Source organism: Streptomyces sp. YKOK-I1 (assembly GCF_054660435.1).
Map to the genome: position 1 here is coordinate 7512524 of NZ_BAAGDR010000001.1, position 113140 is coordinate 7625663.

At 71.1% G+C, this 113140-nt stretch carries 100 protein-coding genes, 5 pseudogenes and 2 riboswitches (2 of these 107 cut by a window edge); of the genes and pseudogenes, 60 read left to right on the forward strand and 45 right to left on the reverse strand.

Annotation, left to right across the window (positions count from 1 at the left end; genetic code table 11):
• Both ACYQ8Q_RS33500 and ACYQ8Q_RS33505 read left to right on the forward strand, forming a co-directional pair.
• On the forward strand, nt 1-346 hold the 3' end of the coding sequence (locus ACYQ8Q_RS33500; RefSeq protein ID WP_460070339.1) for an alkaline phosphatase family protein. It extends 845 nt beyond the left edge of the window; 346 of the gene's 1191 nt are visible here — the last part of the coding sequence; its start codon lies off the left edge, out of view; its stop codon occupies nt 344-346.
• A gap of 44 nt (nt 347-390) precedes the next feature.
• Complete coding sequence (locus ACYQ8Q_RS33505) at nt 391-1038, forward strand: thymidine kinase (protein WP_460070341.1); 648 nt, start codon at nt 391-393, stop codon at nt 1036-1038.
• Between the two features lie 31 nt (nt 1039-1069).
• Here ACYQ8Q_RS33505 and ACYQ8Q_RS33510 read toward each other — a convergent pair whose 3' ends face one another.
• The 3 genes from ACYQ8Q_RS33510 to ACYQ8Q_RS33520 all read right to left on the reverse strand — a co-directional run bounded on the left by ACYQ8Q_RS33510 (nt 1070) and on the right by ACYQ8Q_RS33520 (nt 2948).
• The gene (locus ACYQ8Q_RS33510) at nt 1070-1342 is read right to left on the reverse strand and encodes a hypothetical protein (protein WP_460070342.1); all 273 of its coding nucleotides are present in this window, start codon (nt 1340-1342) and stop codon (nt 1070-1072) included.
• A 28-nt stretch (nt 1343-1370) separates the two neighbouring features.
• Nucleotides 1371-1793: a hypothetical protein gene (locus ACYQ8Q_RS33515; protein ID WP_460070344.1), complete on the reverse strand. Its 423-nt coding sequence runs from the start codon at nt 1791-1793 to the stop codon at nt 1371-1373.
• 351 nt (nt 1794-2144) lie between these two features.
• Nucleotides 2145-2948: a VOC family protein gene (locus tag ACYQ8Q_RS33520; RefSeq protein WP_460070346.1), complete on the reverse strand. Its 804-nt coding sequence runs from the start codon at nt 2946-2948 to the stop codon at nt 2145-2147.
• A 221-nt stretch (nt 2949-3169) separates the two neighbouring features.
• Here ACYQ8Q_RS33520 and ACYQ8Q_RS33525 point away from each other — a divergent pair, with 221 nt between their 5' ends.
• The gene (locus ACYQ8Q_RS33525; RefSeq protein WP_460070347.1) at nt 3170-4021 is read left to right on the forward strand and encodes a sulfurtransferase; all 852 of its coding nucleotides are present in this window, start codon (nt 3170-3172) and stop codon (nt 4019-4021) included.
• 159 nt (nt 4022-4180) lie between these two features.
• On the opposite strand, the gene sepH is transcribed toward ACYQ8Q_RS33525, so the two are convergent.
• The 3 genes from sepH to ACYQ8Q_RS33540 all read right to left on the reverse strand — a co-directional run bounded on the left by sepH (nt 4181) and on the right by ACYQ8Q_RS33540 (nt 8177).
• Nucleotides 4181-5218 carry a septation protein SepH gene (gene sepH, locus ACYQ8Q_RS33530; protein ID WP_460070349.1) on the reverse strand — a complete coding sequence of 346 codons (1038 nt, stop codon included), beginning with the start codon at nt 5216-5218 and terminating at the stop codon, nt 4181-4183.
• A gap of 441 nt (nt 5219-5659) precedes the next feature.
• Complete coding sequence (locus ACYQ8Q_RS33535) at nt 5660-6979, reverse strand: D-arabinono-1,4-lactone oxidase (RefSeq protein ID WP_460070351.1); 1320 nt, start codon at nt 6977-6979, stop codon at nt 5660-5662.
• Nucleotides 6939-8177 carry an MFS transporter gene (locus ACYQ8Q_RS33540; protein ID WP_460070353.1) on the reverse strand — a complete coding sequence of 413 codons (1239 nt, stop codon included), beginning with the start codon at nt 8175-8177 and terminating at the stop codon, nt 6939-6941. The genes ACYQ8Q_RS33535 and ACYQ8Q_RS33540 overlap by 41 nt, the downstream gene beginning before the upstream one ends.
• A gap of 250 nt (nt 8178-8427) precedes the next feature.
• Here ACYQ8Q_RS33540 and ACYQ8Q_RS33545 point away from each other — a divergent pair, with 250 nt between their 5' ends.
• Both ACYQ8Q_RS33545 and ACYQ8Q_RS33550 read left to right on the forward strand, forming a co-directional pair.
• Complete coding sequence (locus ACYQ8Q_RS33545; protein WP_460070355.1) at nt 8428-9555, forward strand: ferrochelatase; 1128 nt, start codon at nt 8428-8430, stop codon at nt 9553-9555.
• Between the two features lie 8 nt (nt 9556-9563).
• Entirely contained in the window at nt 9564-10379 is an 816-nt protein-coding gene (locus ACYQ8Q_RS33550) for an inositol monophosphatase family protein (RefSeq protein ID WP_460070357.1), read from the forward strand.
• Nucleotides 10380-10509: 130 nt separating this feature from the next.
• Here ACYQ8Q_RS33550 and ACYQ8Q_RS33555 read toward each other — a convergent pair whose 3' ends face one another.
• Nucleotides 10510-10683, reverse strand: a complete 174-nt coding sequence (locus ACYQ8Q_RS33555) for a hypothetical protein (RefSeq protein ID WP_166663599.1) — start codon at nt 10681-10683, stop codon at nt 10510-10512.
• 413 nt (nt 10684-11096) lie between these two features.
• Between ACYQ8Q_RS33555 and ACYQ8Q_RS33560 the strand changes: the two genes are divergently transcribed.
• The 4 genes from ACYQ8Q_RS33560 to ACYQ8Q_RS33575 all read left to right on the forward strand — a co-directional run bounded on the left by ACYQ8Q_RS33560 (nt 11097) and on the right by ACYQ8Q_RS33575 (nt 14663).
• The gene (locus tag ACYQ8Q_RS33560) at nt 11097-11750 is read left to right on the forward strand and encodes a response regulator transcription factor (RefSeq protein WP_003993508.1); all 654 of its coding nucleotides are present in this window, start codon (nt 11097-11099) and stop codon (nt 11748-11750) included.
• Nucleotides 11751-11755: 5 nt separating this feature from the next.
• A complete protein-coding gene (locus ACYQ8Q_RS33565; protein WP_460070360.1) occupies nt 11756-13009 on the forward strand; it encodes a sensor histidine kinase in 1254 nt (417 codons plus the stop codon).
• 396 nt (nt 13010-13405) lie between these two features.
• Nucleotides 13406-13702, forward strand: a complete 297-nt coding sequence (locus ACYQ8Q_RS33570; protein WP_003993510.1) for a DUF4193 domain-containing protein — start codon at nt 13406-13408, stop codon at nt 13700-13702.
• Nucleotides 13703-13715: 13 nt separating this feature from the next.
• Complete coding sequence (locus ACYQ8Q_RS33575; protein WP_460070363.1) at nt 13716-14663, forward strand: hypothetical protein; 948 nt, start codon at nt 13716-13718, stop codon at nt 14661-14663.
• 17 nt (nt 14664-14680) lie between these two features.
• On the opposite strand, the gene ACYQ8Q_RS33580 is transcribed toward ACYQ8Q_RS33575, so the two are convergent.
• Nucleotides 14681-15145, reverse strand: coding sequence for a DUF3093 domain-containing protein (locus ACYQ8Q_RS33580; protein ID WP_460070365.1), 465 nt, complete (start codon nt 15143-15145; stop codon nt 14681-14683).
• Between the two features lie 58 nt (nt 15146-15203).
• Here ACYQ8Q_RS33580 and ACYQ8Q_RS33585 point away from each other — a divergent pair, with 58 nt between their 5' ends.
• The 7 genes from ACYQ8Q_RS33585 (at nt 15204) to ACYQ8Q_RS33615 (ending at nt 21869) form a co-directional block, all read left to right on the forward strand.
• Nucleotides 15204-15788 (forward strand): PaaI family thioesterase, encoded by a 585-nt coding sequence (locus tag ACYQ8Q_RS33585; RefSeq protein WP_460070367.1) that lies wholly within the window; start codon nt 15204-15206, stop codon nt 15786-15788.
• Complete coding sequence (dut, locus tag ACYQ8Q_RS33590) at nt 15785-16327, forward strand: dUTP diphosphatase (protein ID WP_055633559.1); 543 nt, start codon at nt 15785-15787, stop codon at nt 16325-16327. Before ACYQ8Q_RS33585 ends, dut begins: the two co-directional genes overlap by 4 nt.
• Nucleotide 16328: 1 nt before the next feature.
• Nucleotides 16329-17096, forward strand: coding sequence for a DUF3710 domain-containing protein (locus tag ACYQ8Q_RS33595; RefSeq protein ID WP_460070369.1), 768 nt, complete (start codon nt 16329-16331; stop codon nt 17094-17096).
• 241 nt (nt 17097-17337) lie between these two features.
• Complete coding sequence (locus tag ACYQ8Q_RS33600) at nt 17338-19923, forward strand: ATP-binding protein (protein ID WP_460070371.1); 2586 nt, start codon at nt 17338-17340, stop codon at nt 19921-19923.
• Nucleotides 19917-20633 (forward strand): response regulator, encoded by a 717-nt coding sequence (locus ACYQ8Q_RS33605; RefSeq protein ID WP_460070373.1) that lies wholly within the window; start codon nt 19917-19919, stop codon nt 20631-20633. The genes ACYQ8Q_RS33600 and ACYQ8Q_RS33605 overlap by 7 nt, the downstream gene beginning before the upstream one ends.
• Nucleotides 20634-20696: 63 nt before the next feature.
• Nucleotides 20697-21095, forward strand: coding sequence for an OB-fold nucleic acid binding domain-containing protein (locus ACYQ8Q_RS33610; RefSeq protein ID WP_055633564.1), 399 nt, complete (start codon nt 20697-20699; stop codon nt 21093-21095).
• 3 nt (nt 21096-21098) lie between these two features.
• Nucleotides 21099-21869 (forward strand): DUF3159 domain-containing protein, encoded by a 771-nt coding sequence (locus ACYQ8Q_RS33615; RefSeq protein ID WP_460070375.1) that lies wholly within the window; start codon nt 21099-21101, stop codon nt 21867-21869.
• Nucleotides 21870-21927: 58 nt separating this feature from the next.
• On the opposite strand, the gene ACYQ8Q_RS33620 is transcribed toward ACYQ8Q_RS33615, so the two are convergent.
• Both ACYQ8Q_RS33620 and ACYQ8Q_RS33625 read right to left on the reverse strand, forming a co-directional pair.
• Nucleotides 21928-22596 carry a potassium channel family protein gene (locus ACYQ8Q_RS33620; RefSeq protein ID WP_055633566.1) on the reverse strand — a complete coding sequence of 223 codons (669 nt, stop codon included), beginning with the start codon at nt 22594-22596 and terminating at the stop codon, nt 21928-21930.
• Nucleotides 22596-23264 (reverse strand): potassium channel family protein, encoded by a 669-nt coding sequence (locus tag ACYQ8Q_RS33625; protein WP_358989664.1) that lies wholly within the window; start codon nt 23262-23264, stop codon nt 22596-22598. The genes ACYQ8Q_RS33620 and ACYQ8Q_RS33625 overlap by 1 nt, the downstream gene beginning before the upstream one ends.
• A gap of 387 nt (nt 23265-23651) precedes the next feature.
• On the opposite strand from ACYQ8Q_RS33625, the gene ACYQ8Q_RS33630 reads away from it, so the two are divergent.
• From ACYQ8Q_RS33630 to ACYQ8Q_RS33640, 3 genes are all read left to right on the forward strand, one after another.
• On the forward strand, nt 23652-24737 hold the full coding sequence (locus tag ACYQ8Q_RS33630) for a branched-chain amino acid aminotransferase (protein ID WP_460070378.1): 1086 nt from the start codon (nt 23652-23654) through the stop codon (nt 24735-24737).
• Nucleotides 24738-25027: 290 nt separating this feature from the next.
• A complete protein-coding gene (locus ACYQ8Q_RS33635; protein WP_460070380.1) occupies nt 25028-27109 on the forward strand; it encodes an APC family permease in 2082 nt (693 codons plus the stop codon).
• A gap of 103 nt (nt 27110-27212) precedes the next feature.
• A complete protein-coding gene (locus ACYQ8Q_RS33640) occupies nt 27213-28541 on the forward strand; it encodes a class I SAM-dependent RNA methyltransferase (protein ID WP_460070381.1) in 1329 nt (442 codons plus the stop codon).
• A gap of 636 nt (nt 28542-29177) precedes the next feature.
• Here the strand turns inward: ACYQ8Q_RS33640 and ACYQ8Q_RS33645 are convergent.
• Entirely contained in the window at nt 29178-31277 is a 2100-nt protein-coding gene (locus ACYQ8Q_RS33645) for an ATP-binding SpoIIE family protein phosphatase (RefSeq protein ID WP_460070382.1), read from the reverse strand.
• Between the two features lie 398 nt (nt 31278-31675).
• Here ACYQ8Q_RS33645 and ACYQ8Q_RS33650 point away from each other — a divergent pair, with 398 nt between their 5' ends.
• The 7 genes from ACYQ8Q_RS33650 to ACYQ8Q_RS33680 all read left to right on the forward strand — a co-directional run bounded on the left by ACYQ8Q_RS33650 (nt 31676) and on the right by ACYQ8Q_RS33680 (nt 37679).
• The gene (locus tag ACYQ8Q_RS33650) at nt 31676-32110 is read left to right on the forward strand and encodes a PhlB family protein (protein ID WP_460070383.1); all 435 of its coding nucleotides are present in this window, start codon (nt 31676-31678) and stop codon (nt 32108-32110) included.
• A gap of 60 nt (nt 32111-32170) precedes the next feature.
• The gene (locus ACYQ8Q_RS33655) at nt 32171-33400 is read left to right on the forward strand and encodes a CaiB/BaiF CoA transferase family protein (RefSeq protein ID WP_460073603.1); all 1230 of its coding nucleotides are present in this window, start codon (nt 32171-32173) and stop codon (nt 33398-33400) included.
• A gap of 90 nt (nt 33401-33490) precedes the next feature.
• Complete coding sequence (locus ACYQ8Q_RS33660) at nt 33491-34666, forward strand: acyl-CoA dehydrogenase family protein (RefSeq protein WP_460070384.1); 1176 nt, start codon at nt 33491-33493, stop codon at nt 34664-34666.
• 26 nt (nt 34667-34692) lie between these two features.
• Complete coding sequence (locus ACYQ8Q_RS33665; RefSeq protein ID WP_460070385.1) at nt 34693-35475, forward strand: electron transfer flavoprotein subunit beta/FixA family protein; 783 nt, start codon at nt 34693-34695, stop codon at nt 35473-35475.
• 28 nt (nt 35476-35503) lie between these two features.
• Nucleotides 35504-36469, forward strand: a complete 966-nt coding sequence (locus ACYQ8Q_RS33670) for an electron transfer flavoprotein subunit alpha/FixB family protein (RefSeq protein WP_460070386.1) — start codon at nt 35504-35506, stop codon at nt 36467-36469.
• A 121-nt stretch (nt 36470-36590) separates the two neighbouring features.
• Nucleotides 36591-36911: a hypothetical protein gene (locus ACYQ8Q_RS33675; RefSeq protein WP_460070387.1), complete on the forward strand. Its 321-nt coding sequence runs from the start codon at nt 36591-36593 to the stop codon at nt 36909-36911.
• 156 nt (nt 36912-37067) lie between these two features.
• Nucleotides 37068-37679, forward strand: a complete 612-nt coding sequence (locus ACYQ8Q_RS33680; RefSeq protein ID WP_460070388.1) for a hypothetical protein — start codon at nt 37068-37070, stop codon at nt 37677-37679.
• A 153-nt stretch (nt 37680-37832) separates the two neighbouring features.
• Here the strand turns inward: ACYQ8Q_RS33680 and ACYQ8Q_RS33685 are convergent, their stop codons facing one another.
• On the reverse strand, nt 37833-38330 hold the full coding sequence (locus ACYQ8Q_RS33685) for a flavin reductase family protein (RefSeq protein WP_460070389.1): 498 nt from the start codon (nt 38328-38330) through the stop codon (nt 37833-37835).
• A complete protein-coding gene (locus ACYQ8Q_RS33690; RefSeq protein ID WP_460070391.1) occupies nt 38327-39508 on the reverse strand; it encodes an acyl-CoA dehydrogenase family protein in 1182 nt (393 codons plus the stop codon). The genes ACYQ8Q_RS33685 and ACYQ8Q_RS33690 overlap by 4 nt, the downstream gene beginning before the upstream one ends.
• 316 nt (nt 39509-39824) lie before the next feature.
• Between ACYQ8Q_RS33690 and ACYQ8Q_RS33695 the strand changes: the two genes are divergently transcribed.
• Nucleotides 39825-40775, forward strand: a complete 951-nt coding sequence (locus tag ACYQ8Q_RS33695; protein WP_460070393.1) for an AraC-like ligand-binding domain-containing protein — start codon at nt 39825-39827, stop codon at nt 40773-40775.
• 55 nt (nt 40776-40830) lie between these two features.
• On the opposite strand, the gene ACYQ8Q_RS33700 is transcribed toward ACYQ8Q_RS33695, so the two are convergent.
• From ACYQ8Q_RS33700 to eno, 6 genes are all read right to left on the reverse strand, one after another.
• Nucleotides 40831-41697 (reverse strand): 3-hydroxybutyryl-CoA dehydrogenase, encoded by an 867-nt coding sequence (locus ACYQ8Q_RS33700; RefSeq protein WP_460070395.1) that lies wholly within the window; start codon nt 41695-41697, stop codon nt 40831-40833.
• A gap of 232 nt (nt 41698-41929) precedes the next feature.
• Complete coding sequence (locus ACYQ8Q_RS33705; RefSeq protein WP_460070396.1) at nt 41930-42841, reverse strand: LysR substrate-binding domain-containing protein; 912 nt, start codon at nt 42839-42841, stop codon at nt 41930-41932.
• A gap of 78 nt (nt 42842-42919) precedes the next feature.
• A complete protein-coding gene (locus tag ACYQ8Q_RS33710) occupies nt 42920-44029 on the reverse strand; it encodes an alcohol dehydrogenase catalytic domain-containing protein (protein ID WP_460070397.1) in 1110 nt (369 codons plus the stop codon).
• Between the two features lie 131 nt (nt 44030-44160).
• A complete protein-coding gene (locus ACYQ8Q_RS33715) occupies nt 44161-44712 on the reverse strand; it encodes a carboxymuconolactone decarboxylase family protein (protein WP_460070398.1) in 552 nt (183 codons plus the stop codon).
• Nucleotides 44713-44745: 33 nt separating this feature from the next.
• Nucleotides 44746-45750 (reverse strand): VOC family protein, encoded by a 1005-nt coding sequence (locus ACYQ8Q_RS33720; RefSeq protein ID WP_460070399.1) that lies wholly within the window; start codon nt 45748-45750, stop codon nt 44746-44748.
• Between the two features lie 60 nt (nt 45751-45810).
• Complete coding sequence (eno, locus tag ACYQ8Q_RS33725) at nt 45811-47121, reverse strand: phosphopyruvate hydratase (RefSeq protein ID WP_460070400.1); 1311 nt, start codon at nt 47119-47121, stop codon at nt 45811-45813.
• Between the two features lie 405 nt (nt 47122-47526).
• Between eno and ACYQ8Q_RS33730 the strand changes: the two genes are divergently transcribed.
• On the forward strand, nt 47527-48102 hold the full coding sequence (locus ACYQ8Q_RS33730) for an NADPH-dependent FMN reductase (protein WP_460070401.1): 576 nt from the start codon (nt 47527-47529) through the stop codon (nt 48100-48102).
• Between the two features lie 66 nt (nt 48103-48168).
• On the opposite strand, the gene ACYQ8Q_RS33735 is transcribed toward ACYQ8Q_RS33730, so the two are convergent.
• Nucleotides 48169-49218 (reverse strand): LacI family DNA-binding transcriptional regulator, encoded by a 1050-nt coding sequence (locus ACYQ8Q_RS33735; RefSeq protein ID WP_460070402.1) that lies wholly within the window; start codon nt 49216-49218, stop codon nt 48169-48171.
• A 140-nt stretch (nt 49219-49358) separates the two neighbouring features.
• Between ACYQ8Q_RS33735 and ACYQ8Q_RS33740 the strand changes: the two genes are divergently transcribed.
• Complete coding sequence (locus ACYQ8Q_RS33740; RefSeq protein ID WP_460070403.1) at nt 49359-50183, forward strand: fumarylacetoacetate hydrolase family protein; 825 nt, start codon at nt 49359-49361, stop codon at nt 50181-50183.
• 92 nt (nt 50184-50275) lie between these two features.
• Here the strand turns inward: ACYQ8Q_RS33740 and ACYQ8Q_RS33745 are convergent, their stop codons facing one another.
• Nucleotides 50276-51544, reverse strand: coding sequence for an MFS transporter (locus tag ACYQ8Q_RS33745; RefSeq protein ID WP_460070404.1), 1269 nt, complete (start codon nt 51542-51544; stop codon nt 50276-50278).
• 742 nt (nt 51545-52286) lie between these two features.
• On the opposite strand from ACYQ8Q_RS33745, the gene ACYQ8Q_RS33750 reads away from it, so the two are divergent.
• Genes ACYQ8Q_RS33750 through ACYQ8Q_RS33760 form a run of 3 tightly spaced genes read left to right on the forward strand, consistent with a single transcriptional unit; the run spans nt 52287 to nt 54916 of the window.
• Nucleotides 52287-53288, forward strand: a complete 1002-nt coding sequence (locus ACYQ8Q_RS33750) for a C-terminal binding protein (RefSeq protein WP_460070405.1) — start codon at nt 52287-52289, stop codon at nt 53286-53288.
• A complete protein-coding gene (locus tag ACYQ8Q_RS33755) occupies nt 53288-54340 on the forward strand; it encodes a phosphotransferase family protein (protein WP_460070406.1) in 1053 nt (350 codons plus the stop codon). The genes ACYQ8Q_RS33750 and ACYQ8Q_RS33755 overlap by 1 nt, the downstream gene beginning before the upstream one ends.
• Before the next feature lie 45 nt (nt 54341-54385).
• Nucleotides 54386-54916 (forward strand): cupin domain-containing protein, encoded by a 531-nt coding sequence (locus tag ACYQ8Q_RS33760; protein WP_460070407.1) that lies wholly within the window; start codon nt 54386-54388, stop codon nt 54914-54916.
• A gap of 829 nt (nt 54917-55745) precedes the next feature.
• On the opposite strand, the pseudogene ACYQ8Q_RS33765 reads toward ACYQ8Q_RS33760, so the two are convergent.
• Both ACYQ8Q_RS33765 and ACYQ8Q_RS33770 read right to left on the reverse strand, forming a co-directional pair.
• A pseudogene (locus ACYQ8Q_RS33765) lies at nt 55746-55895 on the reverse strand (ABC transporter ATP-binding protein); the annotation flags it as partial.
• Between the two features lie 240 nt (nt 55896-56135).
• Nucleotides 56136-57272: a cobalt-precorrin-5B (C(1))-methyltransferase gene (locus ACYQ8Q_RS33770; protein ID WP_460070408.1), complete on the reverse strand. Its 1137-nt coding sequence runs from the start codon at nt 57270-57272 to the stop codon at nt 56136-56138.
• An 18-nt stretch (nt 57273-57290) separates the two neighbouring features.
• On the opposite strand from ACYQ8Q_RS33770, the gene ACYQ8Q_RS33775 reads away from it, so the two are divergent.
• Together ACYQ8Q_RS33775 and nicT are read left to right on the forward strand one after the other, a co-directional pair.
• The gene (locus ACYQ8Q_RS33775) at nt 57291-58061 is read left to right on the forward strand and encodes a cobalt-precorrin-6A reductase (protein ID WP_460070409.1); all 771 of its coding nucleotides are present in this window, start codon (nt 57291-57293) and stop codon (nt 58059-58061) included.
• 35 nt (nt 58062-58096) lie between these two features.
• A complete protein-coding gene (gene nicT, locus ACYQ8Q_RS33780) occupies nt 58097-59260 on the forward strand; it encodes a Nickel transporter NicT (protein WP_460073605.1) in 1164 nt (387 codons plus the stop codon).
• A gap of 11 nt (nt 59261-59271) precedes the next feature.
• Here nicT and cobJ read toward each other — a convergent pair.
• Nucleotides 59272-60386: pseudogene (gene cobJ / locus ACYQ8Q_RS33785) on the reverse strand (precorrin-3B C(17)-methyltransferase); the annotation flags it as partial.
• Between cobJ and ACYQ8Q_RS33790 the strand changes: the two are divergent.
• Nucleotides 60383-60821, forward strand: a pseudogene (locus tag ACYQ8Q_RS33790) (cobaltochelatase subunit CobN); the annotation flags it as partial. The pseudogenes cobJ and ACYQ8Q_RS33790 sit on opposite strands and share 4 nt — an antisense overlap.
• Nucleotides 60822-61050: 229 nt before the next feature.
• Nucleotides 61051-62169, forward strand: a complete 1119-nt coding sequence (locus ACYQ8Q_RS33795; RefSeq protein WP_460070410.1) for a substrate-binding domain-containing protein — start codon at nt 61051-61053, stop codon at nt 62167-62169.
• Here the strand turns inward: ACYQ8Q_RS33795 and ACYQ8Q_RS33800 are convergent.
• Nucleotides 62126-62608 (reverse strand): MarR family winged helix-turn-helix transcriptional regulator, encoded by a 483-nt coding sequence (locus ACYQ8Q_RS33800; protein WP_460070411.1) that lies wholly within the window; start codon nt 62606-62608, stop codon nt 62126-62128. The genes ACYQ8Q_RS33795 and ACYQ8Q_RS33800 overlap by 44 nt on opposite strands.
• 397 nt (nt 62609-63005) lie before the next feature.
• Here ACYQ8Q_RS33800 and urtA point away from each other — a divergent pair, with 397 nt between their 5' ends.
• The 6 genes from urtA (at nt 63006) to ACYQ8Q_RS33830 (ending at nt 68982) form a co-directional block, all read left to right on the forward strand.
• Nucleotides 63006-64259 (forward strand): urea ABC transporter substrate-binding protein, encoded by a 1254-nt coding sequence (urtA, locus tag ACYQ8Q_RS33805; protein WP_460070412.1) that lies wholly within the window; start codon nt 63006-63008, stop codon nt 64257-64259.
• An 87-nt stretch (nt 64260-64346) separates the two neighbouring features.
• Entirely contained in the window at nt 64347-65234 is an 888-nt protein-coding gene (urtB, locus tag ACYQ8Q_RS33810) for an urea ABC transporter permease subunit UrtB (RefSeq protein ID WP_460070413.1), read from the forward strand.
• On the forward strand, nt 65231-66355 hold the full coding sequence (gene urtC / locus ACYQ8Q_RS33815) for an urea ABC transporter permease subunit UrtC (RefSeq protein WP_460070414.1): 1125 nt from the start codon (nt 65231-65233) through the stop codon (nt 66353-66355). Before urtB ends, urtC begins: the two co-directional genes overlap by 4 nt.
• Nucleotides 66352-67134 carry an urea ABC transporter ATP-binding protein UrtD gene (gene urtD / locus ACYQ8Q_RS33820; protein WP_460070415.1) on the forward strand — a complete coding sequence of 261 codons (783 nt, stop codon included), beginning with the start codon at nt 66352-66354 and terminating at the stop codon, nt 67132-67134. The genes urtC and urtD overlap by 4 nt, the downstream gene beginning before the upstream one ends.
• 8 nt (nt 67135-67142) lie before the next feature.
• Entirely contained in the window at nt 67143-67835 is a 693-nt protein-coding gene (urtE, locus tag ACYQ8Q_RS33825) for an urea ABC transporter ATP-binding subunit UrtE (protein WP_460073606.1), read from the forward strand.
• 505 nt (nt 67836-68340) lie between these two features.
• The gene (locus tag ACYQ8Q_RS33830; protein WP_460070416.1) at nt 68341-68982 is read left to right on the forward strand and encodes a superoxide dismutase; all 642 of its coding nucleotides are present in this window, start codon (nt 68341-68343) and stop codon (nt 68980-68982) included.
• A 177-nt stretch (nt 68983-69159) separates the two neighbouring features.
• Here the strand turns inward: ACYQ8Q_RS33830 and ACYQ8Q_RS33835 are convergent, their stop codons facing one another.
• The 4 genes from ACYQ8Q_RS33835 to ACYQ8Q_RS33850 form a co-directional block, all read right to left on the reverse strand.
• The gene (locus tag ACYQ8Q_RS33835) at nt 69160-70236 is read right to left on the reverse strand and encodes an AraC family transcriptional regulator (RefSeq protein WP_460070417.1); all 1077 of its coding nucleotides are present in this window, start codon (nt 70234-70236) and stop codon (nt 69160-69162) included.
• A 61-nt stretch (nt 70237-70297) separates the two neighbouring features.
• Nucleotides 70298-71719, reverse strand: a complete 1422-nt coding sequence (locus ACYQ8Q_RS33840) for an aldehyde dehydrogenase family protein (RefSeq protein ID WP_460070418.1) — start codon at nt 71717-71719, stop codon at nt 70298-70300.
• On the reverse strand, nt 71716-72600 hold the full coding sequence (locus ACYQ8Q_RS33845) for an SDR family NAD(P)-dependent oxidoreductase (protein ID WP_460070419.1): 885 nt from the start codon (nt 72598-72600) through the stop codon (nt 71716-71718). Before ACYQ8Q_RS33845 ends, ACYQ8Q_RS33840 begins: the two co-directional genes overlap by 4 nt.
• Nucleotides 72597-73949, reverse strand: a complete 1353-nt coding sequence (locus ACYQ8Q_RS33850) for a flavin-containing monooxygenase (protein WP_460070420.1) — start codon at nt 73947-73949, stop codon at nt 72597-72599. Before ACYQ8Q_RS33850 ends, ACYQ8Q_RS33845 begins: the two co-directional genes overlap by 4 nt.
• A gap of 261 nt (nt 73950-74210) precedes the next feature.
• On the opposite strand from ACYQ8Q_RS33850, the gene ACYQ8Q_RS33855 reads away from it, so the two are divergent.
• Entirely contained in the window at nt 74211-74903 is a 693-nt protein-coding gene (locus ACYQ8Q_RS33855) for a hypothetical protein (protein ID WP_460070421.1), read from the forward strand.
• A 108-nt stretch (nt 74904-75011) separates the two neighbouring features.
• Nucleotides 75012-75902, forward strand: a complete 891-nt coding sequence (locus ACYQ8Q_RS33860; protein WP_460070422.1) for a PhzF family phenazine biosynthesis protein — start codon at nt 75012-75014, stop codon at nt 75900-75902.
• Between the two features lie 221 nt (nt 75903-76123).
• On the opposite strand, the gene ACYQ8Q_RS33865 is transcribed toward ACYQ8Q_RS33860, so the two are convergent.
• From ACYQ8Q_RS33865 to ACYQ8Q_RS33875, 3 genes are read right to left on the reverse strand one after another with little or no spacing between them, the layout of a single operon-like run.
• Nucleotides 76124-76915: a thioesterase family protein gene (locus ACYQ8Q_RS33865; protein WP_460070423.1), complete on the reverse strand. Its 792-nt coding sequence runs from the start codon at nt 76913-76915 to the stop codon at nt 76124-76126.
• 28 nt (nt 76916-76943) lie between these two features.
• Nucleotides 76944-77270 (reverse strand): branched-chain amino acid transporter permease, encoded by a 327-nt coding sequence (locus ACYQ8Q_RS33870; protein ID WP_460070424.1) that lies wholly within the window; start codon nt 77268-77270, stop codon nt 76944-76946.
• Complete coding sequence (locus tag ACYQ8Q_RS33875; protein WP_460070425.1) at nt 77263-77994, reverse strand: AzlC family ABC transporter permease; 732 nt, start codon at nt 77992-77994, stop codon at nt 77263-77265. The genes ACYQ8Q_RS33870 and ACYQ8Q_RS33875 overlap by 8 nt, the downstream gene beginning before the upstream one ends.
• A gap of 80 nt (nt 77995-78074) precedes the next feature.
• Between ACYQ8Q_RS33875 and ACYQ8Q_RS33880 the strand changes: the two genes are divergently transcribed.
• On the forward strand, nt 78075-78554 hold the full coding sequence (locus tag ACYQ8Q_RS33880) for an Lrp/AsnC family transcriptional regulator (protein ID WP_460070426.1): 480 nt from the start codon (nt 78075-78077) through the stop codon (nt 78552-78554).
• A gap of 6 nt (nt 78555-78560) precedes the next feature.
• Here ACYQ8Q_RS33880 and ACYQ8Q_RS33885 read toward each other — a convergent pair whose 3' ends face one another.
• The 3 genes from ACYQ8Q_RS33885 to ACYQ8Q_RS33895 form a co-directional block, all read right to left on the reverse strand.
• Nucleotides 78561-79217: a response regulator gene (locus ACYQ8Q_RS33885; RefSeq protein WP_460070427.1), complete on the reverse strand. Its 657-nt coding sequence runs from the start codon at nt 79215-79217 to the stop codon at nt 78561-78563.
• Nucleotides 79214-80491, reverse strand: a complete 1278-nt coding sequence (locus ACYQ8Q_RS33890; protein ID WP_460070428.1) for a sensor histidine kinase — start codon at nt 80489-80491, stop codon at nt 79214-79216. The genes ACYQ8Q_RS33885 and ACYQ8Q_RS33890 overlap by 4 nt, the downstream gene beginning before the upstream one ends.
• Nucleotides 80492-81138: 647 nt before the next feature.
• Nucleotides 81139-83361: an MMPL family transporter gene (locus ACYQ8Q_RS33895; RefSeq protein ID WP_460070429.1), complete on the reverse strand. Its 2223-nt coding sequence runs from the start codon at nt 83359-83361 to the stop codon at nt 81139-81141.
• Between the two features lie 274 nt (nt 83362-83635).
• Here ACYQ8Q_RS33895 and ACYQ8Q_RS33900 point away from each other — a divergent pair, with 274 nt between their 5' ends.
• A complete protein-coding gene (locus ACYQ8Q_RS33900) occupies nt 83636-85840 on the forward strand; it encodes an RICIN domain-containing protein (RefSeq protein WP_460070430.1) in 2205 nt (734 codons plus the stop codon).
• Nucleotides 85837-86868: a LacI family DNA-binding transcriptional regulator gene (locus tag ACYQ8Q_RS33905; RefSeq protein WP_460070431.1), complete on the forward strand. Its 1032-nt coding sequence runs from the start codon at nt 85837-85839 to the stop codon at nt 86866-86868. The genes ACYQ8Q_RS33900 and ACYQ8Q_RS33905 overlap by 4 nt, the downstream gene beginning before the upstream one ends.
• A 6-nt stretch (nt 86869-86874) precedes the next feature.
• On the opposite strand, the gene ACYQ8Q_RS33910 is transcribed toward ACYQ8Q_RS33905, so the two are convergent.
• The 4 genes from ACYQ8Q_RS33910 to ACYQ8Q_RS33925 form a co-directional block, all read right to left on the reverse strand.
• Nucleotides 86875-89223 (reverse strand): glycoside hydrolase family 3 N-terminal domain-containing protein, encoded by a 2349-nt coding sequence (locus ACYQ8Q_RS33910; protein ID WP_460070432.1) that lies wholly within the window; start codon nt 89221-89223, stop codon nt 86875-86877.
• A gap of 88 nt (nt 89224-89311) precedes the next feature.
• Nucleotides 89312-90130 (reverse strand): carbohydrate ABC transporter permease, encoded by an 819-nt coding sequence (locus ACYQ8Q_RS33915; RefSeq protein ID WP_460070433.1) that lies wholly within the window; start codon nt 90128-90130, stop codon nt 89312-89314.
• Nucleotides 90127-90978 carry a carbohydrate ABC transporter permease gene (locus ACYQ8Q_RS33920; protein WP_460073607.1) on the reverse strand — a complete coding sequence of 284 codons (852 nt, stop codon included), beginning with the start codon at nt 90976-90978 and terminating at the stop codon, nt 90127-90129. The genes ACYQ8Q_RS33915 and ACYQ8Q_RS33920 overlap by 4 nt, the downstream gene beginning before the upstream one ends.
• A gap of 95 nt (nt 90979-91073) precedes the next feature.
• Nucleotides 91074-92354 (reverse strand): extracellular solute-binding protein, encoded by a 1281-nt coding sequence (locus tag ACYQ8Q_RS33925; protein ID WP_460070434.1) that lies wholly within the window; start codon nt 92352-92354, stop codon nt 91074-91076.
• A gap of 289 nt (nt 92355-92643) precedes the next feature.
• A riboswitch (cobalamin riboswitch) is annotated at nt 92644-92799 on the forward strand.
• 36 nt (nt 92800-92835) lie between these two features.
• On the opposite strand from ACYQ8Q_RS33925, the gene ACYQ8Q_RS33930 reads away from it, so the two are divergent.
• Nucleotides 92836-93057: a CbtB domain-containing protein gene (locus tag ACYQ8Q_RS33930; RefSeq protein ID WP_055632059.1), complete on the forward strand. Its 222-nt coding sequence runs from the start codon at nt 92836-92838 to the stop codon at nt 93055-93057.
• Nucleotides 93058-93076: 19 nt separating this feature from the next.
• Nucleotides 93077-93829 (forward strand): CbtA family protein, encoded by a 753-nt coding sequence (locus ACYQ8Q_RS33935; protein WP_460070435.1) that lies wholly within the window; start codon nt 93077-93079, stop codon nt 93827-93829.
• Between the two features lie 55 nt (nt 93830-93884).
• On the opposite strand, the gene ACYQ8Q_RS33940 is transcribed toward ACYQ8Q_RS33935, so the two are convergent.
• Together ACYQ8Q_RS33940 and ACYQ8Q_RS33945 are read right to left on the reverse strand one after the other, a co-directional pair.
• Nucleotides 93885-94481, reverse strand: a complete 597-nt coding sequence (locus ACYQ8Q_RS33940) for a histidine phosphatase family protein (protein WP_460070436.1) — start codon at nt 94479-94481, stop codon at nt 93885-93887.
• Complete coding sequence (locus ACYQ8Q_RS33945) at nt 94478-95356, reverse strand: ABC transporter ATP-binding protein (protein ID WP_460070437.1); 879 nt, start codon at nt 95354-95356, stop codon at nt 94478-94480. The genes ACYQ8Q_RS33940 and ACYQ8Q_RS33945 overlap by 4 nt, the downstream gene beginning before the upstream one ends.
• Before the next feature lie 138 nt (nt 95357-95494).
• Nucleotides 95495-95694, reverse strand: a riboswitch (cobalamin riboswitch).
• Between the two features lie 158 nt (nt 95695-95852).
• Between ACYQ8Q_RS33945 and ACYQ8Q_RS33950 the strand changes: the two genes are divergently transcribed.
• On the forward strand, nt 95853-96302 hold the full coding sequence (locus tag ACYQ8Q_RS33950; protein WP_460070438.1) for a molybdopterin-dependent oxidoreductase: 450 nt from the start codon (nt 95853-95855) through the stop codon (nt 96300-96302).
• A 60-nt stretch (nt 96303-96362) separates the two neighbouring features.
• On the opposite strand, the gene katG is transcribed toward ACYQ8Q_RS33950, so the two are convergent.
• Nucleotides 96363-98549, reverse strand: coding sequence for a catalase/peroxidase HPI (katG, locus tag ACYQ8Q_RS33955; protein WP_460070439.1), 2187 nt, complete (start codon nt 98547-98549; stop codon nt 96363-96365).
• 27 nt (nt 98550-98576) lie between these two features.
• Nucleotides 98577-99023 carry a Fur family transcriptional regulator gene (locus ACYQ8Q_RS33960; RefSeq protein WP_460070440.1) on the reverse strand — a complete coding sequence of 149 codons (447 nt, stop codon included), beginning with the start codon at nt 99021-99023 and terminating at the stop codon, nt 98577-98579.
• Nucleotides 99024-99230: 207 nt separating this feature from the next.
• On the opposite strand from ACYQ8Q_RS33960, the gene ACYQ8Q_RS33965 reads away from it, so the two are divergent.
• A complete protein-coding gene (locus ACYQ8Q_RS33965) occupies nt 99231-99881 on the forward strand; it encodes a TetR/AcrR family transcriptional regulator (protein ID WP_460070441.1) in 651 nt (216 codons plus the stop codon).
• A 162-nt stretch (nt 99882-100043) separates the two neighbouring features.
• Nucleotides 100044-101657, forward strand: a complete 1614-nt coding sequence (locus tag ACYQ8Q_RS33970) for an MFS transporter (RefSeq protein WP_460070442.1) — start codon at nt 100044-100046, stop codon at nt 101655-101657.
• Between the two features lie 1011 nt (nt 101658-102668).
• Here the strand turns inward: ACYQ8Q_RS33970 and ACYQ8Q_RS33975 are convergent.
• Nucleotides 102669-103142, reverse strand: a pseudogene (locus ACYQ8Q_RS33975) (MarR family winged helix-turn-helix transcriptional regulator); the annotation flags it as partial.
• 111 nt (nt 103143-103253) lie between these two features.
• On the opposite strand from ACYQ8Q_RS33975, the gene ACYQ8Q_RS33980 reads away from it, so the two are divergent.
• Entirely contained in the window at nt 103254-103772 is a 519-nt protein-coding gene (locus ACYQ8Q_RS33980; protein WP_460070444.1) for a YceI family protein, read from the forward strand.
• Nucleotides 103773-103784: 12 nt separating this feature from the next.
• Here ACYQ8Q_RS33980 and ACYQ8Q_RS33985 read toward each other — a convergent pair whose 3' ends face one another.
• Entirely contained in the window at nt 103785-105476 is a 1692-nt protein-coding gene (locus ACYQ8Q_RS33985; protein ID WP_460070446.1) for a hypothetical protein, read from the reverse strand.
• Nucleotides 105477-105722: 246 nt separating this feature from the next.
• Between ACYQ8Q_RS33985 and ACYQ8Q_RS33990 the strand changes: the two genes are divergently transcribed.
• From ACYQ8Q_RS33990 to ACYQ8Q_RS34020, 7 genes and pseudogenes are all read left to right on the forward strand, one after another.
• Nucleotides 105723-106103, forward strand: coding sequence for a cell division protein SepF (locus tag ACYQ8Q_RS33990; protein ID WP_358989602.1), 381 nt, complete (start codon nt 105723-105725; stop codon nt 106101-106103).
• A 467-nt stretch (nt 106104-106570) separates the two neighbouring features.
• A complete protein-coding gene (locus tag ACYQ8Q_RS33995; protein ID WP_460073609.1) occupies nt 106571-107755 on the forward strand; it encodes an ATP-binding protein in 1185 nt (394 codons plus the stop codon).
• Nucleotides 107752-108078, forward strand: a complete 327-nt coding sequence (locus ACYQ8Q_RS34000; RefSeq protein ID WP_460070447.1) for a nucleotide pyrophosphohydrolase — start codon at nt 107752-107754, stop codon at nt 108076-108078. The genes ACYQ8Q_RS33995 and ACYQ8Q_RS34000 overlap by 4 nt, the downstream gene beginning before the upstream one ends.
• Before the next feature lie 227 nt (nt 108079-108305).
• Nucleotides 108306-108806: a DUF6099 family protein gene (locus ACYQ8Q_RS34005; protein WP_460070448.1), complete on the forward strand. Its 501-nt coding sequence runs from the start codon at nt 108306-108308 to the stop codon at nt 108804-108806.
• A gap of 118 nt (nt 108807-108924) precedes the next feature.
• Nucleotides 108925-110700, forward strand: a complete 1776-nt coding sequence (locus tag ACYQ8Q_RS34010; protein WP_460070449.1) for a recombinase family protein — start codon at nt 108925-108927, stop codon at nt 110698-110700.
• Nucleotides 110701-111836: 1136 nt separating this feature from the next.
• Nucleotides 111837-112232 carry a hypothetical protein gene (locus ACYQ8Q_RS34015; RefSeq protein ID WP_460070450.1) on the forward strand — a complete coding sequence of 132 codons (396 nt, stop codon included), beginning with the start codon at nt 111837-111839 and terminating at the stop codon, nt 112230-112232.
• Between the two features lie 27 nt (nt 112233-112259).
• Nucleotides 112260-113140 (forward strand): annotated as a pseudogene (locus ACYQ8Q_RS34020) (IS256 family transposase) (its annotated part continues 273 nt past the right edge of the window); the annotation flags it as partial.

Below are 113140 nucleotides of genomic sequence, written 5' to 3' on the forward strand. Positions count from 1 at the left end.
GGACTGGGAGCTGCGCGCCGGGGTCGCCCTGCTCGGCGGCGAGGGCCGAGCCCGCCATGTCTACGCCGTCCCGGGCGCCGCCGACGACGTGCTGACCTGCTGGCGCGAGGTGCTCGGCGAACAGTTCTGGGTGGCCTCCCGGGAGGAGGCGATCGCCGCGGGCTGGTTCGGCCCGCACATCGACGAACGCGTCTACGACCGTCTCGGCGATGTGATCGCGGCCGCCCGGGACGACGTCCTGATCATCGCCTCCGAGCGGGAGCCCAAGGAGTCGGCCATGGTCGGCAACCACGGCTCGATGACCCCTGCCGAGCAGCTCGTCCCCCTGCTCGAAGTACGCTCCTGACGCCCACCCCTTCCCTCTCTCCACCGAAAGGTGCCCCACTCACCATGCCCGAGCTGGTGTTCTTCTCCGGAACCATGGACTGCGGGAAGTCGACGCTGGCTCTGCAGATAGAGCACAACCGCTCCGCGCGCGGACTGCAGGGCATGATCTTCACCCGTGACGACCGCGCGGGCCAGGGCAAACTCTCCTCCCGCCTCGGCCTCGTCACCGACGCGGTCGAGGTCGAGGACGGCCAGGACCTGTACGCGTATCTCGTCGACCACCTCTCGCAGGGCGGCCGCGCGGACTACGTGATCGCGGACGAGGCGCAGTTCCTCGCCGAGGAGCAGATCGACCAGCTCGCACGCGTGGTCGACGACCTCGGGGTGGACGTCTACGCCTTCGGCATCACCACCGACTTCCGCTCCAAGCTGTTCCCCGGCTCCCAGCGGCTCGTCGAACTCGCCGACCGCGTCGAGGTGCTCCAGGTCGAGGCGCTGTGCTGGTGCGGTGCCCGCGCCACCCACAACGCCCGTACGGTCGGCGGCGTCATGGTCGTCGAGGGCGCCCAGGTCGTCGTCGGCGACGTCAACCAGGCGGACACCGTCGGCTACGAGGTCCTGTGCCGCCGGCACCACCGCCGCCGTATGACCAGCGCATCCGCCCGCGCCGGCGCGCTCTCGCCGGACGTCCTGCCGATCGCCGCTCCCTGAGGCGGGCCCTGCGGTGTGGCACACCGCGGTGTCAGGCGCCGATCTCCGTGGGGGTGCCGGTGGGCAGCAGGCGAAAGCGGTCGCGGATCTCGGCGGGCGCCCGCGCGAGTGCGCGCTCGACGTGCAGCAGGTCCAGCCAGGCCGCGGCCCGGCACGGTTCGGCCACCCGGCCCGGCGGAGCGTCGGCGGGCCGGGCGTCGAACGCCGTGCGCAGACGGGACGCCGTGCCGTGGCCGGTGCGGGGGATGTCGCACAGGACGTCATGCAACAGGCGTACCTGGTGCCCCAGTTGATCGCCGCGCACGGCGAGGACCTGGCGCAACTCCGCCCACTCAGCAGGGTCCTGGGCGTAGGAGGGCCGCCACGATGCGGGCCAGGACGGTCCGCTCCGGGGCGGCGCCCGCGCCGGGGCCCGCGTCGAGGGTGACGGCACGGGCCAGCAGCCGGCGGGCGGCCATCAGATCACCGTCCCGCAGCAGCAGGATCCGCGCCTTGGTGGTCAGGCCGTGCCCCGAGCAGCCCTGATCGTCGAGGTGCTCGCGGGCCTCGTCGAGGAGTTTCTGGGCCAGGCCGAGGCGGCCCGCCTCGCTCGCCAGTTCGGCGGCCTGCTGCAGCCGCCGGGCCGCGTCGGGCGGGGCCGGGCCGAGGGCGGCCGCGGGCTGCCACGCGGTGACGGCCGGGCCGGTGCCGCCGCGCATGCCGACCGCTAGGGCGGCCTGCTCGATCTCGGCGGCTACCTCCTCGCTGGGCTCCACCGCAGCCGCCGCCAGATGCCAGACGCGGCGTTCGGGATCCGTCCGGTACTGCTCGGCCAGCGCGGCAAGGCGTCGGTGAAGGGCCGGTACGTCGACGTCAACCAGCCTGCGCCGGGCTGTCAGTTCAGGGCCGTGACACCCGCTGGGCCCCTCTGGGAGCTGCCTGCCAAACCGACGTCCGCCGCCGTCCGGCCGTCCGGGCGGAGCTGTGCTGCACGACCGGCACCGGCCGTCTGCGGACCGCCCGCACCCGGCTTGCCGCGATGCAACGGCGATGGCTGGACGCCCACCCGGACGTCCTCGCGGACCGTACGGTCCGCCGCGGACCGGGTGCTCGGCGCGGACCGTGCCTCAGCGCGGCCCCTCGATCAGTGCGAAGCGGGCGCCCTCGGGGTCGGTCACGGTGGCCACGCGGCCGTACGCGCTGTCCCGGGCCGGGCCGAGGACGTGTCCGCCGAGGTCGGTGACGAGCGCGAGGGACGCGTCCGCGTCGGCCACCTCGAAGTACGTCACCCAGTGCGGACCCCGGTCCCGGGGCAGGGAGCTGCCCACCCCGTGGATGCCGGCGACCGGCTGCCCGCCGATGTGCAGGGTCACGTAGTCGAAGTCGGCGGACACCTCCGCCTCCTGTGTGTAGCCGAACACCGTCTCGTAGAACTTGGCGACGCTCGCGCTCTCGAAGGTGACCAGCTCGTTCCAGGCGGGGGTGCCCGGCACCCCGGTGATGTTCGTGCCGCGATGGGCCGCCGCCTGCCAGATGCCGAAGACGGCGCCGGAGGGATCGGAGCCGATCGCGAGCCGCCCGGCCTCGGCGGCGTCCAGCGGCCCGACCCCGATGGTGCCGCCGCACAGCCGCACCGTCTCGGCGCTCGCGTCGACGTCGTCGGAGGCGAGGTACGGCGTCCAGGCGACCGGGAGATGGCGGTCCGGGGGCAGTTGGCCGATCCCGGCGACCTCACGGCCGTCGAGAAGGGCCCGCACGTAGGGGCCGAGCTGCTGCGGACCGGGCCGGAAGTCCCAGCCGAAGAGCGCGCCGTAGAACTCCTGCGTGGCCGTCAACCCATGCACCATCAGACTCACCCAACAGGGTGTACCGGGCGCGTACCGGGCCTGTGCTGCGCCGCTCGGGCCGGCCGACCCGGGTGCCTCGGTCATCGTCCCTCTCTCCCCGGCCCCTCGCGGTGACCGTGTCGCTTCCGCCCTCGGAGGATGCCTGATGGGGGGTTTCCCGGCGGTTGACGCGCGGTGGTCGCCGTATGTCGATCGCCTGTACGGCATGTGCTCGATCCCGTACACCCCGTGACCGAGCCTGTCCGGCCGAGCAGAGTAGCCGCAGCCGAGCGTGGGGGCCACCCCCGTGCGCGAGGATGGGGACCATGAACGCCATCATCACCGCAACCGAACTCGTCGGCGACCTGGCGGGGGAGAACCCGCCCGTCGTCCTCGACGTCCGCTGGCAGCTCACCGTGGCGAAGGCGGCGGGCGAGCCGCCCTTCGACGGCCGGGCCGCCTACGCGGCCGGACATGTGCCCGGCGCGGTCTACGTCGACCTCGACCGTGAGCTCGCGGGCGCGGCGGGCGCGGCCGGCCGTCATCCGCTGCCCGGCCTGGCGGAGTTCGGCGCGGCGATGCGCCGGGCGGGTGTGTCGGCCGCCCGGCCGGTCGTCGTGTACGACGGAGGCCAGGGCTGGGCCGCCGCCCGCGCCTGGTGGCTGCTGCGCTGGACGGGCCACCCGGACGTGCGGGTCCTCGACGGCGGGCTGCCGCAGTGGCGCGGCGAGCTCTCGACCGACGTCCCCGCGCGCGGGGAGGGCGACTTCGTGCCGGTGGCGGGCGCCGCGGGCCTGCTCGACGCGGACGGCGCCGCCGAACGGGCGCGCTCCGGGGTGCTGTTCGACGCGCGCGCGGGGGAGCGGTACCGGGGTGAGGTCGAGCCGATCGACCGGGTCGGCGGGCACATCCCGGGTGCGGTGTCGGCGCCCACCACCGACAACGTGGCCCCCGACGGCCGGTTCCTGCCCGCCGAGGAGCTGCACGACCGGTTCAAGGCGCTGGGCGCGTCCGACGGCACCGAGGTGGGCGTGTACTGCGGCTCGGGCGTCTCCGGAGCCCACGAGGTGCTGGCGCTGGCGGTGGCGGGCATCCCTGCGGCGCTGTACGTGGGCTCCTGGTCGGAGTGGTCCTCGGACCCGTCCCGGCCGGTCGCGGTGGGCTCCGACCCGCAGTGACACCGCAATGACACCGCAGTGACCTGCCTCGCATCCGGGCATTCGGAAGGGCCGCACCGAGCAGGTGCGGCCCTTCCGTACGTATACAGGGTCGTGCGAAGCGATTTACCTGAACCGGGCGGGGCCGGGACCGAGTTGCCGTACGGCGTCCCGGTCCCGTCACTCCTGTTTCTTGCGGCGCGTCCCGAACACGATCTCGTCCCAGCTGGGCACGGCGGCCCGGCGTCCGGGACGGACCCCGTCCGCCTCGGCCTGCCGGTCGGTGGCGCCGATCAGCCGGTCGCGGTGGCTGCCCACCGAACGCGGCATCAGGACGTCCGCGTAGGCGGAGCCGGCGGAGGCGGCGGGCGCCGGGGGCTCCTCGGCCTCCGGCTCCTGCTCCTCGGGCTCCTCCGCGGGCTCGGCGGGGCGCTCCGGGACGACCATGTCGCCACGGAAGCTCGGCACCGCCTCCAGCAGGCTGGTCAGCGAGTCCCGCTCCCGCTCGCCGATGCTCTCCTCGGCCGGTTCGGACGGCTGGGCGGGCAGGCTCGGCCGCTCCAGCGCCCGGTCCATCGACCGGTCGCGCGGCAGCCGGGCGATCCGGGGGACGAAGGGAAAGCTGGGCTCCGGGGCGGCGAGGTCGTCGGACTCGCCGATCAGCGAGCGCGCCTCGTCGTCGACGGCCTGGACCAGCCGCCGGGGCGGGTCGTAGGTCCAGCTCGCCGAGTGCGGTTCGCTCGCGACGCAGTAGACGAGCAGGACCTCCCAGGTCCCGTCGTCGCGGCGCCAGGAGTCCCACTGGACGGTGTCCTTCTCGGCGCCGCGCAGCAGCAGCCGCTCTTGGACGGCCTCGCCGAGCTGGGGCCCCGCGGCGTTCTCACCGGGCCTGCGGACGGGTGTCTTGCGGGCCCGCTCGGCCATGAAGGCGCGCTCGGCCAGCACGGGACCCTCGAAGCGGCGGACCCGGTCGACGGGGATGCCCGCCATCTGGGCGACCTCTTCCGCGGTCGCGCCGGCTCGTATACGCGCCTGGATGTCTCGGGGGCGGAGATGGCTCTCCACCTCGATCTCGATCTGGCCGAGGCGGGGACGGTCGCCGCGTACGGCGGCGCGCAGACGCTCATCGATCGGAAGCGTGTACTCCGTGCTGTCCGCAGCCTTCAGCACCAGCCGTGTGCCGTCATTCGAGACGGCCACGACACGCAGTTCGGGCATGGGGACCTCCCGGGTGGTGCCTGCCGACGTCACGTGCGTCGCTGCTTCCGCTAGTCGAGTGTGGCCTGCCCGGGTGCAGCCTGCCACAACCTTGCCGAGTTGCCCGGCGTGTCGGGCGCGGGCCCTGGATCGCCGTTATGGCACGGTTACCTATTCGCCACGCTAAGTGACCAACACCGTCACCCTGTGCAACTAGTCCCCTCCCGGCGGTCCAGCAAGGCCCAGGACACCCTGTAGGGGGCCCGGGCCCAAGGCTCGCAACAGTACTCCATTTGGGCCACGTGCGTGGATTGGCGCGCCGCTCAACTTCTGGCAAGAGGTGCGACTTGGTCGTCCGTTAAGCGGTTTCTGCGATCTTGGAAGTGGCACACTTCCGGCAATCTCCCGAATCGGAACCAGCGGGAGCGCTTCATGCGTTTCCGCCACGGCCGCGGCGTCCGGCTACGCCCCGAGAACCCTCCGCAGGTAGTCGTTCTGGAACAGACGGCCGGGGTCCAGCCGGTCGCGCAGCGCCGTGAACTCCCCGAAACGCGGATAGACCCGGGCGAAGTACTCCGCGTCGCGCGTGTGCACCTTGCCCCAGTGCGGCCGGCCCTCGTGCGCGGTGAAGATCTGCTCGGCGGCCGTGAAGTACCCCTGGTACGCCGTCCCCTTGACCATGTGGACGGCGACGTACGCGCTGTCGCGGCCGGAGGCGGTGGACAGCGCGATGTCGTCGGCCGGCGCGGTGCGGACCTCGACGGGGAAGCTGACCCTGAGGTCGGAACGCTCGACCATCGCCTTCAGCTCGCGCAGCACCTCGGTGACGGCCGCGCGCGGGACGGCGTACTCCATCTCCACGAAGCGCACCCGGCGCGGAGAGGTGAAGACCTTGTAGGGGACGTCGGTGTAGGTCCGCGCGGACAGGGCCTTGCTGGACACCTGGGCGATGGCCGGGATCGTGCCGGGCACCGCCTGGCCGACCCACTGCGCCACCTGGAACACACCGTTGGAGAGGAACTCGTCCTCGATCCAGCCCGAGACCTGGCTCACCGGCTTGCGCGGGCCGGCGCTGCGGTTGTTGCGCTTGGTGTTGGTGTTCCCGGTGTGCGGGAACCAGTAGAACTCGAAGTGCTCGTTCTCGGCCCACAGCTCGTCGAAGTCGGCGAGGACCTTGTCGAACGGCATCGGCTCCTCGCGCGCGGTGAGGAGGAAGACCGGTTCCACCGCGAAGGTGATCGCGGTGACGACGCCGAGGGCACCGAGGCCGATCCGGGCGGCCGCGAAGACCTCCGGGTTCTCCTTCTCCGAACAGCTGAGCACCGAGCCGTCCGCCGTCACCAGCTCCAGGCCCTTGATCTGCGCGGCGATCGAGCCGGAGTCACGGCCGGTGCCGTGGGTGCCGGTGCTGGTGGCCCCGGAGACCGTCTGCTCCATGATGTCGCCCATGTTGGTGAGCGAGAGGCCCTCGCGCAGGAGCGCCATGTTGAGTCTCTTGAGCGGGGTACCGGCCTCCACCGTGACCGTCATGGTGTCACGATCGATCTTGCGGATACCGGTCAACAGTTGAGGGCGGATCAATACGCCGTCCGTGGCGGCGATCGACGTGAAGGAATGGCCGGTACCGACCGCCTTCACCTTCAGGCCGTCCTCGGCCGCCCGGCGCACCGCCGCGGCCAGCTCGTCGACGGAGGCGGGCATGACCTCCCGCGCGGGACGGGCGGTCACATTGCCGCCCCAGTTACGCCACGTGCCGTTCTTCCCGCTCGTTGTGGTGCTCAAGGGTGCCTCCCCGACCCGGAGCCGGCCTGCCGAGCCGGCGGTACCCGAGGAAACCGACCGCGACCGCGACGGCCCCGGACACCGCCGGAACCCCGTACCCGGCCTGTGCCCCGGCCGCGTCGATGACCCAGCCGGCGATCGAGGAGCCGAGCGCCACCCCGACCGCGAGCCCGGTGCTGATCCAGGTCATGCCCTCGGTCAATTGTGCGCGTGGTACGTGCTCTTCGATGAGGGACATGGTGGTGATCATCGTCGGAGCGATGGCCAGTCCCGCAGCGAAGAGCGCCACGGCCAGAAACGGCAAGTTTCCGACCAGTAGGAGGGGGATCATACTCACGGCCATCATGAACACGCCCAGCAGCCAGCGCTTTTCCGGCGCCCCCTTCGGCCGCAGCAGACCGAAGACGAGCCCGGCGACACAGGAACCGGCCGCGTAGAGCGCCAGCACCACGCTCGCGGCGCCCTTGTGGCCCCGCTCGTCGGCGAAGGCGACCGTGACCACGTCGACCGCCCCGAAGATCGTTCCGGTCGCCACGAACGTCACCACCAGGACCTGGAGGCCGGGCGAGCGCAGGGCGCTGCCGCCGCCGCGCTGCTCGCGCGGGTGCGGCACGGGCTCGGTGGCCCGTTGTGCGGTCAGCCAGAAGACCCCGACCGCGAGGAAGCAGGCCGCCAGCAGCGGGCCCGCCTCCGGGAACCAGACCGTGGACAGACCGATCGAGACGATCGGCCCGAAGACGAAGCACACCTCGTCCACCACGGACTCGAAGGAGTACGCCGTGTGCAGCTGCGGCGTGCCCCGGTACAGGGCCGCCCAGCGGGCCCTCACCATCGCGCCGAGGCTCGGCACCGCGCCGATGCCCGCGGCGCACACGAACAGCACCCAGTCCGGCCACCGCAGGTGCGCGGCCAGCAGCAGCCCGGCCGCCGCGACCAGCGCGAAGAGCGTCGCCGGACGCAGCACCCGGCGCTGGCCGTACTGGTCCACCAGGCGGGATATCCGCGGGCCGGCCACGGCGGCCGCCAGCGCGATCGTCGCCGACAGCGCGCCCGCGAGGCCGTAGCGCCCGGTGAGCTGGGAGACCATCGTGACCACGCCGATGCCCATCATCGACAGCGGCATCCGGCCGAGGAACCCCGCGGCGGAGAAGCCCTTGGAGCCGGGAGCGGCGAACAGGGCGCGGTAGGGGCTGGGCACGGGTGTCTCCGGTCGGTCCGGTCACGCGCGCGTGGCGGCTCCGCGCGGCGGGACGTGAAAGCGGCTCGTCGGTGCGTGCCCGGTCACGTTCGGTAAGGTGTGAAGGCAGCCCATACAGCTTACGAGTTAGGCAACCCTAATGCACCGGCGCGCACGCCCCGCGCGGGCACCCCCGGTACCGCGCCCGGTCCGGCCCCCGGTGCGCCCCGCCGTTTCCCGGCTGTCGGAGGCGGGTGGCAGGATCGGACTCATGCCAGACGCGCTCGATGCCACCCCCTACGACGCCCTGCTCCTGCTCTCCTTCGGCGGCCCGGAAGGCCCGGACGACGTGGTCCCGTTCCTGGAGAACGTGACCCGCGGGCGCGGCATCCCGAAGGAACGCCTCAAGGAGGTCGGGCAGCACTACTTCCGGTTCGGCGGGGTCAGCCCCATCAACGACCAGAACCGCGCCCTCCTGGACGCCCTGCGCAAGGACTTCGCCGACCACGGCCTGGACCTGCCGGTCTACTGGGGCAACCGCAACTGGGCCCCCTACCTCACCGACACCCTGCGCGAGATGGTCGCCGACGGCCGCCGCCACGTCCTCGTCCTCGCCACCAGCGCCTACGCCTCCTACTCGGGCTGCCGCCAGTACCGCGAGAACCTCGCCGACTCCCTGGCCGCCCTGGAGGCGGAGGGCCTGCCCCTGCCGAAGATCGACAAGCTGCGGCACTACTTCAACCACCCGGGCTTCCTGGAGCCCATGATCGACGGCGTCCTGCGGTCGCTCGCCGACCTCCCCGAGGACCTCCGCGACGGCGCCCACATCGCCTTCTCCACCCACTCGATCCCCGACGCGTCGGCCGACACCTCCGGACCCGTGGAGGACCACGGCGACGGCGGCGCGTACGTGAAGCAGCACCTGGACGTGGCCCGTCTGATCGCCGACGCCGTCCGCGACCGCACCGGCGTCGACCACCCCTGGCAGCTCGTCTACCAGTCCCGCTCCGGCGCCCCGCACATCCCCTGGCTGGAGCCCGACATCTGCGACCACCTCGAGGAGCGCCACGCGGCCGGAGTCCCCGCGGTCGTGATGGCGCCCATCGGCTTCGTCTCCGACCACATGGAGGTCCTCTACGACCTCGACACCGAGGCCACGGCCAAGGCCGCGGAGCTGGGCCTGCCGGTGCGCCGCTCGGCCACCGTCGGCGCCGACCCGCGGTTCGCCGCCGCCGTCCGCGAACTGGTCCTGGAGCGCGCCGCCGCCGAGAGCGGCCGACCGGTCGGCCCGTGCGCCCTGGGCGCGCTCGGCGCGAGCCACGACCTGTGCCCCGTCGGGTGCTGCCCGGCCCGCGCGCCCCGGCCCGCCGCCGCCGGCGCCGACAGCCCCTACGCGTGAGGAGCCCCGTGACCGACCCCCTCCACCCGGACCTGCTCGCCCTCGCCCGGGAGGCCGCCCGGCGGGCCGGCGAGCTGCTGCGGGACGGCCGCCCGGCCGACCTCGCGGTGGCCGCCACCAAGTCGAGCCCGATCGACGTGGTGACCGAGATGGACATCGCCGCCGAGAAGCTGATCACCGGCCTGATCTCCGAGCACCGGCCCCACGACGGCTTCCTCGGCGAGGAGGGCGCCGCCAGCCCGGGCAGCACCGGCATCCGCTGGGTGATCGACCCCCTCGACGGCACGGTCAACTACCTCTACGGCCTGCCCACCTGGGCCGTCTCCATCGCCGCCGAGCAGGACGGCGAGACCGTCGTCGGGGTCGTGGAGATCCCGATGCGCGGGGAGTCGTACCACGCCGTACGCGGCGGGGGCGCCCGCGCGACCGGTGCCTGGGAGGGCGAGCGGGAGCTGTCCTGCCGTGCCCCGGCCCCGCTCGACCAGGCCCTGGTCTCCACCGGCTTCAACTACGTCACCGAGGTCCGCACCCACCAGGCCGACGTGGCGCAGCGGCTCATCCCGCTGCTGCGGGACATCCGGCGCAGCGGGTCGGCCGCCGTGGACCTGGCCGACGTGGCCGCCGGCCGGCTGGACGGCTACTACGAGCGCGGTCTGCACCCGTGGGACCTCGCGGCGGGCGACCTCATCGCCCGGGAGGCGGGCGCCCTGACCGGTGGACGCCCCGGAGAGCGCCCCTCACGCGATCTGGCGATCGCCGCCACCCCGGCCGTCTTCGAGCCCCTCCAGCGCCTCCTGGAGGACTTCGGCGCCTGGCACGACTGAGGTCCGGGGCGCGCACCCCGCACGACGGCCCGCCGACGTGCACACGACGCGCACACGAAGGGGCCCCGGCGCTGGATTCGCCGGGGCCCCTCCGTCACGCGTGCGAACGACGCGTACGCGTACCAACCGCTCAGACGCTTGTCGCGCCGACCTCCACACCATGTTCGGCGGCGAGGCGTCGCAGGTCGTCGAGCTCGGCCTGCTCCACCTCGACGAGGAAGTCGTCGCCCTCGTCGAGAGCCCTGGTCAGATCGGACTCGGTCGCCCTTATGCGCTGCAGAAGTCCTGCGGTGAATGCGTCCATGCTGCGCCCCCTCGTCCTGGGTCGTGGGTCGATGGCACGGGGGTGTGCCGGTTCGGAAGGGGCGATCACGTCTCCAGTAGGTGCCCAGCGCTGCCCTGCCGGGCGGCGACGGTGCCGGACACCCACGCCCACTCTGCGGCAAGCGGATCGCGGAGTGCCACATGGTGTTGCGGCACATGCAGAGCGTGATCGCGGGGTGTAAAGCCGTCCTCCCCCCGCTCCCTTCCACGGAAACCTCAACCCAACGAGAAAATCTCGCATTCCCGGGCTTCATACCTGTCCTTCATCGCGCCCTCACCGTCTTACCGCCGACTTATGGCCGAAAAGGGCAGGATGGAAGCACACACCCACCAGGACCCCTGCCCGCGTGCGCTCACGGAGCGCTACGGGTGGACACAGGAAGGACAAGCGACGTGCGCGTACTCGTCGTCGAGGACGAGCAGCTGCTCGCCGATGCGGTGGCCACCGGACTGCGCCGGGAGGCCATGGCCGTCGACGTCGTGTACGACGGTGCGGCCGCCCTGGAACGCATCGGCGTCAACGACTACGACGTGGTCGTCCTCGACCGCGACCTCCCCCTCGTGCACGGCGACGACGTCTGCCGCAAGATCGTCGAGCTCGGCATGCCCACGCGCGTGCTGATGCTCACGGCCTCCGGCGACGTCAGCGACCGCGTGGAGGGCCTGGAGATCGGCGCCGACGACTACCTCCCCAAGCCCTTCGCGTTCAGCGAGCTCATCGCCCGTGTGCGGGCCCTCGGCCGGCGCACCAGCGTGCCGCTGCCGCCCGTCCTGGAGCGCGCCGGCATCAAGCTCGACCCCAACCGCCGCGAGGTCTTCCGCGACGGCAAGGAGGTCCAGCTCGCGCCCAAGGAGTTCGCCGTCCTGGAGGTCCTGATGCGCAGCGAGGGCGCCGTCGTCTCCGCGGAACAGCTCCTGGAGAAGGCGTGGGACGAGAACACCGACCCGTTCACCAACGTCGTCCGCGTGACCGTCATGACGCTCCGCCGCAAGCTCGGCGAACCTCCGGTGATCGTCACCGTGCCCGGCTCCGGCTACCGGATCTGACGGCCGTGGCCGCCGCACCCGCGCCTCCCCAGGCGCCCCCGAAGCCCACCTGGGACCCCAGGAGGCCGCAGGCCCCCTTCCCCTGGCTGCGCCCCACGATCCGGATACGCCTGACCCTGCTGTACGGCGGCATGTTCCTGATCGCCGGCATCCTGCTGCTGTCGATCATCTACCTGCTGGCCGCGCAGGCCATCAGCACGGGCAACCAGCCGCCGTTCAAGATCGTGAGCGCCAGCAACGAGATCAAGGTCGCCAGCGCCGACTGCCCCGCGGTCAACAACGCCACCGGTCTGACGCTCACCCAGTTCAACTCGGCGATCAGCGACTGCATCGACCACTCCCGCCAGGCCGCCCTGGACAACCTCCTCAGCCGCTCCCTGCTGGCCCTGCTGGGCCTCGCCGTGATCGCCTTCGCCTTCGGCTACGCCATGGCCGGACGGGTGCTGTCGCCGCTCGGGCGGATCACCCGCACCGCGCGCGCCGTGGCAGGCTCGGACCTCTCCCGCCGGATCGAGCTGGACGGCCCGGACGACGAGTTCAAGGAGCTCGCGGACACCTTCGACGACATGCTGGAGCGCCTCCAGCGGGCCTTCACCGCCCAGCAGCGCTTCGTAGGCAACGCCTCGCACGAGCTGCGCACACCGCTGGCGATCAACCGCACGCTGCTCGAGGTGCACCTCTCCGACCCGAACGCGCCGGTGGAGCTGCAGCAGCTCGGCAAGACTCTGCTGGCCACCAACGAGCGCAGTGAGCAGCTCGTGGAGGGCCTGCTGCTGCTCGCCCGCAGCGACAACCAGATCGTCGAGCGCAAGCCGGTGGACCTGGCCGAGGTCGCCGAGCAGGCCGTCGACCAGGTGCACGCGGAGGCGGAGGCCAAGGGCGTGGTGATCCGCGGCGAGCAGAAGCCCGCGGTCGTCCAGGGCAACGGCGTCCTGCTGGAGCGCATCGCGTTGAACCTGGTGCAGAACGCCGTGCGCTACAACGTTCCGGAGGACGGCTGGGTCGAGGTGACCACCGAGGTCCAGCACGGGCACGCGGTCCTGGTCGTGTCCAACACCGGGCCGGTCGTGCCGGCGTACGAGATCGACAATCTCTTCGAGCCGTTCCGGCGGCTGCGCACGGAGCGTACGGGCAGCGACAAGGGGGTCGGGCTCGGGCTGTCCATCGCGCGGTCCGTGGCCCGGGCGCACGGCGGGCACATCGCGGCCCAGCCGCGGGAGGGGGGAGGGCTCGTGATGCGGGTCACCCTGCCCGTCTGAGATCATGTCGCCGACACACGCGGGGATGTTCGCTTTGCGCGGAATTCTCAGGACTCGGCCAGGGCGGCCCCGTGTGTGATCGATCACAAGGGCGAATTTCCGGCCATCTACTCTCCGTGATCATGACGCCTGCCGGAAAGCCCGGAAAATCCGGGTTTTCGGGGGTCCTGATCACGGGAAGTACACGGTGAGACGCCTTTGAAGTGCGGCATCAGGACCGTGTACGGTCCCGATCGCCATCCAAGCCGATCACTCATGAGGAGTCCGGTTGGGTGTCGATTGAGTAACAGACCTTGATGTGAGGCAAAATCTCCGCCTCGAGGCGGGCACAAGTCCGGCCTCTCACGCGTTACGTGCGCTGGAGACACCGCATTCACCCAGAGGGGGAGAGGCGAAATGGCAACCGATTACGACACCCCACGCAAGACCGACGACGATGTCGACTCCGACAGCCTTGAAGAGCTGAAGGCCCGGCGGAACGACAAGTCCGCCTCCGCCGTCGACGTCGACGAGTTCGAGGCCGCGGAAGGACTGGAGCTCCCTGGAGCGGACCTGTCCAACGAGGAACTGGCCGTCCGGGTGCTTCCCAAGCAGCAGGACGAGTTCACCTGCATGAGCTGCTTCCTGGTGCACCACCGCAGCCAGCTGGCCCGGGAGAAGAACGGTCAGCCGATCTGCCGCGACTGCGACTGAGGCGGGGTCGGCCGTGACTGGCTCGACCCCCTCTCGGAAGCGCCGCTTCCGCAAGCCGGGAGCGGACCAAGGGCCGTCCGACGGTCCTCACGGCGTGCGTGACGACGAGCGAGGCTCATCCGGTACGGGAGTGGTCCCTGCGGGATCGGCCTCGCTCGGTACGGCAGACGGCGGGGCTGACCTCCCGGTGTCTGAGCGGGGACCCGCGCCCGTCGCGAGACGGCGGGCCGCGGTGATCCGCGACAAGGCCAGGGACCTGGCCCGGGAAGGCGTCCGCAAGGGCGGGGACCGCGCCAGGGCCGGTCTGGCCTACCTCGCGGACCGGATCATCGAGATCGCCCCGAGGATCCCCGTACGGGACCTCAGGACGCTCCGCAGACAGTTCCCCGGCCTCGGGCCGGAACAGCTCGCCGACAAGCTCGTGGCGGGCGCCGCGAACGCCACGTCCACGGTCGGCGCGGGCGTCGGCGCGGCGGCCATGCTGCCGGTGCCGCCCGCGATGCCGACCGAACTGGCCGCGGAGATCACCGGGGTGGCCGCGATCGAGCTGAAGCTCATCGCCGAACTGCACGAGGTGTACGGCCTCAGACCGCCCGGCACCCTCAAGGACCGCAGCACGGCCTATCTGCGCGCCTGGTCGGGCGAGCGCGGCATCGACCCGCTCAAGCCGTCCTCGGTCAACTCCGCGCTCGGCGGCCAGATGAAACGCGAGCTGCGCCAGCAGATCATGAAGCGGCTCGTCCGCGACCTGCCGATGCTGGTGCCGTTCCTGGTGGGCGCCGTCGTGGGCGCCGCCATGAACCGGCGCGACACCAAGAAGCTGGCCGCGAGGATCCGCGCCGATCTGCGCAAGGCCCAGGTGCCCTGGGAGGCCCTGGCGGACCTGCCGCCGCTGGAGAGGCCCGAACACCCGCTGGACATGACGGAGCTCCCCGGACATCCCAGGGAGCTCGGGTACTGAGCCGGGGCGTCGCGCGCCTAGACCGCGGCCTCCCGCGCCGTCCGCAGCGCCTGCGCCAGCCGCTCCGGCTCCCGCGTCGACAGATACAGGTACGGCGTCGGGTCCTCCGGATCGGTGACCTGCACCTTCAGCGCGGTGGGGATGTAGGCGCGCAGCAGCAGGAACGCGCGCACGTCCGCCTTGTACGTGCGCCAGGCACGCGCCTCCTCCGGGTCCAGCACCTCCGCCTCGCCGAGGGCCGCGACCGGGATCTTCGCCTCGCCCGCGATCAGCGCGTCCCCGACCACCCGGATGCGCACGGACCCGTACGAGCTGGCGGCGACCGCGGCGACCGCGGTGCCGCCGACCAGACCGCCCAGCAGCGGCAGCGTGCCGAAGGGCAGCAGGATCAGGGCGAAGGAGACGCCCACGAGGAACGAGATCAGCCACCACGTGCGGGGGGCGGTGAGACGTTCTTCGTAAGGGGTGGCGGAGAGCTGCATGGAGTCAAGCTTGGCACGGTGCCCGGTATTGGCCGACGCGCGGGTAAGGTCTGCGGCTGTGAGTGGTACTTCCGCAGCTCTTCAGCCTCCCGCCGACGCCGTGAAACCCGTTCGGCACCCCGATGCTCCCGCGCCCGGCGAGCTTCTCGGTGCCCACTACGAACAGTGTTTCGGGTGCGGCGGCGGACAGGCGCACGGGCTGCACCTCCAGGCGCGGGCCGGCGAGGGGGTCACCGTCACCGCCGAGTTCACCGTGCAGCCCGCCCACCAGGGCGCTCCGGGGCTCGCGCACGGCGGGGTGCTGGCCACCGCCCTCGACGAGACGCTCGGCTCGCTGAACTGGCTGCTGCGCACCATCGCGGTGACCGGCCGGCTGGAGACCGACTTCGTCCGGCCGGTGCCCGTCGGCACCACCCTGCACCTGGAGGCCGAGGTGACGGCGGTCGCCCGGCGGAAGATCTACTCGACGGCCACCGGACGCATCGGCGGCCCCGATGGTCCCGTCGCGGTCCGTGCCGACGCGCTCTTCGTCGAGGTCGAGGTGGCGCACTTCGTGCATCACGGCCGCGAGGAGGAGATCCAGGCGGCCATGAGCGACCCCGACCAGGTCCGGCGTGCCCGCGCCTTCGAGGTGAACCCGTGAGCCGTGCCCCCCTGAACGTCCTGATCCGGCGCGTCCACCCCGACGTACCGCTTCCGGCGTACGAACACCCCGGGGACGCGGGGGCGGACCTGCGGACCACCGAGGCCTGTGAACTGGGGCCCGGGGAACGGGCCGTGCTGCCCACGGGGGTGTCCGTCGCGCTGCCCGAGGGGTACGCGGCCTTCGTGCATCCCCGGTCGGGGCTCGCGGCCCGCTGCGGAGTCGGACTCGTGAATGCCCCGGGGACGGTTGATGCCGGGTACCGTGGGGAGATCAAGGTGATCGTGGTGAATCTCGACCCGCGCGAGTCCGTGCGGTTCGAGCGCTTCGACCGGATTGCCCAACTGGTCGTCCAGCAGGTCGAGAGGGTCCGCTTCCAGGAGGTCGCGGAGCTTCCCGAATCGGCACGGGCCGCGGGGGGCTTCGGGTCCACCGGCGGGCATGCCGCGGTGGGCGATGCAAGCGGTCAGGCCGCCCTGGGCGGCAGTGTGGGTGGGTATCGATACGCATCGGTCGTATCCGACCGGGAAGGACAGTGACGTGTTCGGACGTCGCAAGAAGAAGGGTGCCGCCGAGGACGCGGCCGGCGAGGCCGAGCAGGTCGTCGACAGTGTCGACACTGAGGCGGACGAAGAGGTAACGGGCGAGCGGGAGCGCGTCCGGCTCGAGCCCGAGCCGCGGCCCGACGGACCCTGGGACAGCTCCGAGGTCCGCGACCCGGCCGAGGGCCGGGTGGACCTGGGCGGTCTGTTCGTGCCGGGCGTCGAGGGCATGGAGCTGCGCGTCGAGGTCGCGGGCGACGCGATCGTCGCCGCCACCGTCGTCCTGCGCGACAGCGCCGTCCAGCTCCAGGCCTTCGCCGCGCCCAAGCGCGAGGGCATCTGGGGCGAGGTACGCGAGGAGATCGGTTCGGGCATCACCCAGCAGGGCGGGATCATCGACGAGGTCGAGGGCCCGCTGGGCTGGGAGCTGCGGGCCCAGGTCCCGGTGCAGCTGCCGGACGGCACCGGCGGCTTCCATGTCGTCCGGTTCGTGGGGGTGGACGGCCCCCGCTGGTTCCTGCGCGGAGTGATCTCCGGCCAGGGCGCGGTGCAGCCGCAGGCCGCCGGGCTGCTCGAGCAGATCTTCCGGGACACGGTCGTGGTGCGCGGGGACGGCCCGATGGCGCCGCGCGACCCCATCGTCCTCAAGCTGCCGAACGACGCGCAGATGGTGCCCGAGGGCATCCAGCAGCAGGACGAGGGCTCCCGCTTCTCCGGAGGCATGGGCCAGCTCCAGCGCGGACCGGAGATCACCGAGGTCCGCTAGCCGCGAAGCTTCGAGAGTCGAGAGAGAGCCGCACCCTTCCGGGGTGCGGCTTTTTTCGGCCCGGCTCGACTTCACCGCGCCCGGGTGAACGTCGCCCGGACGACCCCGCGTGACCCTCGCCCCCCCCGCGTCAGGGTTGTGTCAAAGGCGCCCCTCGGCGCACCGCTCGCCCCATTTGTCGGGCCCGATGGCCGTAGGGTCGACGCTGCGTAGGCAGGAGTCACGGGAAGACAATGGGGCCATGGCGCGCGGCAAGCTTCGGATCTACCTCGGTGCGGCACCGGGCGTGGGCAAGACCTACGCCATGCTGTCCGAGGCGCACCGCCGGGTGGAACGCGGTACGGACTGCGTGGTGGCCTTCGTCGAGCACCACGGCCGCACCCGCACCGAGGTCATGCTGCACGGCCTGGAGCAGATCGCGCGCCGCGAGCTGGAGCACCGGGGCGCCGTCTTCACCGAGATGGACGTGGACGCCGTCCTCGCCCGCCACCCGCAGGTCGCCCTGGTGGACGAACTCGCACACACCAACGTCCCCGGCTCGCGCCACGCCAAGCGCTGGCAGGACGTGGAGGAACTCCTCGCGGCCGGCGTCGACGTCGTGTCCACCGTCAACATCCAGCACCTGGAGTCCCTCGGGGACGTGGTCGAGTCCATCACCGGCGTACGGCAGCAGGAGACCGTGCCCGACGAGTTCGTCCGGCGGGCCGACCAGATCGAGCTGGTCGACATGTCACCGGAGGCCCTGCGCCGCAGAATGGCGCACGGCAACATCTACCGGCCGGACAAGGTCGACGCGGCCCTGTCCAACTACTTCCGGCCCGGCAACCTCACCGCCCTGCGCGAGCTCGCCCTGCTGTGGGTGGCCGACCGGGTCGACGCGTACCTGAAGCGGTACCGCAGCGAGCACCGGGTGTCGGCGATCTGGGGCTCGCGCGAGCGGATCGTCGTCGGACTCACCGGCGGCCCGGAGGGCCGCACCCTCATCCGGCGGGCCGCCCGGCTCGCCGAGAAGGGCGCAGGCGGCGAGGTCCTCGCCGTCTACATCGCCCGCAGCGACGGACTGACCTCGGCCTCGCCCAAGGAGCTGGCCGTCCAGCGCACCCTCGTGGAGGACCTCGGCGGCACCTTCCACCACGTGGTCGGCGACGACATACCGGCCGCGCTGCTCGACTTCGCCCGGGGGGTGAACGCCACCCAGATCGTCCTCGGCTCCTCGCGCCGCAAGGCCTGGCAGTACGTCTTCGGGCCGGGCGTCGGCGCCACGGTCGCCCGTGAGTCAGGTCCCGACCTCGACGTGCACATCGTCACGCACGGCGAGGTGGCCAAGGGCCGGGGGCTGCCCGTGGCCCGGGGCGCCCGGCTCGGGCGGGCCCGGATCATCTGGGGCTGGCTCGTCGGCCTGGGCGGCCCGGTGGTCCTCGCGCTGCTGCTGAACACCGTCCACCTCGGGCTCGCCAACGACATGCTGCTGTTCCTGGCCGTGACCGTGGCCGCCGCGCTGCTCGGCGGACTGCTGCCGGCGCTGGCCTCGGCGGCGCTGGGCTCGCTGCTGCTGAACTTCTTCTACACCCCGCCCCTGCACCGGTGGACGATCGCGGACCCGAAGAACATCATCGCCATAGTGATCTTCGTGGGGGTGGGGGTGTCCGTGGCGTCGGTGGTCGACCTGGCGGCCCGGCGCACCCACCAGGCGGCCCGGCTGAGAGCCGAGTCGGAGATCCTCTCCTTCCTCGCGGGCAATGTGCTGCGCGGCGAGACCAGCCTGGAGGCCCTGCTGGAACGGGTCCGGGAGACCTTCGGCATGGAGTCGGCGGCGCTGCTGGAGCGGGCGGACGACCGGGCCCCGTGGACCTGCGCGGGCCATGTGGGCCTCGGGCGGCCGGTGCAGCGCCCGGACGAGGCGGACGTGGACGTTCCGGTCGGCGACCGCGCGGCGCTGGCGCTCACCGGCCGGGTGCTGCCCGCCGAGGACCGCCGGGTGCTGGCCGCGTTCGCCGCGCAGGCCGTCGTCGTACTGGACCGCAGACGACTGAAGGAGGAGGCCGAGCACGCCCGCGCGCTGGCCGAGGGAAACCGGATCCGTACCGCGCTGCTGGCCGCCGTCAGCCACGATCTGCGCACCCCGCTGGCCGGGATCAAGGCCGCGGTCTCCAGTCTGCGGTCCGACGACGTGACCTGGTCCGAGGAGGACCGCGCGGAGCTGCTCGAAGGCATCGAGGAGGGCGCCGACCGGCTCGACCACCTGGTGGGCAATCTGCTCGACATGTCCCGTCTCCAGACCGGGACGGTCACGCCGATCATCCGGGAGATCGACCTCGACGAGGTGGTGCCGATGGCCCTCGGCGGGGTCCCCGACCCGGAGGAGAGCGTCGAGCTGGACATCCCCGAGACCCTGCCCATGGTCGCGGTCGACGCCGGGCTGCTGGAGCGGTCGGTGGCCAACCTCGTGGAGAACGCGGTCAAGTACAGCCCGGACGGCGAACCGGTGCTGGTCGCCGCGAGCGCGCTCTCCGACCGTGTCGAGGTCCGGGTGGTGGACCGCGGGCCGGGCGTCCCCGACGAGGCCAAGGAGCGGATCTTCGCGCCCTTCCAGCGCCACGGCGACGCACCGCGCGGGGCGGGCGTGGGGCTGGGGCTCGCGGTGGCGCGCGGCTTCGCCGAGGCCATGGGCGGCACGCTCAACGCCGAGGACACACCCGGCGGAGGCCTCACCATGGTCCTCACGCTGCGCGCGGCGGCGGTGCCGGCACCGCCCGGCGCGGACCCCGCGGCACCGCCCGCGGCACCAGGACGTTCGGTACGACCGGAAAGGCAGGCTTCATGGTGAGTCCTGCTGGGGGAAGCTCCCAGACCGCCACCAGGGTGCTGGTGATCGACGACGAGCCGCAGATCGTGCGCGCCCTCGTGATCAACCTCAAGGCGCGCAAGTACGAGGTCGACGCCGCCCACGACGGCGCCACCGCCCTCCGGCTCGCCGCCGCCCGCCACCCGGACGTGGTGGTCCTCGACCTCGGACTGCCCGACATGGACGGCGTCGAGGTGATCAGGGGGCTGCGGGGCTGGACCCGGGTGCCGATCCTGGTGCTGTCGGCCCGGCACTCCTCGGACGAGAAGGTCGAGGCGCTCGACGCGGGCGCCGACGACTACGTCACCAAGCCCTTCGGCATGGACGAGCTGCTGGCCCGGCTGCGCGCCGCCGTACGCCGGGCCGAGCCGGCCGGGGGCGGGGAGGACGACGTCCTGGTGGAGACCGACGGCTTCACCGTCGACCTCGCCGCGAAGAAGGTCCACCGGGACGGCCGGGACGTCCGGCTCACCCCCACCGAGTGGCATCTGCTGGAGGTGCTGGTGCGCAACACCGGGCGCCTGGTCGGGCAGAAGCAGCTCCTCCAGGAGGTGTGGGGGCCGTCGTACGGCACCGAGACGAACTACCTGCGGGTCTACATGGCCCAGCTCAGACGGAAGCTGGAGGCGGACCCCTCGCATCCGAGGCACTTCATCACCGAGCCGGGGATGGGCTACCGCTTCGAGAAGTGAGCCGCCCCGTGGTGGGCGGGACGGGTTACTGCCGTGTCGGCGGGCCCCGGTACGCTTTCAGACATGAGTGGTGTTCCGCGTTCCGAGAAGCCGGTGGGCCGGTTCCGGCGCATGCTCGACCGGCTCTCCTCGTCCCAGGAGGACCTGGAGTCCCAGGAGCTGCGGGAGGACGCCGAGACGGCCGGCTGTGTCCGGATCGGCGACTGCCAGGACCGGCAGATCGTCACGGTTACTGGTACCTTGCGCACGGTCACCCTGCGTCCGCGCGCCGGAGTCCCGGCCCTGGAGGCCGAGCTGTTCGACGGCAGCGCCGCGCTGGACGTGGTGTGGCTGGGCCGGCGCTCCATCGTGGGCATAGAACCGGGGCGCAGGCTCATCGCATCGGGCCGGGTCTCCATGAGCAGAGGCCGCCGGGTGCTGTTCAACCCGAAGTACGAACTGAGACCCCTCGGTAGGGAGTAGCCGGTGACGTCGCTCGACAAGCCGACCGAAGACACGACCGCGGAGGACACCGCCGCGGCCGACGCCCGGGCGGTGACCGAGGCCGCGCTGTTCGAGGCGTTCGGCGGGCTGCGGGGCATGATCGAGACGGTCGTGCCCGGCCTGCTCTTCGTCACCATCTTCACGATCAACAAGGACCTGCACATGTCCGCGATCGCCGCGCTCGCGGTGTCGCTGGTCCTGGTCGTGGTCCGGCTGGCGATGAAGGACACCGTCAAGCACGCCTTCAGCGGGGTCTTCGGGGTCGCCTTCGGCGTCGTCTTCGCGATGATGACCGGCAACGCCAAGGACTTCTACCTCCCCGGCATGCTCTACACGCTGGGCCTGGCGCTGGCGTACATCATCACGACGCTGTGCGGGGTCCCGCTGATCGGTCTGATCCTCGGCCCGGTCTTCAAGGAGAACCTCTCCTGGCGCAAGCGCAACCCGGGCCGCAAGAAGGCGTACGCCAAGGCGAGCTGGGCGTGGGGCCTGATCCTGCTCGCCAAGTGCGCGATCCTCTTCCCGCTGTACTGGTGGGCGAACACCGCGCAGCTGGGCTGGGTCCTGGTCGCGCTGAAGATCCCGCCCTTCCTGCTGGCGGTCTGGCTGACCTGGGTCTTCCTGGCGAAGGCGCCCGCGCCGATCGATGTGTTCGCCGAGATGGAGGCGGAGGAGAAGGCGCAGGAGAAGGCGGAGGCCGAGCGGAAGGCTGCCGCCGAGGCCGCCGGCGGACGGCACCGCCGGGACGGCTGAGGCCTGGGGGCTGCCGCCCCCAGACCCCCGCGTCCTCAAGCGTCGGACGGGCTGAGAACTACTGCTCGCGCCGTACCGACAACAGGTCCTCCAGCTGCTCCTCCCGCGCCTGTGCGGCCACGAAGAGCAGTTCGTCGCCCGGTTCCAGGGAGTCCTCCCTGGTCGGGGTGAGGACCCTGGTGCCGCGGATGATGGTGACCAGGGAGGTGTCCTCCGGCCACTCGACGTCGCCGACCTGGGTGCCGGCCAGCGCCGACTCCTCGGGGAGGGTCAGCTCGACGAGGTTGGCGTCGCCGTGGCTGAAGCGCAGCAGCCGGACCAGGTCGCCGACCGAGACCGCCTCCTCGACCAGGGCGGACATCAGCCGGGGCGTGGAGACGGCGACGTCGACGCCCCAGGACTCGTTGAAGAGCCACTCGTTCTTGGGGTTGTTGACGCGGGCGACGACACGCGGGACGCCGTACTCCGTCTTCGCCAGCAGCGACACCACCAGGTTGACCTTGTCGTCACCGGTGGCGGCGATCACGACGTTGCAGCGCTGGAGCGCCGCCTCGTCCAGGGACGTGATCTCGCAGGCGTCGGCGAGCAGCCACTCCGCCTGGGGGACGCGCTCGACCGAGATGGCGGTCGGCGCCTTGTCGACGAGCAGGACCTCGTGGCCGTTCTCCAGCAGCTCGCCCGCGATCGAGCGGCCGACGGCTCCGGCTCCGGCGATGGCGACCCTCATCAGTGACCGCCTTCCTTCGGGCCCTCGGCGAACGACGCCTCGACCTTCTCGACCTCGTCGGTACGCATCATCACATGCACCAGGTCGCCCTCCTGCAGCACCGTCTGCGAGGTGGGCAGCATCGCCTCGCCGAGGCGGGTCAGGAACGCCACCCGGACGCCCGTCTCCTCCTGGAGCTTGCTGATCTTGTGGCCGACCCAGGACGGGGCCGCGTGCACCTCGGCGAGCTGGACGCCGCCGGTGGGGTCGCGCCACAGCGGTTCGGCGCCCGAGGGCAGCAGCCGGCGCAGCATCTGGTCGGCCGTCCAGCGGACGGTGGCGACGGTGGGGATGCCCAGGCGCTGGTAGACCTCGGCGCGGCGCGGGTCGTAGATCCGGGCGGCGACGTTCTCGATGCCGAACATCTCGCGGGCCACCCGGGCCGCGATGATGTTGGAGTTGTCGCCGCTGGAGACGGCGGCGAAGGCGCCGGCCTCCTCGATGCCCGCCTCGCGCAGGGTGTCCTGGTCGAAGCCGACCCCGGTGACACGACGGCCGCCGAACCCGGAGCCCAGTCGTCGGAAGGCGGTGGGGTCCTGGTCGATCACGGCGACCGTGTGCCCCTGTTGCTCCAGGGTCTGGGCGAGAGCGGAGCCCACTCTGCCGCAGCCCATGATGACGATGTGCATGGCCCTACACCGTGCCTTCGGCAGACCCTCTGACCTGCCCAAATGTCGTGTTCATTTCCCTCTAACGGCTCGTCGGGCTACACCTTGCGGCCTGATTGCGGGCCGCCAGGCAACATCATGCCGGTGATTTCCGTCAGAAAACCCGCTCAGGAGCCGGGATGTCGCACGCGGCCGCCCGTCTTTCAACCTACCGGTAGGGCCGTACGGGCCCGTGCGCGGGGCGCGAACGCCCACCGCGGCCGGCGACCGGTGCGGTGCCGTTCCTGCGCTCCGGTCTCGCCGCACACCACCGGCCCCGTCCGCCGGGCAGGCCCTAGCATGGCGGGCCGGTCACGGTGGGCAGTGGTTGTCCGTACTCAAGAGCCGTGACACCGTGAGGAGTTGGCCATGACGACTGATTTCCCGCTGTCCCGGACGACGCGTCCCGTGCCCGAGCCCGAGCGTGCGGCGGTCCTCGCCGCGCCGGAGTTCGGTCGGCACTTCACCGATCACATGGCCTCCGCGGTGTGGACACCGGACGGCGGCTGGCACGACCGCAGGGTCGGCCCGCTCGAACCGTTCACGCTGCACCCCGGCGCCGCCGTGCTGCACTACGCGCAGGAGATCTTCGAGGGCCTCAAGGCGTACCGGCACGCCGACGGCAGCGTCTGGCTGTTCCGGCCCGAGGCCAACGCCCGCCGTTTCGCCCGCTCCGCCCGGCGGCTGGCGCTGCCGGAGCTGCCGGAGGAGGACTTCCTCGCCAGTGTGGAGGGGCTGATCCGTGCCGACGAGGCGTGGGTTCCCACGCCCACCGGCGAGGAGAGTCTCTACATCCGGCCGTTCATGTTCGCCACCGAGGCGTACCTCGGCGTACGGCCCTCCGTACAGGTGACCTACTCCGTGATCGCCGGCCCGGCGGGCCCGTACTTCGCCTGCGGCGTCACCGGCGTCACCCTGTGGGTGAGCAGCCGCTACAGCCGCTCGGCCGCCGGCGGGACCGGCGCGGCCAAGTGCGGCGGCAACTACGCCGCGAGCCTGGCCGCGCAGCTGGAGGCCCAGGAGCACGGCTGCGACCAGGTGATGTACCTGGACAGCGCGGGCGAGGGCAGGCTGGAGGAGTCCGGCACGATGAACCTGTGCCTGGTCACCTCGGCCGGTGAGCTCGTCACGCCGGCGCTCGGCACCATCCTGGAGGGCGTCACCCGTGACACCGTCCTCGCGCTGGCCGCCGAGTTCGGGCTGACCCCGGTGGAGCGGTCGGTCACTCTCGACGAACTGCGCTCCGGGGCGGCCGACGGCACCGTCACCGAGGTGTTCGCCGCCGGCACGGCCGCGGTGATCACGCCGATCGTCCGCTTCAAGGGCGACGGCTACGACTTCACCGTCGGCGGCGGCGAACCCGGCAAGCAGACCGTGGCACTGCGCACTCACGTCCTGGACATCCAGTACGGCCGCACCGAGGACCGGCACGGCTGGCTGCGCCGCGTGCTGTGATCCCGGAGGCCTCAGCGGCGGCTGATGCTCCAGAGACTGAGAAAGGCAAGGATTCCGAGGCCGACGAGCGTGCCGGCGGCGCCGATCAGCTCCGCGGTCGTGTGCATGGAACCTCCGATGAGCGGCGGCGTACGGGGTTTGTCATATAGACATGGCGATCGGTGCGGCCGCGGAATCCGCAGCCGACGCGTGGCCGAATTCACCCGGGAGGCAGACGCGGGACTCCGGCACACGGCTCACCCCGGGGGAGGGTGGGCGGTCCCGTGTTCGAAGGCTTACGATCCACTGTTGTGTCCAAACTGACCGACGTGCCCAAACGGATCCTGATCGGGCGCGCATTGCGCAGTGATCGGCTCGGAGAAACGCTCCTGCCGAAGCGCATCGCCCTGCCCGTCTTCGCTTCCGACCCGCTGTCCTCCGTGGCCTATGCGCCCGGGGAGGTGCTGCTGGTCCTGTCCATCGCGGGCGTGTCGGCCTACCACTTCAGCCCGTGGATCGCGCTCGCGGTCGTCGTGCTGATGTTCACGGTGGTCGCCTCCTACCGTCAGAACGTCCACGCCTACCCGAGCGGCGGCGGCGACTACGAGGTGGCCACCACCAACCTCGGCGCCAGGGCCGGCCTGACCGTCGCGAGCGCGCTGCTCGTCGACTACGTCCTCACCGTCGCCGTCTCCATCGCCTCCGGCATCGAGAACCTCGGCTCCGCGATCCCCTTCGTCGTCGAGCACAAGGTGGTCTGCGCGGTCGCCGTCGTCGTGCTGCTGACGCTGATGAACCTGCGCGGGGTCAAGGAGTCCGGGAAGCTCTTCGCCATCCCGACGTACGTGTTCGTCGCGGGCGTCTTCATCATGATCGCCTGGGGTGCGTTCCGCGGGCTCGTCCTCGGCGACACCATGCGGGCGCCGACCGCCGAGTACACGATCAAGGCCGAGCACCAGGGCCTGGCCGGTTTCGCACTGGTCTTCCTGATGCTGCGCGCCTTCTCCTCCGGCTGTGCGGCGCTCACCGGCGTCGAGGCGATCTCCAACGGTGTGCCGGCCTTCCGCAAGCCCAAGTCGAAGAACGCGGCGACCACGCTCGCGGCGATGGGCCTGCTGGCCGTCACCATGTTCTGCGGCATCATCGTGCTCGCCCTGACCACCGATGTCCGCATGGCCGAGAACCCGGCCGTCGACCTGCTGAAGAACGGCGTCGGGGTCGGCCCCGACTACGTCCAGAACCCGGTGATCACCCAGGTCGCCGAGGCTGTCTTCGGCAAGGGCAGCTTCTTCTTCGTGGTCCTCGCGGCGGCCACCGCGCTGGTGCTGTTCCTCGCCGCCAACACCGCCTACAACGGCTTCCCGGTGCTCGGCTCGATCCTCGCCCAGGACCGCTACCTGCCCCGCCAGCTGCACACCCGCGGCGACCGGCTCGCCTTCTCCAACGGCATCGTGCTCCTGGCCGGCGCGGCGACCTTCCTGATCATCATCTACGGCGCCGACTCCACGCGCCTGATCCAGCTCTACATCGTCGGCGTGTTCGTGTCCTTCACGCTCAGCCAGACCGGCATGGTCCGCCACTGGAACCGCCATCTGGCCACCGAGACCGACCAGGCCAAGCGCCGCCACATGGTCCGCTCCCGGGCGATCAACACCTTCGGCGCCTTCTTCACCGGCCTCGTCCTGGTCGTCGTCCTCGTCACCAAGTTCACGCACGGCGCCTGGGTCGCCCTGCTCGGCATGGTGATCTTCTACGCGACGATGACGGCGATCCGTAAGCACTACGACCGGGTCTCCGACGAGATCGCGGCGCCCGAGGGCCCGAGCGACGACAGCGTACGGCCGTCCCGCGTGCACTCCGTCGTGCTGATCTCGAAGATCCACCGCCCGACCCTGCGGGCCCTCGCCTACGCCAAGCTCATGCGCTCCGACACCCTGGAGGCGCTCACCGTCAACGTCGACCCGACCGAGACGAAGGCGCTGCGCGAGGAATGGGAGCGGCGCGGGATCGACGTACCGCTGAAGGTCCTGGACTCCCCGTACCGCGAGATCACGCGGCCGATCATCGAGTACGTCAAGGGCCTGCGCAAGGAGTCGCCGCGCGCCGCCGTCTCGGTGATCATCCCGGAGTACGTGGTGGGCCACTGGTACGAGCACCTGCTGCACAACCAGAGCGCGCTGCGGCTGAAGGGGCGGCTGCTGTTCACGCCCGGCGTCATGGTGACCTCCGTGCCGTACCAGCTGGAGTCCTCCGAGGCGGCCCGGATGCGGGCCCGCAAGCGGCAGGAGTGGAACGCGCCGGGTGCGGTGCGGCGCGGTCCCGCGGAGCAGGGCCGGGCGAAGGAGGCGTCGGGTTCGGCGACCGGCGCCTCGGGCACCTCGTCGGAGTCGTAGCGCCCGGCGACCCGCTTTTTGGCGAACGGCCGGACGACAGCCACGTAGACTGGTGGGCTGTTGTCCGGCCGTTCCTCGTTCGACGTTGTGGAGTCACCCCGCCATGCAGGCAGAACCGAAGAAGACCCTGGTGGGGAATGAGTACGAGGTCGAGATCGGCCCCGTCGCCCACGGCGGCCACTGCATCGCCCGCACGGACTCCGGTCAGGTGCTCTTCGTCCGGCACACCCTGCCCGGTGAGCGGGTCGTGGCCCGGGTGACCGAGGGTGAGGAGGGCGCCCGCTTCCTGCGCGCGGACGCGGTGGAGATCCTCTCCGCCTCCAAGGACCGGGTCGAGGCCCCCTGCCCCTTCGCCGGCCCCGGCCGCTGCGGCGGCTGCGACTGGCAGCACGCCAAGCCCGGCGCCCAGCGGCGGCTCAAGGGCGAGGTGATCGCCGAACAGCTCCAGCGGCTCGCGGGCCTCACGCCCGAGGAGGCCGGCTGGGACGGCACCGTGATGCCGGCCGAGGGCGACAAACTCCCCGCCGGACAGGTGCCGCAGTGGCGTACGCGCGTGCAGTACGCGGTGGACGCCGAGGGCCACGCCGGTCTGCGCCGGCACCGCTCGCACGACGTGGAGCGGATCGACCACTGCATGATCGCCGCCGAGGGCGTCAGCGAACTCGGCATCGAGCGGCGCGACTGGAGCGGGATGGCCACGGTCGAGGCGATCTCGGCGACCGGCTCGCAGGACCGCCAGGTGATCCTCACCCCGCGGCCGGACGCACGGCTGCCGATCGTGGAACTGGACCGTCCGGTCTCCGTCATGCGGGTCGGCGAGAAGGACGGCGGCGTGCACCGCGTCCACGGCCGCCCCTTCGTCCGCGAGCGTGCGGACGGCCGTACCCACCGGGTCGGCAGCGGTGGCTTCTGGCAGGTCCACCCCAAGGCGGCGGACACCCTGGTGACCGCCGTCATGCAGGGCCTGCTGCCGCGCAAGGGCGACACGGCCCTCGACCTGTACTGCGGCGTCGGCCTCTTCGCCGGCGCCCTGGCCGACCGCCTCGGCGAGAAGGGCGCGGTCCTCGGCATCGAGTCCGGCAAGCGCGCCGTCGAGGACGCCCGGCACAACCTCGCGGACTTCCCCCGGGTCCGCATCGAACAGGGCAAGGTCGAATCCGTCCTGCCGCGCACCGGCATCACCGAGGTCGACCTGATCGTCCTCGACCCGCCCCGCGCGGGAGCGGGCCGCGCCACGGTGGCACACCTGGTCTCCCTGGACGCCCGCCGGATCGCCTACGTCGCCTGCGACCCCGCCGCCCTGGCCCGCGACCTGGGGTACTTCCGGGACGGGGGGTACCGGGTGCGGACGCTGCGGGCGTTCGATCTCTTCCCGATGACGCACCATGTTGAGTGTGTCGCGATCCTTGAGCCTGCAGCAAAGGGCTCCTGACCTGCAGGTTCGGATGGTGTGCGTTATATGCGGTGTGGGCGTTACGGGCGATGTCTTGAAGCACGTTTGACGCATGCGACGCATGTCTGACGCACGTTCTGATGTGACGTCAGGTGTCTTGGAGCAGTTCGGGAGCCCGAGAGGGCCGGGATCTGGTCGGCGGCGACGTATTCGGTGTAGTCGATGCGGGCCTGCCGTATCGCGGCTTCCCAGTGCAGTCTCCGCTGTCTGACCGCTTCCAGGTCTGCCAGTCGTCTGCGCTCGGCGGCTTCTCCGCGGAGAGTCACTTCCTGTGCGATCTCTGCGAGCCGGTCTTCCAGCGGGCGGCCGGAGGGGGCGTAGTCGGAGCGGGCGATGCGCACCCAGGAGTACGTCTTGGCCTCGGCGAGCTCGGCGCCGATGTGGTGGAGGAGCGCCGCGCGTTGCTCCGGTCTCGGCGACGTGTCCTCGAGGCCCGGTGGCAGTGACGAGTGCCTGAATGAGCCGCAGGGCTCGCCTCTGGATGCCCTGGGTAAGACCTATGGGCAGGGCTTCACCGTCCGGGAGATCGCCGACATCATGCGGACGCCCACCGGGACGGTGCTGTCCCTGCTGCGCAGGGGCCGCGGTCGACTGCGGTCGTTGCTGGGGCAGTGGTCAGGGTCTGGTCAGTTCGAACCAGACCGACTTTCCGCGCCCGCTGGGGGAGTTGCCCCAAGAGGAGGCCAGGGCATCGACGATGAGGAGTCCCCGGCCGTGTTCCGACTCCCTGTCCGTCTCACCCGAGGCGAGCACGGGTGCCGGCAGGGGTGGCCGAGGATCGGAGTCGCGTACGTCGACACGCAGCCGGTCGGTGTACTCCCGGAGCCGGACCTCGACCTCGCTGTCGGCGTGCACCAGACCGTTGGTGACCAGTTCGGTGACGGCCAGCTCAAGGTCGGGCGAGACGGCTTCCCAGTCCCATGACCGTGCCTGCGTGCGCAGGAACCGGCGGACGTCGGCGACGGCACGAAGGTCGTGACGCTGGACGAACGTTCGTGCCACTCGCTGGCGTCGGTCGGCACCCAGGCCCAGGAACTGGGCGATCAACACCACCGCGTCGTCGTCCCGTCGGCCGCCGGTGCCCGTGATGTCGAGCAGGTGGTCGGCCAGGATCTCCAGTCGCGGTTCGCCGGGTGCCGCGAGGCATGCGGACAGGGCCTGGGCGCCTTCGTCGTGCGGCACTGTGTGGGAGCGGATCAGCCCGTCCGTGTACAGGACCAGGACGGTTTCCGCGGGGAGTGGGACCCGCGCGGAGCCGTAGGAGGTGTCGGGCCGCACGCCGAGCGGTATGCCCTGGGGCAGTTCGGGGGTCGTGAAGGGGCGGCCGATGTGGCCGAGCAGCGGTGCCGGGTGTCCCGCGGACGAGATTTCGGCGGATTCGGCTTCCGGGTCCAGCCATACGCAGCAGCAGGTGGCGAGCAGGTCGGTGCCGAGGTCTGAGAGGAGTCGGTTGGTGCGGGTGAGTACATCTGCCGGGCGGTGGCCTTCGGCGGCGTAGGCGCGGATCGCGCTGCGGATCTGGCCCATGGTCGTGGCCGCACGTGGTGTGTGTCCCTCCACGTCGCCGATCACCAGACCGAGAGCGCCGTCGGGGAGGTTGACCACGTCGTACCAGTCGCCGCCGACGGTACCGGTCGTCGCCGTCACGTAACGGGCCGCGATGTCGACTTCCGCGTGGTGGGGGAGAGCATGGGGCAGCAGTCCCTGTTGCAGTTCCTGGGCCAGCCTGCGTTCGGTCTCGAACTGCCGGGCCCGGCCGATGGACTGAGCGAGGAGCTGTGCCACCGTGGCCAGGGCGGCCCGTTCTTCCGCCCTGAAGGGGCGCTGGTGGTCGAAGCCCAGGGCGAGGGTTCCGGTGTCGTGTTCGTCGATCACCAAAGGGAGCAGGCAGTAGGCTGAGATCGGTTCGTCCGTGTCCACGGCTTCGAAGAAGAGGGGCCGCTCCGGGGGCGGAACTGGGTCGGTGGTCGTCTCCTCTTCCCACGCGCCCGTCGAAGCGTTCGTGAGGCGCGCGGCGAGCGCGGGGCCCGCTCCGCTGTAGCCGAGAAGGCGCGGCCGCCCTTCGTCGATGACCGAGATGGCCAGACACCGGGCTCCGAAGGGTTCCATGATCCGCGTGATCGCCGTCTCGACGACGTCCCGGAGACCGGGGGCCGAGCTCAGCTCGGCGGCGAGTCGGCCGATCTGGTAGACCAGCGACAGGCTCACCGACTCCAGCAGGGTGTCCTCCTCTGTGGGAGGAGCCAGGATGAATCTCGGCGCTACGGCGTGGTGCCTTCGTGGGGGCAGGCCGGCGCGCACGCGCAGAGCCCGGGAGAGTTCCTTTGCGACGCTCTGGCAGTGGTGCCGCATCCTGGCCGACGAGGCCGCCCATTCGACCGGGTCGGCCCACACGATGACGATGACCCCGAAGGACCGTCCGTCGTCGTTGACCAACGGAGTGGCCACTATCGCGTACGGGAACGACATGGCCGGGCGGACGCCGCTGGGCGTCTGTGACCGGACACGGACACACTGGCGGCCGGTGCGGTAGGCGACGGCTCCGGTGTACCGGTCGTCGTCGACCGGATGCCGGTCCGCCACGGTGAAGATCGACAGCGGGTCGCCGACCACGACGACGTTGGCCAGTGTCCGGCCGTCTTCCAAGGGGAGCATCGCGGCAGCGGTGGTCGCCTGCAGCTCGCGCACCGCGTTCCGCAGTGCTGTGGCGAGCATCCGGTCCTCCGCGCCGAGAGCCGTCACGGGACTCGCCGCTCTAGCGAGATTTCCCTCGTCTCCCATTGCCGCTCCAGAGGGCCGATCCCCTTGTTCGAGGCTATACCGCATAGCCTCGGCGTTCGCCTCGAACGGCTCGCCCGTCGAGGCTCGGGCGATGGCGCCCGCGTGACGGGTGCGGCGGTGTTCCCGGCCTTGACCCGCGCCGGTGACCAGCAGGGCCCGGTGCTGAGGGTAGCGCCGGGAAACCCGGTCTGACCTCGGCCGATGGCGCGTTTTCCGCGCACAAACATGCGTCAGCTCGTCGTTGACCGGCGATCCGCGGCGGGGCCAGGGTGAGGGGGACAGGAGAACCCGGTCCCTTGTCCCGGTCACCGAACTGCGTGCAGGAGGCCGCCATGTTCCAGACACACATCCGTGAACACATCCACCGCGTGGACGACTCCGAAGCGGTTGCCGTCGAGGCGGCCCCGGTCGGCATGCCGACCGCACCGGCTACCTGCCGCGAGCTCTTCTTCCAGCGCTGCCTGTGGTGCGGCACTCCGGACTACCGGCGCCGGTTCTGTCGTGCCTGCGGATCCGTGGCCTTCGCTCTGGAGCGCAGCGCGGGTGTCGGAGTCGTCGTTCGCCGCAACGGCCACGCCCAGCACAACACGTGGTTTGTCGCGATGGACGAGGGCTTCCACCTGCTCTGCCAGGTCGTCGGGACGGCGCCGGTCGTGGTGGCGGTGGGAGCGAGCGTGACTGTCGTACAGGCCGTCGCGCCAATTGGCCGGGGCCTTCCCACCGTCGAACTCACTCACCCTGGCCAGCCGTCGAAGCGCTGGTGGTGACGCCATGCGGTGCCGCGACAGCAGGTCGGGCGTGACGATCAGAAAGGAGGGTGCGTGAGCATCCAGCACGACGTGCCGGACGGATGGGTCGGCGGCCTTCAAGGAGTGGAGCCGGGGGCGCTGGACGGCCTGCGCATCGCCGACTTCTCCCGGGTCCTTGCCGGGCCCTACGCCACCATGCTCCTCGGCGACCTCGGTGCCGACGTGGTCAAGGTCGAACGGCCGGGCATCGGGGACGAGACCCGGGCCTGGCACCCTCCCGCGGACAGCGACGGTACCTCCACCTATTTCCTGAGCGTCAACCGGAACAAGAGGTCGGTCGTCCTTGACCTGACCACGGAGTCCGGCCGCGAACAGGCCCGTGCCCTTGTCGCCGAGTGCGACGTGGTGGTGGAGAACTTCCGCCCCGGCACGATGGAGCGGCTGGGCCTGGGGTATGACGAACTCCGCGCCCGGAAACCAGAGTTGGTTTATTGCTCGATCAGTGGTTTCGGCAGCGGCGCGGGTGCGGCGATCCCCGGCTACGACCTGCTGGTGCAGGCCGTCGGCGGGCTGATGAGCGTGACCGGCACCGCGGAGGGTGAGCCGGTGAAGGCGGGCGTGGCCCTGGTCGATGTCATCACCGGCCTGCACGCCTCTCTCGGTGTCCTCGCCGCCCTCCGGCACCGCGACGCCACCGGGCAGGGCCAGCGAGTGGAGGTGAACCTGCTCGGCTCGCTGCTGTCCGCGCTGGTCAACCAGGCGTCGGCGTTCGCCGTCGCCGGCGTGATACCGGGCCGCATGGGCAACGCGCATCCGAGCATCGCCCCGTACGAGACCTTCCCCACCGCCGATCGTCCCATCGCGCTCGCCGTGGGCAACGACCGGCAGTTCGCGGCGCTCGCCGAGGTCGTCGGGAACGCCGGTCTCGCTCGCGACGGCCGCTTCCGCACCAACGCCGACCGGGTCACCCACCGCGCCGAACTGCGGGACATCCTGACCGAGCGACTCAGCTCCGCAGGCGCCGACCACTGGTCGACCGTCCTGCTGGCGGCCGGGGTGCCCGCCGGACCGGTCAACACCATCGACGATGCCTTCGCCTTCGCCGACAGACTCGGCCTTCCCGGCATCGTCGACATGCCCGTCGCCCTCGCCGACGGGGAAGGAGGCCGGCCATCCCGCCAGATCGCGCACCCCATCGCGTTGAGCGGGACACCCGCGCAGTACCGCTCGCCCCCGCCCCGTCTGGGCCAGCACACCACGCAGGTCCTCCACCGTCGGTCGGACGGGCCCGACCGTGCCCCCGTGTGACCCGGAGCACTCCCCCGACCGTTGGGGGCGTCGGCACGGAGATCCGACCGGCACCACCTATTTCCCATTCCTGATGACAAGGAGCCCGACATGAGCGGCAAGCCGCTGAAGGACCCTCTCGACCTGCTCGACATCGCCTCCACTCTCACCGACGAGGAGCGCGAGATCCAGGTCACCGTGGCCAAGTTCCTGGCCGACCGGGTGCGCCCGCACCTCGGGGAGTGGTTCGAGAACGCCCACTTCGCCCGGGAGCTCGCTCCGGAACTGGGCAAGCTGGGGGTGCTCGGCATGCACCTCGACGGCTACGGCTGCGCCGGGACCAACGCCGTGTCCTACGGCCTGGCCTGCCTGGAGCTGGAGGCGGCGGACTCCGGTTTCCGCAGCTTCGTCTCCGTACAGGGCTCGCTGTCGATGTTCTCCATCTGGAAGTGGGGTACGGAGGAGCAGAAGCAGGAGTGGCTGCCAAGGCTGGCCGCCGGTGAGGCGATCGGCTGCTTCGGCCTGACCGAGCCCGACTTCGGCAGCGACCCCGCCGGGATGCGCACCCGGGCGGTGCGCGACGGCGGCGACTGGATCCTGAACGGCTCCAAGATGTGGATCACCAACGGTGGTATCGCCGATGTGGCCACCGTGTGGGCGCAGACCGAGGGCGGCGTCCGCGGCTTCCTCGTACCGCGCGGCACACCGGGCTTCACCACCCAGGACATCAAGCAGAAGATGTCGCTGCGCGCCTCGATCACCTCCGAGCTGTACTTCGACAACGTGCGGCTCCCCGACTCGGCGCGGCTGCCCCTTGCACAAGGTCTGCGCGGCCCTCTGTCCTGCCTGAACGAGGCCCGCTTCGGCATTCTGTTCGGCGTCGTCGGCGCGGCCCGCGACTCGCTCCGGGCGGCCATCGAGTACGCCGACTCCCGGGTGCAGTTCGGCAAGCCGATCAGCGCCTTCCAGCTCACCCAGAAGAAGCTCGCCGACATGACCGTCTCCCTGGGCAGCGCGGCCCTCCTCGCCCTGCACCTGGGACGACTCAAGGACCAGCACCGCATCAGGCCCGAGCAGATCAGCGCCGGCAAGCTCAACAACGTCCGGGAGGCGATCGCGATCGCGCGGGAGTGCCGCACCGTCCTGGGGGCCAACGGCATCTCCCTGGAGTACTCGCCGCTGCGCCACGCCAACAACCTGGAGTCCGTGCTGACCTACGAGGGCACCGGCGAGATGCACACGCTGGTCGTGGGGCAGGCGATCACCGGCCACCCGGCGTTCCGCTGACCACCCAGGACTCAAGGAAGACGACCGTGAACATCGTCGTACTCGTCAAGCAGGTCCCGGACACCGCTGCCGAACGCACCCTGTCCGAGACCGATCACACCCTTGACCGCGAGAGCGCCGATCTCGTCCTGGACGAGATCAACGAGCGCGCCGCGGAGGAGGCCCTGGCCCTGAAGGAGGCGGTGGGTGCCGAGGTCACCGTCGTGTCCATGGGACCCGACTCCGCGCTCGACGCCATCCGCAAGGTCCTGGCGATGGGCGCCGACTGCGGCATCCACATCTGCGACGACCGGCTCCAGGGCGCCGACATCGTGACCACTGCGAAGGTGCTGGCAGCCGCCGTACGGACCGTGGCGGACGTCGACCTGGTCCTCGCGGGCAACGCGACGACCGACGGACAGGCGAGCGCGGTCCCCGCCGTCGTCGCGGACCTGCTCGGCCTGCCCCCGCTGACGCATGCGCGGGAGCTGACCGTGGAAGCGGGACGGGTGCGCGCGGAGCGCGAGACCGAGTACGGCGAGGCGACGCTCGGCGCGCAGCTGCCCGCGCTGGTGAGCGTCACGGAGAAGATCAACGAACCGCGCTACCCCTCCTTCAAGGGGATCATGGCCGCCAAGAAGAAGCCGGTGGTGACGGTCGACCTCGACGATCTGTTCCCCGACGCGGACGACACCGGATTCCTCGCAACCCGTACCCGCGTGGTGGAGGCCGTCCCGCGTCCGGCACGGATCGCCGGAATCCGTGTCACGGACGACGGTTCGGCCGGCCGGAGGCTCGTCGATTACCTCATCGCCCAGAAAATCATCTGAAACCGCCCCGAACACGAAGCAGGCACCCATGCCCGATGTCCTCGTCCTCGTCGACCACGATGGGGAACGTGTCCACAAGTCCACGCACGAACTCCTCGCCGCCGCACGGCGGTTGGGCGCCCCGGCCGCAGTCGTCGTGGGAGCCCCCGGCACGGCGGCACGCCTCGGTGAGACCCTCGCCCGCCACGGCGCCACCTGCGTCTACGCGGCCGAATCCACCGAGGCGGACGTGTTCCTCGCCACACCGGCCGTCGACGCCTTGGAGCTGGCGGTCCGGGAGACCACCCCTGCCGCCGTTCTGGTCTCCGCGACGGCGGACGGCAAGGAGGTGGCCGGGCGTCTGGCCACGCGGCTGGGCGCCGGGCTGCTGATCGACGCGGTCGACCTGGACTCGTCCGGCGTGGCCACCCAGATCGTCTTCGGCGGGTCGTACACCGTGCGCTCCCAAGTCACCCACGGCATACCGGTCATCGCCGTGCGGCCGGGGTCCTTCGAGCCGGAGGAGCATCCTGAGGAGGCGGAGGAGCAGAAGCTCGTCCCGCCGCCGATCGATCCCGCGGCATCGGCGCGTATCACTGCCCGTCGCGCCGCGCTCGCGGGTGATCGTCCCGAACTCACCGAGGCGACCGTCGTCGTGTCCGGCGGACGCGGTGTCGGAGGAGCGGACGGCTTCAAGGTGGTCGAGGAACTGGCCGATGCCCTGGGAGGCGCGGTGGGTGCCTCCCGCGCTGCGGTCGACGCCGGCTACTACCCGCACCCGTACCAGGTCGGACAGACCGGAAAGTCTGTTTCGCCCCAGCTGTACATCGCCCTGGGCATCTCCGGGGCCATCCAGCACCTTGCCGGGATGCAGACCTCCAAGACGATTGTCGCGGTCAACAAGGACCCGGAGGCGCCGATCCTCGAACTCGCCGACTACGGAGTGGAGGGAGACCTGTTCGCAGTGGCGCCCCAGGTGACGCGGGAAGTGGCCGTCCGCCGCGCGGGCGGCTGACGAGGCCTCTCGGGGACACCGCTTTCGAGGTCCGGGCCGTCCGGCCAGGCCAGGGGGAGAGACACCGTGCTGTTTGCGGAGGGGCCGAGGGCCGGCTGTGACGTTCACATAGAAGCGGAGCATGCGATGGCTCGACGGCGCGGAAGGACCGCCTGCGATCGGGGCGCGTTTCGCCGGGTACGACCACCATCGGCTGGTCGGCGACTGGCATACAGTCTCCCATGTCGTCGAGCTGGCGAAGCAGCGGGTGTTCAGCTGGGCGGTCGTCGATCCCGACGGCCGGTACGGCGACCCCGCACCGGATCCCGCAAAGCCCCTGGCCACCTGGCACTTCGCACTCAGGCCGGAGGGGACCGGAAGGCTGCGGCAGGTCGCGCGGATCGGGCCGGGCCGCTCCGGGATCAGCCTGGCGAGCGACCAAACCCGGAGCTGGAGGAAGTGATCGTGGCCTTCCGCCTTGCCGAGCTCCGCACGAACATCGAAGCCACGTTGCTGGGCATCAAGGTGCTCGCGAAGAGGCCCGCCGAAGGGCGTCGCAGCCCGTGCCCTGCCCGTTCCGGACCAGCCGACAACACCTCGACAAAGCGGTGATCCACCTGTGCCCACCGAACACGCCTGCCAGTCCGCGGCCGAACTCGCCGCACAGCACCTCGACTCGCTGCGCCCCTTCCTGCAAGCCGGTCATCCGCACGGGAGCGGGACGGGCGGCATCGGCGACTGGCCGCTCGGCGCAGCGGCCCTGCTCGTCGTCCTCGCCGGCCTCCGAGCCGATCGGCCCGGTGAGCTGACGCTCTGGCACGCCCATGCCGGCGAGCGGATCCGCGAGGCCCTCGGCCCATTCGTCGCCAGGACCGAGGGGCTCCGGCCGCAGCGGCAACCACGGGGGTGGGAGGCTTTGGCGATGGTGCAGCAAAGAGCACAGGAGCTGCTCACAGACCTGGCCGACGGCAGCCGCCTGGGCCGGCCGGGCGAGCTGTCGGGACAGCTGGCGCTGGTGGAGGACGCGCTGGCCGGGGCCCTGCGGCGCATGGCCGTGCCGGAGGCGGCATCGACGCGATGCGCTGCGGCGCTCGCGGAGACCGCCGGTTCACTGTTCGGCCTGCGCCCGTCCGCACCCCCGCCACCCCACCACACTCCACCGCTGCCCCCGCCCCTGCCGGCCCCGAAGCCACCTCTCCCACCCGACTTGACCGCGAGCATCCTGTTCTAGCGGGTCTTCAACCTGGCCGTGCCGTCGCTCGGCGGCCTCGTCGGAGCCCACGCGGTGGTCGTCAGGCCGAACCGCCGCCCGGCAACAGCGCGGCCGGTGTGGTAGGGCGTACGGCGACCATGCTGGGCCGGGACCCGCTGAGCCGCCATCGGCTCAGCACGCGGCCAGACGACGGAACCGGCTGCCGTGGAACACCAGCGGCGCCCGGTCGGGTTCGGCCTTCAAACGGTGGATCTCCAGCAGCACGATCGTGTGGTCACCGCCCGGGACCTCGGAGTGGATCGAGCAGTCCAGCCAGAGGTTCGCGCCGTGGACGTACACGCTGCCGTCCTCGCCGGCCTCCCAGCCGACGCCCGCGAACCGGTCGCCGTTTCTGGAGGCCAGCGAACGGCAGACCAGATCCTGTCCTTCGGCCAGCACGCTCAGGCCCAGGCGGCCCTGACTCCGCAGCCTCGGCCAGGTCGACGAGGTGTCCTGGACGCAGACCGACACCAGGGCCGGTTCGAGGGAGACCGGGGTGAACGTGCTCGCGGCCATGCCCACCGGCGTCCCCGAATCAAGCGCGCACAGGGCTGTCACCCCGGACGGGAAGCAGCCGAACGCCTGGCGCAGCACGGCGGGATCCGTCGGTGTCGCGACGAGCGGGCTCATCGGACGTCCTCCTGACCGGAAAGCACGGCGCCCAGGCGCCGCAGCGAGCCGTTGTTGCCCGCCACGTGCTGGGAGACGCAGCGCAGGTCGCGCCAGCGACGCTGCATCGGATGGGAGCTGTAGAGCCCCGAGCTGCCTGACAGCGTCATGATCTCGTTGAGGATGCGGATGCCCTCGTGGTGGATGTGCTGGTGGCCGCCGGTGTAGTCGAACCACTCCGTGGGGGTCGGCTCCTCACCCGCGAGCGCCCGGTCCATGACGACGCGGCCGGTCTGCTCCAGCAGGGCGTTCAGCGCCACGGTACGCAGGTGCAGCTCGGCGAACTTCTCCTGGAACACCGGATCCGCGCCGATGACCATCCCGGGGTTGAACGCCGGCCGTTTGGTGGCGGCCAGTTCGGCGAGATCGTCGAGCGCACCCTCCAGGCAGCCGATGACGACGGCGTCGTGCGAGGCACCGGTGGCGGTGTACGGCAGGCCGTAGAAGGGAGCGGGGATGTTGTTGCCGCCCACCAGCGGGCCCGTGAAGCGTTCGGGCACGAAGACGTCGTCCATCGTGAAGTCCGTGCTCTGAGTGGCACGCAGGCCCACCGCGTCCCAGGTGTCGAGGAAAGTGGCCTGCTCGGGGCGGATCAGCGCGATCCGCATGTCCGGGCGCCCGTCCGGCAGCTGGGGCGCGCCCTCGACCACGAAGCCGGCGAGCATCCAGTCCGGCGTGAACGAGCCGCTGGCCAGCGGCCAGCGCCCGCTGAGGCGGTAGCCGCCCTCGACCGCCGTCGCCCTGCCCTTCGGGGCTATCGCCCCACGCAGCATCAGGTCGGCGCCGTCCCCGAACACCTCCTTCTCAAGTGTCTCCCGGGACAGCGACCGTACGAAGAACCAGGCCATCGAGGCCGCCTGGACGGTCCAGCCGGTCGAGCCGTCGGCCCGCGAGATCTCCCGGACCACCCGAGCGCTCGCCACGAGGTCGAGCTGCTCGCCGCCCCAGACCCTGGGCAGGCTCATCCGGAACACACCGGCCTCGCGCAGGGCGGTGATGATCTCCGCGGGAACGGCCCGGGCGGCCTCGGCCTCGGCGGAACGCGCCGCGATCTCGGGCAGGTGCGCGCGGACACGGCCGAGCACACCGTGGCCGGTCCTGGGGTCGTGGGACGAGGTGGACTGAAGCAATGTCGTCATGATCGATCCTTGTGAGTGTGTGCGATCCGTGAGCCCGGAACCGCGTGTCGCTGGTGAGGGCGCATCAAATGGCCGCAGAGAAACGGTCGTTGCGGCGCGGGGGTCACGGAACCGCCGACCGAGGCGCCCCGGTCACTGCCCGCATGATGTGGGGCGGGGCGCAGGTCCTGCTTGTGTCCGGGAGCACCGGAAATTTGTGTGGCTGAGAACACTTCCCGGGGGCCGGTTGCGGATGGCTCAGAGGGACTTACCATCCTCGTCAGGAGTGCCGTCCGCGCCCGTTTCCCGGTGCCGGCACCGCCGGGAGGAGAGCCGCATGCCCCGGATAGCGACGCCGAGCGACGGCACGGCAACCGACAGACTGGACTGCTGGCGCGAAGCCGTCGGCCAGAACCTCGTGCCCCTGGATGTCCTGCCGCGCGAGAGCGCCGACTTCAGCGCGTCACTGCACGCCGTACGGGTCGGCCAGGTGCAGATGTCGGTCATCTCGGCCGCGCCGCACAGCCTCGCGCGCACCCGCCGGCACATCGCCTCCGACGCGCCCGACTACCTGCAGCTCACCCTGCAGCTCACCGGACACGGCGTACTCACCCAGCGGGACCGCCAGGCCCAGGTCGGGCCGGGCGAACTGGTCGTCTACGACACGCGCCGTCCCTTCACCTACGACCTCAACGAGTCCCACAGCGGTCTCGTGCTGATGTTCCCGCGGGCCATGCTGCCGTTGGCGGAGCGCGAGCTGGCGCGTGTGACGGCGACTCCGGTGCCCTGCCACGACGGCCTCGGCCAGGTGGTGCTGCCCCTCCTGCACGGGCTGGCGCGGCAGATGGAGCACCTGGAATCCCGCGGCACGCCCCGGCTCGCCGACAACGTGGTCGGCCTGATCGGCACGCTGCTTGCGGAGCACGCCGACACGGACCCAACGCAGCTGGAGAACGGCCCGGGCCTGCTCGCCGAACGCGTCCTCAGCTACATGGAGCAGCGGCTCGCCGACCCCTGTTTGAGCCCCGAGGGGATCGCGGTCGCCCACCGTATCTCCCGCCGCTACCTGTACAAGTTGCTGGCGGCGCAGGGACACACGGTCGCGGGCTGGATCCGGGAACAGCGCTTGGCCCGGTGCCGACGCGACCTCACCGATCCGGCCCTGGACCACCTTCCGGTCGGTTCCGTCGGCGGGCGCTGGGGCTTCGCCGACCCGGCCCACTTCAGTCACGCCTTCAAGGCGGCGTACGGCATGAGTCCCCGGGAGGCGCGTGCGGCACGTCGGTGACGTCAGCCGGCCGCAGCGAAGCAACAACCCCTACCGAGCGGCTTCTGGCGCGCCCTCAGGCCGCCCGGTAGTCGAAGAATCCACGCCCCGACTTGCGGCCCAGCAGCCCTGATTCGACCATGCGGCGCAGCAGCGGGGGAGGGGAGTACAGCGGTTCCCGGTACTCCTCGTAGAGCGCCTCGCCTATCGCCGCCACGGTGTCCAGCCCGATGAGGTCGGCCAGGTGGAGCGGCCCCATGGGGTGGGCGCAACCGGCAGTCATCCCGGTGTCGATGTCCTCCGCAGTCGCCGTGCCGGAGCCGACCATCCGCACCGCCGACAACAGGTAGGGGATCAGAAGGGAGTTGACCACGAATCCCGCGCGGTCCTGCGCGACGATCGTCTTCTTGCCCAGGATCTCGCCGGCGAAGGCCCGCACCCGCAGTTCCGTGGCCTTCGAGGTGTGCAGCGAGGGGATGACCTCGACCAGGGGCATGGCGGGAACCGGGTTGAAGAAGTGCAGGCCGACCACAGTGTCCGGACGTCCGGCCGCGGCGGCGAGCCGGGCGATGGGGATCGAGGAGGTGTTGCTCGCCAGCACCGCGGTCGGATTCGTGGTCATCTCGCCCAGCCGCCGGAACAGCGCCGTCTTGGCCTGCTCGTCCTCGACGGCGGCCTCGATGACCAGATCGGCCCCGGCCAGGCGGGAGAGGTCGCCCGTGACGGAGACACCGGCCAGAGCGTGCGCGCGCTCCTCGGACCTGAGGGCACCGCGCTTCTCCGCCTTCAGCAGGGAGTCCGCCACACCGGCCAGGCCCGCCCGGGCCCGGTCCTCGGTCACGTCGCACAACGTGACGTGCAGCCCCGCCCGGGCACAGACCTCGGTGATGCCCCGGCCCATCTGGCCCGCGCCTACGACGCCCACGTGCCTGATCGCTGTCATGTGTTCCTCCGCCTGTCCCTGGGTCGGGCGGCGGTCGACGGACCCCGCCACGGTGGGTGCTGCCGTGTTGAGCGTAGGCCGATCACACCCCCTCTGACCTGCTCGGACAGTGCGTCATCCGCGTACAAACATGCACCGGTTCGACGATGGCCGAAGGCCCACGACGGACGGCGTCGACCGCATGCCTGCGAGGCGTCGGGCCGATGCCGGACGCCTGCTGCGGATCCCCGTCTCAGGCGGTGGCGGCAGCGGCCTCCCTCAGTCGGCGGATCACACCGCGAACCGCCGGTGAGGTCTCCCCCCTGCGGTAGGCGCCGACCAGCCGGGTGGTCAGCGCCACGTCCACGAGCGGACGGTACGCCACTCCCGGGATCTGCACACGCCGCAGCGAATCCGGTACCAGTGCCACCGCGAGACCGCCGCCCACCAGCGTCAGAGCAGCGATGAAGTCCCGCACCGGGGGCGCACACCGCGGACTGAACCCCCCTTGGTCCGCCACTTCGAGGATCTGGTCGCGGCAGCCGTACTCCTCGTCGAAGTGCGGGGCCACGAAGTTCTCGTCACACAGCTTCGCCGCCGGTATCGCCTCGTACGCCGCAAGCGGGGCGGCGGCCGGCAGCGCCAGGACGACCTGCTCGGTGAGCAGACAGGTGGCCGTGACGTCCGGCGGGTACTCCGGCCGCCAGCGCAGGAAGCCGACGTCGATGTCCCCGCACGCCAACGCCTCCAGCTGGGCAGGGGTCTCCAACTCGCGGACCTCTACGGTGAGTTCGGTGCCGGAGGCCGCGCAGCGGGTGAGGACGGCGGTCAGCACTCCGGAGAACGCGGCCGAGGCGACGTACGCGATCTGGGCGTGTCCCAGCTCCCCGCGGCCGGCCCGCCGGCCCACCGCCTCGGCGCGCGCGGCCTGCTCAAGCGTCAGCCGTGCCTCTTCGAGAAACAGCCGCCCGGCGCTGGTCAGGGCCGGGCGGGTGCGCCGACCGCGGTCGATCAGCCGTACGCCCAGATGCGACTCCAGCGCCCTGATCTGGGCGCTGAGTGCCGACGGTGCCAGGTGCAGGCGATCCGCCGCCCGAGCGAAGTGCAGCTCGTCCGCGACGACGACGAACGATTCCAGCCAGCGCAGTTCCATCGCTTCCTCCATCCCGCCGGGAATACACACCCCGCGGCGGCGTCAGGGCAGAACAGGACCGCCGCAGGGTGAGTTCGGGGGCGTTACGGTTCAGGGGATCACGACGTAGTTGCTGAATCCGCCGTCGAGGTCCGTGGCGCGTCCCGAGATCGCTTCGTTGACCTTCGTCAGCGGGAACGGCTTGGTGATCAGGTACGACAGGTCCAGGGCTCCGCTGGCCACCATGTCGGCGACCTCCTGGCCCTGCGCGGTGCTGAACCAGTTGGAGCCGATCAGCTGGACCTGCTCGTCCATCAGCCACTTCACGTCCACCGGCAGCCGGTCGGCCACACCGCCGACGTTGACCACCCTGCCACCGCGACGGACGCCCTGCATGGAGTCGAGCATCGTCTCCACCGGGGCCTTCGCGCCCAGGGCGCTGATGACGAAGTCCGCTCCCTCGCCGCCGGTACGCGACTTCGCCCAAGCACCTGTGGAGCCCTCGCCCAGCCGCATGACCTCGATCCGGTCCGGGGCCAGCTCCTGGACACGCTTGAGGAGTTCCTCGTTGCGTCCGGTCCCGAGGACCCTGGAGACACCCGAGGCCAGCGCGAGGAGGGTGGAGGCGACGCCGAGGGTGCCGGTGATGCCGTCGATCAGCGCGACCTGGCCGGGACCGGCCACGGCGTGTCTGAGGGCGCCGTAGGAGGTGCCGATGTAGCCCAGTTTGCCGGCCTGCTCGAACGTCATGTTGTCCGGGATGTTGACGATCGAGTACTGGGGCGCGGTCATGTACTCGCAGAAACCGCCGTAGGGATAGAGGTCGAAGATCCGCTGGCCGTCGCGGGAGGTGCTGAAGTAGCCGTTCAGAGTGAAGTAGCGGCAGCGGCTGAGCTCGCCTCCGCGGCACACCTGGCAGCTCCCGCAGGACCGCAGTGGGCTGACATACACCCGGTCACCGGGCTTGGTGTTCAGCACCGCCTCGCCGACCGCCTCGACCACGCCGGCGGGGTCCAGGCCGAAGATCGCGGGCAGCTTGGGCAGCGGCTGGTGCGGATACCAGGTGGGCCAGTTGTTGATCACGTTGGCCATGTTCGGCACGATTCCGCATGCCTTGACGCGCACCAGCACGTCGGTCGGCCGCGGGGCGGGCACGTCGACCGTGTCCACGGACATCGGCTCACCGAGCGTGTGCAGTCGTGCAGCGAGCATCTTCGCCATTGAAATACTCCTTGAAACTGTTCCGTCCCGACGGGTCGAGGGCCGGAGGCATTCTTTTCGGCGACCGAGGCGGCGGAACTGCGGCTCGGTAATCACATTCGATGTGGTGATGGGCCGTACGGCGCCGAGTGCTACGAATTCGGGAACGGGTTCGGGTAGTTGTCCTCGAGGTCGATGCCCAGCAGGCCCATGATGCGGACGCCGGAGTTGTACCAGGCGATGGACAAGGACAATTCGACCATTTGCCGGTCCGTCAGGTGCTCGGCGGTGGCGCGCCACGTCTCCTCGGAGACGTCGACGTGGAGTGTGGACTCCTTGGCGAGGCGCATGACAGCCCGCTCCGTCTCGTCGAACAGACCGGACGACTCGAAGTCGGCGACGGCGGCGAGCTGCTCCTGGGTAAGGCCCGCTCTGAGTCCGTGCGACTGGTGATGCGCGACCTCGTAGGCGGACCGGGTCGCGTGGCCCACGGTCAGGATGGCCAGTTCACGCAGTTTCGGGCTGAGGTCGGCGGCCCGCAGCGCGTTGGCGTAGGTCAGGAAGGCGTCCAGCTGTGCCGGTGCATGGGTGAGCGCGAGGAAGATGTTCGCGGTCGGGACCTTGCGCTCGGTCTCCAGCCGGTCGTAGAGCGGCTTCAGCGATTCGTCCGCGTCCTCGCGGCGAACGTAGGGAACTCGTGCCATGGCGTCTCCTTGAGGGACGGGCGAAGGGAAGGGTCAGGGCAGGGGCTGTTCGAGGAGGAACCGTTCCAGCGACATCGGATTCGGCGGTTCGGCCGGCGAGGTCTGGGGCGTGCCGGCGAAGGGTGACGCCTCGAAGTACCACTTCTCCAGTGCGGGCAGGCCCCAGCGGGCGTTGGTGCTCAGAGAGGCGGCGTCCCAGCGCACCGGTTCGACCTCGGTGTCGATGGTCTGGTAGTGGCTGTTGAAGACCTCCACCCGGTGGCCGTCGGGGTCGCGGAGGTAGGCGAACAGCATCCCGCCCGGACCGTGTCGTCCGGGGCCGCGCTCCACGCCGTCGCCGTAGCCGAGGATGCCGGCCCAGTCGCAGGCGCTGAAGATGTCGCGGCTCTCGGAGACGGTGTAGGCGAAGTGGTGCAGGGCGGGCCCGGTGTTCTCGACGATCGCGAGGTCGAGGCAGGTCCCCTTGCGGTACATGAACGCGCCCAGCAGTCTGTCGCCGTGCTCCAGGTACTCCGAGTTGCGGAAACCGAGTTCGCTGTAGAAGGCGCACAGCTCGTAGGCGTCGGGCGCGAAGATCTGGTAGTGGTCCAGTCGCTGCGCGTGAGCACCCTTGAACCGCGCGAAGTCGATGTGCAGCCGCGGCCGGGTCTCCATGTGCGCGCACAGTTCGAGCGGCGTTCCGATGGGGTCGGCGACGTGCAGGGTACGGCCCTGGTGGGGGACGTCGACCCACTCGGCGGGCAGCCCCCGCTCACGGAACCAGGCGTACGCGAGGTCGAGGTCCTCGTCGAAGAACACCCGGAAGCCGATCCTCCTGCAGGCGCCCGCGCCCTCGTCGGCCTGTTCCAGGACGAGGCTGTGGTGGCAGGCTTCCGCCAGCCCGCGCAGGTAGCAGGTGTGCTCGTCCTCGTCACTGACGACGAGCCCCAGCGCTCGCGCGTAGAAGTCGCGGCTCGCGGCCAGGTCGGCCACGGTGAGCCGGACATGGCTGGAGCGGGTGATGTTGAAACTCGGGCGCAGATTGACGGGTGGCAGCATGCTGGTCTCCGTGCTCCGATCGGCTCTTGATTTCGATGACTGTAATTCTTCGAAGCCGTTTTACGGCTTGGTCGTGGAAGGCCCGGTTCCGGCGAAAGCGAACGCGGACCATCCGCTGAATTCTGCGGAGTCGCCGAGGGACTCTTCGATACGCAGAACCTCGTTCCACTTGGCCATGCGTTCGGAGCGCGTGAACGAGCCGACCTTCAATTGGCCGGCGTCCCAGCCGACGCTCAGATGTGCGATGGTGACGTCCTCGGTCTCGCCGGAGCGGGCCGACACGATGGTGCCGAAACCGGCGTCCTTCCCGGCGCGCAGGGCCTGGTACGCCTCGGTGACCGTGCCCGCCTGGTTGGGTTTGACGAGGACGGCGTTCGCCGCACCGTTGGTGGCCGCCGCTTCGACCCGTTTGGCGTTCGTGACCAGGTAGTCGTCGCCGATGACCTGGCATCGGTTTCCGTAGCGACGGGTGAACTCCATCATGCCCTCGTGGTCGTCCTCGCCCACCGGGTCCTCGACGGACAGGATCGGGTACTGCTCGATCCAGCCGCCCAGCATGTCGATCAGTGCCGCCGTGTCCAGGGTGCGGTCGTCGAGCGCCAGCGTGTACTGGCCCGCGCTGCCGAACTGCGAGGCCGCGAGGTCCAGGGAAATGCCGACCTGGGTCGAGGGCGCGAAGCCGGCGGTCTCGATCGCCCGGGTCAGGGTCTCCAGCGCCTCCTCATTGGAGTCGAAGGCAGGCCAGAAGCCACCCTCGTCGGCCACCCCCTGTGCCTTGCCCGCCTTCCGCATCAGGCTCCCGGCCGCCCGGTAGATCTCCGCCGTCCAGTCCAGTGCCTCGGAGAAGCTGCCTGCCGCGGGGCAGACGACCATGAAGTCCTGCACATCGACGCGGCGGTCCGCGTGGGCGCCGCCGCCGAAGATCTGGATCTCCGGCAGCGGGATGCGCACCGGCCGACCGCCGGCCAGGTGCTGCCACAGCGGTACACCCGCCGACGCGGCGGCGGCGTGCAGGACGGCCATGGAGGTGGCCACGATCGCGTTGCCGCCGAGACGGCCGCGGTCGGGGGTGCCGTCGAGGTCGATCAGGAGCCGGTCGACGGTCTCCTGGTCGGTGCTGTCCAGGCCCAGGAGGGCGGGCGCGATCTCGTCGTTCACCGAGCCGACCGCGCGATGGACATCCAGACCGCCGAAGCGGGGGCCGCCGTCGCGCAGGTCGAGCGCTTCGCCCTGGCCCGTCGAGGCCCCGGCCGGCGCTATGGCCCGCCCGATCGCGCCGTTCGCGAGGTGTGCCTCGACCTCTACGGTCGGTCGACCGCGTGAGTCCCACACCCTGCGGCCGTGGAGCTGGGCGATCCGCGCGTCTGTCATGGCGGTGCGACCTTTCGGAGTCGGGATGGTACAGGTGGCGAGCGGGCCCGTGCGGGGGCCTGTCGTCGGACGAGGGACACGCTGCGGTCGGCGGCAGGCCGGACCGGCGCGAAGGGCGCCATGGGCAGCTGCCCTCTCCATGAATGCTAACGATAGCGCAATCGTGCGAGGCTGCTCCGATGGTGTCAAGAGTCTGGTGGCGAGAGGGTGCCCGGGATTTGGCATGCGCTCCACGGTCGAGAGCGGCGCCGTCTAATGCTATCGTTCGCACGGCCGGATGGTATCCCGGCCGGTACCCCGGCGGACCCGCTCTTCCTGGATGGAAGGACAGCACAGGTGCGCGGGTCCGCCGGACCGGATCACGGCCTTCAGGAAAGCGAGCCCGACATGGAACCCGAGCCCTCCATGGCACCCATGACCCTCACCACCGTTGTGGCCAGCACACGTCCGGGACGTGTGGGCAGGTCCGTTGCGGACTGGTTCACCGCCAGAGCCGCAGAGGACGAGCGGTTCGAGTCGCACACCGTTGACCTCCAGGAACTCGCGCTGCCCTTCTTCGACGAGCCGCATCCGCCCGCGCTGCGGCAGTACACCAAGAGCCACACCCGCGCCTGGAGCCGCATCGTCGACGCGTCGGACGCCTTCGTGTTCGTCACCCCGGAGTACAACGGGAGCTTCCCCGCCCCGTTGAAGAACGCCTGGGACTACCTGGTCGTTGAGTGGCGGCACAAGCCGGCCGCGTTCGTCAGCTACGGAGGAGTGTCGGCGGGTACGCGGGCGGCACAGATGGGCAAGCAGGTCGTGGCGAATCTCAGGATGCTGCCGATCGGTCCGACGGTGAGCATTCCGTTCGTCAGCGAACTCGTCGAGGACCGCGGTTTCCGGCCCGGCAAGATCCACGAGGCCGCGGCCGAGCAGGTGCTCGACGAGCTGGCGCGTACGTCGCGTGTCATGCGTGGGTTGCGCGGCGGGACGTACTGAGTCGGATCCGACATGACGAAGGCGCCCGGAGCGATGCACTCCGGGCGCCTTCGTCATGCACGGGAGTCAGTCGATGGCCGTGGCCCGAGTGGTCTCGGACGGGGCCCTGCCGTCGGGAGGCGCCGTGCTGCCGCGCAGGATCAGGGATCCGGGGGAGACCGACGTGTACGGGCCGTCGTTGCCCGCCTTGGTCTTGAGCCGACGCATCAGCCACAGCGCGCAGCCGGTGGCCATCTCCTGGATCGGCATGCCGATCGTGGTGAGTCCGGGGCCCCACCAGGAGAAGCCGGGTTCGTCCCCGAACCCGACCACGGACAGTTCGCCGGGCACCTTCACGCCCTGCTCGGACAACTCCTTCAGGACCCCCAGGGTGAGCTGGATCGATCCCAGGACGAGCGCGGTGGGTGCATCGGGTCCGCGCAGCAGCCGACGCACCGCCCGGTGCCCGTGGTCCACGGAAGAGGGTGGCCCCAGCTCCGTGCGCCCGGCATGGTCCGGAAGTCCGCCCTCCCGCAGGGCGGTGCGGAAGCCGCGCAGACGGTCGGCGCCTGTCGGCAGTTCCTCGGGCCCGCCCAGGTAGGCGATGTCGGTGTGGCCCAAGGCCACCAGGTGGGCCGTGGCCCGGCGCAGCGCCTCGTGGTCGTCCACGCCGAACCACTGGGAGCCGAGCGAGGGGTGGCGGCGCAGCAGTTGCAGGTGCGGCAGGGCGCGCAGCAGTTTCACGGACTCGTGGTGAGGGCGTGCGGTGGGCACGATGATGACGCCGGCCACACGGTTCGCGGACAGCTCCCGCAGATGGCGCAGCTCCACCATCCGGTCGTCATCGGTCTCCGAGAGCATCAGCTGGAAGCCCTCGGCCTCCATGTTCTTGGACAGCTCGTGCGCGATGGTCGAGTAGAAACTGTTGCGGATGTCCGGGATCACCAGCGCGACCACGTTGCTGGAGGCGCCCCGCATCATACGCGCCGCGTGGTTGCCGACGTACCCCATCTCCGTAGCGGCTTGCCGAACCCGGAACTTGGTCTCGTCGCTGATCCGCGCGTCGTCGGAGAGGGCCCGGCCGACCGTCGAGACGGAGACCCCGAGGCGTTCGGCGATGTCCCTGGTCGTGACCACGTAAGGGGCCTCCTCGGTTCACTGGTCCCATGCTGTCGCTTTCGGTATGCCAACGATAGCGCGCATCGTCGCGCTCCGTGGTCGGACGGGTGGCGTCCCTCAATCGATCATTCTGAATGTGCTAACGTTAGCATTGTTGGATGAGCCGTGCAGCCATCCGTGGCTGCCCAGTTGCGGAGGTGTCCGTGCGGATCGTCAGATACGCCGTCGACGGCGTGCGTCACTACGGAGAACTCGAAGTGGGCGACTCCAGGATCGCGCGATTCGAAGGTGATCCATATACCGGGCTGGCGCCCACGGGACACGTCGACCAAGTCGGTGACGTTACTGTGCTTCCGCCTCTTGACCGACCCCGGATCTTCGGATTCGCCTACAACTACGCCGCGCACGTCGACGAGACCGACCGCGAGATTCCGGACGTTCCCGTGTGCTTCATGAAGCCGAGCACGGCGGTTGTCGGGCCGGGGGATGCCATCGTCTATCCGGCTGATGGTGAAATGATTCATTTCGAGGGCGAGTTGGTTGTCGTCATCGGAAAGGAAGCCCGTCATGTGAAGCCTTCCGAGGCCCATGAGTACATCCTCGGCTACACGTGTGGAAATGACGTCAGCGATCGCGTCGTCCAGCGCAAGGAAAGCAAATACGGGACGCTGCTGATAGGGAAGGGCCAGGACACGTTCGCGCCTCTCGGCCCTGTCATCGCCACCGGGCTCGACCCCGCCAGGCTCTCCCTGACGACCCGGGTGAACGGCACCGTCGTGCAGTCGGCGAGCACGGCCGACCTGCTGCTGGCCGTCCCTGACATCGTCAGCTACCTCAGCCGCCATCTGACGCTGCTGCCCGGAGACGCGATCATGACCGGCACTCCGTCCGGGGTCGGGCCGATCCGTCCCGGGGACGAGGTCGAGGTCGAGATCGAGGGCATCGGCGTCCTGCGGAACCCGGTCGTGGCCGAGAGCCGCTGACCTGGGTCGTTCACTCGAAGGCCATACGTTCCGGGGGCCCGACACCGTCAAGCGGTGTCGGGCCCCCGGGTGTGCGAGCGGTGGGCGGCCGGCTAACGGACCGCGTTGTTGAACTGCGTGGGACGGACGAAGGTCAGGGCAGCGACGCCCACCAGCGGCAGGACCGTCACCTGCAGCAACCCGGCCCGGCTCCAGCCGAAGGAGTCCACCAGGGCGGCGAAGAGCAGGCCCGAGAAGGCCGCCGTCCCGTAGTAACTGGTGACGAAGAGACCGGAGGCGCGGCCGATCTGCTCAGGGCGGACGGCCCGCTGCATCGCGCTGTTGCTGTTGGGATAGATGAAGCCCAGCCCGAAGGCGCCCATGAGGAAGGCGAACGCGCACTGCGCACCGACACCGACATGCGTCTCGTAGATGCACACGGCGAGGACGGACACCGCGAGCAGGCTCCCGATCAGTAGGTTCCGCTGGTTGACCCGGTCGCCGAGCCAGCCGCCGAGAACGGCCGTCATGCCGCCGAAGCCGAGCAGGCTCATCGCCAGCGCCGCCTGCTCGGAGGTGTAGTGCAGCGAGGTGATGAGGTAGGTGGGGTAGAGGCCGAGGAACCCGTAGATGGCCACTCCGCTGACGACCGAGTGGACCGCCAGCGCGATGGTGTTGCGGTTGTAGGCGGAGGTCGGCATGTACTCGTAGGTCCCGGTCGAGAGGGTCTTCTCGACGCGGTGCTCGGTCAGACCGGTCCTGACGAGGAACAGGGAGGCGGCCGCGATCAGCAGCCCGGCCGCACCGAACAGGTAGAACGGTGCGTGCCATGTGCCGTGGGTGCTCATGAGCCGCACACCGATGAGCGGGGCGATGAAGACACCGACGGAGTAGCCCACCCCGATGACGCCGAAGGCAAGGCCCCGGCGGTGGGCGAAGAAGGCGCCGATCGCGGCGAAGATGGCCGCGGACTGCATGCCCTCGCCGAAGCCGGAGACGACCCTGTACACCGTCATGTCGGCGAGGCCGGTCGCCAGAGGAGTGGCCATCGTGCCCAGGGAGTAGATCACGATGCTGACCAGCAGCACTGTCTTGCGTCGGAAGCGGTCCAGAAGGTAGCCCGCGGGCAGGCCGGCCAGGGCCATCCCGAGCGTGAAGTTCGTCGCCAGCAGTCCGCCCTGCTCCAGCGAGAACCCGTAGTCCTGACGGATGTTGGGCAGGAGCGGGGGGAAGACCTGGCGGTCCATCGCGTTGACCATGTAGGAGAGGACGACCAGCAGGAAGCCCACTGCGATCATGACCCGGGACATGGGCGCGCGGTTGCTTTCTTGGGTGCCGTCGGTGGGCACGGAATTGGTGTCGACTTGGGCTGCGTGAGTCATTGCGGCTCCAAAGGAGGGATCGGCCGCGGCAGGCCGCGGCGGATTCATCGCGGGCACGGCGCCGTACGGCGACGACGAGAAGCGGTGAGCTGAACACGGACTTGGTCCGGCCGGAGGCGTCGATGCGCCTCAGGCGGCGGAATGGGGCGACGGGGCTGACGCGCGGTCGGACGCCGCATACGGAATTCAGCCGGTGATCGCCTGTCGGGGACATCCGTGGCTGTGGAGTCTTCGACGGCTCGACCTTGTGCGGACATGTGCCGGACATCGGGTCGGCGATGGCAGAAACCATGAGGGGAAGTCCGCGGTGCGTCAAGACGTGAACACCGGATTTCTTCGATTGCCCTCGTGTTTCCGGTACTGACGGGGTTCCGCGACTCCCGCCGAGCTCCCCCCGCAGGGGCCGACGATCAGTCTGTACACGCCACTCTTGACGCTTCGAAGACGGTGAGTGCTATCGTTAGCATCGCGTGGCTGTGACAGAGTGATTCGACATGCCCCTGCGTGTTCGTGACCCGTTCCAGGGGCGTACCGCGACGCCTTCGCCGACCACAAGCCGGCGAGCGTCGGCAATCGAACCGACCCCCGTGACCTCTCCACCTCGCCCGCGGCGCCCGTCGGCCTCATCGGACGATGCCGTCGGCCGCCTTTCGGGCGACGATCAACCCTGCTGACCGGATGCGACCGGGCGGGACGCCCGACCGTCCGCGTCACCCGCACGAATCTGCGAGGACGACCTGCCATGAATCCACCGAGCCGCCCTGGCACCGTGCTGCTCACCGACTACGCCTGGCCCGACGACTCCGTCGAGCGCTCGGTCATCGAGGCGGCCGGCCACACCCTCGTGACCGGTCCCGCCGAACCGGCCTCCGCCGAGGTGATCGAGGACCTGGTCGCCGAACACCGCCCCGGCGGCATCCTTACCTGCTGGGCGCCCGTCTCCACCACCGCCGTCCAGACGTCGCCGGGCCTGAGGATCGTCGCCAGACTCGGCGTCGGTCTCGACAACATCGCCGTGGACGCCGCAAGCGAACGAGGTGTGTGGGTCACCAACGTGCCGGACTACTGCGTCGAGGAGGTCTCCGACCATGCGGTGGGCATGGTGCTGGCCTGGACACGCGGCCTGGCCGTGTTCGACCGGGACGTCCGGGGCGGCCGCTGGAACCCCGCGAGTGCCAGACTGCGCCGCCTGTCCACCTTGACCTGCGGCGTCGTCGGATACGGGCGCATCGGGCGCGCCACCGCGCGCAAGCTCGGCGCGTTCGGCTGCCGGATCCTCGCGCACGACCCGCACCCGCCCAAGACCGCCCCTGGAGTGGAGCTGGTGGGCCTGGAGGAGCTACTGCGCCGCAGTGACGTCGTGATTCTCCATGTGCCGCTCACACCCGACACCCACCACATCATCGGCCCCGAGCAGCTGGCCCGGATGAAGCCGGGCGGCCTGCTGGTCAACGTCAGCCGGGGAGGTCTCGTCGACACCGACGCGGTCGTCAAGGCACTGGACAGCGGGCAACTGGACGGGGCCGCCTTCGACGTGCTGGAGAGCGAACCGCACGTTCCGGCCGGACTGCTCCAGCAACCGGGCGCACTGCTCACCCCGCACGTCGCCTTCTCCTCCGACGCCTCGGTCACGGAACTGCGCCGCCGCGCCGCCGAAGAGGTCGTACGCGTTCTCGCGGGCCAGGCGCCCGCTCACGCCTGCAACAGCCCCCGCGGTCTGACGGCCGAGCCGGGGGAACAGTGATGAGCGCCGACTCCGCGCACCCTGATCCGGACTCGGCGCTGACAGATTTCCTGATCGCGCACAAGCTCGCCCGCTCCGGTGAAACCGCCCGCTGGACGCCGCTGGCCGGCGGCGTCTCCTCCGACCTGTGGCGGGTGGACCTGCCCGGACGCTCCCTCTGTGTCAAACGTGCCCTGGCCCGGCTCAAGGTCGCGGCCGACTGGCAGGCACCGGTGTCGCGCAACGCCTACGAATGGGCGTGGATGCGGTTCGCCTCCCGATACCGGCCCGACAGCGTGCCCGAACTGCTGGCCCACGACCCCGAAGCCGGCCTCTTCGCGATGGCGTACCTACCGCCCGAGCACTACCCCATGTGGAAGGCCCAGTTGCTGGCCGGAGAAGTGCGGCCGGAGACCGCGGCGGCCGTCGGAGAGCTGCTCGGCACCCTGCACGCGAAGAGCGCGGGCGACGCCGGCCTCGCCACGGCATTCGCCACCGACGACAACTTCCACGCGCTGCGTATCGAGCCGTACCTGCTGGCGACCGCCGCAGCGCACCCCGAACTGAGCGATGTCCTCCAACGACTTGCCGACCGCACCGCCACCACACATCTGGCCCTGGTCCACGGCGACGTCAGCCCCAAGAACATCCTCGTCGGCCCGTCGGGACCCGTGCTGCTGGACGCCGAGTGCGCCTGGTACGGAGACCCGGCCTTCGACCTCGCCTTCTGCGTCAACCACCTGCTCCTCAAGAGCCTGGTGGTACAAGGGCGGCGCGCCGACCTGCTGCGCTCCGCCCGCGTACTGGCCGAGGAATACGCCAGGTGTGTCGACTGGGAACCCCTGAGCGCCCTCGAGTCACGAGCCGCCTCGCTCCTGCCGGCCCTGCTGCTCGCGCGCGTGGACGGCAAGTCCCCGGTGGAGTACCTCACGGACGACCGGCAACGGGTCTTCGTCCGCACCGTGGCTTCGGCGCTCCTCCGGGCGCCCGCCCAAGCAGTGGCGGACTTCCTGGATGCCTGGACCACCGCGCTCGAACCCCCCACCGGGCCCATCGGAGGCCGGCCCGACTGATCCAGCAGATTCGACCGTTCCCCAGGCCCGACCAAGGAGAGACACATGCGCAGGGTCGTCACCGGCCACGACGCGAATGGCAGGTCGGTCGTCACCAGTGACGGCCCGATCCCCCGCAGCCGTGAGTTCACCAGCCTTCCGGGCTGGGTGTCCCGTCTGCCTTGGGCCACCGAGGCCGGTGAACCGGTCAGCCGGACAGGCGAGGACCCCACACCGAAGATCACGAGCATGCTCCCGGCGCCTGGCGGCACCCGGTTCATCGTATTGACCTTCCCGCCGGACACCGCCATGGCCGACCCGTCGTTCGATCCCGTCGCCTTCGACCAGGAGCAGCGGGCCGACTCGCCCGGCATCGCCGACCTCATGGAGCCCGACGGTATGCACACGACGCCGACGGTCGACTACGGGCTCGTGCTCCAGGGCGAGATCGTCCTCGAACTCGACGACGGCCAGTGCACCCACCTGTCGGCTGGTGACATCGTGATCCAGAACGGCACCCGGCACGCGTGGCGCAACCGCAGTGACAGACCGGTCACCATGGCCTTCGTCCTCATCGGCGCCGCTTGCGACGGCTGACCGGCCACCGGATGTCCGGTCTTCGACCGAGCGGCCGTTGCCTCGGCGTGTACCTGGACGTTCTGGAAACAGGGACGGGTCAGAGTGGGCGACTTGATCTCGTTGCAGGAGGCTTCTTGACCGACTGCCGGAGCCGGCAACTCCTTCAGCGCCTCGCCGCAGGGCAGCAGTGCTGAGCACGGCGGTGGTGCCAGGTGTTCCACGGCGTCACACCGCACGCACGGGGCACCGCTTGCCAGCGGTACCTGCCCGCTGCGAGACCTTCGCCGTCGGTCTGGGCTGCGAGCCCCGCCCTGCGCGAAGGCTCGTCCACTCCGACGGCCTCGCCTTGCGCTGCGGGTAGAGAGCAAGGGTCATCCTTTCGCGCGTAGCGCCCACTCCGGCGCGTCATGCACATCGACATCGTGTCCGATTTGTGAATGGGGCCCCTGAGCTGCAGCTCCCTTTCACATGTTTTTGTTGCTCATGTTTCCGATGACGCATCACGTGGAGTGCGTGGCGATCCTTGAGCCTGCGGCAAAGGGTGCCTGACCTGCTGGTTTAGGTGATGTGCGTGATGCGTGTCGGCGAACTCGAGCCATGCCCCGGCTTCGGACGGCGGCGTTGAGAAGCGCGGTGCGCGTCGGTGACGCCATGGCGACGACCGAAGGCGGCCTTGTCCCGGATCAGCCGGCCGAAGTCGGGGTGCGGGGTCTCCCGATCCCTCTCCTCGACTTCGCGCCGCGGGCGGTTCACGGCCGGCTCCCGCCGAGGGGACGTGCTGACCGGGGGCAAGGCTGATCCGCGCTCTCCTGCGACCCCCAGTGGACCGTGCGGTCGCACCAGCGGTGCGTATCTTCTCGCGGCGGCCGGTGGCGCGCAGGGGTTCGGCGATCAGGTCGGCCAGCCGTAACCGGGGGTCGGCGGAGAGTCGGGGTTGCTGGAAGACGACGCCGAAGGCGGCGCGGTGGCGCCAGCGGTGTGCGGGTCGGCCGTCGATCGCGGAGCAGTTCCGCGACAGCCACCTGTACTCGCCGGAGCGGGAGCGGCATGTCTGCTGAGCCGACGGCCGGGCGGACGATCCGGCGGGCTGTCGCCCTGGACGCCGACCGGCTCGGCTCACCACCATGGTTCACGTGTCCGGCGCCTGCCAGGGGAAGTGCGCCCGACCGGGCGGGAACGGTGCCTTTGACGCCGCCGAAGGTCACCCGGGAGCGCCGGAAGCGACCGGAACCGTGGTTCAGGACCGGCTGACCGGAGGTCCGGCCACCGCACTGCGGCCCACGATCGCCCCCGCCCGGTCGATGCAGATCACGTCGACCGCGACGGGCGCACCCCGCAGCACGGCCAGGGCCTCGTCACGGGCGGCGACCGCCACCAGGTCGCCGAGCGGGACCCCCGCCGCCGCGCACGCCTGGAGGGCGGCCAGACCCGTGTTGGCCCCCGCGACCTCGGTGACCAGGACCTCGTCCGCGCCGCCGCGCCGGGCCAGTTCGGCGAGGAGGCCCTTGTCGACCTGGGAGCGGGCGGAGTGCAGGTCCAGGTGGCCGGCGGCCAGCTTCGACAGTTTGGCGAAGCCTCCGCAGATCGTGAGCCGGTCGACGGGGTGGCGGCGGACGTACTTCAGGACCGCGCCCGCGAAGTCGCCCATGTCGAGCAGGGCGTCCTCGGGGAGGCCGTACGCGGCGACCACCGTCTTCTCCGAGGTCGAGCCGGTGCAGCCCGCCACATGTGTCCGCCCGGCCGCCCGTGCCACGTCGACGCCGCGCCGGATGGAGTCGATCCACGCCGAGCACGAGTACGGCACCACGATCCCCGTCGTGCCCAGGATGGACAGCCCGCCCAGGATGCCGAGGCGCGGGTTCCAGGTGGAGCGGGCGATCTCCTCCCCGTGGTCGACGCAGACGGTGATCTCCACGTCACCGCTGCCGCCGTACGCGGCGGCGACCCGGGCGACGTGGTCGCGCATCATCTGGCGGGGCACCGGGTTGACGGCCGGTTCGCCGACGGGCAGGGGAAGGCCGGGCCGGGTGATCGTGCCCACGCCGGGACCCGCCCTGAAGACGACTCCGGTCCCTGCGGGCAGCCGTCGCACTCTCGCCCTTACCAGCGCGCCATGGGTGACGTCCGGGTCGTCGCCGGCGTCCTTCACGATCCCGGCCATGGCGGTCCCGTCCGTCAGCTCCTCCGCCGCCAGGGCGAACGACGGCGTCTGTCCCCTGGGCAGCGTGACCGTCACCGGGTCGGGAAACTCTCCGGTGAGCAGCGCGGTGTACGCGGCCGTCGTCGCCGCGGTCGCGCAGGCGCCGGTGGTCCAGCCGGGGCGCAGGCCGGTGTGTCTCAGCTGGGCGCCGCGAGCGCCCGTGGGCTCATTCATGAAGGGAACCGAACTCTCGTGCACGTGCTGATCCTGGGCGGCACCACCGAGGCCCGCCGTCTCGCCGAACTCCTGGCGGGCGACGCTCCGCCCGGGCTGCGGGTGACGACCTCGCCGGCCGGGCGGGTGGCAGCGCCCCGGCTGCCGCCCGGCGAGGTGCGCGTCGGCGGCTTCGGCGGCGCCGAGGGGCTGGCCGCGTGGCTGCGCGAACACGAGGTGGACGCGCTCATCGACGCCACGCACCCTTTCGCCGGGGCCATCAGCTTCAACGCGGCACGGGCCGCCGCCACCGCCCATGTTCCCCTGCTCGCCCTGCGACGCCCCGGCTGGGTCCCGGCGGAGGGGGACGACTGGCACGAGGCCGACTCGCTGGAGCACGCCGCCGCAACTCTGCCCGCGCTCGGCCGACGGGTGTTCCTCACCACCGGGCGCATGGGGCTGGCGGCTTTCGCCGCCCTGGAGGACCTGTGGTTCCTCGTACGGTCCGTCGACGCGCCCGAGGCGTCGACCCCGTCCCGCAGGGAGGTGCTGCTCGACCGCGGGCCCTTCACGCTCGACGGGGAGCGCGAGCTGCTGCGCCGCCACCGGATCGACGTCGTCGTCACCAAGGACAGCGGGGGAGCGGCCACCGCCCCGAAGCTGACCGCCGCTCGCGAGGCCGGGCTGCCCGTGGTCGTGGTGCGCGGGCCGCCGGTCCCCGAGGGTGTGCAGGTCGCGACCGGATCGGAGCAGGCGCCGCGATGGCTCAGAACCGCGTGCGACCAGCATGTTTTGCCGAGTACCGGCTGAAACCTGGCCGGGACTTTGCCGCATATGGCTTTTACCTGCAACCTTGTTGCAGCAACCTCAAGGGTGTGGCTGAGAACAATCAATCGCCGAGATGGCACCGCATACGTACATCGATGACCAGCAAGGAATGGGCGAGTGTCGGCGGGATGGCCGCCTTCATCCTGGCGCTGCACGTCATCGGCTGGTTCACGCTGGTCGCGATCGTCGCCCCGGAGCACTACAGCCTGGGCACCAAGACCTTCGGCATCGGCATCGGAGTGACCGCCTACACCCTCGGCATGCGGCACGCCTTCGACGCCGACCACATCGCCGCCATCGACAACACCACCCGCAAGCTGATGCACGAGGGCCAGCGCCCGATGTCGGTCGGCTTCTGGTTCTCCCTCGGCCACTCCACGATCGTCTTCGCCCTCGCCTTCCTGCTCTCCCTCGGCGTCAAGGCACTGGCCGGACCGGTCGAGAACGACGACTCCACCCTGCACAGCGTCACCGGCTGGATCGGCACCACCGTCTCCGGGACCTTCCTCTACGTCATCGCGATCATCAACCTGGTGATCATGGTGGGGATCTGGAAGGTGTTCCGGCAGATGCGCTCCGGCCACTTCGACGAGGCCGCGCTGGAGGAGCAGCTCAACAACCGCGGCTTCATGAACCGCATCCTCGGCAAGGTCATGAAGTCGATCACCAGGCCCTGGCAGATGTACCCGCTCGGTGTCCTGTTCGGTCTCGGCTTCGACACGGCGACCGAGATCGCGCTGCTGGTCCTGGCGGGTTCGGGCGCGGCCTCCGGTCTGCCCTGGTACGCGATCCTGTGCCTGCCGATCCTCTTCGCGGCCGGCATGTCGCTGCTGGACACGATCGACGGCTCGTTCATGAACTTCGCCTACGGCTGGGCCTTCTCCAAGCCGGTCCGCAAGGTCTACTACAACCTCACCATCACCGGCCTGTCGGTGGCCGTCGCGCTCATCATCGGCACGGTCGAGCTGCTGGGCCTGGTCGCGGAGAAGGCAGGCCTGCACGGTGTCTTCTGGGACTGGGTGTCCGGCCTGGACCTGAACATCATCGGCTACGTCATCGTCGGCCTGTTCTTCGCGACCTGGGCTCTCGCCCTGCTGGTGTGGAAGGTCGGCCGGATCGAGGAGAAGTGGACGGCGGGGCTGGCACAGGGGCCCACCCCCGCCGAACAGGGAGCCGAGTAGCCGCCCCGGCCTCACGCGTCCGGGTAGCGGCGAGGCGTCCAGACGACCTCCTCGCCGTCGCCCCGCCGTACGAGCCGCGTCTGGGAGGAGCCGACCAGCAGGATCGTGCGCATGTCGACCTCGGCCGGATCGAGGTCGGCCAGCCGCACGCTGCGCACCTCCTCACCACGGCCGCCGACATCTTGGGCGACCACGACCGGAGTGCCCGGCGCCCGGTGTTCCAGCAGCAGGTCGCGGGCCTTGCCCACCTGCCATGTGCGGCTGCGCGAGCCCGGGTTGTACAGGGCCGGCACCAGGTCCGCCGAGGCCGCGGCGCGCAGTCGCTCGGCGATCACCTCCCAGGGCTTGAGCCGGTCGGAGAGGGAGGTCGTCGCGTAGTGGTGCCCCAGCGGGGCGCCCACCCGTGCGGCAGCCGCGTTGGCCGCGGTCACGCCCGGCAGCACCCGCACCGGCACATTCCCGTACTGCTTCTGTGCGGCGGCCTCCAGGACGGACGGCCGTGGCCATCGCGAAGACTCCTGGGTCTCCGTCGGACACGACCGCCACCCGGCGCCCCCGCTGGGCGAGCTGGAGAGCGAACTCGGCGCGTTCGGCCTCGACCCGGTTGTCGGATCCGTGTCCCTGCCGGCCGTTGCGGACCGGCACGCGGTCCAGGTAGGTGGTGCAGCCGACGAGGTCGTCGGCGGCGGCGAGCGCGCCGCGTGTCTCGGGCGTCAGCCACAGCGGTCCGGCAGGCCCGGTGCCGACCACGACGACCTCCCCGCGCTCCCGCGCCGGAGACTCGGCGTCCACCTGGCTCGGCAGGACGGCGACCGAGAAGTACGGCACCGACTCCGGCTCCACGTCGGCCAGTTCGGCGAGGCGCTCGCCGCTCATGGAGGCCCGCTCGACGTACCGGGCCTCGCCCAGCCGCCCCGAACTCTCCAGCGCCTGCCGCACCTTGGTGAAGGTGCGCCCCAGCTTCATCACCACGGCCGCGTCCGTCGACGCGAGCCGGGCGGTCAGCTCCTCCTCGGGCAGGGTGGTCGGTGGTCTCCGTCGTGACCGGGTAGACCAGCGGTTCCTCGACGTGGTCGGCGCGGATGTGCTTTGCCGCGATGGAGCGGGCGATCGAGCGTCCGTTTCTTCCGCGACGCCTTCCCGCACACGATCGGTCTCGTGGACGACGCCGTACGCCTGGCCGCGTCCCTCGACGAACCGGCGGAGGCCAACCACGTACGGGCCCACGTCCAGGCCGACCTGGCCGCCCACGGCGACGAGCGCCGCGCCACCACCCGTATCGAGGCCTACACGGTCTGGGGCGGCTACGCCTACGGCCGCGAACTCGACGGCCGCCCGGCCGCCGACTCCGACGACTACTTCCAGTACCACGGCGGCATGGTCGCCACCGTCCGCGCCCTGCGCGGCACCGCCCCCGAACCCCTGGGCTCTGCAAGGCATCGCCGAGCGGCTGCTGGAGGCGGAGTCGCGCGGGATGTGGGAGAAGCCGGACCCGGCGGTGCTGCAGGAACTGCGGCAGATGTACGTGGAGACCGAGGGTGACCTGGAGGGCAGTGAGTGAGGCTCTCCCCGCACTATTGCATGCATATTGCAATAGCAGAAGACTTGCAGAAAGGGTGGGCCGTGCCCGAGACTGTCACTCGGGCGCGGGGCCATCTTGTCTGACACGTCCGTCCTCGGATGCCGCCCCGCGCCCCCTTCCGGGCCGCGCCCAACTCCTCATGCCTACGAATCGGTTGCGATATCGGCCGGTGCTTGGGTGCTGATCGCTGGCGGGCAATCATGTGGACATGCGCCGGCCGCTCCACCTTCACACCCCCGAGTGGTTCACGGCCGACGATTCGACCCTGAACGTCGCGCTCGTGTACCCGATACAGGGGCCTGCCGGGATCTTCGGTCCCGCCTGTGAGGCGTGCGCGCGGCTGGCCGCCGAGGAGATCAACAAGGGCGGCGGCGTGCTCGGCAAGGAGCTGCGGTTGTTGGAGGTCGATGGAGGGGCCGACCCGCGGAAGGTCGCCGAGGAGGTCGAGGCCCTGGTGGCGACCGGCGCGGTGCACGGGGTGACCGGCTGGCACATCTCCTCGGTCCGGCAGGCGGTGGCGCCGCGCATCGCGCACCGGGTGCCCTACGTGTACACCGCCCTCTATGAAGGCGGGGAGCGCACGGACGGTGTCTTCATGACCAGTGAGACGCCGGACTGGCAGCTGCTGCCCGCCATGCGGCTGCTCGCCGAGACGCGGGGGGTGCGCAGGTGGTTCGTCGTCGGCAACAACTACGTCTGGCCCCGGCGCACGGCCCGGGCCGCCCGCCGCTACGCCCGCGCGCTGCGGGGTGGACGGGTCTGCGGCGAGGCGTACCTGCCGCTGGGTACCGAGGACTTCGCCGATGTGTTGCGGCGTATCGAGCACGCGGACGCGGACGGTGTGCTGATGTTGCTGGTCGGCAGTGACGCGGTCCGCTTCAACCGGGCCTTCGCCGCTTCCGGCCTCGACCAGAGGTGTCTTCGGCTGAGCACGCTGATGGACGAGAACATGCTGATGGCCAGTGGCCCGGAGACGACCGGCGACCTGTTCAGCACGGCCGGTTTCTTCGCCTCGCTGGCCAATCAGGACACCCTGGACTTCCATGGTCGGTACGCCGGCCGCTTCGGCTTCGAGGCGCCGGCCCCCGGCAGTCTCGGCGAGTCGTGCTACGAGGGGGTGCTGCTGCTGGCCTCGCTCATCGAGCGGGCCCGCACCCTGGACGTCTCAGCGATCTCGGCCGCCGCCGAGACCGTCTCCTACGAGGGCCCGCGCGGCCTGCTCCACCTGCATGACCGGCATGTCCGCCAGCGCATCTACCTGGCGGAGGCGGACGGGCTCGACTTCAACGTGCTCGCCCAACTGCCTTCCCCGCACGACCTGCTGTGACACGGGCCGGGCCGGTCGTGAGCGGTCCTTCCAGGGCCCCGGCCAGCTGTGTGAGCAGGTCGTCCAGCTCCTCGCCCGCAGGCAGAGACTCCAAGTCCGCCCAGTCAGCCCGCACTTCACGCGCCAGCAGCTGCCACCGCTGCTTGCCCCGAGGGGTCAGGTGGGCCAGGACGCGGCGCCGGTCGGCCGGGTCGACACGGCGGTAGACCAGGTTCTGGTCGACGAGTTGGTCCATCAGTTTGGTGAGGCTCGGAGCCGGCAGGAAGGCGTGGTCGGCGAGGGCCGTCATGTTGTGGCCCTGCCCGTCGGAGAGCAGGTCGAGCACCCGCCACGCCTCCACGGAGCAGTCGAACTCGTCCAGGACGGCCTGCACTCGGCGCACGGCGAGACGTTCGGCCCGTGTGAGCAGGTAGAGCAGTTCCTGGGGCCGTCTCGCCATCGCGCTTCTCCCACTCGTGCTCGCCGACCGGTGCCTGAGCCTACCGCTGATCGCCGGGCCCTTGACAAGAGGAATCAGAAAAACTGATCCTTTCCGCAGGAAGCATTGATCGCCGTTGCTGTGATGCCCTCAACCGGGCCTATTCAGCAGCGGCTTCTTCGGTTTTACCGGCCGCGTTACTTTCGCTGGAAACTGTTCTTCAATTGCTCCGCAACGCGGTTGAAACAGTTTCCCCGCAGGCTGTGGTCGCACTTCAGCGACCAGCCCGGAGGCCACCCCGGAACGGCTGGGAAGCACCCGTGCGTCGACGCCGCCGCCTCTGAAGCGCCTTCCCCTCATTCCCTCCCCGAGTCTTTCCGCTCTCTTCGTATCGCCCTTCGGGGCAAGGAGGTTGTGCATGTCCGGGCTCAGCATCAGCAGACGCGGTCTTCTGGCCGGTATATCGGCCGCCGGCGCGTCCGCCGCCCTCAGCGCATGCGGCGCCAAGACGGGCGACAGCACGTCCACCGGCTCCGGCGCCAAGGCCGACACGTCCGGCGACACGGTCAAGGTCGGTCTGCTGAACTCGCTCTCGGGCACCATGGCGATCAGTGAAGTCACCGTCCACAACGCACTGTTGCTCGCGGTGAAGGAGATCAACGCCGCCGGTGGCGTGCTGGGCAAGAAGCTCAAGGCCGTCAGCCAGGACGGCGCCTCCGACTGGCCCACCTTCGCCGAGAAGGCGGAGACCCTCATCAAGGACGACAAGGTCGTGGCCACCTTCGGCTGCTGGACCTCGGCCAGCCGCAAGGCCGTCAAGCCGGTCTTCGAGCGCTACAAGTCGCTGCTGTTCTACCCCGTGCAGTACGAGGGCCTGGAGCAGTCGCCGTACATCTTCTACATCGGCGCCACCACCAACCAGCAGATCGTGCCCGCCCTGGACTATCTCAAGAAGCAGGGCCTGACCAAGCTCTACCTGGTCGGCAGCGACTACGTCTTCCCGCGCACCGCCAACAAGATCATCAAGGCGTACGCGAAGGCCAACGGCATGGAGGTCGTCGGCGAGGACTACGCCCCGCTCGGTTCCACGGAGTTCGGCACCATCACCAACAAGGTCAAGGACGCCGGCGCGGACGCCGTGTTCAACACCCTCAACGGCGACTCCAACGTGGCCTTCTTCAAGGAGTACAAGTCCGCGGGCCTGACCGCGAAGAGCCTGCCGGTGCTCTCCGTCTCCATCGCCGAGGAGGAGGTCAAGAGCATCGGCACCCAGTACCTGGACGGCCAGCTGACGGCCTGGAACTACTACGAGACCACCCCGGGCGCGGCCAACACGAAGTTCGTGGCCGCGTACCAGGCGGCGTACGGCAAGGACAAGCCGACCTCCGACCCGATGGAGGCCGCCTACATCTCCGTCTACCTGTGGAAGGCGATGGTCGAGAAGGCCGGCTCCTTCGACGTGGCGAAGGTGAAGGCCGCCTCCGACGGCATCACGTTCGACGCCCCCGAGGGCAAGGTCACCGTGGACGGCGCCACCCAGCACGTCTACAAGACCGCCCGGATCGGCAAGGTCGGCTCCGACGGTCTGATCACCGAGGTGTGGAACTCGGGCAAGGCGATCAAGCCGGACCCGTACCTCAAGGGTTACTCCTGGGCCTCCGGCCTCTCCTGAGCCGAACCGCCCGTGTACGGACCCGGCCTGCCACAGGCCGGGTCCCGTCCCGCGCCCGCACTCCCGTCCCCGACCCGGAGCCGCTTCATGACGGTCATCCTCAACCAGTCCTTCACCGGCATCAGCATCGGTGCCGTCCTGCTGCTCATCGCCCTCGGTCTGACCCTGACCTTCGGCCAGATGGGTGTGATCAACATGGCGCACGGCGAGTTCATCATGGCCGGCGCCTACACCACGTACGTGCTGCAGAAGTCCATCAGCAGCGCGGGCGTCTCGCTGCTCGTCGCCCTGCCCGTCGCCTTCCTGGTCGCCGGAGCCATGGGCGCCCTGCTGGAATGGCTGCTCATCCGCCGCCTCTACACACGCCCGCTGGACACGCTGCTCGTGACCTGGGGCGTCTCGCTGATGCTCCAGCAGCTCGCCCGCGACACCTTCGGCGCCCCCAACGTGCAGACCGCCGCGCCCGACATCCTCACCGGCAACATCTCCCTGGGCGGCGGCATCACCTTCGCCAACAACCGCCTGTTCATCCTCGGCCTCGCCCTGTTGAGCGTCCTCGCCCTCACCCTCATCCTGAAGCTCACACCACTCGGCCGCCGCATCCGGGCCGTCGTGCAGAACCGCGACCTCGCCGAGGTGTCCGGCATCGCCACCGGCCGGGTCGACCGCCTGACCTTCTTCATCGGCTCGGGTCTCGCGGGCGTGGCCGGTGTCGCCCTCACCCTGGTCGGCCCGATCGGCCCGACGATGGGCACCAACTACATCGTCGACGCCTTCCTGGTCGTCGTCGTGGGCGGCATCGGACAGCTCAAGGGCAGCGTGATCACCGCCTTCGCGCTCGGCGTGCTCCAGTCCGTCCTCGAATACTCGACGACGGTCAGCGTCGCCAAGGTCATCGTGCTCGTGGCGATCGTCGCCTTCCTCCAGTGGCGACCCCAGGGCCTGTACACACTGCGCACCCGGAGCCTGGCATGACGACAACGACCACCTCCGCCCCCGCCGTGGTGACCCCGCCGTCCCCGTCCCCGCTGCAACGGCTCCGCGTCCCCGCCGGGTTCGTCCTCGGCGCCGTCCTCCTGCTCGGCGTCGCACCGGTCGTCCTCTCCGACTTCCGCCTCAACCTCCTCGCCAAGTACCTGTGTTACGCGATCGTCGCCGTCGGCGTCAGCCTCGCCTGGGGCCGCGGCGGGCTCATGGTGCTCGGCCAGGGCGTCTTCTTCGGCCTCGGCGGCTACGCCATGGCCATGCACCTCAAGCTCACCGACGCCGCCGCCACCGGGGAGACCCTCCCCGACTTCATGCAGCTCTACGGCACCGGCGACGCCCTGCCCTGGTGGTGGAAGCCGTTCGCGAACCCGGCGTTCGCGCTCGCCATGACCGTGCTGCTGCCGATGGCGGTCGCGGCTGTTCTCGGCTTCTTCGTCTTCCGCCGCCGGGTGAAGGGCGCCTACTTCGCGATCCTGAGCCAGGCGCTGGCCGCCGCCCTGTCGATCTGGCTGGTCGGCCAGCAGGCCACCACCGGCGGCACCAACGGCCTCACCGACATCCAGGGCTTCTTCGGCTACTCCCTCGACGACCCCGTCAACCAGCGGATGGTCTACTTCATCATCGCCGCTGTCCTGCTGCTCCTGATGATCGGCGCCCGCCAGCTGTTCGTCAGCCGGTACGGCGAACTCCTCGTCGCCGTACGGGACTCCGAGGAGCGGGTGCGCTTCCTCGGCTACGACCCGGCCAACGTCAAGCTCGTCGCGTACGTCCTCGCGGCCGGCATGGCGGGCCTCGCGGGGGCGCTGTTCGTCCCGGCGGTCGGGATCATCTCCCCGGCGCTGATCGGGATCGTGCCGTCCATCGGCTTCGTCATCGGGGCGGCCGTCGGCGGCCGGGCCTCGCTGGTGGGCGCGGTGCTCGGCGCGCTCGCCGTGGCCTGGGCGCAGAGCACGCTCTCCGACGCCTTCCCGGCCGCGTGGACCTACCTCCAGGGCCTGCTGTTCGTGGTCGCTGTCGGCTTCCTGCCCGGCGGCCTGGCCTCCCTGGGCGTCGTCCTGCGCAGGCGCCGTACCGCTACCGCAACTCGTACGACGGGAGAGACGGCATGAGCGGCGAGGGACTGACCGTCCGCGACCTGCGGGTCACCTTCGACGGCTTCACGGCCGTCGACGGCGTCGACCTGGACATCCACCCCGGCGACCTGCGCTTCCTCATCGGCCCCAACGGCGCCGGCAAGACCACCCTGGTCGACGCCGTCACCGGCCTGGTGAAGGCGACGGGCTCGGTGCGCTTCGGCGACCAGGACCTGCTGGGCAGGCCGGTTCAGAAGATCGCCCGCATGGGGATCGGGCGTACGTTCCAGACGGCCACCGTCTTCGAGGAACTGACCGTCCTGCAGAACCTCGACATCGCGGCAGGCGCCGGACGGGGCGTGTGGACCATGCTCCGCCGCCGCAAGGACATCCCCGAGCCGGTCGCGAAGGCCCTGGAGACCACCGGACTGACCGACCTGCGCGACCGCCCCGCCGGCGTCCTCGCCCACGGGCAGAAGCAGTGGCTGGAGATCGGCATGCTGCTCGTCCAGGACGTCAAGCTGCTGCTGCTCGACGAGCCGGTCGCCGGAATGAGCCACGACGAACGCGAGGCCACCGGCGAGTTGCTCCAACGGATCAGCGCGGAGCGGACGGTCGTCGTCATCGAGCACGACATGGACTTCATGCGCTCCTTCGCCCGCAGCGTCAGCGTCCTGCACGCCGGCAGGGTCCTCAGTGAGGGCACGGTCGCCGAGGTCCAGGCCGACGCCAAGGTCCAGGAGGTCTACCTCGGCCGCGCCGCGGAACCCGAGCCCGCTCCCGCCACGCCCGTGGCCGTCGCCGAGGAGGCGTGAATCGGATGATGCTGGAGATCAGCTCCGTCCAGGCCGGCTACGACCGCACCACGGTCCTGCACGGCGTCACGGTCGCGGTCCCGAAGGACGGTGTCGCCACCGTCCTCGGCCACAACGGCGCCGGCAAGAGCACGCTGTTGCGTGCCGCCATGGGCCTGATCAAGGCCAAGAGCGGCACCGTCCGGCTGGACGGCGAGGACATCACCCACCTCGCCCCGCACCAGCGGGTCGCCCGCGGGATGGCGTACGTCCCCCAGGGCCAGCAGTCCTTCCCGCACCTCACCACCGCCGAGAACCTCCAACTCGTCGCCGACGGCCGCCCCGACGGCAAGGAGGCCGTCGCCGAGGCGCTGGACCTCTTCCCGGTCCTGCGCGAACTGTCCGGCCGCCGCGCCGGCCTGCTCTCCGGCGGCCAGCGCCAGCAACTCGCCATCGCCCGCGCGCTGATCACCCGCCCCAGGCTCCTCCTGCTCGACGAGCCGACGGAGGGCATCCAGCCGTCGGTCGTCGCCGAGATCGAGGAGACGATCCTCGCCCTCACCCGACGCGGCGGCCTCTCCGTCCTCCTCGTCGAACAGCACGTCGGGTTCGCCATGCGCGCCGCCCAGCACTACTACGTACTGGAGGCCGGGCGGGTGACGTCCTCGGGCGAGGGCGGAACCGACGCTGAGCAGACCGTACGGGCGGCGCTCAGCGTGTGAGCCCCAGCTGTTGAAGCGTGCCCTCGACCGACTGACAGGCAGGTCGGACGAGGGCACGTTCGGCTGTTCGGCGTGCACGGCGGCGGAGCACGCTCAGGTGCTGCCGCACCGGGCGCATCGGCCGTACACCAGCAGCGCCCCGAAGCATCCGGCGGTAACCCGGTCAGCCGCACGGGCGGCCCACTCCGGCTCAGCTCCTGCCATGCCTCCGCGACCGAGAGATGACGCGCCGAAACGGCGAACAACGCGACGATCTGCAGCCGCCCCGGCGTGCAGCGCAGCCCGTGCCGCTGCAACAGGGCACGGGGCTCGGGAAGCGCCGCCATGCCGCCCCGCGTCCCCCGCGCCGCCCCGCTCACCTCCCCACCGCTCTCGGAGCGCCGCATCCCGCGCCCGCCATGACCCGGCACACGGTCCTGGGACCAACGCCTGATCGGCAGCGCGCCTCTCTTGCTGCTAGCGTGCAGTTGCACATGAGTGGCAATTATGTCGGAGGACGTTGGACATGGCGGTTTACACGCTCCCGGAGCTCCCGTACGACTACTCGGCGCTCGCCCCGGTGATCAGCCCGGAGATCATCGAGCTGCACCACGACAAGCACCACGCGGCGTACGTGAAGGGCGCGAACGACACGCTGGAGCAGCTCGCGGAGGCGCGGGACAAGGAGTCGTGGGGCTCGATCAACGGCCTGGAGAAGAACCTGGCCTTCCACCTCTCCGGGCACATCCTGCACTCGATCTACTGGCACAACATGACCGGCGAGGGCGGCGGCGAGCCCCTGGCCGCCGACGGTGTCGGCGACCTGGCGGACGCGATCACCGAGTCCTTCGGCTCCTTCGCGGGCTTCAAGGCGCAGCTCACGAAGGCGTCGGCCACCACCCAGGGCTCGGGCTGGGGCGTCCTCGCCTACGAGCCGCTCAGCGGGCACCTGATCGTCGAGCAGGTCTACGACCACCAGGGCAACGTCGGCCAGGGCTCCACCCCGATCCTCGTCTTCGACGCCTGGGAGCACGCCTTCTACCTGCAGTACAGGAACCAGAAGGTCGACTTCATCGACGCCATGTGGGCGGTCGTCAACTGGCAGGACGTGGCCAGGCGCTACGCCGCCGCCAAGGAGCGCGGCGACAGCCTGCTGCTCGCCCCGTGACGCGGTAAACCGCGTCGGCACAGACGTCCTGCTCGTGATCGTCTTCTCAACCTTCACCGGCAGGCGGCACAACGAAGGGCTCCCGCAGGGACGTGACCTGCGGGAGCCCTTTCGTTGAGTCAGCTCACGGCCGAGTGCCCTGTTGGCGGCTCCCTGACGCACGGGGTTCCGGACGGCTTACACCGGCCTGGTCCCGCCCTCCCCGGAACGGAAGCCCTCGCGCAGTTGCAGAGGGGCCATGCCGTGCCAGCGGTGGACCGCTCTGCGCAGGGCGCGCTCGTCGGAGAAGCCCGCCTGGCGGGCCACCTCGCGGAGGGTGAGGTGGGGGCGGTGCAGGAGTTGCTCGACGCGTTCGCGGCGGACGCCCTCGACGATCGCCTCGTAGGAGGTGCCGCAGTCGGCCAGCCGGCGGCGCAGGGTGCGTTCGCTGGACGCGTGGCGACGGGCCTGTTCGGCGAACGAGGGGACCACCGGCAGGCACTGCGCCACGGAGATCTCCAGCACTTCCAGGAGGTCCTGCTGCCGGCGCCGTGAGGCCATCTGCGCTTCGAGCAGTTCGAGCGTCGAGGCGTAGGTGGTGGGATCGCGGCCCGGCATCGGCCGGTTGACCCACGCCTGCGGCACCACCATCCGGTTGCGGGCGGCGCCGAAGGACAGAGGGCAGCGGAAGAGGTCGCGGAACGGCCGGACGTCGTGCGGGGCGGGGAAGGCGAAGTGGACCTCCCGGGGCGTGAGGCCGCTGCCGGCGGCGAGGCGGCCCAGCGTGACGACGCTGGAGAACGCCTCCTCGACCAGGAAGACGCCGACGCCCGGATCGACCACCGGGTCCGGGAGGTCGGCCCGCACCACGTAGTCGGAGCCCTCCCGGCCGGCCGACCAGACGGTCATGGCCCCGGACACGTTCTGGAAGCGCACACCCGTCTCGATGGCCACCTGGAGGGTGTCGCCGGCGAGCATCGCGAAACCCAGGAGGCCCCACGCGGTGAGGTGCTGCGCGGCCCCGACCCGCAGACCCAGGTTCTCGTCACCGGTCAGCTCGACGGCGCGCCGGATGACGGCACTGCCCTGGCGGTAGGAGACGCGCAGGGCCGCCGATCGCATCAGGGTCTCGGTGAGACCCACGTGCGCGAGCTCGGGGCGCAGATCGACGCCGTACTCGGCGGTGATCCGGCTGAGGTAGCGCAGGATGTTCGGGGAGATCGTCGCCGAGGTGCTGCGCGTGGTGCCGTTCTCCGGACGCGGTGGGTCGGGCATGGCTTCTCTCCAGGGCCGTACTGGCGACCACTCTAGGCAGGCGCATCGGGGTTCGGCCGCCCTAGCGGGTGCGGATCCAGACCGTCTTCTCCCTGGTCCACTGGGCGAAGGCGTCGGTGGACCGCTCCGCCCCGCCGAATCCGGACTGTTTCCAGCCGCCGAAGGGCGCGGTGATGTCGCCCTCGCTGTAGGCGTTGACGGAGACCACTCCGGCCTGGATGCCGCGGGCGAGGCGGAAGGCGGTGTCGAGGTCGTGGGTCCACAGGGAGGCGGCGAGGCCGTAGGGGGTCGCGTTCGCCGTCCGGATCGCCTCCTGTTCGCTGGCGAAGGTCTGGACGGTGACCACGGGGCCGAACAGCTCCTCGGTGAGGACCGCGCTGCCGTCGGGAGCGCCGGTGACGACCGTGGGCGGGTAGTAGGCCCCGTGCGGGTGCAGTCCGGCCGGCAGTCCGGCGGTGTGGGCCACGGCTCCCGCGGCGACCGCCCCGGCCACGGCGCGGGCGACCCGGTCCCGCGCCGCCCTGCTGATCAGCGGTCCCGTCCGGGTGCCGGGCTCGGCCGGGTCGCCGACGACCAGGGCCCCGGCCGCTGCGGTGAACCGTGCGACGACCTCGGCGGCGATGTCCTCGTGGACCAGGATCCGGGAGCCGGCCGTGCAGTTCTGCCCTGTCGTCAGGAACGCGGCCTCGATCATGTCGTCGATGAGGTCGGCGCCGAAGTCCAGCGCGTCCGGCATCAGGACCTGGGGGCTCTTGCCGCCCATCTCCAGGGACACCCGCTTGAAGTTGGTCTCCGCGGCATCGGCCAGGATCCGCCGCCCGGTCGCCGTCGAGCCCGTGAACGACAGCGCACCGATCCCGGGGTGACGCGCGAGCGCCCGGCCGGCCTGTGCGCCGTGGCCGGGCAGGACGGCGAGCGTGCCGTCCGGCAGTCCCGCCTCCGTCGCCAGCCGTGCCAGGTGGAGGGCCGAGCGCGGGGTGGCTTCGGCGGGTTTGAGCAGCAGACTGTTGCCCGCGGCGAGAGCGGGGCCGATCTTCCAGGCGGCCATGGCGAGCGGGTAGTTCCACGGCAGGACGGCGGCGACCACCCCGACGGGTTCCCGGCTCATCAGACCGAGGTGGTCGTGCCCGGTGGGCGCGATACGGCCGAAGACCTTGTCGGCCGCCTCCGCGAACCAGCGGATCGACTCGATCGCGCCGGGCACGTCGCCGGTGCGGCATTCCGTGACGGGTTTGCCCGCGTCCTCGCAGTCCAGGCGGGCCAGGATCTCCGCGTCGCGCTCCATCAGGTCGGCGAGGCGCAGCAGGACCGCGGCCCGCTCCCGGGGAGGCCGCCCGGCCCACACCCCGCTGTCGAAGACACGGCGGGCCCGCTCCACGGCCAGGTCCACCTCCGCGGCGGTGGTGGCGCGCAGGGTGCCGAGCGTCGCTCCGGTGGCCGGGTTGACGACGGTGAGCAGGCCGCCGTTCGGGTCCGTCGTCACGGGCGGGCCTCCTGCACCAGTTCCCAGCGGCCGTCGGTCTGCCGGGCCAGTCCTCTGCGGCGAAGGTCCTCCAGGTAGCGGGCCAGACCGCGCTCGCCGCGTCTGCGGAACAGCGGGAGGAGCCTGGGGAGGAGGTTAGGCACCAGCATCGAGCAGCGGACCAGACGGGATTCGCCCGGGCGGGGATACACCTCCAGCCGGGGCCGGTCGAGCATGCTCACCACCGCGGCGACGACATCGGACGGCTGCTGCGGCGGGTCCTGGAACTGCAGGGAGTTGCCGCCGTCGACGGCCTCCCGGCGCAGCATCGGGGTGTCCGTGGCCGACGGCAGGACCGAGCCGACCCGGATGCCCTTGTCGCCCAGGTCGAGGGCGATGGACAGCATGGCGCCGCGCAGCCCGAACTTCGACGCCGCGTAGATGGGGGTCTCGCCCTGCGGGAAGATGCCCGCCAGGGACACCGTGGTGATGACGCGGGGGTCGGCGGAGGCCCTCAGCAGAGGGAGGGCGAGCCGGGTCGCGACGAGCGGGGAGAGCAGGTTGAGGTCGATCTCCGGCTCGATGCTCTCCACCTCGCGCACGTCGAACCGCTCGGTGCTGGTCATGCCGACGTTGTTGACCAGCACGTCGAGGCGGCCGAAGGCGGAGGCGACGTGCGCGAAGAGGGCGGCCACCCCCGCCCGGTCCAGCAGGTCGCAGCCGAGGCCGAGGTGACCGGTGCCGGGCAGGCCGTCCGCGACCCGCCGCGCCCGCTCACCGTCGATGTCGACGACGACGCACACGGCGCCGCCGAGCGCGAACCGCCGGCACAGCGCGCTGCCGATGCCGCCCGCGCCGCCGGTCACCAGCATCACCTTGCCGGTGCAGTCGTAGCCGCTCATGCCACGGCCTCCCTGCTGCCGCGGCGGCCGGCGGGCACCGCGGGCGGGCGGCCCTCGGTGGGCCAGCCCATGGCGGCGGCGACCTTCGTGAGGTACTTGGTGTACGCGGCGCTGTCGACGTAGCCGGTGTGGCGCGGGGAGTCCACGAACCGCAGGCCGCCGGACAGGTCCGGACGGTCGCCCCGGATCATACGGGCGAACCGCTCGGCGTTCGGCCTGCCCCGGCGGGTGTCCTCGATGAAGCCGGCGATCAACTGCGCCTGGGCGTCGAACAGTTGATAGGCGCCGGAGTTGGTCTCGAGGAAGCCGACGCCGAACAGCCCCTCGTGCTCGCGCGAGAACGACGACAGATACAGGTCGGGGTGCTGCTCGTCGCCGAAGTAGCGCTGTGCGACGGGCACTTTGTGGACGTAGCCGGTCGCGAGCAGGATCAGGTCGAAGTCGTTGCTGCTGCCGTCGGTGAAATGGACGGTACGGCCCTCGGCCCGCAGGATGCCGGGCCGCGCGGTGATGTCGCCGTGCTGCAGATGGTGCAGCAGCATCGAGTTGACCGTCGGATGGGTCTCGAAGAGCTTGTGGTCCGGTTTCTGCAGGCCGAGGCGGCGCGGATCGCCGTTGACGATCCGCAGGAGCGCGCCGAACAGCTTCTGCTCCAGCCACTTGGGCATCCGGGGACCGACCCCTTCGAGGGTGTCCACGGGCCTGCCGAACAGGTGCTTGGGGATGAACCAGTAGCCGCGGCGCATGCTGATCTCCGCGTGGTCGGCGGCGCGGGCCGCGTCGCAGGCGATGTCGCAGCCGGAGTTGCCCGCACCGACCACCAGCACCCGCCTGCCGCGGAGTTCGTCGCTGCTGCGGTAGCCGATCGTGTGCCGGATCTCGCCGCTGAAGTCCCCCGGGATCTCGGGGACGTTGGGGTGCCACTGCGAGCCGGTGCAGACCACGACCTGCCCGTACCGGCCGGCCCGCCCGTCGGCCCGGGTGACCGTCCAGGTGCCGTCCGGGTTCTTCGCCACGTCACGGACCTCGGTGCCGAACTCGATCCGCTCCGTCAGCCCGTACGCGTCGGCGAAGGACGTCAGATACGACAGGACCTGCTGTCGCGAGGGGTAGTCGGCGAAGTGGTCGGGCATCGGCCAGCCGCCGAAGCCCGAGAGGGTCCGGCTGGAGATGAAATGCGCCGACTCGTACATCGGGCTGCCCGGGTTGTCGATGTCCCACAGGCCGCCCGGACCCGTGTGCCGCTCGATGTGCGTGCAGGGAAGGCCTCGCTCACCGAGCGCCCGTGCCACCGCCAGCCCCGCGGGACCCGCTCCGATGACACACGTGTCGTATGCGGACTCCTTCACGAGTCCACCTCCTCTCGTCGCCACGTTCGGCGTGGGAGGAACTTAGGCAGGCCGGAGCCGCCCGCGGACTGGCCTGTGCGGCCACAAAGGGGACCGTGGCGGCCACCTCCGCTGACCGGCCCGGCACGGGGCGACCTGCCTCGCCCGGGCCGGCGGTTCCCGGCCGCCAGGGTCCTGCGGATGGCCGTCGGCGTCCTCCGCCGGGCCGGTCCGCATTCCTGCGGTTGTCCCCGTTCGCACACGCAGGCCCGGCCACGGTCCGTGACAGGAAGAGGGCCCCATGACCGCAACCGTCGGGGCGACGGCTCCGTCCCGGTCCGCGAGAAACGGCCCGCTCGCGGGGCCCGCCGGGTCACGGCCACCGTGTTCGCCGCCCAGGGCGCGGCGGTGGCCGCCGTGTCCACCACCGTGCCCGCGGCGGAGAGCCGTCTCGGCCTGTCGGCCCTGGCGATGACCACCCTCACCGTCGCCCTCACGCCGGCCGCGGGCGCGGGCAGCTTCGTGGGCCTGGCCGCCGTACGCCGCTCGGGTCCCGTCCCCGCCATGCGCGCGGCGATGCTGACCGCGGCCGCCGTCCTGCTGTGCGGCACGCTTCTTCCGGTCTTCTGGTCTTCCGGACCGACGGCACCAGGGCCGCGGCGGGCGTGGAGATCACGCCGCCTTCCCTGCAACTCCCGTGACGCGTGCCGGCCCGTTGCGGACGAAGTCCTCGCCGCGGTGCGCGACGAGCGTCCGTGGATCCTGGGCGCCCGTCGGATGGGGCCGGTCGCTGCCGAGGACGATCCGGTCCTCCCCGAAGCTGGTGACGGCGAGCCCGACGACGGCCGGGTCGTGAGCGAGACAGCCGACGCAGAAGCGGCGCACGGACGCGCGGGGGGACTCGGACAGATCGGGGACCCCGGGCGGTGGGTGCCGGCGCCGCGCTGCCGCGGACCGCCGGTGCGGAGGCGGTGAGGAGCTCCGCGGACAGGGCGAGGATGTGTTCGGCGTAGGGCAGCAGGGAACCGGGGGCCGGTGGGTGGCCGGTTCCTTTGGGGGTGGGTGGTCCGTAGCGTCGGTGGTATGCGCTACCACCACGTCGACGTCTTTACCGGTCTGCCCTACAGCGGCAACAGCCTCGCGGTCTTCCCGGACCGAGCCGGGCTCACCGGTGACCAGATGCAGCGGATCACCCAGGAGCTGCGCCACTTCGAGTCGGTCTTCCTGGCCCGGGAGGAGACGATGGACGGCCCGGTCTGGGAGGCGCGGGTCTTCGATCTCGCCGAGGAGCTGGACTTCGCCGGGCATCCGGTCATCGGTGCCGCCTGTGTGCTCCACGCCCTGCACGGGTCCGGCGAAGGCGGGCGTGAGCGTGAGCGCGCGTGCTGGACCTTGCGGCTGAAGGCCCGCACCGTGACGGTGGCGACGGAACGGCGCGGGCCCGGACGGTACGCGGGTGTGCTGGACCAGGGGCGAGCGGTCTTCCTCGGGTGTCCTGACCCGGCGCGGGCGGCGGAGATCGCCGGCTGGTTCGGGCTGGAGGCCGGGGACCTCGATCCCGATCTGCCCCCGGAAGTCGTCTCGACGGGGCTGCGCTATCTCGTGCTCCCCGTCCGTGCGGGGGTGCTGGAGCGCGCCCGTATCGCCTCGGACATCACCGGACGGCTGACGGGCCTCGGCGCCCGGTTCGCGTACGTCCTCGACGCCACGGGAATGGAGGCGCGGCACTGGAACAACGACGGGCTGACCGAGGACGTGGCCACCGGCAGCGGGGCGGGGTGCGCCGCCGCCCACCTGCGCCGGTACGGCCGGATCGGTGACGGGGAAGCCGTCACGCTGAGGCAGGGCCGGTTCACCGGGCGCGCCGGCGAGATGACGATCAGCGCCCGCGGACACGGCGAGGACATTCCCTCCGTCCGGGTCGGCGGCGAGGTCGCCTTCGTCGGCGAGGGACTGCTTCGGGCGCTGCCCTGATGACCGGGACACCCGCCCACCCGGGCCCTCGGTGATCGGTGATCGGTGATCGGTGAGGTGCATCCGATCGATTCAGGCGAACTGTCCACGCTGCTGTGCAGGGTGGAGGCGGGCCTGGGGTCGCCGTCGTGTTTTCCGCCCTCACCGCCCCCCATGTGACCACCGTCCGGGATCTCTGCGCGAAACGATGACGTCGGCACGTCCCCCGGCCGGCCGCCGTCTCACATGCCCGGCAGCGGCCGGACCGTGAGGATCTGCTGGGCGGAACCCACCGGCCCGTCGACGTCGTGCAGGACCGTGCTCGTGAGGCCCTGGCCGGTCGGGCCGAAGGCGACCGTCGTGTCCAGCCCGGTCCACCGGCCCCGCGGCTGACGGTGCAGATGGACCGTCAGATCGACGTTCGGGAACATCCACGCGGTCGGCGGCTGCCGTACGGCGATGCCGTTGGCGGTGTCGACCAGTGCGAGGTACGAGGCGAGCGGGCTGACGGTCGCCCCGGCGACCAGGTCCAGCGGGGTGGAGATCCAGGCGGTCGTACGGCCGGGCCGCGGGGGTGCCGCCGGGCGGACGTCGAGGGAGGCGATGTAACCGCCGGGCCAGACCTCGGACAGGGGCCAGGAGGACAGTGACTCCGGTGGGGTGGCGCGGTCCTCGGGCGCGCCCGCGACCGCGGTGGTGTCGAGGGCGGCCAGGTACCAGGCACGGGCCCGGACGGCCGGTCGTCCGGCGATGCTCACCACCGCTTCGAGGAGGGCGATGGTCCGCCCGGGCCGGACGGTCTCCACCCGGATCTCGCACTCGTCGAGGGCCAGGCGGCCGAGGATGTCGTAGCTGATCCGGGAGAGGAGCAGACCGTCGTCCGGTCCGGCCGCCCGGTGCCGGTCGAGCGCGTGGACGACGAGTCCGCCGAGCGGGCTGAAGTGCTGCTCGTCCGGGTCCCAGGCCCCGCTCACGTGCGGTGTCGGCTTGTAGCGGTGGTCGTCGATGGGCTCGAAGTAGCTGTCGGCGTTCAACGGGCGGTTCTCCCGGCGGGTCGGCGGATCAGAGCGTGTTGAGCAGGAGGACGTACACGGCCGTCCCGGCGCCGACGCTGAGGATCGTGCGGCGCCCGAAGGCGAGATGGACGGCGACGGTGACGGCGACCGCGAGCGGCGCGTACCAGATGCCGCCCGGGTCGGTGGTGACCGTGCCGTGCAGCGCGGTCACGGCGAGGACGGCCAGGATGCCGACCGGCATCCACACCGCCAGGCTCCGCACGACCGCCGAGTCGCGCAGCCGCCCCAGCACGGCGAACGGGACGGCGCGCAGCGCCAGGGTGATCGTGAAGGCGATCGCGAGGACGGCCAGGAGGTACGGGGTGCTAGGCATCGGCGACCCTCCGGGTCGTGGCGAGGTGGCGGACCAGGAGCAGCGCGACGAACAGCAGCAGCGCGGTGAACATCGCCAGGCCCGGGGTCAGCACGAGGGCGACGGTGACGCTCGCGCCCGCGAGCAGCAGGGACGGCAGCTCCGCGCGGGAGCGGAACGCGTCCAGGGTGAGCACGGTGAACAGCGCGCACAGGGCGAACTCCAGCCCCTTGACCGGGCCGGGCAGGACCGCGCCGAGGGCGATCCCGGCCACTCCGCCGCCCACCCAGTACGTCTCGCAGGCGATCTGCATCGCCAGCAGCCGGGGTGCGGAGCGCTCGCGCTCGGGCAGCGAGGCGTTGACGGCGTACGCCTCGTCGATCATCGCGTAGACCGCGTACGCCTTCGCCACCGGGTGCCTGACCAGGTGGAGCGGGAACGAGAAGGCGTAGAAGACATGCCGGAAGTTCACCACGAGCACGGTCAGGGCGACCGCGGCGAGCGGGGTGACCGTGGCCACCATCCCCACCAGCAGCAGCTCCAGGGAGCCGGCGAACGTGGCCAGGGACAGGGCCGGGGCGAGCCACCAGGGCAGACCCGCCTGCATGACCAGCAGTCCGAGGGCGATGCCCAGCGGGAAGATGCCGAGGCCCGCCGAGAACGAGTCGCGGACGCCCTGGGCCAGCTGGGTCCGGCGGGTGACCGGGGGCGGTGCGAGGGAGGGGGTGAGCATGTCGTGGGGCACGGGTCCATGGTCCCGCAGAAGCCGCGACACATGGTTGCGAATATTGCTCGGTGTCCCTTCTTCCCTGCAATATTCTCCTCGTGGATGCCATCGACAGAGCAATTATTGCCGAGCTGGAGCGGGACGGGCGGCTGACCAACGTGGAGCTGGCCCAGCGGGTCGGGCTGACCGCCGGTCCCTGTCTGCGCCGGGTGCAGCGGCTGGAGGCCGACGGGATCGTCCGGGGGTACCGGGCGGTGATCGACCCCGCCTCCGTGGGCCGCTCCTTCGAGGTGCTGATCGACCTCAGTCTGGAGGCGCAGGACGCGGCGACCGTCGAGCGGTTCGAGGAGACCCTCGCGCAGGCCGAGGAGGTCCTCGAACTGCGCCGGCTGTTCGGCAGCCCCGACTATTTCGTGCGCGTGGCCGTCGCCGATCTGCCCGCGTACGAGGAGTTCCTGAGCCGACGGGTCATGACCATCCCCAGGATCAGGAACGTCACCTCGCACTTCACCATGAAGACGATCAAGGCGGCCCCGTGGCAAGCACCCGTAGCAAGCGCCCGTGGCAGGCGCCCGTAGCGGGCGTCAGGCGGGCCGGACCAGACCCACGTCATAGGCGAAGATCACCGCCTGGACGCGGTCCCGGGCGCCGATCTTGGTGAGGATCCGGCTGACGTGGGACTTGACGGTGGACTCGGCGAGATGGAGGGCCTCGGCGATCTCGGCGTTGGTGGCGCCGCCCGCGAGAGCGGTGAGGACCTCGTGTTCACGGGGGGTGAGATCGCCGAGCCGGCGTTCCTGGGCGGGCGTACGGCGGGCGTGCCGACTGGTGTAGGTGTCGATGAGCCGGCGGGTGACGCCCGGGGAGACGACGGAGTCGCCCGCGGCCACGGCACGGATGCCGACCACGAGTTCGTCGGGGCGCGCGTCCTTGAGGAAGAACCCGCTGGCCCCGGCGCGCAGCGCGTCGTAGGCGTACTCGTCGAGGTCGAACGTGGTCAGCACGAGGACCCGGGAACGGCCCCCGGACCCGACGATCCGGCGGGTGGCCTCGATGCCGTCCATACCGGGCATCCGGACGTCCATCAGGACCACGTCGGGGCGCAGTTCGGCGGTCAGCCGGACGGCCTCGCTGCCGCTCGCGGCCTCTCCGGCCACCGCCATGTCGGGCTGGGCCTCCAGCAGCATGCGGAAGCCGAGGCGTTGCAGGGCCTGGTCGTCGACGATGAGGACGGTGGTCATGCCGGGCGGTTCTCCAGAGGGATGGTGGGGACGAGACGGGCGTGGACGCTCCAGCCGCCGTGCGCGTTGGGGCCCGAGGTGACCTCGCCCCGGTAGAGGGCGGCCCGCTCGCGCATGCCGACCAGGCCCCGGCCGCCGCCGTGTGTCGTCGCGGGGCGGGCGGGACCGGTGTCCTCGACGGTGAGGCGTACGACGTCACCGGTGGTGAGGGTGACGGTGACGGACGTGTCGGGCGCGGCGTGCTTGAGGGTGTTGGTGAGGGCCTCCTGGACGATCCGGTACACGGCGAGCTGGAGGCCCTGGGACAGACCGGACGGGTCGCCTTCCGTGTGCAGGGCGACGGTCGGGCCCGCCGCCCGGAACCGCTCCAGCAGGGCGTCGAGCTCGGCCAGGCCCGGCTGCGGGGCGAGCGGGGCGTCCCCGTGCGGGGTGTCGTCGGCGCCGATGACCGCGAGCAGCCGACGCAGTTCACCGAGGGCGTCCCGGCCGCTTTCGGCGATGATCCGCAGGGTCTCCGCGCCGCGTTCGGGGCGTTGCGGGGCGAGCGCGGCGGCGCCGTCGGCGAGGCCGACGACGACGGCGAGGGTGTGGCCGAGGATGTCGTGCATCTCGCGGGAGACCCGGGCGCGTTCGCGCGCGGCCGCCAGCAGGGCCTGCTGGTCGCGCTCCTTCTCCAGCCCGTGCACCACCACGTCCACCATCCGACCGGCCAGACCGAGGCCGGCGAACGCGCCCATCGCCGCGATCGCGAGCGCCGTCACCACCTCGGGCCGGGTCACGTGCTCCAGCTGACCGCCGGTCCAGTACACGGTCGCCCAGACGACGATCTGGACGACGGTCACCGCGAGGGCGAGGACCAGTCGGCGCGGCGAGCTGTGCCGGCCGACGTTGAACAGCGCGATGGCCCGGGCGGCGTCGGCCCCGTTGAACGTGCCGACGCCGAGCGCCACCGCGGACACGGTCGTGGTGAGGGCGAACACCGTCACCGGGAACCGTTCCCGCCACAGCAGCGGTACGCAGAACGCGACGAGCAGCCCCAGCTGGGTCGGCACGGCGGCGGCGTTGGCCGGGTTCAGCAGGGACGGCACGCCGAGCGCCGCACACAGGGCGGGCACGCCCCAGCGCCGGTACCGGGGGTGCGCGAGGTCCGCCGTCTTCACGGCGGCGGCCCGGCTGACGAGCGAGGCGATCACCCGCTGCTCCAGGTCGCTCGTCGGCGGCTCGGACAGCCGGGGCCACTGGGCGGGGCGGGCGGGGGCTGGTGGTGCGGTCACGGGACGCGCCCTTCACGGTGCAGGCGGGGGGAGAGGACCGGCGGACGGTGCCTTCGAACGACGGCCGGCGCCGACCGCCGCCGAGGTGGGGATCGTACGACCGCCCCGACGACCGACGACGGCGACCCTGCCGTGCCGACGATCCGGCTGCACGGGACCGGCCCTCCCGCACGGGCTACGGCCCCGCGGTTCGGCTCCGCCGGGCGGGCAGTCTGGCCGTATGAGGTGGGTCCCCACCGGGTCGCAGCGGCTCTGCGGGTCGGCCCTGCCGCACCGACGCCCGCCGCCCCGCCGGGCCGCGGTCTGGCCGGATGAGGTCGGTCCTGCCGGGTCGGTGTGGCTCTGCAGGTCGGCCTTGCCGGGGTGGCTCCGGCTCCGTGGGGTCGGCCTTGCCGCGTCGGCGACGGCCGTGCCGGGTTGGCCCGCCGGTTCGGCGGTCTGGGATCGGTTGAGGCTTTGCTGGGTCGGTCCTGCCGTATCGGCTGAGGGTTTGTGAGGTCGGTCCTGCCGTATCGGCTGCGGCTTTGCGAGGTCGGCTCTGCCGTATCGGCTGTGGCTCTGCCGGGTCGGTCCTGCTGGGTTGGCTGCTGCCCTGTGAGGTCGCCCCGCCGTATCGGCTCCGGTCCTGTCGTAGTTGCCCGGTGAGGTCAGCATTGCGGGGTTGGCTGTGGTGCCGGGGTCTGGTCGGTGGTGGCCGTGGTGCGGGAGTTCAGGGCGTGGCGGAGTTTCTCGCCCTCCACGTCCACGTCCGGCAGGATTCGGTCCAGCCACTTCGGCAGGGCCCAGGCCCGGCGCCCGACCAGGGCCATCACGGCCGGGACGATGGTCATCCGGACCACGAAGGCGTCGAAGAGCACCGCCGAGGCCAGGCCGAGACCGATCGACTTGACCAGTGCCGCGTCGTCGAGGAGGAAGCCGGCGAACACCGAGATCATGATGACGGCGGCGGCGGTGACGACGCGCGCCCCGTGCCGGAAGCCCGCGACGACCGCCTCGACCGGCTCGGCCCCGTGGACGTACTCCTCGCGCATCCGGGTCACGAGGAACACCTCGTAGTCCATGGCGAGTCCGAAGACGACACCGATCAGCAGGATGGGCAGGACGCTGACGATCGGCGCGGTCTGGTCGACGCCGAAGACGTCCTTCAGCCAGCCCCACTGGAACACCGCGACCAGCACGCCCAGGGTGGCGACCACACTGAGCAGGAAGCCCAGGGCGGCCTTGAGCGGGACGAGGACCGAGCGGAACACCAGCAGGAGCAGGATCAGCGCGAGGCCGACGACGATGGCCAGGTAGGGCACCATGGCGTCGCCCAGCTTCCGTGACACGTCGATGTTCACGGCGGTGGTGCCGGTGACCATCAGATCGGCGCCGGTGTCCTTCTTCAGGGCCGCGGCGTGACCGCGGATCTCGGTGACCAGGTCCTGGGTGGCCTCGCTGGTCGGGGAGCTCTGGGGGATCGCGCCGATCAGCGCGACGTCCCCGGCCTCGTTGAAGGCCGCCGGGCGCACGGTGGCGATGTCGTCGAGAGTGCCGAGCATGGCGTACGCGTCCTGCGCGGCCTGCTGGGGGTCGTCGCTGCCGCGGGCGTCCACGACCACGGTGAGCGGTCCGTTGAAGCCGGGCCCGAAGGCCTTGCTCAGGGTGTCGTAGGCGATCCGCTGGGTGGAGCCGGGGGAGGCCATGCTGTCGTCGGGCAGGGTCAGCCGCAGACCGGTCGCGGGCAGCGCCAGCACACCGAGCCCGAGCACCGACACCACCAGCATCCTCACCGGGTTGCGGGTGACGAACCGGCCCCAGCGCACGCCCATCGCCTCGCGCTCGCCGCGCTCCTCCGCACGGTGCCGCGCGCTGGTGAGCCGCCCCTTCATGATCCGCGTCCCGGCGAAGCCGAGCACCGCGGGCAGCAGGGTCAGCGCGACGACCACGGCGACGGCGACCGCGAACGCGGCGGCCAGCCCCATGCTGGTGAGCATCTTGATGCCGATCACGCTCAGCCCCGCCAGCGCGATGATCACGGTCAGCCCGGCGAACACCACGGCCGAACCGGCGGTGCCCAGGGCCCGCCCGGCCGCTTCCTCCGGCGCGTGCCCCTGGCGGATCTCGTCGCGGTGGCGGGAGACGATGAACAGCGCGTAGTCGATCGCCACGGCCAGCCCCAGCATCAGCGCCAGCGTCGAGGACGCCGAGGCCATGTCCACGAACGAGGTGGCGACGGTGATGCACAGGAGGGCGGCGAGCACGCCGATGATCGCGGTGAGGAGCGGCAGACCGGCGGCGGTCATCGAGCCGAAGGTGATCACGAGGACGAGGGCGGCGACGACGAGTCCGATCAGCTCGGCCGCCTTGCTGCCCGCCTTCTCCTCGACGGCGGTGCCGCCCATGCTGACGGTCAGTCCCGATGCCTCGCCCTCCCTCGCGACCTTCTCCAGCGCGTCATGGGCGGCGTCGGTGAGACCGGCCTTCGGCACCTTGTAGGTGACCTGGGCGTAGGCGATCGTGCCGTCCTCGCTCACCAGCCCGCTCGTGAACGGCTCGGAGACGCTCGCCACCTGCGGCGCCGACCTCAACCCGGCGACCAGCGCCGCTATCTCGCCCTGGTGGGCGGCGGAGGTCAGCTTCTGCCCCGCGGGCGCCTCGAACACCACCCGGGCCGTCGCGCCGCCGGCCGAGGCCTGCGGGAATTCCTTCCCCAGCAGGTCGATCGCCTTCTCGGACTGGGTGCCGGGCAGCGTGAAGTCGTCCGTCGTGCCGCCGGAGACACGGGCGGCGCCCACGCCCACGGCGGCCAGCACGACGATCCACGCCATCAGGAACAGTCGTCGTCGCCGGAACGCCAGCCGGCCGAGACGGTAGAGGAAGGTGGCCACGGAAGTACTCCCACCAGGAGGGCTCGCTACGGGGGACAGGGACCGATCGGCCCCGGGCCCACGCTAGGAGCGGAACTCCGCGCCCTTCCGGCACCGCGGTACCGGTTCCGCCGGGGAACCGGTACCGCGGTACCGGTCCGTTCGCCGCTGTCCGCGTCAACTCCCGAGACCTGCCGGAATGCGAAACATTTTCGGAAACGAGCTCGTGACACGGCCGTATCGCGTCCCAATACTGACTTTCCCGAACAGTGGGCACGAAAGGGTTTCGTTATTCATGAACACATGGGTGGACACATGGGCGAGAAAGGCCCTCGCGGCAGCGACGGCCGCCACCATCGGCCTGGCATACGCCATCGCCACCGCCTCGAACGCGTCGGCGTATCAGCCGAGCACCGCCAACCTGTACGTCGCGGCGAATCCCGCCGCCTGCAACAAGAACCCCTGTGTGCTCTACCCGAAGTCCGCCCAACTGCCCGACGGGCGGATCGTGGCGACCTTCGAGGACAGTGAGAGCGCTCCGGTGGGGCAGACCATGCCGGTCTACAAGAGCGACGACGACGGCACCACCTGGGCCAAGCTCGCCGACATCCAGGCACCCGCGTACCTGTCGAACGACACGCAGTACGCGAAGTACACGAGCAACTGGACGAACCCCTATCTCTACGTCCTCCCGCAGAAGGTCGGCAACCTCGCCGAGGGCACCCTGCTGCTGGCGAGCGTGGTCTCCGGGGACGACTACTACTACCAGGAGCAGAAGGCGGCGAACTCCAGCTGGACGCCCTCCGGTGACGGCGACCGCAAGGACGTCGCCCTCGCCCTGTACGCCAGCACGGACGACGGGGCGACCTGGAGCTTCGAGAACATCATCGCCGCCGGCGGCTGGCAGGGCGGCAGCGCCGGGGCGATCGGCCGGGTCTCGTCCGCCAACACCCACGCCCAGGTCGACCCCGTCTGGGAACCCCATCTGTACGCCCGGGGCGGCAAGCTGATCGCCTACTACTCCGACGAGAACGACTACACCGGCTACAACACCACCACCGGCGTCCCGGTCCTCGACCCGGACAACGACACGGCGACCGACTCCGGCGGCCAGGTCCTCGTCCACCGCACCTGGGACGGCACGAGCACGGCCTGGAGCGCCCCGGTGGTCGACGTCCCCGGCTCCACGGTGACCATGGGCGGCGGGAAGACGGAGATCGGCGGCGGCCGCCCCGGCATGACGACGATCGCCCCGACCACCGACGGCAAGTGGCTGATGACGTACGAGTACTGGGGCGGCGGCACCAACGTCCGCTACCGCCTCGGCGACGACCCGCTGACGTTCTTCTCGGCCACCGACGCCGCGATCACCTCGCTCCCCGTGCCCTCCGGCGGCTCCGCGCTCTCCACCGGCGGCAGCCCGGTGCTGCTGCCGATGCCCGACGGCCGGATCGTCTACAACGCGGCCGGCAGCGGCAGCGTCTGGGTCAACGAGTCCGGCACGAGCACCGGCACCTGGAAGCAGTACCAGACAACGATCGCCGGCGGGTACAGCCGTAACCTCCAGTACGTCGACGGCACCGGACGCGTCCTGATCCTCCAGGCCTCCTGGAGCGGCGGCAGCGTCGGACCCGTGAAGTACGCCGAGGTCGACCTCGGCCGCTCCGACGGCGCCTACTACACCCTGGTCAACCGCCTCACCGGCCAGGCCCTCAGCCCGGCGAGCGGCAAGACGCAGGACGCCAACCTCACCGGGAACGTGGCCGACCTCGTCACGGCCGCCGTCAGCTCCTCGGACGACACCCAGCGCTGGCACACCCAGACCAAGGGCTCCGACGTCACCCTCCTGAACAAGGCGGGCGGCCGGGCGGTGGCCATCTGGACCGGCGCCGCCACCGCCGGGCAGAAGCTCGCCCAGTGGGTCGACGACGACGCCACCGACAAGCGCTGGACCCTCGTCGCCTCCTCCACCAGCGGCTACTACAAGCTCCGCTCCGTCAAGAACACCTCGCTCTACATGAGCGGTGCGACCGCCGGCGGCGCCGTCACCCTGGCCGCCTCGGCCGACGACGGCTCCCAGGACTGGCAGCTCGTCCAGGACCCGCTGCCCACGGACGCCTCCTTCACGCTGAAGGGCGCCAACTCCGGCAAGTGCCTGGACGTGCCCAACGGCCAGACCGGCGTCCAGGTGCAGATCTACACCTGCTCCGGCAACGCCAACCAGACGATCACCCAGACCACCGCCGGTGAGCTGCGGATCTCCGGGAAGTGCCTGGCGGCGAACGCGGACGGCACCACCGCGGGCACCAAGGTGATCCTGTGGGCCTGCAACGGCAAGTCCAGCCAGAAGTGGTCGTTCCGTCTGGACGGAACGGTCGTCAACCGTTCCAATGGTCTCGCCGTGGACGTCACCAACTGGGGCACCGCCAACGGATCTCCGGTCCAGTTGTGGACGCCGCTCGGCAACGCCACCCAGAAGTGGAGCCGACAGACACAGTGACCATATCGGACAAGGGCCGGCTGGACGCGCAGTACGGACTGCTGACGAACATCGCCCAGGAAGCGGGCGTCTCGCTCAGCACCGTCTCCAAAGTGGTGCACCGGCGCCGCGACGTGGGCGCGGCGACCCGCACCCGGGTCGAGGAACTGCTTGACCGGCACGGCTATGTCCGCTCCTGGGACCGGGAGGCCGCGGCACCACGGCAGATCATCGCCGTGTTCCGCGACCTCTCCGGTCCCTACACTTTGGAGGTCGTCCGCGGGATCGTGGAGGCGGCCGGTGAACTCGGCATCGACGTGATCACCGGCACCACGGGCCGGCGGTCGATCTCCCAGTGGCTTGAGGAGTGCGTGGCGCTCGGCGCCGCGGGCCTGGTCATCGTGATCTCGATGCTGGCCGAGGAGGACCAGCGCCGGATAGTCGAGCAGCGGCTGCCGGTCGTGCTGGTGGACCCGCTCAGCGCCCCGTCCTCGGACATCCCGAGCATCGGCGTGACGAACTGGAGCGGTGCGCGGGAGGCCGTACAGCATCTGCTGGGCCTCGGGCACCGACGGATCGGCATGGTCGCCGGGCGCTCCCACTCGCTGGCCGGCTCCGCGCGTCTGCACGGCTACCGGGCCGCGCTGGAGGAGGCCGGCATCGACTACGACCCGGCCCTCGTGCGCTCCACCGACTTCGACTACGGCGAGGCGCTCACCGCCACCCTGCACATCCTGCGCGCCGAGCAGCCGCCGACGGCCGTGTTCGCCGCCAGCGACGCACAGGCGCTGGGCGTGCTGGAGGCCGCCCGGCAGCACGGACTGCGTGTGCCGGACGACCTCGCGGTGATGTCCTTCGACGATACGTTGGTGGCGGCCATGGCCTGCCCGCCGCTGAGCGCGGTGCGCCAGCCCTTCGAGGAGCTGGGCCGCGAGGCGACCCGGGTCCTGCTCCAGACGGCCGAGGGCCGCCCGCCCGCCTCCCCGCGCATCGAACTGGCGACGGAACTGGTGCTGCGGACCTCGACGTCCAAGCCCCGCAGCACCTGAGGGGCGTCAGCCCCGTACGACCGTCACGGGCACGTCGTGATGCCGTACGACGACGGCGTCGCGCTGCTCGCCCACGAGCCGCAGGCTCGCGTGCGCCGGGGTGTCCCCGCTGGAGGACCCGGCGTACAGCAGGATCTCGCCGGGTTCCACGATCCGCCGGCCGTCCAGCCCCGTGAAGGCCAGCCGGTCGGTGTGCACCTCGAAGCGGACCGTGGCCTCCTCGCCCGGCTCCAGCGCGGCCTTGGCGAAGCCCAGCAGCTCCCGCACCGGCCGGGTGACCTGGGCGACCGGGTCGGTGACGTACAGCTGGACCGTCTCCGCGCCGGCCAGCGGCCCGGTGTTGCGCACCCGCACCGACACCGTGAACCGCCCGTCCGTGGGCACCAGTTCACGGTCCACGGTCAGTCCGTCGACGGCGAACGTCGTGTACGACAGCCCGTGCCCGAAGGGGAAGGCCGGCGTCGGGTCGAGGTTGGACAGCCAGCTCTGCCGGTCGCCCAGCGGCGGGTGCAGATAGGTGTACGGCTGGCCGGCGGGCGTACGCGGGATCTGCACGGGCAGCTTGCCGCTGAAGTTCGTGGTCCCCGCGAGGAGTTCGGCTACCGCGCGGCCGCCCTCCTCGCCCGGCAGGAAGACCTGCACCAGGGCCGCCGTACCGGAGGCGAACCGGCCCACGGCGTACGGCCGCCCGCTGCTCACCACCAGCACCACCGGCGTTCCCGTCGCCAGCACGGCCTCCACCAGCTCCTCCTGCACCCCGGGCAGCCGCAGATCCTCCACGTCACAGCCCTCGCCCGAGGTCCCGATGCCGAACATCCCGGCCTTGTCGCCGACCACCACCACGGCCGCGTCCGCGCCCGCGGCCTCGGCGACCGCGCCCGCGATCCCCGACCGGTCCGGCTCCCGCACCGGGCAGCCCTCGGCGAACCGCCAGTCCACACCCGGGAGTTCAGCGGCCAGCGCGGCGCGCAGCGACACCGCTTCGACCCCGTTGCCGAGGTCCTCGCGGTCGGAGAGGACATGGTTGGGGAAGCTGTAGCAGCCGAACATCGTGCGGACGTCGTCGGCGCACGGCCCGATCAGGGCGATCCGCCCGGCGGACGGCAGCGGCAGACCACCGGAGTTGGCCAGCAGCACGGCACTGTCCCGGGCGACCGCACGGGCCAGCCGCCGGTTCTCCGGCTTGTCCAGCTCCAGCTCGCCCGCGCGCAGGGCGGGCGGCTCCGGATCCCAGTCGGCGTCCAGGAGCCCGAGCGCGAGCTTCTGCCGCAGCACCCGCCGCACCGCCCGGTCGACGTCCGCCTCGTCGGCCTTCCCCGCGCGGACGGCCCCGACCAGCGCCGCGCCGAAGCCGCGCTGGTCCGGCAGTTCGACGTCCAGGCCCGCCCACAGCGCCCGCGCCCCGGCGTCCGCCAGATCGGCCGCCACCCGGTGCGCGTCCACCAGGAACGGCAGCGACCAGTAGTCCGAGACGACGGTCCCCTCGAAACCCCACTCCTCGCGCAGCACCCCGGTCAGCAGCCGGCGGCTCGCGGCGGGCGCCTCGCCGTCGATCTCGGCGTACGAGTTCATGACCGAGCCCACCCCGGCGGCCACGATCCGCTCGAACGGCGGCAGGATCACGTCGTGCAGCTCGCGGGGGCCGATCCCGACCGGGGCGTGGTTGCGGCCGCCCATCGACGCCGAGTACCCGGCGAAGTGCTTGAGCGTGGCGTACACCCCGGCGCTCTGCAGGCCCCGCACATACGCCTCGCCCATCGCCCCGACGAGATACGGGTCCTCGCCGTACGTCTCCTCGCAGCGCCCCCAGCGGTAGTCGCGGATCACGTCCACGACGGGGGCGAGGCCCTGGTGGACCCCGGCCTCGGCCATGTCGGCGCCGATCGCCTCGCCGACCCGGCCGATCAGCGCCGGGTCGAAGGTGGCCGCCATGGCGAGCGAGGTGGGGTAGATGGTGGCGCCGTACGTGGTGAAGCCGGTCAGGCACTCGTCGTGCGCCATGGCAGGGATGCCGAACCTGCTCTGCCCGATGATCTGCCGCTGGCGGGCCGCGAGCAGCCGGGCGTGTTCCAGCGCGGGCCGGGGCACGGTGCCGTAGGGGCGGGTGAGCTGGCCGAGGCCGTGCCGGGCGGTCTCGTCGAGGTCGCCGACCCGGCCGAAGAGACTGGTGCCGGGGGCGACCTCGGGGCCGGCCGGTTCGACGTCCTCCCAGGTGCTGCTGAGCTGGGCGACCTTCTCCTCCAGGGTGAGGCGGGCGAGCAGCGCCTCGACGCGTTCGCCGGCCGGGAGAGCGGCGTCGGTCCAGGGACGCGCCGGGGAGAGCTGCCGAGAGGGGTCCGGCGTGGTGGTCGTCATGCACGACTCCGTTCTTGGGCATGCCGAGGAGGGCCGGCGCCCCCGTGGCGTCGGCCTCTTCGTCTGCGGCGGTGGGTTACGCGGTCGGTTACTTGGAGAATCCGGCGGTCAGTCCGGCGACCAACCGGCGTCTGGCGAGGACGAAGACCACCAGCATGGGAAGGGTGGAGAGCACCACCGCGGCCATCGTCGCGGGCACGTCGATGCCGAACTCGCCCCGGTAGAGCGTCAGAGCGAGCGGCAGTACGGCCTTGTCGCCGCTCTGGGTGAGGATCAGGGGGAACAGGAAGCCGTTCCAGACCTGGAGGCCGTCGTACACCGCGACCGTCACCAGCGCGGGCCGGGCCAGCGGCGCCGCGAGCGAGAACAGCATGCGCCAGTCCCCGGCGCCGTCCACGACCATCGCCTCGAACAGCGAACGCGGCACGTCCCGCAGGAAGCTGACCAGGATCATCACGGTGACCGGCAGCGCGAACGCCGCCGAGGGCAGCACGATCGCGAGCAGACTGTCGTACATATGCATCCGGATGATCAGCAGATAGACCGGGATGATCACCGCTTGGAGCGGGATCGCCAGGCCCAGCAGATACAGCCGGAAGGTCAGCCGGGAGAAGCGGTCGGCGTGCCGGACGATCGAGAACGCGGCCATCAGGGCCACGACCACGGTGACCGCGACCGTCGCGGCGGTGACGACGACGCTGTTGAGCAGATAGGTGGTGAAGCCGCCGTCCAGGACGGTCCGGTAGTTCTCCAGCGTCGGGTGTCCGGGCAGGGACAGCGGGCTGGCGGTGGTGAAGTCGCCGCGCCCGCGCAGGCTGGTGACGACCAGCCAGTACACGGGGACCACGACCAGCGCGGTCCACCCGAGGGCGGCGCCGCCGGCGACGGTTCTGCGCAAGGCGTTCACATGCCCTCCTGCTGGCTGTCCATCCGGGTGAAGCCGGACAGGCGGGTGGTGAGCAGCGACAGCGCGAGGCCGAACACCACCAGCAGGGTGGCGATCGCGCTGGCCCGGCCCATGTCGTGCGACTGGAAACCCGTGATGTACATGGCCAGCGGCAGGACCCGGGTCGCGGTGCCCGGGCCGCCCGTGCCGCCGGACAGGACGTAGATCAGATCGAAGTAGGTGAGCGAGCCGACCAGCATCAGGGTGCTCGACGTGACCAGCGTGTACTTCAGCTGCGGCAGCGTGATCCGCAGGAAGCGGGTCGCGGGACCGGCGCCGTCGATGGCGGCGGCCTCGTACAACGAGACCGGGATCTGCCGGATGCCCGCCTGGTACAGCAGGGCGTGGAACGGCACGAACTGCCAGGCGATCACGAAGATCACAGTGTAGAGAGCCAGGTCGGGGGAGCCGAGCAGCGGCCGCGCCAGCCAGTGCAGCCCGGGCGTGGCGCCGATGCCGAAGGACGGGTCGAGCAGCGCCTGCCAGGTCAGACCGATCGCCACGGCCGACAGCAGCAGCGGCAGGAACCACACCACGGCGAACAGCGCGCGCAGCCGCCCCTTGGGCGACTGGAACACCCCGAGCGCCAGTGAGACCGGTGTCTGGACCAGCCAGCTCACCGCCATCACCTTGAGGGTGAGCCAGAGCGCCTGCCAGGTGGCGTCGTCGGCGAGGACCCCGCTCCAGTTGGCGGACCCGGCCCAGCCGAGCGAGCCCAGACCGTCCCAGCGGGAGAGGCTCAGCACCACCACGCCGACCAGCGGCACCAGACCGAACAGAGCGAACAGCAGCAGCGCGGGCGCCGCCATGAGCAGGGCACCGCCCGGGCGGCGCCGTGAACGGGCCGTGGCCGGCCGCGTCGTGGAGGACGCGACCGGTCGCGGCGTACGGACCACCGTGGTCATTACTGCGCCGCCTCGCTCATGGCCGTGCCGAACTCCTCCGGCTCGATCTGCCGCAGGAACGACTTGTCCACGTTGGTCAGCAGCGGATCCGCCTGGTCGGAGGGGAGCGCCTGGTCCCAGGAGAGCTGGAACGTCGGGGAGTTCTGCACCAGCTGGTATACGAAGCTCAGCCACTTCTTGTCGTCGGCCGACTTCACCGCCGCCAGCTTGGTGTCCAGTCCGTTGACCGGAGGCACACTGCCCGCCGCGAGATAGGCGTCGACCTGGTCGCCGTTCAGGACGTAGTTCTTCAGGTAGGTGAGCGCCGCCGACTTGTTCTTGCTCTTCGAGTTCAGGGACAGGAAGTTGGAGGGGTTGCCGACGATGGCCTTCGGGTCGCCCGCGCCGCCGGACACCGACGGGAAGGCGACATAGCCCAGGTCCTTCTTCACGAAGTCCGGTGCGGCCTTGACCAGGTTGGCGTACTCCCAGGTGCCCATCAGCTCCATCCCGGCCTTGCCGGTGTAGAGCAGCGCGGTGGAGGCGCCCTGGTCGTAGCTGACGGAGGAGGCGTTGTCGCCGAACGCCCCGGCCTTCGCGAGTTCCTGGAGGCGGGTGTTGGCCGCGGTGACCGCCGGGTCCTTCCAGGCCGCGGCGTCACCGGAGGCGATCTTGGTGAACACCTCGGAGCCGCCCTCGCGGTCGAGCAGGTACTCCAGGTACATCAGCGTCGGCCACTTGGAGTTCGCCGCGAGGGAGATCGGGGTGACCCCGTCGCCCTTCAGCTTCTTCACGGCGGCCAGCAGTCCGTCGTACGTCGTCGGCGCCTCCACGCCCGCGTCCTTGAGGACCTTCTTGTTGTAGTAGAGGACCACCGGGGCCAGCCCGTTGGCCGGTATGCCGTAGACCTTGCTGCTGAACGTGGCGCTCTGCAGCACGCTCGGCGTGAACCGCAGCAGCCCCACCTGAGCGTCGGTCAGGGCGTCGACCTTGTCCGCCTTCACATAGTCGTTCAGCGCGCCGCCGCCCCAGCTGAAGAAGATGTCCGGGGCCTGGTCCGCCCCGAACGCCACCCGCAGCTTCTGCTTGTAGTCGTCGTTCGCGAACAGCCGCAGGGTGATCTTCTCGTCCGGGTGGTCCTTGTTGTAGGCGTCGACGGACTCCTTGAGGATCGTCTGGTCGTTCAGCGCCCACATCGTCAGGCCCTTCGACGACGAGCCCCCCGACGACGATCCGCCCGGCCCCGACGTCCCGCACGCGGCGAGCAGGCTCAGCGCCGCCGTCGCGGTGACCACGGCCACCGCCGCGCGTCGTGTTCTCGGAAATACCCGGATTCCGTGCATGCTCTGCCTCTCTTCTTCCCGGCATGCTCGGCATGCCCTGTCCGTTCGGCAGGCGGCCGGGCGGCTCGCGCGAAAGGCTTTCGACCGCCCTCGCCGCGGACGGCTCGCCTGCTGGACCGGGACACTGGCACGGCCGTCACAGCCAGGACAAGGAGGGGAAAACCGCCGGTTACGAAACATTTTCGAGCGTCCGGGGCGGAACGGCCGGAGCGAGGAGAGCCGGATCACGTCGGACAGTGCGCTCTTGGCCAGTTCGCCGGGGCACGGTACCTTCACTCTGATATCGACGACGGAAACACGGAAGCCGGTGGAAATCCGGCACGGTCGCGCCACTGTGAACGGTGCGCTCCTGGTGGAGGGGCGGACCGCGAGTCAGACCCGGGGCCGTCGTCCTGTGCACCACCGAGATGGGACGCGAACTCCCAGAGGAGGCCCTGCCATGGCGCAGCACGTCGCCCAGCCGACCACCGCCGCACCCGCCGTTCCCGCCAAGCTCCCGCTGAAGGACATCGCTCCCTGGGCGGTCTTCTTCGGCATCCTCATGCTGGTCCTGCTGTACTTCGTCGGCGCCGAGCAGGGCGCCACCTCCGTCGTCTCCGGCGAGGGAGTCCACGAGTGGGTGCACGACGCCCGCCACCTGCTCGGCTTCCCCTGCCACTGACGAGGGACGCCGCACCGCCATGAACTCCGCAACCGTGCGAAACCTCCTGGTGCGGGGCATGCTCGCCGGCCTCGCGGCCGGCGTGCTCGCCCTCGTCGTCGCCTACTTCCTGGGCGAGCCGAACGTCGACAGCGCCATCGGTTTCGAGGAGGCCCACGCCCACGAGCACGAGGTCGAACTCGTCTCCCGCTCCCTTCAGTCCACCGCCGGTCTCGCCACCGGCGTCCTCGTCTACGGGGTCGCCTTCGGCGGCGTCGCCGCCCTCGCCTACTGCTTCGCCCTCGGCCGGGTCGGCCCCTTCGGCCCGCGGGCCACGGCGCTGCTGCTGTCGGGGGCCGCGCTGCTGGCCGTGTACGTCGTGCCGTTCCTGAAGTACCCGGCCAACCCGCCCGCGGTCGGCGACCACGACACGATCGCCAAACGGACCACCCTGTTCTTCCTGATGATGCTGCTCGGTGTGCTGCTCGCGATCGCCGCGGTGATCGCCGGCAAGCGGCTCGCGCCGAGGCTCGGCACCTGGTACGCCACCGTCGTCGCCGTCCTCGGCTTCGTCACCCTGATCGGTCTGGCGTACGCGTTCCTGCCCACGATCAACGAAGTCCCGGCGGACTTCCCGGCCACCCTGCTGTGGCGGTTCCGCCTGTCCACCCTCGCTCTCCAGATCACGCTGTGGACGGGCTTCGGCCTCGTCTTCGGCGAACTGGCCGAACGGCTCCTGAACCCCGGGCCCGTGAAGGCGCCGGCGCGGACGGCCGTGACCGTCCCGCAGTGAGCCGACCGCAAGGACGGTGAACGCACAGGGCCCCCGGATCCGTCCGGGGGCCCTGTCATACGCGGTCGTCCGTTGATTCGCCGGCCGGGTCCAGCGGCTGCCCGAGCCGCAGGTTCCACCGGCCGTCCCGCCCGCTGACCGAGGTGACGCTCAACGGGGGCACGTCGAGCCGCCAGAACGCCGCCGCCGGCGCCCCCAGCACCCGCACCACCACGGCCCGCACGATCTCCGGCTCGACCACCGCGACCGTGTGCCCGTCCGTCTCCGCCGCCGCCCGCAGCCAGCGGCCGACCCGTGCGCACAGGTCCGCCACCGACTCCCCGCCGTGCGGCGCCGCGTCGGGTTCGGCGAGCCAGCGGCCGACCTCCTGTGGCTCGGCGGCGCCGACCTCGGCGAGGGTCAGACCCCGCCAGCGCCCCACGTCCAGACCCGCCAGGTCAGCCTCCTCGACCCCGTCGAGACCGAGGGCGGCCGCCGTCTCCCGGCAGCGCGCACTGGGGGAGACCAGGACCCGGACCGCCGGGCGCAGGGATCCGGCGGCGGCCCGCGCCCGCGCCAGCCCGCCCGCGTCGAGGGAGCATCCGTCGTCGAAACGGGCCTGGCGCAGGGAGTCGTTCATCGCGGGCGGGACGAAGCTGACGCGGCTGGTCACGTGGCGGTTCCTCCAGGAGCGGGGAGCGTGCCCAGGAAGCGTATGTGCGGGCGGTCCCCGGGGGCGGCCCGGGTGACGGCGGCGCGGACGCCGTACACCTCGGCGATCAGCTCCTCGGTGAGGACCTCCTCCGGGGTGCCGCCCGCCACCACACGGCCCCGCCGCAGCACGAGCAGCCGGTCGCAGTACATCGCGGCCAGGTTGAGGTCGTGCAGGGCGACCACGCTGGTGAGCAGGGCGAGCTGGTGCTGGATGTCGAGGTGGTTGGTGGGTTCGTCCAGCAGCAGTTCCCGGGGCTGCTGGGCGAGGGCGCGGGCGATCTGCACCCGCTGGCGCTCCCCGCCGGACAGTGTCCGCCAGGGGCGGGCGGCTTTGTCGGCCAGACCGGTGCGGGCCAGCGCGGAGCGGACGGCCTCCTCGTCCTCGGCGGAGGCGGGCGCCCAGGCCCTGCGGTGCGGGACCCGGCCGAGGCGTACGACGTCGAGGACGGTCAGCGCGACCTGGGTGTCCGCCTGTTGCTCGACCACGGCCACCCGCCGGGCGACGGCGCGGCGCCCCGCCCGCTCCAGCGGGCGTCCGTCGAGCGTGACGGTGCCGGAGGACGGGGCGAGGACACCGGCGAGCAGCCGCAGCAGGGTGGACTTGCCGAAGCCGTTCGGGCCGAGCAGCCCGGTGACGGTCCCGGGGCGTGGGGCGAGGCCGACCCCGTCCAGGATCAGGGTCCCGTCGGCCGACCGACTGACCCGGTCGGCACACAGGCCCGCCGTGGAGGGCTGTCCACGCGCACCTTCTCCCCGCAGTTGTCGAGGGTGACGGGATACCCGGTAGCGGTGCTCCTGGCGGGGGCCGTTCCGGAACCGGCGGAACCGGCGCATCCGGTCAACAGCAGGGCACCGGCAAGGAACAGGGGGAGCGGCGGGACGGACGGGGCGTGCGAGCGGCACGGAACATCCTTCGGCGTCGAGGGCTCATGCGCGAAGCCCGGTCGTGCGGGTGCTCCCCCGGCGTCCTTGCGCCGCCGGAGGCCGCCAGCAGGTCTTCGGACTCGGGGTCATCCGGACGGGGCGCCTTCACGGACCGTTCGCCGTCCAGTGGCCGTTGCCCCGCCCGTCGCCCTCACCGCTGCGCGTCAGCTCCGGATTCGCACCGGATTCCCTGACCCGTCGTGCGTACGTGTACGCACAGGGGTACGACTGGCTTCGGCAAGCTACCACAGGCCCGAGGAGCGGCCCCATGCCGGCGATCAGCCGCATGTGCCAGCGATAAGTGGGACTTCGTATGGCAGAAGCAGATCTCCGCGCTGCATATGAATGGAATATGCGTTTGTGTTCCTCCCCGGCCCGGGTACGGTCACCGGGGAGGTGGTGGCCCATGAGTCAAGGCGCGGAACTCAGGCTCGCCGGTGATCTGGCCCGGCCGGCCCGGCTCACCGTGGCCGACCTGCTGGCCTGGCCCCAGCGGCGGGCCGCGGTCAGCTTCGAGTGCGCCACGAGCGGTGTCCAGCACCACCGCTTCACCGGACCGCTCCTGCACGACGTGCTGTCGGCGGCCCGGCCCGGCTTCGATCCCGCCCGGCGCAAGGACCGGCTGCGGTTCCTGATCGCCGTGCACGGGGCGGACGGGCATCACGCCCTGCTGTCGTGGGCCGAGATCGACCCCGACTTCGGCAACGCGGCCGTGCTGCTCGCCACCACCATCGACGACACCCCGCTCGACGGGGCCGGCCCCCAGCTGGTCCTGCCCCAGGACCGCTGCGGCGCCCGGCACATCAGCGGGATCGACACGATCCGGGTGGACGGCGGCTACATCCCCTGGAGCTGAACGCGAAGGGCGCCCGGGACAGGCCCGGGCGCCCTCGCTCACTTCAGGGGCGGTTCAGGATCAGACCAGGTCGAACCGGTCCAGGTCGGAGACCTTGGTCCAGGCCGCGACGAAGTCCTTCACGAACTTCTCCTTCGCGTCGTCGCTCGCGTAGACCTCGGCGAGGGCGCGCAGCTCGGAGTTGGAACCGAAGACCAGGTCGGCACGGGTGCCGGTCCACTTCAGGTTGCCCGCGTCGTCGCGGCCCTCGAAGGTGTGCTGGTCCTCCGAGGTGGACTTCCAGGTCGTGCCCAGCTCGAGCAGGTTGACGAAGAAGTCGTTGGTCAGGACGCCGGGGGTGTCGGTGAACACGCCGTGCTTGGACTCGCCGCTGTTGGCGCCGAGGACGCGCAGACCGCCGACGAGGACCGTCATCTCGGGGGCGCTCAGCGTGAGCAGGTTCGCCTTGTCGAGCAGCAGGTACTCGGCCGGCAGGCGGGTGCCCTTGCCGGTGTAGTTGCGGAAGCCGTCCCAGTACGGCTCCAGCGCGGCGAACGACTCGGCGTCCGTGTGCGCGTCGGTCGCGTCGACACGGCCCGGCGTGAAGGGGACCTCCACGTCGACGCCGGCGTCCTTGGCGGCCTTCTCGACCGCGGCGGCACCGCCGAGGACGATCAGGTCGGCCACGGAGACCTTCTTGGCCCCGGTGTTGAACTCGGCCTGGACACCCTCGATGACGCTGAGGACGTGACGGAGCTGGTCGGGGTCGTTGGCCTCCCAGCCGCGCTGGGGCTCCAGGCGGATACGGGCGCCGTTGGCACCGCCGCGCTTGTCGCTGCCGCGGAAGGTGGAGGCGGACGCCCAGGCGGTGGAGACCAGCTGGGAGACGGTCAGACCGGAGGCGAGCAGCTTGGCCTTGAGCGCCGTGACGTCGGCCGTGTCGATGGCCTCGCCCTCGGCCTCGGGCAGCGGGTCCTGCCAGATCAGGGTCTCCGCCGGGACCTCGGCGCCGAGGTACTGCGACTTCGGGCCCATGTCACGGTGGGTCAGCTTGAACCAGGCGCGGGCGAACGCGTCGGCGAACTCGGCCGGGTTCTCGTAGAAGCGGCGCGAGATCTGCTCGTAGACCGGGTCGAAGCGCAGCGACAGGTCGGTGGTGAGCATGGTCGGCAGCTGCTTCTTCGACGTGTCGTGCGCGTCGGGGATGATCGCCTCGGCGTCCTTCGCCACCCACTGGTTCGCACCGGCCGGGCTCTGGGTGAGCTCCCACTCGTACTCGAACAGGTTCTTGAAGAACCCGTTGCTCCACTGGGTCGGCGTGGCGGTCCAGGTGACCTCCAGGCCGGAGGTGATGGCGTCGCCGCCCTTGCCGGAGCCGTAGGTGCTGGCCCAGCCGAGGCCCTGGGCCTCGATCGGGGCGGCCTCGGGCTCGGCGCCGACGTTGTCCGCCGGGCCGGCGCCGTGGGTCTTGCCGAAGGTGTGACCACCGGCGATGAGGGCGACGGTCTCCTCGTCGTTCATCGCCATACGGCGGAAGGTCTCACGGATGTCGCGGGCCGCGGCGATCGGGTCCGGGTTGCCGTTGGGGCCCTCGGGGTTGACGTAGATGAGACCCATCTGGACGGCGCCGAGCGGGTTCTCCAGGTCGCGGTCGCCGCTGTAGCGCTGGTCGTCCAGCCAGACCTTCTCGGGACCCCAGTAGACGTCCTCCTCGGCCTCCCAGACGTCGGCGCGGCCGCCGCCGAAGCCGAAGGTCTCGAAGCCCATCTGCTCCAGGGCCACGTTGCCGGTCAGGATCATCAGGTCGGCCCAGGACAGCGCCTGGCCGTACTTCTTCTTCACCGGCCACAGCAGACGGCGGGCCTTGTCCAGGTTGCCGTTGTCCGGCCAGCTGTTCAGCGGCGCGAAGCGCTGCTGGCCGGCGCCGGCGCCGCCGCGGCCGTCGGAGATGCGGTAGGTGCCGGCGCTGTGCCAGGCCATACGGATCATCAGCGGGCCGTAGTTGCCGAAGTCGGCGGGCCACCAGTCCTGGGAGTCCGTCAGCACCGCGGCGATGTCCTGTTTGACAGCCGCCAGGTCGAGGTTCTTGAACGCCTCCGCGTAGTCGAAGTCCTCACCGAGCGGGTTCGCCACCGCCGGGTTCTTGGCGAGGATCTTCAGGTTGAGCCGCTCCGGCCACCACTGGCGGTTGCCGCCGCCCTGGGTGGGGTGTGCCGCACGGTCGTGGGCGACGGGGCACTTCGCCTCGGACGAGGGGTTCTCGGACATAGGGGGGATTCCTTCCGAAGGGGGAAATCAGGGTGCTGCCGCGGTACCGGCGGTGGAACAGGCGGGGCACAGGCCCCAGTAGATGACCTCGGCCTCGTCGATCGAGAAGCCTCGGTCGTCGGACGCGGTGAGACAGGGGGCGTGACCGACCGCGCAGTCGACGTCGGCGACGACGCCGCACGAGCGGCACACGAGGTGGTGGTGGTTGTCCCCGACGCGCCCCTCGAACCGCGCGGGGCTGCCGGGCGGTTCGATACGGCGGACGAGTCCGGCCGCGGTCAGCGCGTGCAGCGCCTCGTACACGGCCTGTACGGAGATGTGGCCGACGCGGTCGCGCACTCCGGAGGCGATCGTCTCGACATCGAGGTGGTCGCCGCTGCGGACGGTCTCCAGCAGCGCGACGCGGGCGGCCGTCACCCGCAGGCCGGCACCGCGCAGCTCTTCGGCGACGGTTCGGGGCTGGGGCGTGGTCATGGGGACAACCTACTCGGCTAAACACGAAGAGTTCAAGAAAACGATGGCAACAAGTTTGGTGTGTCGCGTCGGGGCCGGTTCGTCCCGCTATGGTGGCGTACGGAGTCGCCGGGGACGGGTTCCATTGGGCCGGACGGGGCCAGTGGGGCCGGTGGGGCCCGTGCCAGAATGGGCGTCCCGCCGCCACCACGATCACCGAGGTGCCCCGTGACCAAGCCCGTGGCCCGCGAGCCGCAGCGCCGAAACTCGCGGTCCAACCGGGCGCGCATCCTCGCCACGGCGCGCCGCGAGCTCGGCCGGAATCCCGACGTCACCCTGGAGGAGCTGGCGCGCGCCTCCGGTGTCGTACGGCGCACCCTGTTCGGGCATTTCCCCGGGCGGGCCGCGCTGCTGGAGGCGCTCGCGGAGGAGGCGTCCGAGACGCTGCGCGGGGTGCTGGAGACCGCCCGGCGGCCGGAGGAACCGGCCGAGCGGGCGCTCGCCCACTTCGTGCGCTGCATCTGGCCCGTCGGTGACCGCTACCGGCTGCTGCTCGCGCTCGCCCGGCGTGATCTGGGCATGGAGCGCGTCGCCGAGATCCTGGCGCCCGCCCGTGACGAGGTCACGTCCATCGTGGAGCGCGGCCAGCGCGACGGCGTCTTCCACAACCAGCTCCCGCCCGCCGTGCTGAGCGCGAGCCTGGAGGCCATGCACTTCGCCCTGCTGGAGCAGGTCAACACCGGCGCGCTCGAGGACGACGGCACCCGGACCGCCGTCGTCACGCTCATCGCGGCCGGGGTGCCGGCGGACCGCGCGGGCGCGGTGGTCGAGGAGGTCGCGCCGGAGGCGCCGGCCGAGGAGTCCGACGTCCTGGACTAGGGGCGCGTACGCACGCCCGGCACCCGCGGCACTCGACGAAGGGGCCCTCCTCGGAGGGCCTCTTCGGCGTTTCCGGTGCCGGAGGTTTATTTGCACGCCAGTGGGCAATCGCTTAATCTGCACACCAGTGGGCAATTATCCCGTCGCCGCTAGGAGTCCCCGATGCCCTTGCTTGCCGACACACCCGTGGAGAAGACGACCGGGCCGTACGCGCGGCGCTGGTGGGCGCTGCTCGTGCTCTGCCTGAGCCTGCTGATCGTCGTCATGGCGAACACCTCGCTGATCGTGGCCGCGCCCGACATGACGAAGGACCTGGGCCTCTCCAGCAGTGACCTGCAGTGGGTCATCGACGGCTATACCGTCCCGTACGCGGCGCTGATGCTGGTGCTGGGCGCGATCGGCGACAAGTACAGCCGCCGCGGCGCCCTGATCCTGGGCCTGCTGATCTTCGCGGGCGGCTCGGTGATGGGCAGCCTGGTGGATCGGACCGCCCTGGTCGTCACGGCCCGCGCGATCATGGGCGTCGGCGCCGCGGTGGTCATGCCGGCCACGCTGTCGCTGCTGGTCGCGATGTTCCCCAAGGGGGAGCGCGCCCGGGCCATCACCGCCTGGACCGCCACCTCCGGTCTCGCCATCGCGGTCGGCCCGCTGGTCGCCGGCCGGCTGCTCCGGGACCACGCCTGGGGCTCCACCTTCCTGATCAACGTCCCCATCGCGGTCGTCGCCGTCCTCGGCGCGCTCGCCCTGGTCCCGCCGTCGAGGGCGGTGGGCATGGGCCGGATCGACTACGTCGGCGGACTGCTGTCGATCGTCTCCGTCGGCTCCCTGGTGTACGCCACCATCGAGGGCCCGCACTTCGGCTGGGGTGCCGGCCCGGTCACCGCGGCCGTGGTCGCCGGGGTCGGCCTGGCGGCCTTCGTCGCCTGGGAACTGCGTCACCCGCACCCCATGCTGGATGTGCGCCGGTTCACCGGGCGGGCGTTCAGCGGGTCGATGCTGGCGGTGCTGTTCTTCTTCTTCGGCACCTTCGGCTCGATCTACTACTCCACCCAGTTCCTGCAGTTCGTCCTCGGGTACGACGCGCTGGAGACCGGGGTCCGGCTGCTGCCGCTGGCCGGTGCGGTGTTCGTCGGAGCGGCGGTCACCGGGCGGCTGACCCCGAGGCTGGGCGTGAAGGCCATGGTGGTGGCCGGCATGACCATCGGCAGCGCGGGCGTCTCCCTGCTCACCCGGATCGGGACCGGCTCCGGCTACACCGACTTCGTGCCCTCGCTGCTGCTCCTCGGGTTCGCGATCGGCCTGAGCGTGTCCCCGGCGACCGACACGATCATGGGGTCTTTCCCGGAGTCGGAGCTGGGCGTCGGCGGCGGCGCCAACGACACCGCGCTGGAGCTGGGCGGCTCCCTCGGCATCGCCGTGCTCGGCTCGCTGCTGGGCACCGCCTACCGCGACAAGCTGACCGACCTGGTCGGCGGTCATCTCACGGTGGCGGCGCTGGACACGGCGAAGGACTCGGTGGGCGGCGGCATCGCGGTCGCCGAGCAGATCGCGAAGAACCCGGCCGGCGGTCCCGAGCAGGCCCAGGCCCTGCTCGACGCGGTGCACGAGGCCTTCGCCCTCAGCGTCGCCCGGACCAGCCTGATCGGCGGGATCATCATGGCCGCCGGCACGCTGATCGTCCTGGCGATCCTCCCGGGCCGCGGGCCCTTCGGGGAGGGCCACGAGGAGGAACCGCCACGAACCGCCCAGCCGAAGGACCTGGCGAACGCCGGGTAGGTGAGGGTGCCGGGTGGGTGAAGGTGCCGGGTGGGTGAGGGCGCTGGGTGGGTGAAGGTGCCGGATGGGTGAGAGTGCCGGGTAGGCGAGAACGCCGGGAGACCGAAACGACGGGGGCCGGGCGAAACCGCGCCGGCCCCTCCGCCGCGCTCGCTTCCGTGACGGCCGCCGTCGGGCGGTCCCCATCCGGCGCCCACTTCGCGGCGGGCGTGGGCGGGCGGTCCTCGTCCGGCGCCCACTTCGGCGACGGCCGGGCGGGCGCCTTGTATTGGGCGCTCATTTTGTGACGGGCCCGGGCGGGCAGCCCTCACCCGGATCGGACCGCCGACCGGGGCGGGCGGCCTTTCCTCCGGACCGGACCGACTCCGAGCGACGGCATCTTGCGGCCTGGGCACGGCCCGCCCGGCCGGCCCGTGTGACCTGGGCGCGGTCCGGTTGGGTCGGGCGCCCTGTGATCTTGATGTGGTCCGGTCCGGGCGGCGCTTTGCGGCCTGGGCACGGTCCGTCGGGGCGGCCTGTGTGACCTGGGCGCGGTCCGGCCGAGGTGGGCATCCTGTGATCTTGGTGCGCTGCGGTGCGGTGCGGTGCGGTGCGGGCGGCGCCTTGCGGTTGGGCGTGGTCCGCTTCAGGTCGGCACCCTGTGGTCCAGGTGCGGCTCTGGCTCAGGCGGTACGCCTCGTGGCTTGGGTGCGGCCGGGGGCGGGGCCGGTCTTCGGTCGGTCGTGTCGACGGTCTCCGGGGCGTGGCTTCCCGGGGGCTCCGGCGGGTTCCGGCCCGGCCCGCTCTCCCGTCCGGGTTCCGGTCTGCTCGGCGGAGCGGACGGCCCGGAAGTGGGCCTCAGCCGGTAGTGCCGACGGTCTCTGTGTACGGCTTTCCGTGGGGTCCGGCAGGTTCCGTTTCGGTCCCGCCCTCCTCGCCGGGTGTGATCGTCCCGACCCTGGTCCGGTCTGCGGAGTCGACGGGCTCGGTCCCCGCGGTCGTGTCGTCTGCCTCCGCCGAGGGGACCGGGGCCGGCACCAGACCGCTCATCGCCGCGCACTGTTCGGGGCCCATGACATGGGCCAGTGCCGTGGTGACCGTCTCGGCGAGGGTGGTGGAGGCCTCGCGCAGGAGCGTGCGGGCCTTCTCGGTGAGGGCGATCTCGACGCCCCGCTTGTCCCCGCAGACGGAGCGCCGGGTGACCAGCCCGGTGTGCTGGAGACAGGCGACCTGGTAGGTCAGCCGGGTCTTCGGGCGGCCCAGCAGCTCGGCGACCCGCGTCATGCGCAGGCCCTCCGCCGGGTGCTCCGCGAGCAGGCACAGGATCAGGAACTCGTCGTGCGAGACGTCCAGCCGTTCCTTCACCACCGCTCGCAGCCGCTGCTCCACGGCACCCGTCGCGGCGAGCAGCACCATCCAGGCGCGCAGCTCGGGCGGCAGCAGCCCGGCACCCCGGGCGGACGGGCACGCGGGCAGGTCGGGGGTGTGCTCCTCGGGGTCGGCCATGCATCGAGTGTAACCGTGGTCCAATTTTGGACGACAGGGGTTGTTCAGTTTTGGATAATCGGCTAGCGTCGAGTCATCCAAATTTGAATCACCACTGAACAGGAAACGACCATGACCGTCGCCGTGGAAACCGGACTGTGGCAGCTCGACACCAGCGCTTCCACCGTCGCCCTGAAGCACAAGACGATGTGGGGCCTGGTGACCGTCAAGGGCGCCTTCGGGACCGTCCGCGGCGGGGGAGAGGTGGCCGCAGACGGCTCCGCCACCGGCACCCTCGCCCTCGACGCCGCCTCGCTCGACACCAAGAACGCCAAGCGCGACGAGCACCTGCGCGGCGCCGACTTCTTCGACGCCGCGAACCACCCCGAGATCACCTACGCCGTGCGTTCCGCCGCCCTGCGCGGCGCCGACACGGTCGAGGTCTCCGGCCAGCTCACCGTGCGCGGCATCAGCCGCCCGCACTCCTTCACCGCGAAGCTGACCGGCGCGAGCGCCGACGCCCTCACCCTGGACGCCGAATTCACCGTCGACCGCGCCGAGTTCGGCCTGGGCTGGAACCAGCTCGGTATGATCCGCGGCCTGACCACGGTCACCGGCACGCTCCGCTTCACCCGCGCGACGACCGCCTGACCCACGGCGACCTCATCGTCGTACGGCAGACGTGCGCAGCGCGGAGCCCACGTCCGCGCTCGACAGCGTCTGCGGATCCGCGGTGAACGCCCGCAGCCGGATCCGCACGCTCGGCCCGGGCAGGTGGAACGTCCCCTTGGGCGGCCGGAGTTCGTAGCGGGCCGTGCTGTGCGCGGGCAGCGTGCGCGGCCCCTCGGCCACGATCCAGTACGGGTCCATGCCCTGGCCCGTGGTGAGGGTGAAGTGCGGACTCAGCGCGCTGTCCCCGGTGTTGGTCACCCGTAGGGTCATCAGGGTCACCGCGGTCGCCGAGCCGTGCCGGGCCGCCGTCACCCGCATCCGCAGCGGAGGCGTCCCGGTGGCCGCCGCCGTCGCGCTCGCCAGGGCGGGCAGCAGGACCAGGACGGCCGCGGCGACCCGCGCCGGACGCCGCCGCGCACCCGTCAGGATCCGGGGCCGCGGCTGCCACGCCCCGGCGAACTCCGGCAGCGGCGCGGTGACCGCCGAGGCCAGCCACAGCGGCGTCATCATCAGGTAGTAGCCGTCCTGGGAACGCGTGGCCAGGAAGAACGCGCACCACGGCAGCACGGTCGCGGCCGGCCCCAGCCGCCGGACGAACAGCACGAACACCGCCAGCAGCCCCGCCGCCAGCAGCAGACTCGCGTGCCCGTACCAGTCGAGCCGGTCGCTGCCGTCCGTGAGGTACAGCGAGATGCCGATCAGCCCCTGGCCGTGCAGCACCGCGCCCTGCGTCAGCGGCAGCGCGATCCCCTTCAGCCAGGCCGCCGGCTGCTGCACCAGGAAGTACGTGTTGATCAGCAGCCACACGGTGACGGCGACCCCGGCGATCCGCAGCAGCACGCCCGCCGCCGCGCGCGGGCCCAGCTCACCGCGGCGCACCGCGTAGATCCCGGCCAGCAGGAACGGCACCACGAACCACGACAGCTGCTGGGCGGCGCAGGCCGCGCCGAGGCACGCGGCCCGTGCCACGCCCGCCCGGCCGAGCAGTCCGCCGCGCCCCGTCCGCGGCCAGCGCACCACCGCGGGCAGCAGCAGCGCCAGCGCGAGGATCGCCGGATAACCCTGGCGCCCGTACATCGGCAGGAACGAGAAGCCGAGGCACGCCATGGTCGCGGCCGGCCGCCACGGCGCGGGCAGCATCCGCCACAGCGCCACCGCGCCCACGAGCAGCGCGCCGGTCGCCATGGCCGTCGCGGGGGCGCCGCCGTGCCCGAGCCACAGCAGCGGTGCGGTGAGCAGCGGGGCGAGCGGGGGGTAGCCGTACGTGAAGTCGTAGCCGCCGTACACGGTCGGGGTGAGGGCGACCGTGCCGTGGCCGAACAGCCAGGGCCAGGGGCGGCCGTAGACGGGCCGCCCGGCGGCGAGTTCCCGGGCGGCCTGGGTGGTCAGGACCGCCTCGTCGCCGCCCTGGTGGTACACCGCCCAGGCGCACAGCACCAGGACCACGGCGGTGACCAGCACCCCCAGGTCGATACGGGCCAGCGAACGGGACCGGCGCACGACGAGCGCGAGCACCCCGCAGACCAGGATCGAGGCGTAGCAGACCGAGATGACGGCGGCCACGACGACCTTGTGGCTCGCGGCCGTCGACCACACCGAGCGGGTGCCGATGAAGAGCGTGACGGCGGAGAGCAGGGTCAGCACGCGGTGCCACTGCGCGGGGGGTTCCGGAAGGGCGGACACCGCCGACTGCGTCCGCCGACCGGGTGTCACCAGCGAGGTATCTGCCAAGTGCACGGCACGTGAACGTAGTCGCGCTCGGTGAACGAGCTGTTCCTGGACGTGAAGATTCCGGTGTGTGGCGGGTAAGAAGCGTCCGTGGGAGGCCCGAATCGGTCGCCGTCCGTGTCGCTGTTGGGCCGAACGGGTGACTTGGCGTAAGAATTGGCTGGTGCAGGCATTGAGTGCGAGTCAGTTCAGGGGGACCCGGTGAACCGATACGACGTCACCGACGAGCAGTGGGAAGGGCTCGCCCAGGTGGTTCCCTTGCGGGGCCGGGACGCCTGGCCGTCGGCGGTGGACCACCGTTCGCTGCCCGACGACGTGACCGAGACCCGTCGGCGTTTCGTCGTGCTGCGGGTCAACATCTTCGCCGATGCGCGGGAGGTCGCCGAGACCCTGATGGCGGGCATCCCGGTCCTCCTCGACCTCACCAGCGCGGAGACCGACGTGGCCAAGCGCGTCCTGGACTTCTCCACGGGAGTCGTCTTCGGCCTCGCCAGCGGTATGCACCGCGTCGACCGCAACGTCTTCCTCCTCACCCCGCCGGGCACCGAGGTGAGCGGGATCATGGAGGGCGCGGGGGTGTAGCGGCCCGGGCGCGTCAGCGGGGCATGTCGCTCGATCGTAGGAAGTCCGCGGGGCCGGAACGGTTCGCCCGCCGGCCGGAGTCCTACGGTCCGCATATGACCGCGCCCCCTGCCGCACCCGGCCCCGCACTTTCCGCCGGCACGTCCACCACGTCCGCCTGCCCCACACCCCCACCGGCCTCCGACCGCCCAGCCGCCCCGCCCACCGCCGACCGAGTTGCCGATCTCGACGCGAGGCCCGCCGCCGACCGCCCGGCAGTCCCGCCCATCGCCGAACGCCCCGTCGGCCCGGCCGCGACGCCCGCCGCCGACCGTGTCGCCGGTCTCGACGTGAGGCCCGCCGTCAGCCGCCCTGCCGGTCTCGGCACGACGCCCGCCACCGGCCACCCTGCCGGGACCGGCGCGCCCGACCCCGGGTGTCCTACCGGTTCCGGCACGCTCGCCTCCGTGTCTCCGGCCGGTTCCGGTATGCCCGATGTCGAGCGTGTCGTCGGCCCGGACGGTACGCCCGCCTCCGGACCCCCAGTCGGTTCCGCGCGGCCCCTGCGGCCCTGTGTGACCGAGTTGCGGCTGGCCGCGTTCGCCGGGCATCGGCGGGTGCGGGTTCCGTTGGGGGCCGTCACCGTGATCGCGGGGGACAGCGGGAGCGGGAAGACCTCGGCGGTACGGGCGTACGAGGCGCTGGCGCGGCTCGGCGGCGGGGCGCGGGTCGCCGACGTGTTCCCCGATCCGCTCTCCTGCGTCCCCGAGCGCGCCCGCCCCGACGCCCAGCGGCGCCGCGGCTTCCGGATCGGCTGCACCGCCGACGGCCCCGAGGGCCCGGTCCGCCTCGACGTCGCCGTACAGGCCGAACCCGAACTGCGGATCGTGGGGGAGCGGCTGAGCGCCGACGGGCTGGTGCTGCTGGAGACCGCGCTGCGCGACCCCGGACGCCGTACGGTGCAGGCCGCCTGGCACACCGGCGGATCCGCCCCCGTCACCCGCGCCCCGCTCCCCGACGACCGCCTCGGCACCGCCCTGCTGCCGTTGCGCGTCGCCGGCAAGACCGACGGACAGCGGCAGGTGCTCGCCGCCGCCGAACAGATGGTCGTCGCCCTGCGCTCGGTCTTCGGCTGCGACCCCCAGCCCGAGTGGATGGGCGCCCCCGTGCCCCTCGGTTCCGGCCGGCTGCTCGGCGGCTGCGACAACCTCGCCGACGTGCTCTGGCGCACCCGCGAGGAGTGCGCCCGCCGCCACGGCCAACTGGTCGCCGCCCTCGACGCCGGCTGCGCCGGACGGATCGTCGACCTGCGCGCCGAACCCCTGCCCGACGGCACGGTCCGCGCGGTGCTCGACCGCGGCGACGGCACCGGCACCGAACTCGCCCGCCTCGGCTACGGCGAACTGCGCTACGTCGCCCTCGCCCTGGTCCTCCTCACCGGCCCCGGCGTCCTCGACCTGGACACGGCCGGTGAGGTGCCCTCCGCGATGCAGTCGCTCACCCTGCTCTGCGACAACCTCGACCGCGGCCTGGACCCGCGCCAGCGCACCGGGCTGCTCCGGCTCGCCGTGCGGATGGCCGACCGCGGGCACATCCGCTGCGTCGGCGCGGTCAGCGACCCCACCTGGGCGGCCCGGACCCACGGGGTCACGGTGGTACACCTGGGAAAGTGACAGAACACCTCGACGTGGCGAAACTCCAGCGCAGACTGGCCGAGTTCGCGGCCGCACGGAACTGGCAGCCCTTCCACACCCCCAAGAACCTCGTCTCCGCGCTCAGCGTGGAGGCCTCCGAACTGGTCGAGATCTTCCAGTGGCTGACCCCGGAGGAGTCCGCGCGGGTCATGGCCGACCCGGAGACCGCGCACCGGGTGACGGACGAGGTCGCCGACGTCCTCGCGTATCTGCTCCAGCTCTGCGAGGTGCTCGGCATCGATCCGCTCGCCGCCCTCGACGCGAAGATCGACCGCAACGAACGCAGATTTCCGGCGCCGTAGCCGGCCGGGCTGTGGACAACCAGAGGACTCCCACGGTCCACTTTCACTCTCCGGAGTCATCCGGCGGTCCGAAACCGATTTGTTGTCCACAGATTTCCGTCTTCCTCTGGCTTTTCGCCCCACAGGCCCTCACTCTGGGTAGTGGAACGCTCTCTGTGCGCGAGGGCGGTGCGCAAGGGAGTCCGGGCAGACGTGCGAGGAGCACGTCGGACAGACGGGGGTGGCGCATGGACGCGGTGCGACTCATCCTGACCAGCAGGCGCGCGCTCGCGGGCTGCGCGGGCAGGGCGGAGATTCTCACGGAGGTGTGGCAGGCCCAGGCCCTGGCCCAGGCCATAGGAAGTCGGCTGGCCGTCTCGGGCCCGCCCGAACTGCGTGGCGAGGCCCTTGGGTTGACCGAGCTGGCGGGCCGGGGCTGCGGCGTGCTGGACGCCCCCGACCTCGACCACGCCGATCTCCTGGCCGCACAGCTCACCGCGCTGGAGGACGCCCGCGCGGCCCTGCTCGACCTGGGCGGTCTGCTCGGCGACGTCGGGATCGCCCTGGTCGCCCTGGCCAGCGCGGCGGACGACCAGGGCACGTACTGGCAGTGCATGGAGGCCATCGACGCGGCCGACGAGTCCCGGGATCGCGTCCTGGAGATGCTGCGCAAGCTGGCGGCGAGAGAGGAGCGGGAGGAGCGCGAGGCGAGAGGCGAGAAGGAGGGGGTGGTGTTACCGGAGCGGTGACACCCGGGCCCCCGGGGACGGAACCCCAGTGAGGCGCCACCTACGCACCCGCCTCATCGTGGCGAGGGCCAGTGGTGACCTGGGCTTCGACGCCTTCCAACCGGTACCGTATCTACCCATGGAGCTCATTGCCCTGGGGGACAGGGACCAAGCAGACATGGTCAGGGCAGTCACGTACGGCCGGCAGAGCCATAAGAGCGAGACGGACAGTCAGGCGTCCCCGCTCATGCAGCGGGACAAGGGGATCGCCTACATCGACTCTCAGGACAACTGGCGGCACACCGGGCACTACGAGGACGTCGGGCTGTCCGGTTACGACCCCAAAGTCTTCCGGCCCGACTTCGAGCGGCTCATGGAAGACGCCCGTGCACGGAAGTTCGACGTTGTGGTGATCTATATGCTCTCCCGCCTCACGCGCCAGGGCGCCGCGGAAGCGATGAAGATCCAACAGGAGTTGGCGAATTACGGCGTCGCCCTCGTCTCGACGCAAGAGCCGTTCGTCAACACGTCCGATGACAATCCCTTCGGTGTCGCATTCTTCGCGCTTATCGCGGAGCTTGCTCATCAGGAGTCGAAGAACAAGAGCAAGTTCATCCGCGACGCATTCGCCGCGCTGAAGGCGAAGGGCTCCCACTCCTCCGGCCCGGTGCCCTACGGGTTCGACGTGGAAATGGTCCAGGACGAAGGACTCGCGCTCCGATTGCTGAAGCCGGGGGAGACGAGCGACGCCGAGATCGGCCCCGGTTCGACGCCGGCCGACAACGTGAAGCATGTCATCGAGTGCGCGGAATCCGGCATGAAGGAGAACGCCATCGCGACCCTCATGACGGAGAGGCGGGCGAAGACTCCTCTCGAAAGCCTCGACGAGGACGCGGCGAAGGCACGTATCGAGGCAGCCCGTAAGCGTCGCAAGAACGGCAACGACGATGCAGCGGGTATGGAGTGGTCGGACAAGGTGGTGCGCCGGATCCTGCGTGACCCACGCCTTGCCGGCTTCGCTATCGGCCCCGTCGACCCGAAGACGCGGGAGCGCACTCTCCTCCGCGACGAGGAGGGGCAGCCCGTGCGCCCGCACGAGGGCTTCATCGAGCCGAAGCGGTGGTACGACCTCCAAGCGCTCCTGGACGGGCGAAAGAGGACGAAGCGGCCGTCCCGCGGGGGCTCCATGACGTTCCTGGGCTCATGGGGCGTACTGCGCTGCGGCCTCTGTGGGGCCGGTATGACGATCTCGAACGTCGACTCAACCTATGTCTGCAATCTCCGACGGAGCGTCGGGGATGTCCCGAAGCACGTCACGCGCATCCGCATGGCCGAAACAGACAGCGTCGTCGCCACGCGGCTGTGGGCGAAAGTGGCAACGCTCGACCCGGAGGACGATGACGACGTCGCCATCCTCGCGGCAGCCGCGGAGCGGTTCGCCGTCCAAGGAGCCGACCCGGAGGCCGCAGCTGAACTTGCGGAGCAGGAGGCGCAGTTGGAGCACGTCCAGTCGAGTTTGCGGGAGCTCTACGCCGACCGCGAGGACGGCCTCTACGAGGGCCCCACGGGTCGTGCGGCGTTCCGGGACACCGTCCGGAAGTATCAGGCCCACGAGGCCCGCTGTGCGGCTCGTATCGACGAGCTGAAGGCGTCTGCCACCACGTCGACCCGTCTACCCCTCGACGAGTGGGCAGCAGACTCCGACAACGGGGACCCGCTGGAGCCTGGAGGGCTGTGGGGGAGGTGGAGCGTCGAGGACCGCAGGGCGTTCCTGGCGCTGTTCGTGGACTCCGTGGCCGTCAATGCGAGCACGACGCGCCAGGGAAAGGCGTGGGACCGGGCCAACGGACGGATTGAAATCGAGTGGGCGAATCCTGCACCGACCGAGAAGGACAACGGCTCGGTAACAGCCTGACGGGAGTAGCGGGGTGGTTGTCGTCGGCCGGCGCGACTCCCCGCGTCCTCCGCCTCGACGTCAACGGGAGTCCTCCTCATCCAACAGGTGCCTGTGGATAACTCCAGTAAGCAGTGGTCATGACTGCAACCGTCGCACAGCGTAGCTGTGTTGGTCAGTCCTGGGTCCGAAGTGCCGAACTACCGGTAGTTCGACACTTTGACCTCCAATGACGCCGCAGCCTTGACGGTCGGCGTCGGTCTGGGCTTCGTCCTGAGCGACGAGGACGACATCGCCTGTCTCGGCCTGGACCACTGAGCCCCTTCAGCCGGGCTGCTCCAGGGTGAGGACGTCTGCGAGAGTTGACGACACTCGATTCGTGCTGCACACGCTCTTCGGACGATGCGCCAGGACCTCGGACGTGCCGCGCCTGCCCCGTTTCTCCGAATCTCGCGTTGCGGAGAGCTCGTGGTTGACCATGCGCCCGGCCGGTGACCTTGACAGTGTCTCAGTTAACGACCGCTGTGCTGCGAACTTCTGGCAGGGAGCCGCGAGGAGCGTCATTGGTGGCCATTGGAAGAGCGACCAGGTGCCGTTTGGCAGCGTTCTGGGCATGACTGACGTCGGGGCGGCGGTAGCGCGTTGGGGGACGGCGCGGCTGCTACGGCGGAGGACCGGGGGGGCGATGACGGTCGAGGAGCTCGTGGCGGCAGTGGTCGCCTTGGCGATCGTGTCTGCGAAGAGGCTGGGTGCCGGTCTGGCGAATCGCGCGACTGAGGGTGTGGAGCAGTCGGTAGCCGACCGGCTGGGGCGGCTGTACCAGTGGGTCGCCGGACGGCTGCCCGGTGAGGAGGGCGCGGCTCTGGTCGATGAGGCGGGCCGTTCTCCGGCTGCACAGGCTCTGCTGCGACGGCGGCTGGTACTGGCTCTGGGTGAGGATCCCACCGGTGTTGAGGAGCTGCGGGTGCTGCTGTCGCCGCACGCGCCGGTCCTCGCCCATGGAGATTTCCTTCTCCCGGAATCGTCCGGCATCCCGCGTCAGCTGCCGCTGGCGGTCGCGGATTTCACCGGTCGCGGCCAGGAGTTGGCGCGGCTAGGGCGTGTTGCGAAAGTCCCGTCGTCCGCCCGGAGGGCGGGCCACCCTAGGGCTGGCCGACATGGCGCTCTACGAGGGCGACCACACCGCCGCCGAACTGATCAGCCGCGCGCTTCAGGAGACCGAGGCCTGCGGCGACCATAGAGGCCACAGCAGAGCACTGACCGTGCAAGCCCTACTACACGCCGAGGTAAACAGCCTCAGCGACGCCATCATGCTGGCAGAACAAGCCCTCGCTTGCCCCCGCGACCACGTCGGTGCCGCTCAGGCCAGCTTCCGCCTTGCCCGTCTCTACGGCGCCGCCGGCCGGCATCACGACGTCCTCCACACCCTCCAGCAGTCCCGAACCCATTACCACGCCGCCGGCATGCCCTTCCCCGATCTTGCCGACACCGAGCTCTGCAGGACACTCAACCGCCCCGTGCCCCGCGCCAGTCGCTTCCGCCGCCATCAGTGATTCCTGCGGCTTGACAGATCGAATTGGGAAATCAACCAGTACATAGCCGAGCTGGTCGCCGAGACGGACGAGGCCGGGCGCTGCCTGGTGGTCCGCAACGGCCACCACCGGCCCCGCACCGTTACCACTGCCGCAGGCCCCGTCGAGGTCACGGCCCCGCGCGTGAACGACAAGCGGGTCAACGCGGCCACCGGCGTGCGGATGCGGTTCTCCTCGAAGATCTTGCCGCCGTTGTGCCGCAAGTCGCCGAAGGTCAGCGAGGTGCTGCCGCTGCTCTACCTGCACGGGCTGTCCTCGGGGGACCGCATGCCCGCGCTGGAGCAGTTCCTCGGCAGCTCTGCCGGGCTGTCGCCGGCCACCGTGACCCGGCTGACGAAGCAGTGGCAGGACGACCACGCCGCCTTCCAGCAGCGTGACCTCGCCGAGTCCGACTATGTGTATGTGTGGGCGGACGGGGTGCACCCCAAGGTGAGGCTCGGGCAGGCGCATTCCTGCGTCCTGGTGCTGATGGGCGTGCGTCTGGACGGCACCAAGGAGCTGATCGCGCTGGCCGAGGGGCTGCGCGAGTCCGCCGAGTCGTGGGCCGCCCTGCTGCGCGACTGCCGCCGCCGGGGCAGGCGCGATCCCGAGCTGGTCGTCGGCGACGGTGCGATGGATCTGTGGAAGGCACTGGCCGAGGTGTTCCCGGCTGCCCGCCATCAGCGGTGCTGGGTCCACAAGGCCCGCAACGTCACGAACGCTCTGCCGAAGTCCGCACAGCCGGGCGCGACGAAGGCGATGCAAGGGATGAGATCTACAACGCCGAGGGCCGCGCCCATGCCGAGAAGGCGATCGAGGCGTTCGCGAAGACCTACAGCGCGAAGTTCCCCAAGACGGTCGCGAAGATCACCGACGACACCGAGGAACTG

Excerpts from the sequence above, each read along its gene's own strand:
- ACYQ8Q_RS33505 (WP_460070341.1), top strand. The coding sequence starts at position 391 with ATGCCCGAGCTGGTGTTCTTCTCCGGAACCATGGACTGCGGGAAGTCG.
- ACYQ8Q_RS33520 (WP_460070346.1), bottom strand. The coding sequence starts at position 2,948 with ATGACCGAGGCACCCGGGTCGGCCGGCCCGAGCGGCGCAGCACAGGCC.
- ACYQ8Q_RS33525 (WP_460070347.1), top strand. The coding sequence starts at position 3,170 with ATGAACGCCATCATCACCGCAACCGAACTCGTCGGCGACCTGGCGGGG.
- sepH (WP_460070349.1), bottom strand. The coding sequence starts at position 5,218 with ATGCCCGAACTGCGTGTCGTGGCCGTCTCGAATGACGGCACACGGCTG.
- ACYQ8Q_RS33545 (WP_460070355.1), top strand. The coding sequence starts at position 8,428 with ATGCCAGACGCGCTCGATGCCACCCCCTACGACGCCCTGCTCCTGCTC.
- ACYQ8Q_RS33555 (WP_166663599.1), bottom strand. The coding sequence starts at position 10,683 with ATGGACGCATTCACCGCAGGACTTCTGCAGCGCATAAGGGCGACCGAG.
- ACYQ8Q_RS33570 (WP_003993510.1), top strand. The coding sequence starts at position 13,406 with ATGGCAACCGATTACGACACCCCACGCAAGACCGACGACGATGTCGAC.
- ACYQ8Q_RS33580 (WP_460070365.1), bottom strand. The coding sequence starts at position 15,145 with ATGCAGCTCTCCGCCACCCCTTACGAAGAACGTCTCACCGCCCCCCGC.
- ACYQ8Q_RS33600 (WP_460070371.1), top strand. The coding sequence starts at position 17,338 with ATGGCGCGCGGCAAGCTTCGGATCTACCTCGGTGCGGCACCGGGCGTG.
- ACYQ8Q_RS33605 (WP_460070373.1), top strand. The coding sequence starts at position 19,917 with ATGGTGAGTCCTGCTGGGGGAAGCTCCCAGACCGCCACCAGGGTGCTG.
- ACYQ8Q_RS33610 (WP_055633564.1), top strand. The coding sequence starts at position 20,697 with ATGAGTGGTGTTCCGCGTTCCGAGAAGCCGGTGGGCCGGTTCCGGCGC.
- ACYQ8Q_RS33620 (WP_055633566.1), bottom strand. The coding sequence starts at position 22,596 with ATGAGGGTCGCCATCGCCGGAGCCGGAGCCGTCGGCCGCTCGATCGCG.
- ACYQ8Q_RS33625 (WP_358989664.1), bottom strand. The coding sequence starts at position 23,264 with ATGCACATCGTCATCATGGGCTGCGGCAGAGTGGGCTCCGCTCTCGCC.
- ACYQ8Q_RS33630 (WP_460070378.1), top strand. The coding sequence starts at position 23,652 with ATGACGACTGATTTCCCGCTGTCCCGGACGACGCGTCCCGTGCCCGAG.
- ACYQ8Q_RS33640 (WP_460070381.1), top strand. The coding sequence starts at position 27,213 with ATGCAGGCAGAACCGAAGAAGACCCTGGTGGGGAATGAGTACGAGGTC.
- ACYQ8Q_RS33645 (WP_460070382.1), bottom strand. The coding sequence starts at position 31,277 with ATGCTCGCCACAGCACTGCGGAACGCGGTGCGCGAGCTGCAGGCGACC.
- ACYQ8Q_RS33650 (WP_460070383.1), top strand. The coding sequence starts at position 31,676 with ATGTTCCAGACACACATCCGTGAACACATCCACCGCGTGGACGACTCC.
- ACYQ8Q_RS33660 (WP_460070384.1), top strand. The coding sequence starts at position 33,491 with ATGAGCGGCAAGCCGCTGAAGGACCCTCTCGACCTGCTCGACATCGCC.
- ACYQ8Q_RS33670 (WP_460070386.1), top strand. The coding sequence starts at position 35,504 with ATGCCCGATGTCCTCGTCCTCGTCGACCACGATGGGGAACGTGTCCAC.
- ACYQ8Q_RS33675 (WP_460070387.1), top strand. The coding sequence starts at position 36,591 with ATGCGATGGCTCGACGGCGCGGAAGGACCGCCTGCGATCGGGGCGCGT.
- ACYQ8Q_RS33685 (WP_460070389.1), bottom strand. The coding sequence starts at position 38,330 with ATGAGCCCGCTCGTCGCGACACCGACGGATCCCGCCGTGCTGCGCCAG.
- ACYQ8Q_RS33690 (WP_460070391.1), bottom strand. The coding sequence starts at position 39,508 with ATGACGACATTGCTTCAGTCCACCTCGTCCCACGACCCCAGGACCGGC.
- ACYQ8Q_RS33695 (WP_460070393.1), top strand. The coding sequence starts at position 39,825 with ATGCCCCGGATAGCGACGCCGAGCGACGGCACGGCAACCGACAGACTG.
- ACYQ8Q_RS33700 (WP_460070395.1), bottom strand. The coding sequence starts at position 41,697 with ATGACAGCGATCAGGCACGTGGGCGTCGTAGGCGCGGGCCAGATGGGC.
- ACYQ8Q_RS33705 (WP_460070396.1), bottom strand. The coding sequence starts at position 42,841 with ATGGAGGAAGCGATGGAACTGCGCTGGCTGGAATCGTTCGTCGTCGTC.
- ACYQ8Q_RS33710 (WP_460070397.1), bottom strand. The coding sequence starts at position 44,029 with ATGGCGAAGATGCTCGCTGCACGACTGCACACGCTCGGTGAGCCGATG.
- ACYQ8Q_RS33715 (WP_460070398.1), bottom strand. The coding sequence starts at position 44,712 with ATGGCACGAGTTCCCTACGTTCGCCGCGAGGACGCGGACGAATCGCTG.
- ACYQ8Q_RS33720 (WP_460070399.1), bottom strand. The coding sequence starts at position 45,750 with ATGCTGCCACCCGTCAATCTGCGCCCGAGTTTCAACATCACCCGCTCC.
- eno (WP_460070400.1), bottom strand. The coding sequence starts at position 47,121 with ATGACAGACGCGCGGATCGCCCAGCTCCACGGCCGCAGGGTGTGGGAC.
- ACYQ8Q_RS33730 (WP_460070401.1), top strand. The coding sequence starts at position 47,527 with ATGGCACCCATGACCCTCACCACCGTTGTGGCCAGCACACGTCCGGGA.
- ACYQ8Q_RS33740 (WP_460070403.1), top strand. The coding sequence starts at position 49,359 with ATGAGCCGTGCAGCCATCCGTGGCTGCCCAGTTGCGGAGGTGTCCGTG.
- ACYQ8Q_RS33745 (WP_460070404.1), bottom strand. The coding sequence starts at position 51,544 with ATGACTCACGCAGCCCAAGTCGACACCAATTCCGTGCCCACCGACGGC.
- ACYQ8Q_RS33750 (WP_460070405.1), top strand. The coding sequence starts at position 52,287 with ATGAATCCACCGAGCCGCCCTGGCACCGTGCTGCTCACCGACTACGCC.
- ACYQ8Q_RS33755 (WP_460070406.1), top strand. The coding sequence starts at position 53,288 with ATGAGCGCCGACTCCGCGCACCCTGATCCGGACTCGGCGCTGACAGAT.
- ACYQ8Q_RS33760 (WP_460070407.1), top strand. The coding sequence starts at position 54,386 with ATGCGCAGGGTCGTCACCGGCCACGACGCGAATGGCAGGTCGGTCGTC.
- ACYQ8Q_RS33770 (WP_460070408.1), bottom strand. The coding sequence starts at position 57,272 with ATGAATGAGCCCACGGGCGCTCGCGGCGCCCAGCTGAGACACACCGGC.
- ACYQ8Q_RS33795 (WP_460070410.1), top strand. The coding sequence starts at position 61,051 with ATGCGCCGGCCGCTCCACCTTCACACCCCCGAGTGGTTCACGGCCGAC.
- ACYQ8Q_RS33800 (WP_460070411.1), bottom strand. The coding sequence starts at position 62,608 with ATGGCGAGACGGCCCCAGGAACTGCTCTACCTGCTCACACGGGCCGAA.
- urtA (WP_460070412.1), top strand. The coding sequence starts at position 63,006 with ATGTCCGGGCTCAGCATCAGCAGACGCGGTCTTCTGGCCGGTATATCG.
- urtB (WP_460070413.1), top strand. The coding sequence starts at position 64,347 with ATGACGGTCATCCTCAACCAGTCCTTCACCGGCATCAGCATCGGTGCC.
- urtC (WP_460070414.1), top strand. The coding sequence starts at position 65,231 with ATGACGACAACGACCACCTCCGCCCCCGCCGTGGTGACCCCGCCGTCC.
- urtD (WP_460070415.1), top strand. The coding sequence starts at position 66,352 with ATGAGCGGCGAGGGACTGACCGTCCGCGACCTGCGGGTCACCTTCGAC.
- urtE (WP_460073606.1), top strand. The coding sequence starts at position 67,143 with ATGCTGGAGATCAGCTCCGTCCAGGCCGGCTACGACCGCACCACGGTC.
- ACYQ8Q_RS33830 (WP_460070416.1), top strand. The coding sequence starts at position 68,341 with ATGGCGGTTTACACGCTCCCGGAGCTCCCGTACGACTACTCGGCGCTC.
- ACYQ8Q_RS33835 (WP_460070417.1), bottom strand. The coding sequence starts at position 70,236 with ATGCCCGACCCACCGCGTCCGGAGAACGGCACCACGCGCAGCACCTCG.
- ACYQ8Q_RS33845 (WP_460070419.1), bottom strand. The coding sequence starts at position 72,600 with ATGAGCGGCTACGACTGCACCGGCAAGGTGATGCTGGTGACCGGCGGC.
- ACYQ8Q_RS33860 (WP_460070422.1), top strand. The coding sequence starts at position 75,012 with ATGCGCTACCACCACGTCGACGTCTTTACCGGTCTGCCCTACAGCGGC.
- ACYQ8Q_RS33870 (WP_460070424.1), bottom strand. The coding sequence starts at position 77,270 with ATGCCTAGCACCCCGTACCTCCTGGCCGTCCTCGCGATCGCCTTCACG.
- ACYQ8Q_RS33885 (WP_460070427.1), bottom strand. The coding sequence starts at position 79,217 with ATGACCACCGTCCTCATCGTCGACGACCAGGCCCTGCAACGCCTCGGC.
- ACYQ8Q_RS33900 (WP_460070430.1), top strand. The coding sequence starts at position 83,636 with ATGAACACATGGGTGGACACATGGGCGAGAAAGGCCCTCGCGGCAGCG.
- ACYQ8Q_RS33910 (WP_460070432.1), bottom strand. The coding sequence starts at position 89,223 with ATGACGACCACCACGCCGGACCCCTCTCGGCAGCTCTCCCCGGCGCGT.
- ACYQ8Q_RS33920 (WP_460073607.1), bottom strand. The coding sequence starts at position 90,978 with ATGGCGGCGCCCGCGCTGCTGCTGTTCGCTCTGTTCGGTCTGGTGCCG.
- ACYQ8Q_RS33930 (WP_055632059.1), top strand. The coding sequence starts at position 92,836 with ATGGCGCAGCACGTCGCCCAGCCGACCACCGCCGCACCCGCCGTTCCC.
- ACYQ8Q_RS33935 (WP_460070435.1), top strand. The coding sequence starts at position 93,077 with ATGAACTCCGCAACCGTGCGAAACCTCCTGGTGCGGGGCATGCTCGCC.
- ACYQ8Q_RS33945 (WP_460070437.1), bottom strand. The coding sequence starts at position 95,356 with ATGCGCCGGTTCCGCCGGTTCCGGAACGGCCCCCGCCAGGAGCACCGC.
- ACYQ8Q_RS33950 (WP_460070438.1), top strand. The coding sequence starts at position 95,853 with ATGAGTCAAGGCGCGGAACTCAGGCTCGCCGGTGATCTGGCCCGGCCG.
- katG (WP_460070439.1), bottom strand. The coding sequence starts at position 98,549 with ATGTCCGAGAACCCCTCGTCCGAGGCGAAGTGCCCCGTCGCCCACGAC.
- ACYQ8Q_RS33960 (WP_460070440.1), bottom strand. The coding sequence starts at position 99,023 with ATGACCACGCCCCAGCCCCGAACCGTCGCCGAAGAGCTGCGCGGTGCC.
- ACYQ8Q_RS33970 (WP_460070442.1), top strand. The coding sequence starts at position 100,044 with ATGCCCTTGCTTGCCGACACACCCGTGGAGAAGACGACCGGGCCGTAC.
- ACYQ8Q_RS33980 (WP_460070444.1), top strand. The coding sequence starts at position 103,254 with ATGACCGTCGCCGTGGAAACCGGACTGTGGCAGCTCGACACCAGCGCT.
- ACYQ8Q_RS33995 (WP_460073609.1), top strand. The coding sequence starts at position 106,571 with ATGCCCGATGTCGAGCGTGTCGTCGGCCCGGACGGTACGCCCGCCTCC.
- ACYQ8Q_RS34005 (WP_460070448.1), top strand. The coding sequence starts at position 108,306 with ATGGACGCGGTGCGACTCATCCTGACCAGCAGGCGCGCGCTCGCGGGC.
- ACYQ8Q_RS34010 (WP_460070449.1), top strand. The coding sequence starts at position 108,925 with ATGGAGCTCATTGCCCTGGGGGACAGGGACCAAGCAGACATGGTCAGG.
- ACYQ8Q_RS34015 (WP_460070450.1), top strand. The coding sequence starts at position 111,837 with ATGGCGCTCTACGAGGGCGACCACACCGCCGCCGAACTGATCAGCCGC.